The 115,343-nt window shown below is 42.3% G+C and carries 99 protein-coding genes, 3 tRNA genes, 1 pseudogene and 1 CRISPR repeat array (1 of these 104 cut by a window edge); of the genes and pseudogenes, 78 read left to right on the top strand and 25 right to left on the bottom strand.

Translation table 11 applies throughout. The features are described 5' to 3' along the window. The 5 genes in view from MAMP_RS08775 to MAMP_RS08755 are tightly spaced (at most 13 nt apart) and all read left to right on the top strand, a layout consistent with a single transcriptional unit that may run on beyond the window. A protein-coding gene (locus MAMP_RS08775; protein ID WP_007145665.1) for a formate dehydrogenase subunit gamma crosses the window boundary here: on the top strand, positions 1 to 416 show its 3' portion. The gene continues 76 nt to the left of window position 1, outside the view; 416 of the gene's 492 nt are visible here — the last part of the coding sequence; its start codon lies beyond the left edge, outside the window; the stop codon is at positions 414 to 416. Further along, positions 416 to 1,957 carry a formate dehydrogenase beta subunit gene (locus tag MAMP_RS08770; RefSeq protein ID WP_007145664.1) on the top strand — a complete coding sequence of 514 codons (1,542 nt, stop codon included), beginning with the start codon at positions 416 to 418 and terminating at the stop codon, positions 1,955 to 1,957. Before MAMP_RS08775 ends, MAMP_RS08770 begins: the two co-directional genes overlap by 1 nt. A 10-nt stretch (positions 1,958 to 1,967) precedes the next feature. Then, the gene (gene fdhF / locus MAMP_RS08765) at positions 1,968 to 4,844 is read left to right on the top strand and encodes a formate dehydrogenase subunit alpha (RefSeq protein ID WP_007145663.1); all 2,877 of its coding nucleotides are present in this window, start codon (positions 1,968 to 1,970) and stop codon (positions 4,842 to 4,844) included. Continuing rightward, entirely contained in the window at positions 4,844 to 5,674 is an 831-nt protein-coding gene (fdhD, locus tag MAMP_RS08760) for a formate dehydrogenase accessory sulfurtransferase FdhD (RefSeq protein ID WP_007145662.1), read from the top strand. Before fdhF ends, fdhD begins: the two co-directional genes overlap by 1 nt. A gap of 13 nt (positions 5,675 to 5,687) precedes the next feature. Then, positions 5,688 to 5,942, top strand: a complete 255-nt coding sequence (locus tag MAMP_RS08755) for a formate dehydrogenase subunit delta (RefSeq protein ID WP_007145661.1) — start codon at positions 5,688 to 5,690, stop codon at positions 5,940 to 5,942. A 66-nt stretch (positions 5,943 to 6,008) separates the two neighbouring features. Here MAMP_RS08755 and MAMP_RS08750 read toward each other — a convergent pair whose 3' ends face one another. Next, a complete protein-coding gene (locus tag MAMP_RS08750; protein WP_007145660.1) occupies positions 6,009 to 6,395 on the bottom strand; it encodes an acyl-CoA thioesterase in 387 nt (128 codons plus the stop codon). Positions 6,396 to 6,501: 106 nt separating this feature from the next. On the opposite strand from MAMP_RS08750, the gene MAMP_RS08745 reads away from it, so the two are divergent. Both MAMP_RS08745 and MAMP_RS08740 read left to right on the top strand, forming a co-directional pair. Continuing rightward, positions 6,502 to 8,253, top strand: coding sequence for a pyrroloquinoline quinone-dependent dehydrogenase (locus MAMP_RS08745; protein ID WP_007145659.1), 1,752 nt, complete (start codon positions 6,502 to 6,504; stop codon positions 8,251 to 8,253). A gap of 105 nt (positions 8,254 to 8,358) precedes the next feature. Then, entirely contained in the window at positions 8,359 to 9,033 is a 675-nt protein-coding gene (locus tag MAMP_RS08740) for a class I SAM-dependent methyltransferase (RefSeq protein WP_007145658.1), read from the top strand. An 11-nt stretch (positions 9,034 to 9,044) separates the two neighbouring features. On the opposite strand, the gene dbpA is transcribed toward MAMP_RS08740, so the two are convergent. From dbpA to MAMP_RS08710, 6 genes are all read right to left on the bottom strand, one after another. Further along, entirely contained in the window at positions 9,045 to 10,427 is a 1,383-nt protein-coding gene (dbpA, locus tag MAMP_RS08735) for an ATP-dependent RNA helicase DbpA (protein WP_007145657.1), read from the bottom strand. A 209-nt stretch (positions 10,428 to 10,636) separates the two neighbouring features. Then, positions 10,637 to 11,551 carry an ADP-ribosyl-[dinitrogen reductase] hydrolase gene (gene draG / locus MAMP_RS08730; protein ID WP_007145656.1) on the bottom strand — a complete coding sequence of 305 codons (915 nt, stop codon included), beginning with the start codon at positions 11,549 to 11,551 and terminating at the stop codon, positions 10,637 to 10,639. A gap of 185 nt (positions 11,552 to 11,736) precedes the next feature. Continuing rightward, the gene (modC, locus tag MAMP_RS08725) at positions 11,737 to 12,813 is read right to left on the bottom strand and encodes a molybdenum ABC transporter ATP-binding protein (RefSeq protein ID WP_007145654.1); all 1,077 of its coding nucleotides are present in this window, start codon (positions 12,811 to 12,813) and stop codon (positions 11,737 to 11,739) included. Beyond that, complete coding sequence (gene modB, locus MAMP_RS08720; protein ID WP_007145653.1) at positions 12,810 to 13,487, bottom strand: molybdate ABC transporter permease subunit; 678 nt, start codon at positions 13,485 to 13,487, stop codon at positions 12,810 to 12,812. Before modB ends, modC begins: the two co-directional genes overlap by 4 nt. 22 nt (positions 13,488 to 13,509) lie before the next feature. Next, positions 13,510 to 14,265, bottom strand: coding sequence for a molybdate ABC transporter substrate-binding protein (gene modA, locus MAMP_RS08715; RefSeq protein ID WP_007145652.1), 756 nt, complete (start codon positions 14,263 to 14,265; stop codon positions 13,510 to 13,512). A 15-nt stretch (positions 14,266 to 14,280) separates the two neighbouring features. Further along, on the bottom strand, positions 14,281 to 15,069 hold the full coding sequence (locus MAMP_RS08710) for a TOBE domain-containing protein (RefSeq protein WP_007145651.1): 789 nt from the start codon (positions 15,067 to 15,069) through the stop codon (positions 14,281 to 14,283). Positions 15,070 to 15,616: 547 nt separating this feature from the next. Between MAMP_RS08710 and MAMP_RS08700 the strand changes: the two genes are divergently transcribed. From MAMP_RS08700 to MAMP_RS08680, 5 genes are all read left to right on the top strand, one after another. After that, the gene (locus tag MAMP_RS08700; protein WP_040576258.1) at positions 15,617 to 15,982 is read left to right on the top strand and encodes a hypothetical protein; all 366 of its coding nucleotides are present in this window, start codon (positions 15,617 to 15,619) and stop codon (positions 15,980 to 15,982) included. Positions 15,983 to 16,073: 91 nt separating this feature from the next. Beyond that, positions 16,074 to 16,397 carry a barstar family protein gene (locus MAMP_RS08695; RefSeq protein ID WP_040576257.1) on the top strand — a complete coding sequence of 108 codons (324 nt, stop codon included), beginning with the start codon at positions 16,074 to 16,076 and terminating at the stop codon, positions 16,395 to 16,397. Between the two features lie 118 nt (positions 16,398 to 16,515). Continuing rightward, entirely contained in the window at positions 16,516 to 16,719 is a 204-nt protein-coding gene (locus tag MAMP_RS08690; RefSeq protein ID WP_007145649.1) for a hypothetical protein, read from the top strand. A gap of 80 nt (positions 16,720 to 16,799) precedes the next feature. Further along, a complete protein-coding gene (locus MAMP_RS08685; protein ID WP_007145648.1) occupies positions 16,800 to 17,279 on the top strand; it encodes a hypothetical protein in 480 nt (159 codons plus the stop codon). 67 nt (positions 17,280 to 17,346) lie between these two features. Further along, on the top strand, positions 17,347 to 17,943 hold the full coding sequence (locus MAMP_RS08680) for a hypothetical protein (RefSeq protein WP_007145647.1): 597 nt from the start codon (positions 17,347 to 17,349) through the stop codon (positions 17,941 to 17,943). A gap of 307 nt (positions 17,944 to 18,250) precedes the next feature. Here MAMP_RS08680 and norR read toward each other — a convergent pair whose 3' ends face one another. Beyond that, on the bottom strand, positions 18,251 to 19,831 hold the full coding sequence (norR, locus tag MAMP_RS08675) for a nitric oxide reductase transcriptional regulator NorR (RefSeq protein ID WP_007145644.1): 1,581 nt from the start codon (positions 19,829 to 19,831) through the stop codon (positions 18,251 to 18,253). Between the two features lie 189 nt (positions 19,832 to 20,020). Here norR and hmpA point away from each other — a divergent pair, with 189 nt between their 5' ends. The 4 genes from hmpA to MAMP_RS08650 all read left to right on the top strand — a co-directional run bounded on the left by hmpA (position 20,021) and on the right by MAMP_RS08650 (position 24,740). Continuing rightward, on the top strand, positions 20,021 to 21,217 hold the full coding sequence (gene hmpA, locus MAMP_RS08670) for an NO-inducible flavohemoprotein (RefSeq protein WP_007145643.1): 1,197 nt from the start codon (positions 20,021 to 20,023) through the stop codon (positions 21,215 to 21,217). A 57-nt stretch (positions 21,218 to 21,274) separates the two neighbouring features. Continuing rightward, the gene (locus tag MAMP_RS08665; RefSeq protein ID WP_007145642.1) at positions 21,275 to 22,459 is read left to right on the top strand and encodes an NnrS family protein; all 1,185 of its coding nucleotides are present in this window, start codon (positions 21,275 to 21,277) and stop codon (positions 22,457 to 22,459) included. Between the two features lie 81 nt (positions 22,460 to 22,540). After that, positions 22,541 to 23,500 carry an HPP family protein gene (locus MAMP_RS08660; protein ID WP_007145641.1) on the top strand — a complete coding sequence of 320 codons (960 nt, stop codon included), beginning with the start codon at positions 22,541 to 22,543 and terminating at the stop codon, positions 23,498 to 23,500. 358 nt (positions 23,501 to 23,858) lie between these two features. Then, complete coding sequence (locus MAMP_RS08650; RefSeq protein WP_007145640.1) at positions 23,859 to 24,740, top strand: hypothetical protein; 882 nt, start codon at positions 23,859 to 23,861, stop codon at positions 24,738 to 24,740. Between the two features lie 491 nt (positions 24,741 to 25,231). On the opposite strand, the gene MAMP_RS08640 is transcribed toward MAMP_RS08650, so the two are convergent. After that, positions 25,232 to 25,528 (bottom strand): hypothetical protein, encoded by a 297-nt coding sequence (locus MAMP_RS08640; protein ID WP_040576253.1) that lies wholly within the window; start codon positions 25,526 to 25,528, stop codon positions 25,232 to 25,234. 239 nt (positions 25,529 to 25,767) lie between these two features. On the opposite strand from MAMP_RS08640, the gene MAMP_RS08635 reads away from it, so the two are divergent. From MAMP_RS08635 to MAMP_RS08620, 4 genes are all read left to right on the top strand, one after another. After that, positions 25,768 to 26,298, top strand: coding sequence for a hypothetical protein (locus MAMP_RS08635; RefSeq protein WP_007145638.1), 531 nt, complete (start codon positions 25,768 to 25,770; stop codon positions 26,296 to 26,298). A gap of 217 nt (positions 26,299 to 26,515) precedes the next feature. Next, complete coding sequence (locus MAMP_RS08630) at positions 26,516 to 27,082, top strand: hypothetical protein (protein ID WP_007145637.1); 567 nt, start codon at positions 26,516 to 26,518, stop codon at positions 27,080 to 27,082. A gap of 179 nt (positions 27,083 to 27,261) precedes the next feature. Next, positions 27,262 to 27,816 carry a GNAT family N-acetyltransferase gene (locus tag MAMP_RS08625; protein WP_007145636.1) on the top strand — a complete coding sequence of 185 codons (555 nt, stop codon included), beginning with the start codon at positions 27,262 to 27,264 and terminating at the stop codon, positions 27,814 to 27,816. Between the two features lie 262 nt (positions 27,817 to 28,078). Continuing rightward, positions 28,079 to 28,417 (top strand): thioredoxin family protein, encoded by a 339-nt coding sequence (locus MAMP_RS08620; RefSeq protein ID WP_007145635.1) that lies wholly within the window; start codon positions 28,079 to 28,081, stop codon positions 28,415 to 28,417. Positions 28,418 to 28,422: 5 nt separating this feature from the next. Here MAMP_RS08620 and mepM read toward each other — a convergent pair whose 3' ends face one another. Further along, positions 28,423 to 29,817 (bottom strand): murein DD-endopeptidase MepM, encoded by a 1,395-nt coding sequence (mepM, locus tag MAMP_RS08615; protein ID WP_007145634.1) that lies wholly within the window; start codon positions 29,815 to 29,817, stop codon positions 28,423 to 28,425. A 551-nt stretch (positions 29,818 to 30,368) separates the two neighbouring features. On the opposite strand from mepM, the gene MAMP_RS08610 reads away from it, so the two are divergent. From MAMP_RS08610 to MAMP_RS08580, 7 genes and pseudogenes are all read left to right on the top strand, one after another. Continuing rightward, entirely contained in the window at positions 30,369 to 31,535 is a 1,167-nt protein-coding gene (locus MAMP_RS08610; protein WP_007145633.1) for a tyrosine-type recombinase/integrase, read from the top strand. 283 nt (positions 31,536 to 31,818) lie between these two features. After that, positions 31,819 to 34,014, top strand: coding sequence for a type I secretion system permease/ATPase (locus tag MAMP_RS08605; RefSeq protein ID WP_007145632.1), 2,196 nt, complete (start codon positions 31,819 to 31,821; stop codon positions 34,012 to 34,014). Beyond that, on the top strand, positions 34,011 to 35,411 hold the full coding sequence (locus tag MAMP_RS08600; RefSeq protein ID WP_040576252.1) for an HlyD family type I secretion periplasmic adaptor subunit: 1,401 nt from the start codon (positions 34,011 to 34,013) through the stop codon (positions 35,409 to 35,411). The genes MAMP_RS08605 and MAMP_RS08600 overlap by 4 nt, the downstream gene beginning before the upstream one ends. Beyond that, a complete protein-coding gene (locus MAMP_RS08595) occupies positions 35,412 to 36,164 on the top strand; it encodes a hypothetical protein (protein WP_007145630.1) in 753 nt (250 codons plus the stop codon). 2 nt (positions 36,165 to 36,166) lie between these two features. Beyond that, entirely contained in the window at positions 36,167 to 37,795 is a 1,629-nt protein-coding gene (locus MAMP_RS15695) for a hypothetical protein (RefSeq protein WP_007145629.1), read from the top strand. Then, entirely contained in the window at positions 37,744 to 45,174 is a 7,431-nt protein-coding gene (locus tag MAMP_RS16410; protein ID WP_272941590.1) for a calcium-binding protein, read from the top strand. Before MAMP_RS15695 ends, MAMP_RS16410 begins: the two co-directional genes overlap by 52 nt. A 75-nt stretch (positions 45,175 to 45,249) precedes the next feature. Then, a pseudogene (locus MAMP_RS08580) lies at positions 45,250 to 45,693 on the top strand (sodium:calcium antiporter); the annotation flags it as partial. A 60-nt stretch (positions 45,694 to 45,753) separates the two neighbouring features. On the opposite strand, the gene MAMP_RS08575 reads toward MAMP_RS08580, so the two are convergent. Genes MAMP_RS08575 through MAMP_RS08540 form a run of 8 tightly spaced genes read right to left on the bottom strand, consistent with a single transcriptional unit; the run spans position 45,754 to position 53,043 of the window. Continuing rightward, complete coding sequence (locus MAMP_RS08575; protein ID WP_007145626.1) at positions 45,754 to 46,707, bottom strand: NAD(P)H-dependent flavin oxidoreductase; 954 nt, start codon at positions 46,705 to 46,707, stop codon at positions 45,754 to 45,756. After that, positions 46,704 to 46,946 (bottom strand): hypothetical protein, encoded by a 243-nt coding sequence (locus tag MAMP_RS08570; RefSeq protein ID WP_007145625.1) that lies wholly within the window; start codon positions 46,944 to 46,946, stop codon positions 46,704 to 46,706. The genes MAMP_RS08575 and MAMP_RS08570 overlap by 4 nt, the downstream gene beginning before the upstream one ends. Positions 46,947 to 46,949: 3 nt before the next feature. Then, positions 46,950 to 48,401: a cytochrome-c oxidase, cbb3-type subunit I gene (gene ccoN / locus MAMP_RS08565; protein WP_007145624.1), complete on the bottom strand. Its 1,452-nt coding sequence runs from the start codon at positions 48,399 to 48,401 to the stop codon at positions 46,950 to 46,952. Positions 48,402 to 48,440: 39 nt separating this feature from the next. Further along, positions 48,441 to 48,836 carry a hypothetical protein gene (locus MAMP_RS08560; RefSeq protein WP_007145623.1) on the bottom strand — a complete coding sequence of 132 codons (396 nt, stop codon included), beginning with the start codon at positions 48,834 to 48,836 and terminating at the stop codon, positions 48,441 to 48,443. Positions 48,837 to 48,838: 2 nt separating this feature from the next. Continuing rightward, entirely contained in the window at positions 48,839 to 49,252 is a 414-nt protein-coding gene (locus tag MAMP_RS08555) for a DsrE family protein (RefSeq protein WP_007145622.1), read from the bottom strand. Positions 49,253 to 49,261: 9 nt separating this feature from the next. Beyond that, positions 49,262 to 49,588 carry a DsrE family protein gene (locus MAMP_RS08550; RefSeq protein WP_007145621.1) on the bottom strand — a complete coding sequence of 109 codons (327 nt, stop codon included), beginning with the start codon at positions 49,586 to 49,588 and terminating at the stop codon, positions 49,262 to 49,264. Continuing rightward, positions 49,589 to 51,307, bottom strand: coding sequence for an NADPH-dependent assimilatory sulfite reductase hemoprotein subunit (locus tag MAMP_RS08545; protein ID WP_007145620.1), 1,719 nt, complete (start codon positions 51,305 to 51,307; stop codon positions 49,589 to 49,591). A 17-nt stretch (positions 51,308 to 51,324) separates the two neighbouring features. Then, on the bottom strand, positions 51,325 to 53,043 hold the full coding sequence (locus MAMP_RS08540; RefSeq protein WP_007145619.1) for a diflavin oxidoreductase: 1,719 nt from the start codon (positions 53,041 to 53,043) through the stop codon (positions 51,325 to 51,327). Between the two features lie 101 nt (positions 53,044 to 53,144). On the opposite strand from MAMP_RS08540, the gene MAMP_RS08535 reads away from it, so the two are divergent. The 25 genes from MAMP_RS08535 to MAMP_RS08415 all read left to right on the top strand — a co-directional run bounded on the left by MAMP_RS08535 (position 53,145) and on the right by MAMP_RS08415 (position 79,016). Then, entirely contained in the window at positions 53,145 to 53,987 is an 843-nt protein-coding gene (locus MAMP_RS08535; RefSeq protein WP_007145618.1) for a LysR family transcriptional regulator, read from the top strand. Between the two features lie 84 nt (positions 53,988 to 54,071). Next, positions 54,072 to 54,785 carry an NYN domain-containing protein gene (locus MAMP_RS08530; protein WP_007145617.1) on the top strand — a complete coding sequence of 238 codons (714 nt, stop codon included), beginning with the start codon at positions 54,072 to 54,074 and terminating at the stop codon, positions 54,783 to 54,785. 228 nt (positions 54,786 to 55,013) lie between these two features. Next, on the top strand, positions 55,014 to 55,751 hold the full coding sequence (locus tag MAMP_RS08525) for a sulfite exporter TauE/SafE family protein (protein ID WP_007145616.1): 738 nt from the start codon (positions 55,014 to 55,016) through the stop codon (positions 55,749 to 55,751). 500 nt (positions 55,752 to 56,251) lie between these two features. Continuing rightward, positions 56,252 to 58,516 (top strand): nitric-oxide reductase large subunit, encoded by a 2,265-nt coding sequence (locus tag MAMP_RS08520; RefSeq protein WP_007145615.1) that lies wholly within the window; start codon positions 56,252 to 56,254, stop codon positions 58,514 to 58,516. A 30-nt stretch (positions 58,517 to 58,546) separates the two neighbouring features. Further along, entirely contained in the window at positions 58,547 to 58,945 is a 399-nt protein-coding gene (locus tag MAMP_RS08515; protein WP_040576250.1) for a SirB2 family protein, read from the top strand. A 71-nt stretch (positions 58,946 to 59,016) separates the two neighbouring features. After that, the gene (locus MAMP_RS08510) at positions 59,017 to 59,460 is read left to right on the top strand and encodes a CopD family protein (RefSeq protein ID WP_007145613.1); all 444 of its coding nucleotides are present in this window, start codon (positions 59,017 to 59,019) and stop codon (positions 59,458 to 59,460) included. A 26-nt stretch (positions 59,461 to 59,486) separates the two neighbouring features. Then, on the top strand, positions 59,487 to 59,834 hold the full coding sequence (locus MAMP_RS08505) for a DUF488 domain-containing protein (RefSeq protein ID WP_007145612.1): 348 nt from the start codon (positions 59,487 to 59,489) through the stop codon (positions 59,832 to 59,834). Between the two features lie 596 nt (positions 59,835 to 60,430). After that, entirely contained in the window at positions 60,431 to 60,613 is a 183-nt protein-coding gene (locus MAMP_RS08500; RefSeq protein ID WP_007145611.1) for a helix-turn-helix domain-containing protein, read from the top strand. A 73-nt stretch (positions 60,614 to 60,686) separates the two neighbouring features. After that, positions 60,687 to 61,682, top strand: a complete 996-nt coding sequence (locus tag MAMP_RS15690) for a plasmid recombination protein (protein WP_007145610.1) — start codon at positions 60,687 to 60,689, stop codon at positions 61,680 to 61,682. A gap of 69 nt (positions 61,683 to 61,751) precedes the next feature. Further along, positions 61,752 to 62,573 carry a hypothetical protein gene (locus tag MAMP_RS08490; protein WP_040576249.1) on the top strand — a complete coding sequence of 274 codons (822 nt, stop codon included), beginning with the start codon at positions 61,752 to 61,754 and terminating at the stop codon, positions 62,571 to 62,573. An 85-nt stretch (positions 62,574 to 62,658) separates the two neighbouring features. After that, complete coding sequence (locus MAMP_RS08485; RefSeq protein ID WP_040576248.1) at positions 62,659 to 62,892, top strand: hypothetical protein; 234 nt, start codon at positions 62,659 to 62,661, stop codon at positions 62,890 to 62,892. Between the two features lie 76 nt (positions 62,893 to 62,968). Then, positions 62,969 to 63,442: an LAGLIDADG family homing endonuclease gene (locus MAMP_RS08480; RefSeq protein ID WP_050797525.1), complete on the top strand. Its 474-nt coding sequence runs from the start codon at positions 62,969 to 62,971 to the stop codon at positions 63,440 to 63,442. Positions 63,443 to 63,523: 81 nt separating this feature from the next. Beyond that, complete coding sequence (locus MAMP_RS15685) at positions 63,524 to 64,333, top strand: metallophosphoesterase (RefSeq protein WP_158005164.1); 810 nt, start codon at positions 63,524 to 63,526, stop codon at positions 64,331 to 64,333. 259 nt (positions 64,334 to 64,592) lie between these two features. Further along, positions 64,593 to 65,555, top strand: coding sequence for a helix-turn-helix transcriptional regulator (locus MAMP_RS08470; protein WP_007145606.1), 963 nt, complete (start codon positions 64,593 to 64,595; stop codon positions 65,553 to 65,555). 60 nt (positions 65,556 to 65,615) lie between these two features. Beyond that, positions 65,616 to 68,315 carry a CRISPR-associated helicase/endonuclease Cas3 gene (locus tag MAMP_RS08465; RefSeq protein ID WP_007145605.1) on the top strand — a complete coding sequence of 900 codons (2,700 nt, stop codon included), beginning with the start codon at positions 65,616 to 65,618 and terminating at the stop codon, positions 68,313 to 68,315. Continuing rightward, positions 68,312 to 69,922 carry a type I-E CRISPR-associated protein Cse1/CasA gene (gene casA / locus MAMP_RS08460; protein WP_007145604.1) on the top strand — a complete coding sequence of 537 codons (1,611 nt, stop codon included), beginning with the start codon at positions 68,312 to 68,314 and terminating at the stop codon, positions 69,920 to 69,922. The genes MAMP_RS08465 and casA overlap by 4 nt, the downstream gene beginning before the upstream one ends. Continuing rightward, complete coding sequence (gene casB / locus MAMP_RS08455) at positions 69,915 to 70,454, top strand: type I-E CRISPR-associated protein Cse2/CasB (RefSeq protein ID WP_007145603.1); 540 nt, start codon at positions 69,915 to 69,917, stop codon at positions 70,452 to 70,454. Before casA ends, casB begins: the two co-directional genes overlap by 8 nt. A 20-nt stretch (positions 70,455 to 70,474) precedes the next feature. Then, positions 70,475 to 71,536 carry a type I-E CRISPR-associated protein Cas7/Cse4/CasC gene (gene cas7e / locus MAMP_RS08450; RefSeq protein ID WP_007145602.1) on the top strand — a complete coding sequence of 354 codons (1,062 nt, stop codon included), beginning with the start codon at positions 70,475 to 70,477 and terminating at the stop codon, positions 71,534 to 71,536. Positions 71,537 to 71,546: 10 nt separating this feature from the next. Continuing rightward, a complete protein-coding gene (gene cas5e, locus MAMP_RS08445) occupies positions 71,547 to 72,344 on the top strand; it encodes a type I-E CRISPR-associated protein Cas5/CasD (RefSeq protein WP_007145601.1) in 798 nt (265 codons plus the stop codon). After that, a complete protein-coding gene (cas6e, locus tag MAMP_RS08440) occupies positions 72,344 to 73,120 on the top strand; it encodes a type I-E CRISPR-associated protein Cas6/Cse3/CasE (RefSeq protein WP_007145600.1) in 777 nt (258 codons plus the stop codon). The genes cas5e and cas6e overlap by 1 nt, the downstream gene beginning before the upstream one ends. A 33-nt stretch (positions 73,121 to 73,153) precedes the next feature. Continuing rightward, positions 73,154 to 73,645: a KilA-N domain-containing protein gene (locus MAMP_RS08435; RefSeq protein WP_007145599.1), complete on the top strand. Its 492-nt coding sequence runs from the start codon at positions 73,154 to 73,156 to the stop codon at positions 73,643 to 73,645. Continuing rightward, on the top strand, positions 73,638 to 74,567 hold the full coding sequence (gene cas1e / locus MAMP_RS08430) for a type I-E CRISPR-associated endonuclease Cas1e (protein WP_040576247.1): 930 nt from the start codon (positions 73,638 to 73,640) through the stop codon (positions 74,565 to 74,567). Before MAMP_RS08435 ends, cas1e begins: the two co-directional genes overlap by 8 nt. A 3-nt stretch (positions 74,568 to 74,570) precedes the next feature. Then, entirely contained in the window at positions 74,571 to 74,873 is a 303-nt protein-coding gene (gene cas2e / locus MAMP_RS08425; protein ID WP_040576246.1) for a type I-E CRISPR-associated endoribonuclease Cas2e, read from the top strand. A gap of 82 nt (positions 74,874 to 74,955) precedes the next feature. After that, a CRISPR array of direct repeats spans positions 74,956 to 78,279; the repeat unit is 29 nt; unit sequence GTGTTCCCCGTGCCCACGGGGATGAACCG. 144 nt (positions 78,280 to 78,423) lie between these two features. Then, positions 78,424 to 78,702 (top strand): type II toxin-antitoxin system RelE/ParE family toxin, encoded by a 279-nt coding sequence (locus MAMP_RS08420; protein WP_007145595.1) that lies wholly within the window; start codon positions 78,424 to 78,426, stop codon positions 78,700 to 78,702. After that, on the top strand, positions 78,702 to 79,016 hold the full coding sequence (locus tag MAMP_RS08415; RefSeq protein ID WP_007145594.1) for a HigA family addiction module antitoxin: 315 nt from the start codon (positions 78,702 to 78,704) through the stop codon (positions 79,014 to 79,016). Before MAMP_RS08420 ends, MAMP_RS08415 begins: the two co-directional genes overlap by 1 nt. Before the next feature lie 511 nt (positions 79,017 to 79,527). Here MAMP_RS08415 and MAMP_RS08410 read toward each other — a convergent pair. Both MAMP_RS08410 and MAMP_RS08405 read right to left on the bottom strand, forming a co-directional pair. Continuing rightward, positions 79,528 to 79,603, bottom strand: a tRNA-Asn gene (locus MAMP_RS08410). A gap of 63 nt (positions 79,604 to 79,666) precedes the next feature. Beyond that, complete coding sequence (locus tag MAMP_RS08405; protein ID WP_007145593.1) at positions 79,667 to 80,851, bottom strand: pyridoxal phosphate-dependent aminotransferase; 1,185 nt, start codon at positions 80,849 to 80,851, stop codon at positions 79,667 to 79,669. A 78-nt stretch (positions 80,852 to 80,929) separates the two neighbouring features. Here MAMP_RS08405 and uvrB point away from each other — a divergent pair, with 78 nt between their 5' ends. The 14 genes from uvrB (at position 80,930) to MAMP_RS08335 (ending at position 94,759) form a co-directional block, all read left to right on the top strand. Continuing rightward, positions 80,930 to 82,942 (top strand): excinuclease ABC subunit UvrB, encoded by a 2,013-nt coding sequence (gene uvrB / locus MAMP_RS08400; RefSeq protein WP_007145592.1) that lies wholly within the window; start codon positions 80,930 to 80,932, stop codon positions 82,940 to 82,942. A 49-nt stretch (positions 82,943 to 82,991) separates the two neighbouring features. Then, positions 82,992 to 83,068: transfer RNA gene (locus MAMP_RS08395), tRNA-Val, on the top strand. Between the two features lie 72 nt (positions 83,069 to 83,140). Further along, positions 83,141 to 85,066 carry a threonine--tRNA ligase gene (thrS, locus tag MAMP_RS08390; protein WP_007145591.1) on the top strand — a complete coding sequence of 642 codons (1,926 nt, stop codon included), beginning with the start codon at positions 83,141 to 83,143 and terminating at the stop codon, positions 85,064 to 85,066. A gap of 3 nt (positions 85,067 to 85,069) precedes the next feature. Then, complete coding sequence (infC, locus tag MAMP_RS16060) at positions 85,070 to 85,588, top strand: translation initiation factor IF-3 (protein ID WP_139031853.1); 519 nt, start codon at positions 85,070 to 85,072, stop codon at positions 85,586 to 85,588. A gap of 34 nt (positions 85,589 to 85,622) precedes the next feature. Continuing rightward, positions 85,623 to 85,820 (top strand): 50S ribosomal protein L35, encoded by a 198-nt coding sequence (gene rpmI, locus MAMP_RS08380; RefSeq protein ID WP_007145589.1) that lies wholly within the window; start codon positions 85,623 to 85,625, stop codon positions 85,818 to 85,820. Between the two features lie 16 nt (positions 85,821 to 85,836). Further along, positions 85,837 to 86,196 (top strand): 50S ribosomal protein L20, encoded by a 360-nt coding sequence (gene rplT / locus MAMP_RS08375; protein WP_007145588.1) that lies wholly within the window; start codon positions 85,837 to 85,839, stop codon positions 86,194 to 86,196. A gap of 106 nt (positions 86,197 to 86,302) precedes the next feature. Then, positions 86,303 to 87,340 (top strand): phenylalanine--tRNA ligase subunit alpha, encoded by a 1,038-nt coding sequence (gene pheS, locus MAMP_RS08370; RefSeq protein WP_007145587.1) that lies wholly within the window; start codon positions 86,303 to 86,305, stop codon positions 87,338 to 87,340. Positions 87,341 to 87,356: 16 nt separating this feature from the next. Beyond that, the gene (gene pheT / locus MAMP_RS08365; RefSeq protein ID WP_007145586.1) at positions 87,357 to 89,732 is read left to right on the top strand and encodes a phenylalanine--tRNA ligase subunit beta; all 2,376 of its coding nucleotides are present in this window, start codon (positions 87,357 to 87,359) and stop codon (positions 89,730 to 89,732) included. Positions 89,733 to 89,771: 39 nt separating this feature from the next. Then, positions 89,772 to 90,068 (top strand): integration host factor subunit alpha, encoded by a 297-nt coding sequence (gene ihfA, locus MAMP_RS08360; protein ID WP_007145585.1) that lies wholly within the window; start codon positions 89,772 to 89,774, stop codon positions 90,066 to 90,068. Beyond that, positions 90,052 to 90,414, top strand: coding sequence for a MerR family transcriptional regulator (locus tag MAMP_RS08355; RefSeq protein WP_007145584.1), 363 nt, complete (start codon positions 90,052 to 90,054; stop codon positions 90,412 to 90,414). The genes ihfA and MAMP_RS08355 overlap by 17 nt, the downstream gene beginning before the upstream one ends. Positions 90,415 to 90,546: 132 nt before the next feature. After that, entirely contained in the window at positions 90,547 to 91,218 is a 672-nt protein-coding gene (locus MAMP_RS08350) for a methylamine utilization protein (RefSeq protein ID WP_040576244.1), read from the top strand. A 121-nt stretch (positions 91,219 to 91,339) separates the two neighbouring features. Beyond that, positions 91,340 to 93,526, top strand: a complete 2,187-nt coding sequence (locus MAMP_RS08345; protein WP_237701200.1) for a bifunctional diguanylate cyclase/phosphodiesterase — start codon at positions 91,340 to 91,342, stop codon at positions 93,524 to 93,526. Further along, on the top strand, positions 93,504 to 94,331 hold the full coding sequence (locus tag MAMP_RS08340) for a DUF3034 family protein (protein WP_050797524.1): 828 nt from the start codon (positions 93,504 to 93,506) through the stop codon (positions 94,329 to 94,331). The genes MAMP_RS08345 and MAMP_RS08340 overlap by 23 nt, the downstream gene beginning before the upstream one ends. Beyond that, the gene (locus tag MAMP_RS08335) at positions 94,331 to 94,759 is read left to right on the top strand and encodes a group I truncated hemoglobin (RefSeq protein WP_040576242.1); all 429 of its coding nucleotides are present in this window, start codon (positions 94,331 to 94,333) and stop codon (positions 94,757 to 94,759) included. Before MAMP_RS08340 ends, MAMP_RS08335 begins: the two co-directional genes overlap by 1 nt. A gap of 75 nt (positions 94,760 to 94,834) precedes the next feature. Here MAMP_RS08335 and MAMP_RS08330 read toward each other — a convergent pair whose 3' ends face one another. Then, on the bottom strand, positions 94,835 to 95,824 hold the full coding sequence (locus tag MAMP_RS08330; RefSeq protein WP_007145579.1) for an HpcH/HpaI aldolase/citrate lyase family protein: 990 nt from the start codon (positions 95,822 to 95,824) through the stop codon (positions 94,835 to 94,837). Between the two features lie 279 nt (positions 95,825 to 96,103). Here MAMP_RS08330 and MAMP_RS08325 point away from each other — a divergent pair, with 279 nt between their 5' ends. The 3 genes from MAMP_RS08325 (at position 96,104) to MAMP_RS08315 (ending at position 99,556) form a co-directional block, all read left to right on the top strand. After that, a complete protein-coding gene (locus MAMP_RS08325) occupies positions 96,104 to 96,994 on the top strand; it encodes a pyruvate, water dikinase regulatory protein (protein WP_007145578.1) in 891 nt (296 codons plus the stop codon). An 8-nt stretch (positions 96,995 to 97,002) separates the two neighbouring features. Further along, positions 97,003 to 99,369 (top strand): phosphoenolpyruvate synthase, encoded by a 2,367-nt coding sequence (gene ppsA / locus MAMP_RS08320; protein ID WP_007145577.1) that lies wholly within the window; start codon positions 97,003 to 97,005, stop codon positions 99,367 to 99,369. Positions 99,370 to 99,479: 110 nt separating this feature from the next. Then, a tRNA-Pro gene (locus tag MAMP_RS08315) sits at positions 99,480 to 99,556 on the top strand. 39 nt (positions 99,557 to 99,595) lie between these two features. On the opposite strand, the gene MAMP_RS08310 is transcribed toward MAMP_RS08315, so the two are convergent. Further along, positions 99,596 to 100,906, bottom strand: coding sequence for an MFS transporter (locus tag MAMP_RS08310; RefSeq protein WP_007145576.1), 1,311 nt, complete (start codon positions 100,904 to 100,906; stop codon positions 99,596 to 99,598). Between the two features lie 687 nt (positions 100,907 to 101,593). On the opposite strand from MAMP_RS08310, the gene MAMP_RS08305 reads away from it, so the two are divergent. From MAMP_RS08305 to MAMP_RS08295, 3 genes are all read left to right on the top strand, one after another. Then, positions 101,594 to 102,637 (top strand): NADP(H)-dependent aldo-keto reductase, encoded by a 1,044-nt coding sequence (locus MAMP_RS08305; RefSeq protein ID WP_007145574.1) that lies wholly within the window; start codon positions 101,594 to 101,596, stop codon positions 102,635 to 102,637. Between the two features lie 239 nt (positions 102,638 to 102,876). Continuing rightward, entirely contained in the window at positions 102,877 to 105,165 is a 2,289-nt protein-coding gene (locus MAMP_RS08300) for a response regulator (RefSeq protein WP_158005163.1), read from the top strand. Further along, on the top strand, positions 105,165 to 107,261 hold the full coding sequence (locus tag MAMP_RS08295; RefSeq protein WP_007145572.1) for a two-component system response regulator: 2,097 nt from the start codon (positions 105,165 to 105,167) through the stop codon (positions 107,259 to 107,261). Before MAMP_RS08300 ends, MAMP_RS08295 begins: the two co-directional genes overlap by 1 nt. On the opposite strand, the gene MAMP_RS08290 is transcribed toward MAMP_RS08295, so the two are convergent. Continuing rightward, positions 107,258 to 107,857, bottom strand: a complete 600-nt coding sequence (locus tag MAMP_RS08290) for a MarR family winged helix-turn-helix transcriptional regulator (RefSeq protein WP_007145571.1) — start codon at positions 107,855 to 107,857, stop codon at positions 107,258 to 107,260. The two genes, MAMP_RS08295 and MAMP_RS08290, sit on opposite strands and share 4 nt — an antisense overlap. After that, positions 107,850 to 108,287, bottom strand: a complete 438-nt coding sequence (locus MAMP_RS15900; protein ID WP_083821497.1) for a chemotaxis protein CheW — start codon at positions 108,285 to 108,287, stop codon at positions 107,850 to 107,852. The genes MAMP_RS08290 and MAMP_RS15900 overlap by 8 nt, the downstream gene beginning before the upstream one ends. Before the next feature lie 194 nt (positions 108,288 to 108,481). On the opposite strand from MAMP_RS15900, the gene ectA reads away from it, so the two are divergent. The 6 genes from ectA (at position 108,482) to MAMP_RS08255 (ending at position 114,785) form a co-directional block, all read left to right on the top strand. Then, on the top strand, positions 108,482 to 108,991 hold the full coding sequence (gene ectA, locus MAMP_RS08280; protein WP_007145569.1) for a diaminobutyrate acetyltransferase: 510 nt from the start codon (positions 108,482 to 108,484) through the stop codon (positions 108,989 to 108,991). A 59-nt stretch (positions 108,992 to 109,050) separates the two neighbouring features. Further along, a complete protein-coding gene (gene ectB / locus MAMP_RS08275) occupies positions 109,051 to 110,388 on the top strand; it encodes a diaminobutyrate--2-oxoglutarate transaminase (protein ID WP_007145568.1) in 1,338 nt (445 codons plus the stop codon). A 71-nt stretch (positions 110,389 to 110,459) separates the two neighbouring features. Continuing rightward, positions 110,460 to 110,864: an ectoine synthase gene (locus MAMP_RS08270; protein ID WP_007145567.1), complete on the top strand. Its 405-nt coding sequence runs from the start codon at positions 110,460 to 110,462 to the stop codon at positions 110,862 to 110,864. 134 nt (positions 110,865 to 110,998) lie between these two features. Further along, on the top strand, positions 110,999 to 112,441 hold the full coding sequence (locus MAMP_RS08265; RefSeq protein WP_007145566.1) for an aspartate kinase: 1,443 nt from the start codon (positions 110,999 to 111,001) through the stop codon (positions 112,439 to 112,441). Next, on the top strand, positions 112,426 to 113,310 hold the full coding sequence (locus tag MAMP_RS08260; RefSeq protein WP_007145565.1) for a TPR end-of-group domain-containing protein: 885 nt from the start codon (positions 112,426 to 112,428) through the stop codon (positions 113,308 to 113,310). The genes MAMP_RS08265 and MAMP_RS08260 overlap by 16 nt, the downstream gene beginning before the upstream one ends. Before the next feature lie 38 nt (positions 113,311 to 113,348). Then, complete coding sequence (locus MAMP_RS08255) at positions 113,349 to 114,785, top strand: sodium/proline symporter (RefSeq protein WP_007145564.1); 1,437 nt, start codon at positions 113,349 to 113,351, stop codon at positions 114,783 to 114,785. On the opposite strand, the gene MAMP_RS08250 is transcribed toward MAMP_RS08255, so the two are convergent. Continuing rightward, entirely contained in the window at positions 114,782 to 115,333 is a 552-nt protein-coding gene (locus tag MAMP_RS08250) for a chalcone isomerase family protein (protein WP_158005162.1), read from the bottom strand. The two genes, MAMP_RS08255 and MAMP_RS08250, sit on opposite strands and share 4 nt — an antisense overlap. Positions 115,334 to 115,343: the final 10 nt, after the last annotated feature.

Genomic DNA, 115,343 nt, shown 5'->3' with positions numbered 1-115,343 from the left:
TGTTACCCATCTTGCATGCAATTCAGAACGAAATTGGTTACATCCCTGAAAAAGCGGTTGCACAGATTGCTGAGTCTTTGTTGCAAACGCGAGCAGAAGTTCACGGTGTGATCAGTTTCTATCATCATTTTAGAACCACACCGCCAGGAAAACACACGATTGAAATATGTCGTGCAGAAGCCTGTCAGGCTGTCGGTTGCCGATCGCTAGAAGCACACGCAAAACAAGCACTCGGTATTGATTACCACCAAACCACCGCAAACAGACAGTTTTCACTAGAACCCGTTTACTGTCTGGGTAACTGCGCTACTGGCCCTTCTATTAGGATTGATGACGATATCCATGGCCGGGTCAGTCTGGATCGTTTCGATGAATTAGTGGCATCCCATCAGCAAGATATGAAGGAGGTCGGCTAATGAGTCAGCGTATCTATATTCCCTGCGATACAACCGCACTTTCTTTGGGAGCAGATCAACTAGCAGAAGCGGTTCAGCAAGAAATTGAACAACGTGGCCTGGATGCTACTATTGTCCGTAACGGTAGCCGTGGCATGCTTTGGCTTGAACCACTTGTTGAAGTCGAGACAGCAAAAGGTCGCGTTGGTTATGGTGCTATCAGTGCTCAGCAAGTACCGGCGCTATTTGATGCTGGCATGTTGGATGGTAATCAACAACACGAAAGTTGCATTGGTCTGGTTGAAGAACATCCCTTCCTCAAAAAACAACAAAGACTGACATTTGCCCGTTCTGGTATTACTGATCCTGTTTCAATTGAAGATTATATTGCTTTGGATGGTTTTAACGGCCTGAAAAATGCAATCGCAATGCAAGCCCAGAATATTGTTGATGAAGTCAAAACATCTGGCCTGCGTGGTCGTGGTGGCGCAGCATTCCCTACCGGCATTAAATGGCAAACTGTTTTAGATACTCCATCAGAACAAAAATATATTGTCTGTAATGCCGATGAAGGTGACTCTGGCACCTTCGCTGATCGTCTGGTGATGGAATGCGATCCGTTCATGCTGATAGAAGGCATGACCATTGCTGGCTTGGCCGTTCATGCAACACAGGGTTATATCTATCTCCGTTCTGAATATCCTGTCGCCCATAAACTTCTGAATGAAGCAATTGAACGTGCCTATAAAGCCGGGTATCTGGGGGAAAATATTCTGGGGTCGGGTAAACACTTTGATTTAGAAGTGCGTCTCGGCGCAGGCGCTTATATCTGCGGTGAAGAAACGTCTCTGTTAGATAGTCTGGAAGGAAAGCGTGGTCTAGTCAGAGCCAAGCCACCGTTACCAGCCATTGTCGGCTTATTCGGGCAACCGACGGTTGTCAATAACGTGCTTTCGTTTGCTGCTGTGCCTTATATCTTGGATAAAGGCGGTCAGTCGTATGCGGACTATGGCATGGGGCGCTCGCGCGGCACATTACCGTTGCAATTGGCGGGTAATGTAAAACAAGGCGGCTTAGTCGAATTAGCTTTTGGTATTAGTTTACGAGAGTTAATGGAAGACTTTGGTGGTGGCACGTTGACGGGTAAACCTCTGAAAGCTGTACAAGTAGGTGGTCCACTGGGTGCTTATCTACCCGCAAGCCAATGGGATACCCTCATTGACTATGAAGAGTTCGCTGCTGTTGGCGCCGTATTAGGCCATGGCGGGGTCGTTATGTTTGACGAAACCGTGGATATGGGACAGCAGGCCCGTTTTTCAATGGAATTTTGTAAAGTCGAGTCTTGTGGCAAATGTACGCCATGCCGAATTGGCTCCACACGCGGTGTCGAGGTCATTGATCGCATTCGCAGCGGCGAAAATGCCAATGCGAACTGGGTCTTACTCGAAGACTTGTGCGAAACCATGATAGACGGCTCGCTTTGTGCTATGGGTGGCATGACGCCATTCCCTGTGCAGAGCGTAATGAAATATTTCCCAGAAGAACTCAGCGCAACGCGCTAGGAGTGACGACATGAGAATTGAAACATTTAATCCAAATAAAGACTACGGTACACCAGCTCGTGTATCTGAGAAGTTAGTGACTGTAGAAATTGACGGTGTGGAAATCACAGTGCCTGAAGGCACGTCAGTAATGCGTGCTGCATCGTTAGCGAATATCAATATTCCAAAATTATGTGCAACCGACAATCTGGAATCCTTTGGTTCTTGTCGTTTATGTGCTGTACAGATTGAAGGACGACGTGGCTATCCGGCTTCATGTACAACAACTGTTGATGAAGGCATGAAAGTCACCACGCAAAACAGCAAGTTAGCCAAATTACGCAGAAATGTGATGGAACTGTACATTTCAGATCACCCTCTGGATTGTCTGACCTGTCCTGCCAATGGTAACTGTGAGTTACAGGATATGGCTGGTGATGTGGGCCTGCGTGAAGTACGTTATGGCTATCAAGGTGAAAACCATCTGGATAGTGAAAAAGATAATTCCAACCCATATTTCAGTTTTGATCCAAGCAAATGTATTGTCTGCTCTCGTTGTGTACGTGCCTGTGAAGAAGTGCAGGGTACCTTCGCTCTGACGATAGATGGACGTGGTTTTGATTCCAAAGTCGCTGCTGGTCAAAATGAAGACTTTATGGATTCAGAGTGTGTGTCTTGTGGTGCGTGTGTGCAAGCGTGCCCAACTTCCACCCTAATGGAAAAAAGCATCATTGAAATGGGCCAACCTGAGCACAGTGTTGTTACCACATGTGCCTATTGTGGTGTTGGTTGTTCATTTAAAGCTGAAATGAAAGGCGACAAAGTGGTGCGTATGGTGCCTTATAAAGGCGGCGACGCAAACCACGGTCATTCTTGTGTGAAAGGTCGTTTTGCCTTTGGTTATGCAACGCATAAAGATCGTATCAAAGCACCGATGATTCGTGAGTCGATTACCGATCCTTGGCAAGAAGTTAGCTGGGAAGAGGCGATTAATTTTGCAGCAACACGTCTGAAAGGTATTCAAGCTAAATACGGTCGTGAAAGTGTCGGTGGTATCACCTCATCACGCTGTACTAACGAAGAAAGTTATTTGGTTCAAAAATTAGTCCGTGCAGCATTTGGTAATAACAATACGGATACCTGTGCACGCGTTTGTCACTCACCAACGGGTTATGGTCTGAAAGTGACCATGGGTGAATCAGCGGGTACGCAGAACTTCGATTCTGTAATGAAATCTGATGTCATCATGGTTATCGGTGCTAACCCAACGGATGCGCATCCGGTATTTGGTTCAATGATGCGTCGTCGTCTGCGTGAAGGAGCCGACTTGATTGTGGCGGATCCACGTCATATTGATCTGTTGAAAACTCCGCATTTGAAAAAAGCACAACATTTAGCTTTACGCCCAGGTTCTAATGTGGCGCTGGTTAATGCTATTGCACACGTCGTAGTGACAGAAGGCCTGGAAGACAGAGCCTTTGTGGAAAAACGCTGTGATATGGAAAGTTATGAAAAATGGCGTGAGTTCATTCGTGATGAACGTCATTCACCAGAAGCCGTTGAAGCCACAACCGGTGTCGCCGCCGACAAAGTACGTCAAGCGGCCAGAACTTATGCGACAGCGAAGAACGGCGCGATTTACTACGGTCTGGGTGTGACCGAACATAGTCAAGGTTCAACCATGGTCATGGGTATTGCTAACCTGGCGATGGCAACCGGTAATATCGGTCGCGAAGGTGTGGGCGTGAACCCACTTCGTGGTCAGAATAATGTGCAGGGTTCATGCGATATGGGCTCATTCCCACATGAATTGCCAGGCTATCAACACGTTTCAGATGATACTGCGCGTTCACACTTTGAATCAGTCTGGGGTGTGAAACTGGATAATGAACCAGGTCTGCGTATCCCTAATATGTTTGATTCAGCGATTGCTGGTGAATTTAAAGCCTTATATGTTCAGGGTGAGGATATTGCTCAGTCTGATCCAGGCACACAGCATGTGGAAAAAGCACTGCGTTCTTTAGAGTGTTTGATTGTTCAGGATCTGTTCCTGAATGAAACAGCCAAATTTGCACACGTGTTATTACCGGGGTCTTCATTCCTTGAGAAGAACGGTACATTCACTAACGCGGAACGCCGTATCAACCGCGTACGTAAAGTGATGCCACCAATAGCAGGTAAGGAAGACTGGGAAATCACAGTGGACTTGTCGAATGCCCTTGGTTATCCCATGCATTACAACCATCCATCAGAAATTATGGATGAAATTGCCTCGTTGACACCTACCTTTACCGGTGTTAACTATGATCGTCTTGACGAGCTGGGCAGTATTCAATGGCCATGTAATGATGAAAATCCAGTGGGTATGCCTACCATGCATGTGGATGATTTCCCGATTGGTAAGGGTCGTTTCAGTGTCACTGAATACGTGGCGACGGATGAACGTACTAATAGTCGTTTCCCATTATTACTCACAACCGGACGTATCCTGTCTCAATACAACGTCGGTGCTCAAACACGTCGTACTGAGAATCAGGCCTGGCATAATGAGGACGTATTGGATATTCATCCATCTGATGCTGAAGTACGGGGTATTAAAGAGAATGACTGGTTAGGTATTACCAGTCGAGCCGGACAAACGGTATTGCGTGCTCGCATTACCGATAAAGTCCTGCCGGGCGTGGTTTACACCACATTCCATCATCCTGGTAGCGGTGCCAACGTTATTACCACCGATAACTCTGACTGGGCGACCAACTGTCCTGAGTATAAAGTGACAGCCGTTCAGGTTGAACGAGTCAGCCAACCTTCAGAGTGGCAGCAAAACTTCAAATCATTTGAAGCGTTGCAGATGAAACTACTGAAAGGGGCAGCAGACACGGCTCACTCAGAGGTAGAAGCTGAGTAATGACAAGCGTTGATAAAACGACAGTTGATGTTGAGGTAGCCGTTCATCACAATGAATCGGCTACTCAATATCAGCATGACGACATTGCTGTTGAAATACCTGTTGCACTGGTTTACAACACCATTTCTCATGCGGTGATGATGGCGACACCGGCAGATTTAGCTGACTTTGCTCTGGGGTTTAGTTTGACTGAAGATATTGTGGATAATGCCGAACAGGTTAGCCATATTCATGTGCAGTCGAATAGTAATGGCATCAGTGTCCGATTGATGATTGCTGATGAAAAGTTTGATGCATTACGTGAGCGTCGGCGCAGTTTAGTTGGCCGAACTGGCTGTGGTTTATGTGGTGTTGAATCACTTAAACAGGCTATTCGCCCGATTAAACCCGTTCAGTCGGTGCAAGTTGCGGATGATGTTATCCAGACAGCCTTGAATAATATCAAGCAATACCAACAGCTTCAGCAACTGACAGGGGCGACCCATGCAGCAGCTTGGTGTGATCTTGAGGGCAATATTGTGCTAACGAGGGAAGATGTCGGCAGACACAATGCACTGGATAAACTCATCGGAGCGCATGTTAAAGCCGGATTATCGCCACATGACGGTTTTGTTTTAGTCACCAGTCGTGCCAGCTATGAGATGGTACAGAAAACAGCCAGCGCTGGTTTTGGCTGTCTTGTGGCTGTGTCTGCCCCCACATCTTTAGCGATTGAACAAGCACAGCATGTGGGTCTGAAGCTGGTTGGCTTTGCCCGTTCTGGTCGTCACGTCATTTATCACGATCCGTTTACTCAATATGATCACGAAAAAGCCCACAGGGCAATGTAAGGAAAGTAACAAAATGAGTCATAGTCCGGTTGAAACTTTGATCAAAATGATTAACCAAATCGCGGCCAATAATCGCGCTTACGAAGATAAAGAGGCAGCTGAACGTGTTGCCAGTCATATCAAGCGCTTCTGGGCCAGAAAGATGAAAGAAGATTTAGTGGAATATCTGGATGCTGGTGGTGCTGAGCTGGATCCGATTGCGAAAGAAGCAGCAGAGCAAGTTAAAAGTGGCATGGAAGAAGCCGCTGCCACGAAGCAAGCTGTTTAACCCACTTCTTCTCAACATAAGCAACAAATATAAGGCCGTTAAGGCCTTATATTTTATGTGTCGATATTATTCTTGTGTAATAGCGGCTGGTTGGCGGTTTTCATCAATATGAACATAGACAATGTCAGCTTCTGCTACTTTCATTGTCGTTTCATTTTTTCCATCACGGCGTTCAATTAATACCGTCACTTTCACGGTGATAGAGGTTGTGCCGATACGTATTGTATCCACATAAATACTGACAATATCAGCCACCAACACGGGCGCAATAAACTGAAAATTATTGACGGCGACAGTAACAACCCGGCCGCCGGCAAGACGACTGGCATAAATACCACCGGCAATATCACATTGCGACATTAACCAACCACCAAAAATATCACCAGCGATATTCACATCACTCGGTCTGGCCATAATCCGTAAAACGGCATGTTTATCTTGTGGTAACTCCATTACGAATCCTTAACTGAAAATAGATTTATCGTGTCTTTGTTATACAAAAAATACAGAGACTTCTCATGTATAGTGATTTTATCAAGCAGAATAAGTGGAGTGGATGATGAAATTAAGACAGCTTTGTATCGTCGTTGTTTTCAGTATATTAAATGTGCAGGCCAATGCTGATGAAAATCAATGGCCTGTATTTGGTGGTAACCAATGGCATCAAAGACATTCACCGCTGACACAAATTAATCAAGATACCATCCAGAACTTACAGCCTGCGTGGCAATATCAAAGCGGTATTAAAGCCACTTTTCAAGCAACGCCTATTGTCAAAGGTAAGGTGATGTACTTGTCTTTACCCTTTAATGATGTGGTGGCATTAGATGCCAAAACGGGGCAACAAATATGGCGTTATCATCATGAGCGAATCACATCCCGTGAGATGTGTTGTGGTCCGGCGAATCGAGGTGTCGCTGTTGATGACTATCATGTGTATATGGGCACAGTAGACGGTCGGTTGATTGCTTTGGATCGACAAACAGGCAAGTTAGCCTGGGATAGAGATGTCACTCTGGGTGAGAGTGGTATCCAGGAGGATATCGCTACGCTGGGGGACGAGGCTAAAGGAAAAGTATCGGGTAAATCAGGCGCCGGTATCAACATGGCACCCATGGTGTACAAAGGCCAGGTCATTATTGGCATTACAGGTGTTGGTTATGGCTTACATATCGACTCTCCTGACGTTAATGCACCTTTGGGTGCTGTGGTGGGTATCGCTGGTGAGTATGGACGGAGAGGCTTTCTTGCTGCCTATGATGCTGAAACCGGAAAACCCTTATGGCAGTTCGATACCATTCCAGAACACAATTGGGAAGGTCAGTTCGTCACAACTACACCGGGTGGTGAAGCCTTACCCAGAGATATCGAAAAAGAAAAAGCGGTGTTAGCAGAATATCCTGATGCCTGGCGTTATGGCGGTGGCTCAGCCTGGAGTACGCCTGCAATAGATGAGGATACCGATACACTATTTTTTGGCACCGGTAATCCATCGCCACAGATGGAAGATTCATCACGACCTGGAGATAATCTCTACACATCTTCTATCGTCGCATTAGATGCCATGAGTGGCAAAGTAAAGTGGTATTTCCAGCAAGTCCCCCATGATCTATGGGGATATGATGTGGCCAGCCCTCCGGCATTATTCACTGTGGATATTGATGGCAAAAAGATTAATGCGCTGGGTCAGGCGGGAAAAACGGGCTGGTTTTATGTGTTAAACCGTAACACCGGCAAACTGTTATTTAGAAGCGAAGCCTATGTGCCGCAACAGAATATGTTCAAACTACCTAGTGAAGAGGGTACCGTTATCTACCCGGGCGTACTTGGCGGTTCAAACTGGTCACCTATTTCTGTTGATCAACAACGTGGACTGGCTTTTATCGCGGGTATTCACTGGCCAATTAATTATCGCCTGCATCAAATGGGGACCGGCGATGGTGAGTCAGGGGTGAAATATTCTTCTATGTCACCCATGAATGATGTTGAGCACTATGGGCTATTAACGGCGATCGATATCAATACTGGCCAAATTGTTTGGCAATATAAAACTCCAAATCCATTATTAGGCGGCGTGCTTAGCACGGCTGCCGGTCTTGTCTTTACAGGTGAAGGGGATGGTCGATTATTAGCCTTTGATGCGGCCTCAGGTGAGCTGTTATGGCAAGGTCACTCAGAAGCCGGTGTGAATGCGCCACCAATCAGTTATGAGATTGAAGGAAAGCAGTATATTGCTGTTGCCAGTGGTGGCAATAAATTATTCGGCTATGAAACAGGTGATTATATGAAAGTATGGGCATTAAAGGATTAATATCTCACTTAAGTTAACGCCACGTTGCAATATTAAAAACCGGTTAAGTCTTTTTTAATATTTGTTAACCATACTCAGCCTCAGTTTAAAAAAGTAGGTGATGAGATGACCACAGATATTAAAACAACGCTTGAGTTTTCAGATAAATATGATGATACACATGCGAAAGCTTATTTTGAAAAACATCAGGATGGCTTATGGCGTCAATTATCTAACTGGCGTGATCATCAAGTGGCCAGACAAGCACTTAAACTGGCAGGTGACCCAAAAACGGTATTAGATGTGCCATGTGGTACAGGCCGATTCTGGTCTTTATTATGTGAAAATCCACAACGCCAGATCTTTGCCAGTGATTATAGCCAGGACATGATAAACACTGGCATGCGGTATCGTGACAAGGCGATTACACAACGGGTAGAAGCATTTCAGGCATCGGCGTTCAGCCTGGATGTACCAGATAATTTTGTAGAAAATATTTTCTGTATTCGTCTTATTCACCATATTGGTGATGCACAAGATCGCTTAACACTGCTGAAAGAGTTTCATCGGGTAACGCAAAAAACCGTGATTATTTCGTTATGGGTGGATGGTAACTTTAAGGCCTGGCGTCGTAAAAAGCTCGAGAAAAAACGCCACGCAAGAGAGTACCAAAACCGTTTTGTGATTAATCAGCACACCATTGAAAATGAGTTTCGCCAAAGTGGGTTTGAAGTAAAAGCGGCCATCGACTTTTTACCCAAATATGCGATGTGGCGTACTTACGTGCTCGAAAAGCAATAACAAGCAATCAGTTAACGAATTTGTCTGGCCCGAACAGATCGGCCTTTCACTTTGCCTTTGGCTAAGTAATTCATTGCTTGCCTAAGGGCACTGTGTTCAACGGCCACGTAGCTGGACATATCGCGAATATCAATCTTGCCTATTTGCTGACCGTTTAAACCCGCATCGCCAGTTAAGGCACCTAAAATATCACCAGGGCGTATTTTATTTTTACGACCACTATCCAGCTGGATGGTGGTCATCTTGCCTTTCAGCGTGAAACCTGAATCGGTCTTTAGCTTGGATAAATTGCCATAATGAACCGGCTCGGAGACATAGTTTTCAATGGCAACAACCCGAGGCGCATCAGCTGGTGTGACGATACTGATCGCCATGCCTTTTTCACCGGCACGACCGGTACGGCCGATACGATGCACATACACTTCCGGATCGCGTGGTAATTCATAGTTAATGACCATTTCCAGAGCGGCGATATCCAGACCTCTGGCAGCAACATCGGTAGCGACCAATACCGGGCAACTGTTATTGGCAAAACGAATCAGTGCCTGATCACGATCTCGTTGTTCAAGATCGCCATGAATAGCGGCCGCTTGTATTTGTTGACTGGATAACCACTGAGCCACTTCATCACACTGCTTTTTGGTATGACAGAAGATGACAGCATTAGCCGGTTTATAGTGCTGAATCAGCTTGATTAACGCCTGATCACGTTCATTTTTATTGATATCAAAAAACAGTTGCTCGATGACATCTTGCTTATGTTCAGAGATAACCTTAACTGATACGGGTGACTTTTGGATGGATTCACTCATCTGCTGAATCGTATCAGGATAGGTGGCAGAGAACAGAGCGGTCTGACGCGATTCTGGTGTTTGATCAATGATGCGGTGAATCACTTCAGCAAAGCCCATATCCAACATACGATCCGCTTCATCGAGAACCAGTACTTTAAGTTGATCTAACTTTAAACAGTTTTTGCTATGTAAGTCATTTACCCGGCCCGGCGTGCCCACGACGATATGTGTGCCATGTTCTAGTGACGCAATTTGTGGGCCGATGGGTTTACCACCGCATAAGGTGGTGACTTTGATGTTCGGCATTAAACGCGCGAGCTTGCGTAATTCGCTGGTGATTTGTTCTGCCAGCTCGCGGGTCGGACTTAAGATTAACGCTTGCACCCCAAAGAAACGCGGGTTGATGCTATTTAATACGCTGATTCCAAACGCTGCCGTTTTACCACTGCCGGTTTTCGCCTGGGCGACCACATCGCGGCCTTTTAATAACCAGGGTAATGTTTCTGCCTGAATGGCTGTCATGCTGTCATAACCTAATGAGGTTAAGGCATCCAGTTGAGGCTGAGATAAGGGGAGGGACGAAAAAGCAGTATCTGACATAGGAACTCAATTAATAATCACGTGCATGCGTGATGGCTGTTCAGCGGATATGAAAATAAGACTTAGCGTTGTTCCACAATCAAGACTGAACTTCTTAATGGGAGAGAGATAAACTCAGGGAGCTAGTAGTCCTTTGAATATAGGAAAGAATTATACCTTGCTCACCTTAGCAAAGCGACATAACACTTCGCCGTCACAGCAGAAAGATCTTATTGATCTTGTTCGGCGAGTTTTTCTGCTAATGAAAGTAAGGTGGTTGTCTGACTTTTTATCTGTTGATAAACATCCGGATCAAGTTGTTTCAGCCACCGCTCGGGAATAGCATCCACGCCATATTTTGCGCCAGCCAACATACCGGCGAGAGCACCCACCGTATTGGCATCACCGCCCATATTGACCGTCTTAATCACACAGGATTCCAGGCCATCGGTAGCATGAAAAAAATGCAGCACGGTTTGCATGGTATCCACGATATAGCCAGAGCTATGACCAGGGTAGGGTGAGAAAGCAAACAAGGGCTCTTTTTCAATGAACTCAGAAATGGTGTGTTCAGCCAAATCAGTTTCTTGCCGAATTAAATGCTTTATCAGATATCCCAGCATCTTACTGGCTCGGTCAGATAAGCTGTTGTGGTGAGTAAAATGATTTTGTTCACAAAGCCAGTGTTCAAACTCATCATCTCGATATAGACAGATCAAAGCCAAAGGTAATATTCGGCTACAGGCGCCATTACCAGCGTCATGTTCGTCATAAGGAGCAATGATCTCACCGGTATTTTTATAGCGACGAATTCCCCGAAGGACTGCTTCACTGATATCGGTCGGATGTTTGCTTAACCACACAACAAAGTAGTCGGCAGTCGTTTTGATATCCCAGCCCTGCGCGTCGATAATCGCTTGGCCCAGCGTCAAGGTCATCTCGGTGGCATCGGTTACATGACCTTTGGGCAATCTTAACCAGCCACCGCCGGTAATATCTTTGTGAACACCAAAGCTTGCCTGAATCTGTTCTGGTGTCATAAATTCCAAGGTGGCACCCAGTGCATCACCACAAGCAAAACCAAGATAAGCGCCTAAAGCACGATCATAGAGAGAAGATGCTGTTATCGTTGCATCTGAATTCATCTTTATTGAGCCTTATTATCCATTTGTCGGGTATTCCAAAAAACTGCCGCCAATAATAAAGCTGAGAATGTATCGCGACATTGATCCTGATCATGAAGATGATGAAATGCCTGTTGTTCTATTCAAATCACAGACATGGATGATGATGTATTGGAAAAGGCTGGAACGAGCTAGAAGAAATGCGGTTATTCGATGATGGCAGCGGATTTAATTTGCGCCCAGACTTTATCACCGACAGAAACGCCGAGATGATGAAATGAGCGTGAGGTAAGACGGCTAAGTAGAAAATTAGCGCCGATCTTAAGTCTCACTAATAAGATGGCTGGATGATCACCAGCGCCGACTTCTTCGATGATGGCCTCGATTGTATTGGCAATACTGGAATCTTTATCAGGAGATAGGGTGAGACTGACATCGCGAGCCAGTACTTGCAGACGTACCTGACTGCCGATAACAAAATTCATATCTCTAACCCACATGCTGCCACCCTCAAACGCAGCCTCAGCAAGGTGCCATTCAGACTGAAGTTGTTCAATCCTGGCTTCAATGATGACGCTAGCTTGCTCATCCATTTGTGAAGATAAATCCAGCCGGGAGAGTGTGTGATTGAGCGGGCCAGTAGCTTCAACCCGACCTTCTTTTAGTAACACGATATGATCTGCTAATCGCGCAACTTCAGTGGGGGAGTGACTCACATATATCACCGGCATTTTAAGTGTGTCATGCAGCTTTTCTAAAAAAGGCAAAAACTCACGTTTTCTGGCTACATCCAGTGCCGCTAATGGTTCATCCATCAATAAGAGTTTTGGGTTCACTGCCAGGCTGCGTGCTATGGCAACCCGTTGTTTTTCACCACCGGATAATTTGGCAGGTTTGCGGTCAAGTAAGTGTGCAATGCCTAATAACTCAATGGCTTTATCCAGTGAAAATTCATGGTTGTTTTGTTTTCTACGTTTAAACGCATAGTTCAAATTGGCCATCACACTGAGATGAGGGAATAAAGACGACTCCTGAAATACATAGGCAATCGGACGCTGGTGAGGTGGAATAAAGGTGTTGTCATCCTGCCAGACGTTGCCATCAAAGACGAATTTGCCCTTGGCTTTTTCCAGACCGGCAATACAACGTAGGATGGTGGATTTTCCCGAACCGGACGGGCCAAACAAAGCTGTGACACCTTGATCAGGAATGGTCAGATCAATATCCAGCGTAAAGCCCGGATGTTGAAGATAAAAACGCGTTTCGATGCCAGACTTGCTCATGCGAGTTTTCTTTTATTGGGGTTAAACAGGTAGAGCAATAACAAAGTGACAAATGAAAACGCAATCATAATCGCCGATAGCTCCCATGCCTGCCCGTACTCTAAGGCTTCGACATAATCATAAATCTGCACAGAGACAACCCGTGTAACGTCGGGAATATTGCCACCAATCATTAACACCACACCAAACTCACCAACGGTGTGAGCAAAGCCAAGAATGCCGCCGGTTAAAAATCCAGGTATGGCAAGCGGCAAGGCAATAGTGAAAAAGCGATCGAGCGGACTGGCGCCCAGTGTGGCAGCGGCTTCCAGATAATGTTCATTAATATTTTCAAAGGCCAACTGTATCGGTTGCACCACAAAAGGCAGGGAATAAAAGATGGACGCAATCACCAGTCCGCTAAAGGTAAAAGGTAAGGTGCCCAAACCAAGTGCCTGCGTCAATTGCCCCACCGGACCTTCAGGACCCATGGCGACCAATAAATAAAAACCGATAACCGACGGTGGTAAGACTATCGGCATTGCCACCAATGCCTCAATAGCTACTTTGGCACGACAACGGGTGCGAGCCAGCCACCACGCGATAGGTGTACTGATTAGTAACAGCAAAATAGTCACGATACTAGCCAGTTTCGCCGTCAGTAAAATAGCAGTGAGATTCGCGTCGCTGAACATGATGTCTTAGGTTAATTTGGACTTAGTGTGAGTAACCATAGGATTCGATAATCGCCAGGGCTTTGTCAGATTTAAGGTAGTCAAGCAGGGCTTTTGCCGCGTCATTTTGTTCTGCTTTTTTGAGTAAGACGGCATCCTGACGAATAGGCGAATACAGGTCTTTAGGCACAATCCAGCCGGAGCCAGAACTTAGCTTGCCTTGCTTCATGACCTGTGACAAAGCCACAAAACCCAGCTGTGCATTATGTGTGGTGACAAATTGATACGCCTGAGCAATATTTTCTCCCATCACAATTTTTTTAGCGACATCCTCATAAACACCCAGATTCTTTAATGTTTCGATGGCAGCCGTGCCATAAGGCGCAAGCTTGGGATTAGCTAAAGACAGATGTTTAAATTGACCGTTTGTTAACACGTCTGGACTCTGACTATCGACAAAATCCGCTTTGGGTGACCATAAAATCAATGCGCCCTGAGCATAAGTAAAACGAGTGTCTTTGACACTGAGACCAGCTTCTTCAAGGGCTAATGGTTTGGCGGCATCGGCAGAGAGAAAGACATCAAAAGGCGCACCATTTTTTATCTGGGCAAAAAACTTACCGGATGAGGCAAAAGACAGCATCGTGTTATTACCCGTCTCTTTATCAAAGGCAGCAGCAATTTCCTGCATAGGTTCGGTGAAATTGGCTGCCACCGCCACCATCACGGTTTGCGCCTGAACATTACCAAGAGCAAATAAAAAGAAAAGGGTGGTAAGAAGTTTTTGTAATGGTTTCATTGTGATATCTCAGTATTAACTCGCAACAGCAACGATAACGTTGGACGCTTTAATTAATGCCGTGACCTGTGTCTCCGGTTTGAGATTCAGTTCATGGGCACTCTCATTAGTGATGGTGGCAGCCAGTGTTTTGCCCCCGTTGAGTTCAATAATGACTTCTGTATTGATCGCGCCCTCATGACAGCGTGCAACTTTGCCTGTGAGCTTATTGCGGGCACTGGTTTTTATCTGATGGTCTAAGGTCAGAATGATCCACGAGGCTTTAATCATCGCATAGGCTTCTGTACCTTGCTCAAGCCCCAAATGTTCAAGACTGTCGGACGTAATATTAGCAACAATTTCATCGTGACCACCGATATCCAAAATCACTTCGTTTAAAATCTCGCCTTGTTTGATTGTTTTCACTTTGCCAAGAAACTGATTACGGGCACTGGTTTTCAAATCAAACCTCCTGATGAGTTGATAGTAGGTGTCAAAGTCATCTACCACATCATTTAATTGCAGCAGAACGCGTTCACGTTCTTCATCTAGCCGACGAAATGTGCCGATAAGCCGACGGCCATGATCAGTCAACTTGGCTCCACCCCCATCACGCCCACCTTTGCGACGTTCTACCAGAGGACTGTCGGTCATATTATTAATAGCTTCAACAGCATCCCAGGCGGTTTTATAGGTCATACCTAATGCTGTTGCTGCGGCGCGAATTGAACCTGTGACATCAATCTGCTCCAACAACGCCATATGATCGTATTTACGACCACGACTGAATAAAGCCGATGTGGTGTCTGCATGTGGTTCAGTCATGTGATTTTTATTGTCTCTAAATACCGATAGTAGGTATAACTATATATCGGTATGAGAAACACTACAATCTCAGCTTTAATGCATTGCGTGATTTGTAATAGCTTCAAAAATGAGAGAACTAAAAATGATGTGGTTATCTGCAATAGTGCAGAGAATCATGATGGATACATCATCAGCTTTTTATCATTGAATGCTTCTGAATGTTGCTCAACAGTTAAAACTATGGAATATTGACCTAATATCAATAGATTGCATTGCGATTTAAACATCAGCTTGTTAAAGGATTTAAAGGAACATAGAAATGGATGCTTCAATATGAATATCGCTTTTTCTCCGAAATACTCTGACTTCCAAGAGAATCAAAATATAGCTCTACTTTTCCAGCCCATTCCAACTTTTTGGCTCTATTTTCCAAAAAAATTAATCGTCGTTTCTTTTTTAATCAAATGCTTAGAAATTTTAAAATGGAATTATAAAGTGACTTCTTTAATATTTATTATGAAGCCACAGGCTTCATAAAAGACACTGTTATGTGTAAAAGAGTGCCATGAAAGAACACCACTGCGTCACACCGGAAGGCGAGCACTTTCTTATTCGGCAGGACGAGGAAGGCGTTTTTTTGTGCCCTGTGTGTGGAAGCCCGGAGTTCACTTCACCTCCTTACTATCCTGACGGTGCTCCCTCCTTTCAGATGTGCTCTTGTGGCTTTGAGTTCGGTTTTGATGATTCCAGGTCGGCCACTCGGGATGCCGTTGAGGGCATCGTTAACAACTGGGATCGGTGGCGTATCTACGTTATTCAGTCAAGACGCACCAGCAAAGCGGCACTGGAAGAGCTTGAGGCCAACCTTCGCAAAATCGGGTACAAGTTGGCATTTGACCTGATACCGGTGTGTATCGATGACAACACATAACAAGGCAATCAAGGTTGTTCCGGGCCGTTGGCCCTACACCGGACGGCCTTGTCAGGCCGCCGCTTATTGCTGGCGTTAGCACTACAAAACGATGAACGAAGAATTACTCATAGATATGTCAGGAATCATGGATGAAGAAACGTTCCATGAGTACGTATCCAAGAAACTCAATTTTCCTGGGTACTATGGCTACAACCTAAATGCATTCTGGGATTGCATCACGGATGAAGATCAATCATCTATGCCTCGGAAACTAGTAGTTGAGGGCTTGGCTGCACTCAAAAGTTTTCTTCCTGAGCTACATGATGGCTTTGTCGAGTGCTTACGAGACTACGAAAAAGAGTATCCCGATCGTGAAGTTGTATTTCGGCAGGATAGTCCATCGAGCGAAGGGATAGAGTTCGAAAATGAATAGTAATCAAGTAGCAAGCACCAGTGCTAACAAGGCCAGCCAGAGGGACCAAAAAACCGCCGCTTCGCTCTGGTTTTTCGGCCCCTGCTGGCGGCGTTAAAAGCCTTCTGGGTGGTAAAAGATGAGTCAGGAAGATAAAGATAGTCTTGGACGTGAGGCCGGAGCTATTCAGGATTTGCTGGTGGATAAGGTTCTTGCTCGTGTGATGAGGCCGAGAATCCATGAGGTTGTATTGGAGTTTTCGGATGGTACTCGCTTTTTCGTAGACACCCAGGCTGGCAGTGCCCTCGAATTTTCCGTTACCGGGGGAGAAAGTGAAGATTAAACTCCGAGCCATGTCGGCTTCTAACAATCCGCATCAGTACGCGGCCGATGGCCGCTGTGCTCCGCGTTAGATTTTTAAATATGCAATACAAGCAGCCATATAAAGAACGCCTTAAGGAGCATGTTTTTTATTTAGGTAAATTACTTTTTTGGATGTTTATTACCGGCTGTATGGTGTTCTGGATATACACAAAGTACTCAAATACGGATGTTGTGTTGTTGTGGTTTGGGCTGGCACTCTCATTAATAATGATGATTGCTGGCATGGTGCTCGTACTTAATAACTACATTCCTTTCGTGCTTTACACCAGCAGTGAGGATAGCCTTGAGGTTGAGGGTAATAACTTGTGGATTCATTCGACAAAAAAGGGTGGTTCTAAAGTTTCATTCCCGTTAAACAGAGTGGTTACCTTTAATCATTTCACTCAGCGCAATAATGCGATAGAGCTTATTACAGTTCAGGGTGATGAACTATTCTTGGAAGGATACGAACACATGGAAGAACTCATTAGAGAGCTAGTTCAGAGTCCAGCAGGTAAACATTATGCTCTCAAAAATTGAGTCAAAATCTAACAAAACACTGCAGCCGACCGCTAACGCGTCGGCTGAATAGAAGCGTTAACCCTCTATGATTATCGAGCATTATCAAGAGTTCAGAGAACTAGAAGAAAAGGGACTGAAGAAGCAGGCATCAAAGGCGCTACGTGACTTTATTTCATCATTCGAAAATGGACGAGAGAGAGAAGAATGGGTTTGGGAGTTTCTGCCTACATTACAAACAAATAGGCATTCAAGAATTCGTCATGAAATATTTCATGAACTGGTATACCCAATTTTAAAATCCGGCTACGAGAACAATGACTTTGATAGTACTCTTTGGCTGGGTAAGCTTGCACAAAACATATATCAGGCCCAGCAACTCCACCAAGAGCTAAATTGGGTCAGTGAGTTGAGTTTATATAGCAAAAGCCATGAACTTGATCCAAACAACGATGAAGCTAGGTTGCTTTTGCTCAAGGCTTTAGTCTCGTGGTTAGAATACTCCGAGCACGAATGGCCAAGTGGGATTTTGTATGGCAATAATGGTGCTACTTTTGAGCAGTGTGAAGAAATAAGCGCTGAGGTTCAAAGAGTTCTAAAACTGGATAAAGAGTTTGCACACAGTGAGTTCATCAAACAGTATGTTAAGAAGCTCAGCGAATATCGAGCTAGGTTTAACAAGTAAAGGCAGTCGGAAAACCAAAAGCTACGTTTCACTTCGCTTTTGTTTTTTTGCTGCTTCAGTCGTTATGTGAACTAAACATTAAAAGTAAAATATGAATAACAAGCCACAATACCCCATAACTATTTTCTATCGTGATTTAGGTGACTGGGTAGAAAACAATCAAGGGGGCAGCCAACTTGATTATTTTCATAGGTTAGAAAGTTTTGTTCTACAGATGAAACCGGATAATCAAAGCGCTAGAACATTTGAAACTTGAGAATGAGTCGGAAAAATAAGTCTGTCCCTTTTCTCATCTGCTTATATCGAGTCAGTTAAACGTTATCTGCGTATTTTTATGAACGTTGATGTTAAGCCGTTTCGCCATGCGGATAAGGTTTGAACGATCCATCTGCAACTGTTTTGCCGCATGTGCCCAGTTACCATCGGCTTGTTGTAATGCGTGGGCGATGATTCTTTTTTGAAAGGCTTCCGTCGCGGTTTTTAAACTCATATTGGGCAGGCTGTTAGCTGGGTTAGTATCCACCTCAGGTAAGTTGCCTACGGGTTTTTCAGACGTAATTTCAAGTAACTCAGAAGTGAGTGACACAATCGCCTGATGAGGTGATATGGCTTTTGCTCTTAATGCTGCCCGGCTGATCACATGTTCCAGCTCACGTACATTGCCAGGCCAGGAATAATTAAGCAGGCTGGTGTTGGCTTCTGACGTTAATCGAAGCTGGCGGATATTTAATTGGCGACTGATGCGTTCGAGAAAATATCCGGCCAAAAGCAACACGTCTTCTCCACGATCTTTCAGGCTGGGAAGGTGAATGGGGTACACCATCAGACGATGATAAAGGTCGGAGCGGAACTGTTCATTCTCGACTTCTTTTTCCAGATTTCTATTAGTGGCAGCAATAATGCGTACATCCACATGTTCGACTTTGTCTTGGCCGACAGGTTGAATCTCGCCCGACTGCAACACCCGTAATAATTTGCTTTGTGTGCTGAGGGGTAACTCACCGACCTCATCCAGAAACAAAGTGCCACCATTAGCTAACTGAAACTTACCAGCACGGGCTTTATCTGCACCGGTAAACGCGCCTTTGGTGTGGCCAAATAACTCACTTTCAACCAATGACTCTGGCAGGGAAGCACAGTTCAAATACACTAGCGGAGCCGTTTTACGATCTGAAAGTTGATGTATTTTCCTGGCTACCAGTTCTTTGCCGACGCCGGTTTCGCCAGTAATCAGTACGGTGAAATTGGAGCCTGAGACCAGTTCGATATTGTTTTTCAGCGTTTGCATCACCGGGCTTTGCCCAATAATCTCGCCGCCGTCTTTTAATAAGGCTTCCTGAGTTAACTCTTTGACGACTTCTTGGGCATGATGGGCACTTAACTCCAGCTTTTTGAACTCTAATGCCGTTTTTAAAGTAGCAGCGGATAAAGCGGTGATTAATTCCAGCGTTTTTAATTCGATGTCATCAAAAGCATGTGGTTTAAAGCTATCTAAAGTGACAACACCAATAAGCTGATTGTCTGAATACAGGGGTAAGCCCATACAGGAATGAATGGGTAAGTTACCTAATTGAGATACCAACAAACCATCATAGGGATCGGGTAAATCACAGTCGTTAGCAAATAACAGAGGTTTGTTTGACTCACAGATATGTTGAAGTCGTGGGTGTTCTGCAAGTAAAAAGCGCCTGCCTAATACGTCTGACGATAATCCCTGCATGGCTAATGGGGTCAGCATGCCATCACGAAAGCCGAGTAATACCACAGCATCACAGGATATGGCTTTTCTTATCGAGCCTAACAGGCGATCAAACCGGTCTCCGGTATTTAAACTGTTAGCTAAGTCCAGGGCGACTTCCACTAAAAGGTGATGGCTGTTTAATGACATTAGGCTGTTCTTTTTAATCAGGTTATAAAAACATGAGTAGGTCAATATGACTTAATGTTATGTAGGTCAAAACGACACGTTTGATAAATTATATATGACTAAGTGATTGAATTATATAAGCAGGTTTATCTGGCATAGCTTCTGCAATGTGTGAGTAGCAATACATAAAAACAGCACAGCGAGGACAACATGTTAGATACACGCACTATTCAAATCGTAAAAAGCACCATTCCCTTACTGGAAGGGGCCGGCACAGCGGTCACTGATCATTTTTATCAGCGTATGTTTACGGCTAACCCAGAGCTAAAAGATATCTTTAACTTGAGCAATCAAAAAAGCGGTCGTCAGCAATTTGCGTTGTTTAGCGCGGTTGCGGCTTATGCCAAATACATTGATAACCTGGCTGAGCTAGGTGATTTGGTCGAGCGCATCGCACAGAAACACACCAGTTTTGATATTCAGCCTGAGCAATATCAGATTGTTGGTCATCATCTGATTGAAACCTTACGAGAGTTAGCGCCCGATGAGTTTACCGATGATGTGGCTGAAGCCTGGATAAAAGCCTATCAGTTATTGGCAACGGTATTAATCGACCGTGAAAAAGCGCTTTATCAATACAGTAGAGAAGAGCAGGGTGGCTGGACCGGACCTAGAGCGTTTCGAGTCAAAGACAAAAACAAAGAGTCTGAGTTAGTGACCAGTTTTATTTTTGAACCGGTGGATGGACAGCCGATAAGACAGTATCAGCCGGGCCAGTATATTGCTGTCAGGGTGAAACCTGATAATGCCGAGCATGTTGAGATTCGCCAATATTCACTCTCAGATAAATATCATCCTGATCATTACCGCATTAGTGTGAAGCGTGAGCGTTCTCCTATAAAAGGTATGGTGTCTAATCATCTGCATGATGAGGTGGAAGTGGGGGACACAGTTGAATTAATGCCACCGGCGGGCGCTTTCTTTTTAACCCAACCCAGCAGACCGGTGATGTTGATTTCTGGCGGAGTTGGCTTAACGCCAATGATGTCTATGCTGGAGACATTAGTTAGTGATGAAGCTTATCAGCACGATATTTTCTTTTTACATACCTGCAAAAACGCTCAGCAACATTCATTTAAGCAGCGTTTGGCGGCGTTGAAAATGACGCGGCCTAATCTGCATGAGTTTTATTGGTATAGCGAAGAAACCCATGTGTCAGATGATATCAATTTAGGCTTGATGGATATCAACCTGCTCAGAGACATAGTCGATTTCAATAATGTCGATGTGTATCTGTGCGGCCCACTGGAGTTTATGCGCTTTGTACGCTTGCAACTGCATGTGAATGGTGTGCCTTCTGAGCGTATTCATTTTGAAACATTCGGCCCACATGACGAGATTATTTAACCTCACCCAACAGCTGAGCCCGAAAGGGCTCGCTGTTTTATCTTTTGGTATCTGTTTATGCCTATAAAATCCTGCCGTGCGTTTTTTTCACAGCCTGTGTTCGATCTCGCTTTCAGGCCTTTATTTTTATTGGCTAGTCTGTTTGGCATCATCGCTCTGCTTTATTGGGGAGGTGTATGGAATGGTTGGGTAAATCCGAGTAATGCATTGCCGGCCACACTCTGGCATGGTCATGAAATGATGTTTGGTTTTGTCGGTGCGGTGTTGGTTGGCTTTTTATTAACGGCCGTCCAAACCTGGACAGGTTTACGCTCCATTTATGGTAAGCAATGTGCTTTATTAGTCGGTTGTTGGCTTGTAGGCCGTATTGCGATGTGGCCAGCAGTTAGCTTGCCATCCTGGTTAGTGCTATTGCTGGATAGCAGTTTTTTTATTTATGCAGCTATTTTCTTAGCCAAATTGATTTATCAAAAGAAACAAACGCGTAATTACTTTGCAGTCCTAGTGTTGCTGCTACTGATTTTTACTAATATTAATTTCCATCTATCCAATCAGTTGCAGCAGTTTGAAACGGCAAGCAACAGTCTTTATTCAGCCGTATTTCTGATTACGCTGATGATGGCAGTCATTGGTGGCCGTATTATTCCGATGTTTACGGCTAACACCACGCAGATTCCAGCCAGACCTCGTTGGATATGGCTGGACAGGACAGCGCTGTTTTCTGTCTGGTTAATTGTGGCGGTGTTTTTCCTGCAATTACAAACGTGGATACCGGCTGGTGTTCTGGCCGTAATGCTAGTGATATCAGCATGTCTCACTGCAATAAGGTGTGCTTGCTGGCGGTTTTTTACTACCTTATCTCACCCGTTATTATGGTCATTACACTTGAGTTACTGGTGTATTCCTCTTGGGTTTAGTCTGCTGGCCTATCATTATGCAGGTGGTGATATCAGCATGAATGATGCCCTACATACGTTAACGGTCGGCGGCATGGGCGGACTTATTTTAAGCATGATGTCACGAGTCTCACTCGGTCATACTGGCAGACCCATTATCGCGTCTTCAAAGATTAAAATCGCTTTCATCTGCGTGTTGATAGCCGGCTTAGTGAGAACACTGATGTTTACCATCTTTTCAGCCAGTTTATTGAGTCTATGGCTCAGTATTCTGCTATGGGTGTTGGCATACAGTATTTTTCTGTATCAATACACGCCCATTTTATTCGCCGAGAGAAAGGGGTGAGCTCGATAAAACCTGTTGCTATATGAGGATGATTTAAATAGGTATAATTTATGCCTATTTTGTATCCCGTGATTTTAATTTATGAAGCATGCTTTAAAACGACTTATGCTATGGCTGGGGATTGAGAAAAACAGAACCAGCCATAGTGAAAAAGTGATCTCAGCATTCGGGGCGATGGTCGGTATTCTAGTGACCATTCTGATGACAAAATGGCTGTCACAGCATATTGCAATCAGTGCGGGTTCAGAGTTATTGATTATTGCCTCTTTTGGTGCCACTGCCGTATTGGTGTTTGCTGTCCCTCATGGTGCCTTATCACAACCATGGCAAGTGATTGCAGGTCATCTAATCTCTGCCGCCGTGGGTGTGACCTGCCAATATCTTCTTGGTGCCACGCCACTCGCAGCCGCTATTGCCGTGGGTTTGGCGGTGGGGCTGATGTATTACACCCGTTGCATACATCCACCAGGTGGTGCCACTGCTTTAAATGCTGTTATGGGCGGGGCTGGTATTACACAACTGGGCTACAGCTATTTGCTCTTCCCTGTGTTGGTGAATGTCATCGCTATCCTCATGGTGGCGATTATCTTTAATGCCTTATTTCACTGGCGACGCTACCCAGTCCATTTATCCAGGCAGACTAAAGAAGCTACTCATGTAAATTTACCATCGGAAGACGTTGCTCTGACTACCGAAGACTTTAATGCCGCTATTCGCGAGATGGATTCCTTTGTGGATTTAACCGAAGAAGGCTTAAGTGAACTCCTCGAAAAAGCCAAACAAAATGCCTTACTGCATATCGAGCATCCAGAAAAAATCAGCACAGGCAAGTTCTACAGCAATGGCAAAATTGGTCACACATGGGCTGTTCGCCGCGTGATAGATGAAGGCAAAGAAGGCAGTAAAAATGATGTGGTTATCTACAAAAACGTAGCCGGTAATGACCTATACAACACTGGAATGCTAGAACGCGAAGCCTTCCGTCAATGGGCCAAATTTGAAGTCTACGAACAAAATGGCCGCTGGTTGAGATTGAGCTAGCGAACATCACATATTTATCGCTCGATCCTTCTGAATGTTGCTCAACAATTAAAACTATGAAATATTGACCTAATATCAATAGATTGCATTGCGATTTAAACATCAGTTTGTAAAGGATTTAAAGGGACATAGAATATGGAGCGTTCAATATGAATATCGCTTTTTCTCAGAGAAATATTCATTTCCAAGAGAATCAAAATATGGCTCTATTTTCCCAGCCCATTTCAACTTTTTGGCTCTGTTTTTCAAAAAAATTAATCACATTTTTATTAACAATCAAATGCTTGAAAATATTAAGTCGGAATTATGAAGCCACAGGCTTCATAAAAGACACTGTTAAAGCCTCTTAGAGTGTGCCATGTCAAAGAAGAAAAAAGTGACTGATGGAAAGCAAGGGTTAGTGGTAGGCACCACACCTGATAGATATCGTCTCGTTGATAACCGATTGATGAAACCTGTTTGCCACCAATCATATGAAGGCGATGCACTAAAAGGCAGTATGCTCATTCAGGATATTGATAAGGTATCCCTGAACAAAAAGAGCAATATCACTTACTTTGTACCAAACAACATAGCTCTGCTCCTTTCTGTGAGTGATAAGTCACTACAAGAAGCGAAGAAAATACACTCGAAGTATTTTTCTAATAAAGAAATAGAACTCGACTTGGCGAAAATGACTGGGGATCGAAAGGAGATGATGGACAATGCATCTTCTTTGGTTTGCGATTTCCTTGAAAGCATCCAAACATCGATTGTGTTCGGTTATACCGCATTAGAAGCATTCGTGAATTTGAGCATCCCTGATAACTACGAATACACCGCTGAAAAAAATAGTAAAGGTATATCTGAAATCTATGACAAAAAAGCGATTGAGCGCTGGTTGCCACTTAGAACCAAAGTGAAGTCAATCCTTACAGGAATCTATAACACAAACAAAATTGACTCTCAAAAGTGGTGGGGGAATTTCCTAAATTTAGAATCGTATAGAAACGAGATTATTCACCAAAAGAGTATTTCTCACACGGAGTTCTATAAGGTCTATTTTAAACCAAGTATCTTCAGCGTATGCAGATCACCAGTTGAGCTAATTACCTTCTTTCATGACTCACACGCCGAAGAGAATAAAACAAACCCATTATGGCCTTGGCTAGAGGGTTTGGAAACGCTCCCCATAAATAGAGAGTATGACTCAAGTAAATTTGAAGTTATAGGTAACATGTATGAAGGCATCAAAAAATAGCTTTAACAAGCGCATGTTGTCGGACTGGTTTTCCGCTGCGCTCCAAACCAGCCGCAAATGCGGGCGTTATGTGTAAATAATCATGAAAGCTTTGACATCTATTCTTAAAGTGTCTTTTCAGAACTTAGTCATTGTCATGGCTTGGTTGTTGTTGGCACCATTTGTAGCAATGGTCATTAACCCGTTGCCATGGTGGCTCTTCGGGATCATATTCATTTTCCTTTGTGCCATTTATTTTTTGCTATTGTTTTATTCCAATGCAGAGCTATTTAAATGGGTAAAAAATGATTATGTATGGTCTCTTAGCATTGGTTGCTTCACATTATTTTTTTTCGTCATACCCTCAATGATGTGGGTTAGTCACAACAATATTTATGCGGTTATAAAAAGTGCAATCACATAAAAAGCTGTTCAAGTTCACTCCGGCCGCAAAAAAGCGCAGCCTCCGCGGGACAATCTACACTGCATTTCGGTTGCCCCATAGCAAGGCGTTATGTGTCATAGGCATAGAGCATGAGTAGGTTTCTAAAATTGATATTTATCGCTGCGCCTTTTGTAGTGGTGTATTTTTTTAGCCTTCTATTTATAGTTATAGGTTTATCCGACGCGGAAGCAGTAAGTTTAGAAATCCCGCTGTTGGCATCAGTATCTGCTGTTTTTTCCGTTCTAGTTGTTACATGGGCATCCGGCTTTTGGGGACGCTGGTGGTTCCCAGTATCATTTGCTTTGATTCCATTTACGATATTTTTAGATTTCATTGTGTCATCAACAATAGGTGTACGTCCCATGCTCGTTACATTGTCTTGTATCGTAACTTTGTCAGTCTATGGCACTGTAAAGGGTGTCACACATAATAAATCAAAGCAGCAAGGGGCTACGGACGGGACGTGCTAACGAGCACCCCTGTTTGAGGCGTTATAGAAATCAAGAGAGAATCAAGGGGTCAGCAAACTTGATTTATCATTTATTAGGTACTGTTTTCTGTTTTGACTAATAGTCATTAATTGGCAAGGATGAAGTTCATAAAATGAATATCAAAAAGTTTCTATTAGCGATTGCTCTAAGCGTAGGGCTAAGTAGTTGTGTTTCTGCGCCTAAGAATATCTCAACTGGTCAATCATTGTCGGAGGGAGAGGGGATAGTTGTTACTAAGCTACGATCAAACTGGAAAGGTTACGACAATCCACTTTTAGCCAATCTTGAATTTATTTTTGGCAAGGCTGATTTAAATGTAAATAGTGGTAAGTTTGTAATGACTAGGTCAAATGATTTAAAAGTCATCATACTACCGGTTGGAAACTATAGATGGTCGCATCTTGGTTTTGGAAACAGACGGCTCGATTTCGACCGGACATATGGCTTTAAGGTTGAACCGGGTACTATTTTATACATTGGTGATCTTAATTCAGAGCTTGAACTAGGTGCCTTTAGTGCTGCAGGTAAATTTTGGGTTACGAACGATACGGCAAATATAAAAAAAGAGCTGGAAAATCTGTATCCAGATCTAATGAAAAAATATCCCTTTATAGAAAGAATGACGGTTCTTAATGCTCAATAGCTTAAGTGTTCTCCAAATAAACAGAAACAGTAAACTTGATTGTCTCCTTGGGTTAACAGGTTGCTTAGGGATGCTCTAAATCAAGGGGTCAGCAAACTTAATTTTTTCCTATTAGTTATCAACGCATACACCTCATCAATTTACTAAATGAAACTCATCACTGAGCTCTCAGTCTGTACTCCTCTAAACACCAATTTCCCACGGAGGAGGAGAATCTATGGAGTATATTGGCCCCATCAGCTCTGCTGTTATGGCCATTATTTGGCTTGTCTATTTACAGTTAATTCTTAGTCAATATCGCCGTAATAATCGGCCATATCTTATTTTTCACCATGCTCAAAATGAAAACCCTGATGCTTTATGTTTATTAGTGAATATGGGGGAGCGACCTGTTCATGTAGTTTGCGTACAAGCGGTGATAAAAATGACGTCCGGGGAGGAGCATAAGCTTGCTGTGACGGAATTTGAACGCATAAACGTGACCGAGCAGGACGTTCAGCAAACCTTACGTCAAGGGCCATTGCTGAATGGCGGTTATCTGATTTTAGGTACGTTTCGAGATATTATTGAAAAGACTCAAAATGAAATAGGTTTAAACGCTTCACTGGAAGACGTTGAATGCCTGGAGTTGAGTGCGGCAGTGATTCATGCACCGAGTAAACACCCTGTTGGGGCGAAACGAGCATTTGTGCTGAAGCACAATACGGGCACTTGCGTTTATCCAAAAGATATTAATACAAGGCAGATGGTAAAACGTAAAGACAAACAAGAAGTCGCGAAGTAGATAGAGTCAGAGCTTCACCCACGTGATAATAATGATAAAAGCAGTGTTGAGTAGCAATCTGACAGAGCTTTTTATGATGCATAATTCCTGGAAATTTGATAGTTCTCTCATGATTCCTGATAGAAAGGTGAAACTTAGTTGAAATTTAGGTCTAATGAAACTTGTTGGAAGTTAAGTCGATGAGTGAGTATGAGGATTTTGGAATAGTCAAACTCCAAAAGGCTAACGCCAACTCCTTCAGCGAGTTCAAAGTTGCTCTTCAAAGCTCTTTTTGGGTTGCGGCGGAAGCGGACTTAGGTCACCCGCTTGAGGAGCCAATTCCTTCTGATGAAGACATTGAGCGTTCTGTTAAGGGTGAGGGAGCTGTCACCTACTGGATAATGGTCAATGATCAGCGTGTTGGAGGCGCGGTTGTGGTAATCGACGAAACAAGCAATCGAAACTCGTTGTCGTTTTTCTTCATCTCGACCGATTGGCAGAGTCGGGGGCTAGGGCTCCAAGCCTGGAAAGCGATCGAAAGAGAATACCCAAGCACCAAAACCTGGGAAACCGTTACTCCGTATTTTGAGAAACGTAACATTCACTTTTACGTTAATAGATGTGGCTTCAAGATTGTTGAGTTTTACAACAAGTTCCATCCCGATCCTAATCAGCGAGGAGATCAGGTTCATCAAGGAGGGGAGGAAGATGAGATGTTCAGGTTTATGAAGGTTATGGAGGCAGAAAATACTTGATTTTGAAAGACTAGGAAAAAGCTATGTGCCAAACAACGTTTTCAACCAGACTTAATTGAGCCTCTCGCCCTTATTTGCCAAGCCGTGCGAACCTAACGCCGTGCCTATCGGTAAATACGGAAAAGCAATTCGTTGGCTCATTATCGTTTAGCTTGATTTCTATATTTAAAGCTTAAGTTAGCATATGCTTTGCTCTTTTAACCATTACGTTATTAGCTCTTCATTAGAGGTTGATTGTAAATCAGGGTAGGGAATTAATTGTATGAAAACCAATGGTATAGCTTCTAACTTTGATTACTCAGAAGAAACACTCACCTTGGAACAAGTTGGTGAGTTATCGGGTGACATTTTGCTTGAGTTTGGTGCGCCCTGGTGTGGGCATTGTCAGGCAGCAAGTGCGGCAATAAACGAAGTCGTCAATGAGCATGCCGATCTGAGCCATATCAAAATCTATGATGGAAAGGGCAAACGACTGGGGCGTGGGTTTAAAGTCAAGCTCTGGCCGACGTTGATACTACTGCATGATGGACAGGAAGTAGGCCGCTTGGTGCGGCCATTACGTGCTGACGAGGTTCGTGACTTAATGTCAAAACTCCGCTGATGCTGTTACATGGTAGATGTTTTTTCTGCTTGTTTGTCTCGCATCAACCACTCATTCAGCCAATCAATTCCACCTGCAGTAACAATCGCTTCACCTGACATCAAATCATCAAGATTTTTGATATGTTTCTGATAAACCGCCATTTCCGTTTTGGGTATGGATTTCAGCATCGGTATTTTGGCGGTGATGGGGTTAACGGGTTTGTCATTGATGTGCAGTTCATAATGTAAATGTGGGCCAGTACTTCTGCCGGTGTTACCTGACAATGCAATGACTTGACCACGCGATACTTTTTGGCCTTTGCGAACAAGAATTTTGCTTAGGTGTAGGTATCTCGTCGAAAAGGCGCCAAACTCTTTAATCACCACATATTTTCCTGCATAGCGATGTGTTGCAACACGCAATACGACACCATCACCCGTTGAGATCACCTTAGTGCCAACAGGGGTGGCGAAATCAACACCGTTATGAGGGGAGATTCTTTTTGTCACAGGGTTTAAGCGGCGAGGATTAAAGGAGGAACTGATTCTGAACCGTTTTTCTGTTGGATAGCGAAGCAGTGCCGGGGTGAGGTTCTCACCATTTTTATCGTAGTAAATGCCATCGGTGTGCAGATAAGCACTTAGGTCAACTTTCTTACCATTAAAACGGATAGCAACAACGGTGTTATTGCCAATAGGCGTGTCATCGATGGTTTCTCGTTCCATCACCACCTGGAATTCATCACCTGCACGCAGATCTCGGCGGAAATTAATTTTGCTTTGCAGTAATTTTCTCACTGTCATGATGGTTTTATCAGTGAGGCCAGCATCGACAGCAGAAAGATAAAAACTGCCTTCAATCGTGCCTTTTAACACTTCTGTTTGCCATGATGTGGGTGTTAATTTCTCATCGTGAATGAAGTTGTTGTCATCACTTCTTTGATAAATGACCGTCTTTTTGGGATCAACTACCAGGGCTAACTCGGTGAGGTTCTGTTCTTTATCTAAAGTAAAGATAAGTTGCTGGTCAGGATGTAAGACATCTGCATCGAGATACGCTTCATCGGCTTCGAGTATGTTGTAGAGCGTATTGATAGGAATGTTTAACTGATTGAATATCGTTTCAAGACTATCACCGTCTTTTACCGTATAGCGTATATCCTGAGGTTGAGGCTCTACAGGCTCAGCAGAAACTGGCTGTGAGTTCTCATCAGTGATGTGATTATTATCTGTATGAATCGTCGTACTATCACTTGCAGCTATTTCAGCAGGCTTACTGTTATCTGATGTTATTTCTGTTACTCCAGCATTGTCACCTGGCTTATCACTAAAGAAATAGTTAAGAAGAGCAATCAATAAGATGATGAGTCCGACAAGGGTTACAGGCTTAGCATATGGACTAGGTGGGATTTGCTTCATAACGAATATTCATGATCAAAAAAATAGCTGGGAATATATCATATAATGAATTTATTAAATATGATATATCATATCAATAAGTATTTGTGTTAGTTGAAGTTTTTAGAACTAACTACTCGTGTAAAAGAGATGAATAGACAGACCATTGTTTATTTGTTTTGTTCTCGAGGATTTGAAAAAAATAGGGTTTGAACTAATGGTTCGTATGAGTCGTGACTGCAATAGATTTATTGCGTGTTATAAGAATGATCAGATAGAGAGATAGTGAGCTATTTGAGAAATGGAATATTTACGATGCAGAAATAAAAAAGCCTCAAAGATTGCTCTTTGAGGCTTTCAATATTCTTTGGCTCCCCGAGCTGGACTCGAACCAGCGACCCAATGATTAACAGTTATATAACCCCACATGGGTAACTTTTTAAAAATTCTCAAAATATTAACATTGACAGTGGTTTATGGAAAAATGTTGTTAAAGGTTATTCATTTTAAATCACCTTAAATACTTGTAAATCACGACAAGAAGTTACACTGGAGTTACACTGAGGATTAGCATGACAAATAAAATTACATTTACACAGGCCCGTCTAAAAAATATTCCACCCCCTGATTTAGGTAGGGTCGATTACGTTGATAGCGAGCAATCTAAACTTATCTTTCGTATCAGTCATACTGGTAATCGTTCTTTTATGGTCAGGAAAAGAGCTAATGGCAAGTTACGGAATATAACAATAGGGAAGTTTTCAGATTGGAATGTTAAAGATGCCCGCATCGAAGCTCAACGTATTTTGCTTGAGCTGGCTCGAAACGAAGATCCCATATCTAATAAGAGAAAAATGCGAGCGAGAAAAACAACCTTAGATGAGTTGCTGACGCTTTATTTAGATAATCGCTCACTAAAGCCTAAAACAATAGAAGACTATCAGTACAAAATACATAAATATCTTTCTGACTGGTTGCAAAAGCCTGTTGTCGAGATAACCACACATGATGTTCAAAAAAAATTCAAAGAGCTAAGCATGATCGGTGAAACAACTGCAAATGCCACTATGCGAGTGTTTCGTTTATTGATGCTGCATGCTGTTGCTTTGGAATTGATCCAGGAGTCTCCTACAAAAGTATTAAAAAACGCTCGACTTTGGCATAAAAATAAACGTTCAAAACGGGTTATACCAAGTACTAAGTTAGGTGAATGGTTGGGAGCCGTTCATGAATTAAACTCACAATCAGCAAAAACATATTTTTTGATGCTCTTGTACATGGGCGTCAGGAGTTCAAGTGCCCTAAATTTGAGATGGGATAAGGTCAACTTTAGAGAAAAAGCGGCTGTTTTTAATACTAAAAATAATACTGATGTCATGTTACCCATACCAGAACCTCTCCTTCCTGCTTTAAAAAAGCTTTACAAAGATACGGGTGAGGGTGATTTTGTTTTTCCTAGTAGGTTTGATGAAAGCAAGACTATGTGGACACCAAAAAAGCATATAGATGCAATTAGTCAAAAGATTAATCTTACGTTTAGTAGCCATGATTGCCGAAGAACATTTGCAACTCTAGCTGAAGCGTGCGGTTTGCCCACGACAATGATAAAAAGAATGTTAGACCATGTGACAGATAGTGATGTAACGGGTGGATATATCATCACTGAGCAAGATACGTTGAGAAAGGCATTTAATCAGGTTGCAGAATTAATAAAGACACTTGCTAAAGATGCAGGATAAAGTCAAATAGCGATAATTCATCTGATGTTATTAGGTACCTATATCTATTTATAGTGCCTGGGAATAATGTCCAACCTTGTAATCATTTTGCCTTTCTCTAGATTGTTGGCTAAAGTTTTGTAATTACTCTTTTGACAAAAACTATTTTCTTGAGTTGAAGTTTTGCATTAAATTCATAATGTGTAATCAATCACAGATTCATAAAAAAAGGATTTAGGAGTGTTGTTTATTTTTATCTCGTAATGTTAAGTTGAGTTAAGAATGAAATAGGGAATTATTCAGTATGGATACTGGACTCAACACATTAGTGGCCCTCGCCCGCTTTCACCAGCTTCCTGCTGAGTCTGAGCAGCTTTCACATGAGTATGGACAGCCTGGAGAGCACTTTACTGATACCCAAATACTCCAAGCAGCTAAAGCACTAACGTTAAAAGCTAAAAAACTTTCACTGTCTTTTTCTGAGCTCAATAACGGCTTATTACCGGCTATTGCAAAAGCAAAAGATGGCAGTTATTTCATTCTCGCCAAGGTCTCAGAAAAAAGCCAACAAGACGATAATGTATCCACGTCAGGTGTGCTTATTCAGGATTTACGTGATAAGGCGCCTAAGACGTTAACGCGATTTGAACTTGAGGTCTTATGGTCTGGGGAAGTGATAGCCCTCACCCGACGACAAGGCTTGGGTGATAGTCTTCAACAAGCCTTTGATATCTCCTGGTTCATTCCTTCTCTGGTTAAATACCGAAAACTTTTCTCCGAAGTCATTATAGCCTCCTTCTTTTTACAACTCTTTGCCTTAGTAACCCCCTTATTTTTCCAAGTTGTGATGGATAAAGTCTTGGTCCATCGTGGCTTTACAACCTTAGATGTCCTAGCCGTAGGTTTCTTTGTCGTTGTAGTGTTTGAGTCACTATTGGGCGGTATTCGTAATTATATTTTCAGTCATACCACTAACCGAGTGGATGTCGAGCTCGGCTCACGACTATTTCATCATTTGATGTCACTGCCTTTAGCCTATTTTGAGTCTCGGCAGGTAGGGCAAAATGTGGCTCGGGTCAGGGAGCTCGATACGATTCGTAATTTTATTACGGGGACAGCTCTAACCTTACTTATCGATTTGTTTTTTGTTTTCGTTTTTCTCGCTGTAATGTGGTACTACAGCCCAACGCTCACATGGATAGTGCTGGCCACCATTCCTTGTTATGTCATTCTTTCAATCTTTATTACGCCAATTTTACGTAAAAGGCTGGATGAAAAATTTAAACATGGCGCAGCCAATACTGCTTTTCTAACCGAGTCCATCACTGGGATTGGGACTGTAAAGTCTATGGCTGTTGAGCCACAAATGCGGCGTAAACTAGAAGATCACCTTTCAAGTTATGTGCATTCCTCTTTTAAAAGTCAGAACCTTAATAACGTCGCGAATCAGGTAGCGGGTCTTATTAATAAGTTGATGACCCTAGGTATTATCTGGGTGGGCGCCCATCTCGTTATGGACAATAAATTAACGGTGGGGCAGTTAATTGCCTTTAATATGTTGGCTGGACGCGTCAGTGGCCCGATATTAAAGCTGGTGCAACTTTGGCAAGACTTCCAACAAGCCGGTATTTCAATTAAACGGTTGGGCGATATTCTTAACACGCCAAGAGAGCCAGGCTTTAACCCCAATCGTTCACGTCTTCCTACTCTGCAAGGTGCAGTCACAATAGAGCATGTTCGTTTTCGTTACTGTAATGATGGGCCTACCATTTTGGATGATATTAGCTTACAGGTGAAACCTGGCGAAGTGATTGGTATCGTGGGTCGAAGCGGCAGTGGTAAGAGCACGATTACCAAACTGGTGCAGCGCCTATATATCCCAGAAGGTGGCAGGGTATTGATAGATGGTGTGGATTTGTCCGTGGTTGATACCGTTTGGCTACGCAAACAAATTGGCGTTGTGCTTCAGGAAAACTTTCTATTTAACCGAACCATTCGTGAAAATATTGCCTTAAGTGACCCGTCCATTCCCATGGAACGGGTTATCCAAGCGGCAAAAATGGCTGGAGCACATGAGTTTATCGTTGATTTACCAGAAGGCTATGACAACTTAGTCGGTGAACAAGGCAGCAATCTATCTGGTGGTCAGCGTCAACGGCTGGCCATTGCCAGAGCCTTAATCAATAACCCAAGAATACTTATCTTTGATGAAGCCACCAGCGCCTTAGATTATGAATCTGAACGATTAGTACAAGATAACATGGCAAAAATTTGCCAAGGACGTACCGTTTTTATTATTGCTCATAGATTAACGACCGTGAGGCAATGTCATCGCATTATTGTGATGGATAAAGGCCGTATCGTTGAACAAGGGAATCATGATGCCCTGATTGCTCAAAATGGTTATTATGCAAAATTGCATAGCTATCAGAGTCATACTCCTAACTTACACCCGGTTACTTCTCAAAAAACGACAAAAGCAGAAGGCTTTGCCTCATGAGGTGGCTCAGTGTTTTGACAGATGCCTGGCAAAACCGCCATGCGATGGGCGACTCCAATAAGACTCGAGAACTCGCGGCGTTTCTACCCGCGGCATTAGAAATTCAGGAAGCACCGCCTCACCCTATCGCGAAATGGTTAGCCAGAAGTCTTATTGTGCTTTTAGTGATTGCCATTATCTGGGCGTGTGTGGGGGAAATTAACATTGTGGCGAGCGCCGAAGGCAAAATTATCCCCAGCAATCGAGTGAAACAGATTCAACCACTAGAAAAATCAGTGGTGAAAAAAATTCTGATTCATGAAGGTGAGCATGTCGAAAAAGGCCAGGCTCTGATTGAACTCGATAGCACGCTGACCGGTGCTGATAAAAAGAGACTGACGTATGAACGGCATAGTGCTGCCATGCAGTTAGCACTAAAGCAAGCGTTACTAAAACGCTTAAGTCTGCCACCACAAAGCCCTGTCGAACAATCTACTTTGGTCTTACCAGCAGGCACAAATGAAACCGATCAAGTTCTCTATCAACAGCTTCTCATTCAACAATGGCAAGAATATGAGAGTCAGCGAAGTAGCCTGAATAACACTTTAAGAAAAACGCGTTATGAGCAAGCAGCAAGTCAAGAAATCATTAAAAAGCTTGAGCAAACCCTACCGATTATTAAAAAGCGAGCTCAAAAATTACAAAAACTACATGAGAAAAACTATGTATCTGAGACCGAATATTTAGAGCTTGAACAGCAACGTATCGAACAAAGACAAGATTTGGCTGCAGAAAGACAGCGACTTAATCAACTCAAAGAAGCTGAGTCGGAAGTGAAACACCAATTACAAACGCTCACGGCGCAAACCACCTCGCAAACACTACAAGACATGGCGGAAGTGCAGAGGCAAATTGCTTCGTTGGATGAAGAGCTGACTAAAGCCACTGATTTAAATAATAAACAAATACTCTATGCTCCCGTTGCAGGCCAGGTTCAAGAGCTAGCGATTAATACTGTGGGTGATGTTGTCACTGAAGCACAGCAACTCATGTTAATCGTACCAAGTGAAGAACAGCTGGAAGTGGAGGTCTTTCTTGAAAACAAAGATATTGGCTTTGTTCATGAGGGTATGCCAGCAGAACTTAAAATCCACACCTTTCCCTTTACCAAATATGGCGTGATTGATGGTGAAGTCACCACTGTTTCAGATGATGCCACGGTTGATGAGCAACGTGGCTTGATTTATGGCATGCATCTTTTGATGAAAAAAAACACGATATGGGTAGATAACAAAGAAGTCAGGTTAATGCCTGGTATGGCGGTGACAGCTGAAGTCAAAACGGGGACACGGCGGATTATTGAGTTTTTCTTGGCGCCATTGTTGAGACATGGGAATGAGAGTTTGAGGGAGAGATGAATGACAAATAACCATCAATGGCGTAAAGCAATAGTTTTCTTACTATTTTTTTTCATACTACTTGTCATATTTGGACTAATTTTAAAGCAACAAACTAATAAATTTCTTGATACTGGCGTGGGCGCATCCTCAGATATAAGTGAGGTAGACCTATATATTGCTGACAAACACTTTGTAATACCTAAAAACTATATTTGGTCAAAAACGGATTGGGGTGGGGGGATACGCACAGGTGTAAACCTACATACAGTTTTACCCAATATGGAAGGTTATAGTAAAGACAATAAAAAGGCTTTTATGCCTGGTTCAAATGACATGATTAGCTTTCAAGTCCGTGCAAAGGGCCTCCCAAAGCTGAATCCGCCTGTAAATATGACGATGAAACAATTCTACACTGATAGTGTTATTTACAATGGGAATGTTATTAAAGAAGTAGAGCTTAAAAATGGGTTGATACGCCAGTTTATATCTGATGCAAGATTAGTGAAAGACAGTGAAATTAACAAGCCATACGACTTGCATAAAGATTATGAAATATATCGAGGAAAAGATGAAGAACACTTTTATTGGGTGCGATGTGATCCAGATGCATCTGTGCTCTATCCATCATGTCAGACTATTTTATTCTACTCATCACATATTTTAGTTAGGTACACGTTTTCAAAGAAAAATCTCTCAAAATGGAAAGTCATAGAGAAGAAAATCGTTCGTCTTATTTCAGCTTTTGATACATCAAATAGACAAGGAAATTAGTTATGGGATTATCAACGCAACTCCAAGTTCAACTTCAAGCATATGCAGAAGCAGGTGATACGCAGTCATATTACAATCTGTTAGCGGAAAATGGTCATGATTATGGCAATCTCGCTGTCCAAGCTGCGACAGATACTGGTTTTTGGGGACAATATGCAAATAACTTCATGGAGAATAAAGCCAGTGAGTACGGTGTAACTTTTGACAGGGATCAAATCGCACAGGAATTGATGAATAAAGATCTCTTATACCGACAAGAAAATAATTGGGAACCTATTCCTGCAAGTGATATTCGGCAGTATCACCATGAAGTATTTAATAATAATGGACTTCCGCCCTCTGCTTGGACAGGAACTTTTTTTGATGATAGAGCTGGTCCTGCTATGTGGTGTATTGAGTGTAATGGGGTAGAAAAAGAAGGACAGAGTCTTGCTGAAGCGCTAGGCACTTTTTTCGATAATTTGACAAGTGACTGGTCTGGTACAACATCTGAATTTTACGATTTCTTTACTGATGCTTTAGGTGATGGCGTATTGAGTGAAACCATCGCTGATTGGAGTCTCGATGCCACAGGCATTATTGAATTAGCCGGACTTATAAAAGTATATTCACAATTAAATGCTGAAGTCTATCAAGCAGCCCTAAATTTGTTGGCTGGCCTTTCTCTTTCTGTAGAGGCATTAGTTTCTCTCTTTAATTCAGATGACCCTTCTGATGCGTTTGATGATGCCGAAATTACACTCTCACCATTGGTTATAGATCTCGATAATGATGGTGTGGAAACCATGTCACAGGCTGCTAATGTATATTTCGACCATGATAAAAATGGTGTAGCAGAGAGAACTGGCTGGGTAAACAAAGATGATGGTTTGCTAGTTTTAGACAGAAATCATGATGGTCTTATTAACGATGGTGGTGAGTTATTCGGTAATAATACTGAACTTAACAATGGTTCTAATGCAGCTAATGGCTATGAAGCCTTAGCTGAAATGGATACCAACGACGACGGTATCATTAATGCACAAGATGCAGAGTTTGAAAATTTACGCGTTTGGCAAGATATCAACTCTGACGGTATTTCTCAACAAAACGAATTGTTTAAATTAGAAGATATCGGTATTAACTCGATAAGTGTTGATTACACAGCTATATCTACATCTGATGGAAATGGCAATGTAATAAAACAAATAAGTACCGCTAATCTAGCTGATGGTACAGAGATAGATACTGCAGATGTTTGGTTTGGGATTAATACTACGCAAACCGTTAATAGGAATGAGGTTGAATTATCTGATGAAATTTTAGCCTTGCCTGAAGTTAATGGCTTTGGAAATGTGCTAAGTCTGCGCCAAACAATGGCTGGTGATAATTTATTAACTGATCTAGTTACGCAATTTACTAATGCCACTAGTGATGATGAACGATTCAGTTTGATTGATGACATCATCTATCAATGGACAGGATCGGCAGATATTGATCCATATAGTCGTGACCCCTCACAGATATATGGGCATGTAATGGATGCTAGACAGTTGGTTACATTAGAAAATTTAGTTGGCAGAGATTATTTAGGAACATGGTGCTGGGGGCACGAGATCCTAATCCACACGGACATGCTGCGCCGAAACTAATTGCTGAATTCATTCAATTTAAGAATTACGTGACAGCACAACTAATGAGTCAAACTGTTTATGAAAATGTATTTTCCGAATTGTCGCTCAGCTATAACTCTGATACTCAAAATTTTGATCTGGATATGTCAGGTTTCATAGCAAACCTAATTGGTCGTCATTCAACAGAGGAAGAACTTGTTAAAGGTGCAATAAATACCCTGAGAGGGCTATCAATTTACTCAACCCAGCTACATGAACAATATGAAAACATAAAAGCCGATCCTGTATTGGGTGCTTATGCACTTGATACAGCTGTAGTTGGGTCGGTTAATAATGATTCCCTGAGTGGTACAAATTCAGACGATTATATTCGAGGCAACGAAGGCGATGACGAACTCTTCGGTGGTGATGGTAATGATCATTACTATTATGAAATCGGTGATGGTAGTGACCGTATTTTTGATGCATCTGGTACCGATACTCTCAATTTTGGTGATGGTATTACAATCGATTCGCTGATCGTTACACGAAATCCAACAAGTTTATTCATTACGTTGTTGGATAGTGTCGGTGAACATACAACAGACAGAATTCAAATAGATAATGTTTTTAGTTTTGACGGCATCATCATTGATTCTGCTATTGAGAATATCCACTTCTCTGATAACACTACTCTCACATTATCAGAGCTGATTAATGCCAAGTTTGATCAAGGTGAAACTGAAGATGATGACTACTTATATGGCACTGAGGCCGCTGACGAATTTCATGGCTTAGCTGGTGATGATTATATCTATGCTGGTGGTGGAGAGAATATTGTCTATGGTGATACTGGTGATGATTTCTTACAAGGTGGTTCTGACAACGATATTTTATATGGTGGTGTCGGTAATGATCAAATAGCTGCCGACGAAGGTAATGACGAACTATCTGGTGGCCAAGGCAGCGATTATTTGAGTGGTGGTTCAGGTAACGATAATTATATTTATAATCTTGGAGATGGTAGTGACATTATCATTGATATCTCAGGTACAGACACTATTAGTTTTGGGGTAGGTATAAGTCTAGATAATCTGCGCGTAACACGTGATATGACTAACCTGTACTTAACTCTTTTAGACGAGAATGGCCAAATTACGAGCGATTCAATCCAAATCAACGATGTATTTTACACTAATGGAGTCATTGCAAGTACTGCGATCGAGAAGTTTAGTTTTGTAGATGGTACTACAGTCACCACTGAGTCATTAATTGAGACTAATTATGTCCCTAATATTAGCGATGAGAATGATTATGTCATTGGTACATATAATAACGATACCCTTCACGGACAAGCCGGTGATGACGAAATTCATGGACAGTTAGGCGATGATGACCTTTTCGGAGATGATGGCAATGATAGGCTTTATGGTGAAAGTGGTAACGACACCATAGAGGGGGGGGCTGGGAATGATTCATTATATGGTGACTATGGCAATGATATATTGAATGGTGGGGCTGGAAATGACTTTCTTTCGGGCGGTGACGGTGATGATAGTCTCACTGGAGGAGATGGGGATGATGAGCTTAGAGGGAATAACGGGCAAGATACTTATTTTATCTCTGTAGGTACTGGAACCACCTATATTCATAACTATGATTCAGATAGTTCTTCAGATTCGCTACACTTTTTGCAAGGGATTGAAGTTGAAAACGTTGACGTATCGCGTGATGGTAATGACTTAGTATTAATCCTTGACTCATCTAATACACAGAAAGTTATTGTTAGTAACTATTTCTCTGGTTCTGATGTCGCCGAACAATATGAAGATTCCATTATTAACTCAATACATTTTTATGATGGTACCGTTTGGACTTCTGAAACGGTTAAATCTTTAGTAATAGAGTCATCTGATAGCAATGCAACTATTAAAGGATACTATTCGGACGATACACTCATTGGCAGTGATGGTGACGATACTCTATATGGTTATGATGGGAATGATACTCTCAATGGTAATGCCGGTAACGATATGCTTTATGGTGGAGAGGGCGATGACGTTCTTAAGGGTGGGAATGGAAATGATTTTCTACATGGTGGTGGGGGTAATGACACATACCAAATAGAACTTGGTACTGGTATCACTAATATCTATAACGATAAACGCTATAGTAACACTTCAAGTACTCTGCAGTTCTTAGAGGGTATAAGTCCCGGAGACGTTGAAGTAAGTCGTGTAGGCTCATCAGACCTACAATTTATTATTAAAGGAAGCCAAATCGTAAATGTGGAATATTATTTCAATGGTGTTGGTGTTGAAGATTCCACGAAAAATTTCCTAATTGAAACGATTTTATTTAGCGATGGGACAGTCTGGGATCTCTCCACCATCCTCGATAAAGTAATGTCTATAACGTCAGAATCTGACGACATCCATGGGTTTATGTCTGATGATGATTTTGATGCATTGGGTGGGGATGATACGGTTTATGGGTATGATGGCAACGATATCTTAAACGGAGGAACAGGTGATGATGCTCTTCATGGTGGAAATGGCAATGATATCTTAATCGGGGGAGAGGGCGACGACTATTTAGATGGCGGTAACGGAGACGATATTATTCTCACCGGTATCGGCAATGACACGGTCAGCGGTGGTGAGGGGACGGATACCTATCGAATACAAAGGAATAATGGATTAGGCATTACTCAAATACATAATTATGACAAGTACTCGCTTTTTGATGACAATATAGAGTTCTTGGAAGGTATTTCACCCGAAGATATTCAAATGAATAGGGAGGGGAGTACTTTAGTCTTAAAAATTGGCGATGCTGGTGAACAAGTAGTTAAAGTCCATAATTACTTTACTTATACCGGGACACTCAACCCTGAAAGTAATGGTAAAGGTATTCTTAGTACAATCTCTTTTCAAAACGGTGTTGTTTGGGATACAGAAACCATCAATAGCATGGTAAACAATGTCACCTCTGATGCAGATTTAATCCAGGGATATGCAACCGATGATGTATACGATGGCATAGCGGGTGATGACGAAATCTATGGTTATGATGGTGATGATCACTTAACCGGAGGAGTCGGTAATGACAAATTATATGGCGGTAACGGAGCTGATAGACTAATTGGTGGGGCAGGTACTGATCTCTTAGATGGCGGCAGTGGTAGTGATTTATATATTTATCAGCGTGGCGATGGCGTTGATACTATAAAATCGACCTCGGGGGATGTTTTACGTTTTGGAGCTGGGATTAATCCAGAAGATGTCACGTTTTATAATGATGGTAATTCACAGCTAGTTATCATCATTGATGGGCAGGCGCAGAATCAAATCCAAATTATTGGAGAGGCCCTAGCTGAGGTTCAATTTGATAATGGGGATGGCATTGTTTGGACAAATGCAGATATTCAAAATGTCATCCAAGTAGGTTCTGTCAACACAGCATACGGAACTACTGGTGATGATGAGTTCACTGTAGATCATAGTAATGATGTGATTGTAGAAGAGGAAGATTCTGGCACCGATACAGTTTATTCATCCAGAAATTATACCCTTTCAGACAATATCGAAAACTTAACCCTTACCGGCCTTCTAAATATCGATGCCACTGGCAATGAATTAAACAACATTTTGATTGGTAATGATGGTAACAACTCCTTTAATGGTATGGGCGGTTCTGATATCGCATATGGTGGTAAAGGGGATGATATTTATTACAACACGACAGCCGTTGAATATGCTGATGAAGGCATCGATACAGTTATAAATCGAAATGGTGGCACCCTCGGTGACAACATTGAAAATCTTTTTTTGGATGATGGCTCAGGCATTCATTCAAACTTTATTGTATATGCCATAGGTAATGACTTAGATAATATCTTAATGAGTAGTGCTGGTGGTGCTCATGGAGATGTACTGGATGGTCGGTCAGGGGCTGATACCATGGTTGCTCTAGGATTAGGTTCTGTCGTTTTCTATGTTGATAATGTCGGTGATAAGGTCATCCGTAATGGTGATGATAGTTCAGCTTATAATGATGAGGTGCGCACAACTATTAGTTATACCCTTCCTGACTTTGTCGAGAAACTGACTTTACTTGGAAATGATGCCATTGATGGTAATGGCAATAATCTCGATAATTTACTCGATGGCAGTCAAAATTCTAATTCAAATGTCCTGTCTGGTGGCTGGGGGAATGATACCTATATTTTAGGTGCTGGAGATGTGGCAATTGAAAGTGAAAACCAAGGGATTGATAAGGTCATTATCAAAAAACGCGTGGGTAGTAGTCGTAGCTATAGCCTTGTTGGAACCAATATCGAAAATGTTAGTTTAGAAGATTCTGTATATAACTACGATGTCTATGGTTCAGATGCAGACAATAATATAGGGGGAAATCAGTACGATAATCAACTGTATGGTGGTGCAGGTAATGATCGCCTGAGTGGAGGTGATGGAGAAGATCATTTATATGGTGGTGAAGGTGATGACACCCTTAACGGCGGTGATGGATCTGATATTTACTACTTTAGTGAAGGGTGGGGTAATGATGTCATCGATGTGTACGGTTCTACTTCGATAGATGTTATTAAATTTGATGCTGGAATTGAGCCATCAGATATTACTTATTATCAAGATGGTAATGATCTTATTCTCTCTCATCAAAATGGTAATGATTCCATACGAATAGTTTCTTGGTACAGTTCCAACCCTGGCAACTTATATAAAATTGCGTTTTCTGATGGCACTACCTGGCAAGCCCTAGAAAATGATTTGTCTGAATTTAATAACCTGCCATTTTTAACCACGCCGATTGATGAACAGAATACTGACGAAGGTCAACCATTCAGTTTTACTCTTCCAGCAAATAGCTTTATCGACTTAGATAATGACTCGATTACATATTCAGTTACTGAAGGTAGCTGGAACTCAGAATTGCCAAGTTGGTTATCATTTGATCCAGACACGCTAACGTTTTCTGGTAACCCTACAAGTCAAGATATCGCCTACTTAGAGATAAACCTTTTTGCTACGGATAGTCGTGGGGGTGTTACTAAGACAACATTTAATTTGATAGTCAACAACGTCAATGATGCACCTACTGTAGAAATGGTTATTCTAGATCATATTGCTCTTGCTGGTGAAATGATCAACTTTACGATACCTGAATCAACATTTAATGATATCGACTATGAAGATGAATTGACATATTCGGTTACTTTAGATGATGGTTCTGCCATACCTTCTTGGTTACTCTTTGATAGCGAAACTGGTAGTTTCTCTGGTACACCATCCATAGAGGATAAAGGTAGTTATATCATCGCTGTGACGGCAACAGATTTGGCTGGTGCATCAGTTACCACAACTTTCAGTCTCTCTATAGATGATGTGATTTGGAATCCCATCAATGGTACAGAGAATGGTGAACAGTTGTTAGGTACAAATGGGACTGATCTCATCACTGCAGGAGCAGGTGACGATGAGTTGTATGGCTTCTCAGATAACGACCGACTCATAGGTGGAGATGGTAATGACTGGCTATCTGGAGGCAATGGTTCAGGGTCAGGTTCCGGGGATGATGAGTTGTTCGGTGGTGAGGGGAATGACACACTTTTCGGTGAAGATGGTAATGATACGATGGATGGAGGCAATGGTGATGATCATTACTACTACTATTCAGGTCATGGTCAAGACATCATAAGTGATGCTGGTGATGGTCAAGACATCTTGTTCTTTAATAATGTAAGTCCGGAAAGATTAAGTTATCATCAGATGGGCAATGATTTGATTGTGTTAGTTGATGGTGATCTGGAACAACAAGTAAAAGTTATCAACCATTTTCTAGGTGGCAATTATGCAATCATGATTCAACCGAATGGTGGATATACACAAACACCATATGATATCTCCAACCAATTAACAGATTTACCGACAGGTAACCAAGAGGAGCCCGAAGATCCTGAAGATCCAGAGCAACCAACGACTCCTACAACAAGTGACATTCATCTAGATTTCTCCGGTAATGATAGTTTATCAGGAACGACTCAAAATGAAGTGCTTGCCTCTGGTGAGGGAGATGACGCCCTGGAAGGCGGTCAAGGAAATGACTACTTGATGGGAGGAGCAGGAAATGACACGTATGTCATTAATCCTGGCGATGGAGACGATATCATTATCGACTCAGATGGCAATAATATAATTCACTTTTCTGGTGGCCTTACCTTTAATGATGTTGCCAGTGGGTTAATGCGTTCTGGTGATGATTTAATCTTGAATATTGCCACTGGAAATGGGTCTGTACGGATACAACGATTCTTCTCAGTGACTAATACAATTGAAAAAATGATCTTTGATACTGGGAGTGAACTCACATCGAACCAGGTCTTTTCAGCCTTTGGCGAGACAGCACCAACAACAACTCTATTTTCAGGTGAATTAACGCTAGGTGATGGACAAGATAATTCACTTACTGGGACGGTCGATAATGATGTGATATTGGGTGGGAAGGGTGACGATTCTCTAACTGGTAGTGCTGGTGACGATCAACTCATTGGTGGAGATGGTGATGATACATACATCATAGGTAGTGGAAGCGGTAAAGACACCATCATTGATTCTATGGGTGTAAATACAATTAGTTTCATAGATGGTATTGGTTTCTCAGATGTTGCAAGTGGCCTAATGAGGTCTGGTGATGATCTTATCTTGAGTATAGCTAGTACAGGTAATCAGGTGAAGGTTAATAACTTCTTTGCGGTAGCCAATACTATTAATAGTCTAGATTTCGAAGATGGCTCTCAAATTACTGCTAACCAACTCTACGGTGCATTTGGTGTATCAGCACCAACAGATACTGTTGTTATCGAAGATGCGTTGAGTCACGTAATGACTGGTACAACGAGCAATGACACTATTACAGGTACGAGTGCAAACGAATATCTCTCTGGATTAGCTGGGGATGATATTTTGTCAGGTGGCGCGGGGAATGACCTAATTGAGGGGGGAGATGGTAATGATCGTATTAAGTTTGGCTTGAATGACGGTCAAGACCAGATCATACAAAATGATACTAACGCTGCAGAGACATATAACGATGTCATCGCTTTTGAAAACGATATCTCTTATGATGCGCTTTGGTTTAGCCGAAGTGATAATGATCTTCAAATTAACGTTGAAGGGACAGATGATCAGATAACGATTTCAAACTGGTATGACGGTACTGAGCATCAACTTGACCAGTTTGAATCAGGTTCAATGGTATTAATGAATAATCAAATCGATCAACTTGTCTCTGCAATGGCTGCATATGATGTACCTATGGGAGCTGGAAATGTTATTCCACAGGACGTTAAGGATAATCTTCAGCCTGCTCTAGCTAACAGTTGGACCGCAAACTAACTTATCAGTCTTTTCTAGAACTCGCATTTTTTGCGAGTTCTAGAAGTTTGAGTATTATTAGCCGTCGTAGTCTTTAGAACGAGTGCTCTTGAACTCGCTGTCAGCGTTAAATCTGCTTGGTCCGGCCAAGCTGAGCTGGCTATTGCGAATGTGATTGGAAGTAATATTTCCAATATTTTCTGGGTGCTTGGTTTGGCGGGACTCATCTCACCAGAGCCATTAATTGCTGGCCCGCAATTGGTAACATTAGATATACCTGTCATGTTGTCTGTTTCAGTTTTATGTTTACCCTTATTTTTTGTGGGTGCCACATTAACCCGGTTTGAGGGATTTCTATTCCTGCTTTTATATACATCTTATGTTTCGTACATGATTTTATTAGTTACTCAGTCTAACTTCGCAACGACATTAGTGCAGGCTTTAATCTATGGCTTAATTTCAGCTGTGTTTGTCTATGTATGCTTCACAGTAGGAAATGACTTGGTAAGACGTAATAGACAAAGTCATCATGAATTATAGTCCAGCAAAAGTGAAACAGATTTTATTGATGTATAAAGAGTGTAATGAGACTGAATGATATTAGTCTATACTGTAATGGTATATAGTACTGCTGATTAGGTTTTCGATGATTGTTTCTGCCGACTCAATCGAATTTATGTTATCTATACCCTCACCAGCCCATATAATTAAGGAGTCGAGACTGACTTCATGCTGTGCCTGGAAAAACGTTTTTTGATAATGTTCTACTTGTTGTGCTAATTCAACTTCCGAACCGTGCCAACGTGAAATAAAAGGATTAACAATTGCTCGGCCATTATAGCCCTCAGGCCATGCTATCTCGCGTATGATATCAAAAACGGTAGTTCTGATAGTATCTTTAGCCTTATGTGTCAACAATTGTTGTTTCATCTTGGGATGAGCTAAAGATTCATTGGATGCATAAAAACGGCTGCCGATAGAGGCCCCTTGTGCACCGAGGCTCAATACCCCTGCCAGGCTTCTGCCATCGGCAATCCCCCCGGCCGCTATGATAGGTGTATTCGGGACATGATGGATAACTTCCTCAGTTAGTGAAAGGGTGGAACGTCCGCTTTTGCCATGACCGCCTGCCTCACTCCCTTGTGTAATGATAAAATCAGCGCCTTTTTTCTTGACTTCCAGGGCTTCAGCTAATGATTGAACCTGGCAAATCAGGGGAATATTGTGGGTTTTAATTTTATCTACCCATGGGCTTATGTCTCCAAAAGACATCATCACTACCTTGGGTGAATACCCCATGACAAAGTCAAACACTTCATCAGTGAGTGACCATGTAATAAAGCCGACTCCCCAAGGTTTATTTGTTGAAGATTTTATGATTTCAAGTTCAGCTTTTAGCCAAGAGATATCACCATAGCCGACTCCAATCATGCCAAGTCCACCTGCGTTCGATACACTAGCGGCAAGTCTGCCTCCTGCCACATTGCCCATGGGTGCCAACACGATAGGATGTTGAATACCTAGCGCACTTGTGAGTTTAGTTTTAATAGTCATTTATTTCTCCTGGATGAGAAGCTGTGATGAGTACCAAATAACTGTTTTTCTTCATAGGTATCATCATCAAGAGGAATGAAACTTTCTTCTCTATAGTGACTTTCATTTTCAGGTGAATAAACGGTCTTAATAATGAAATAAAATGCGAGTATTATGAAAGCGTCGATACCAATAAACATAAATAAATGAGGCGTATCGTGATACTTCAGGAGTAGTGCTAACAGAAAAAAAGTGCTCATCTTCTAGCCTCCAAGCTTAACCGGAATATCGGTTTTACTATCAGCGATGACTGGTCCATTATTGTGATGAAGCCTTACTGCTGCTCTAATGGTCATGATTACATTAAATAACATCACACAGGCGCCGCTGAAAAAAACGAAGCCCCCCATCATGCGGATAGCATAGTAAGGATGCATCTGAGCAACAGATTCAACAAATGTGTAGGCGAGGTTGCCATAGTCATCGTAAGCGCGCCACATCAGCCCCTGCATGATACCGGCCACCCACATAGCAGTAATGTAAATAGCTGTACCCACCGTCGCTAACCAAAAATGCACATTAACCAACCGGACTGAAAACATGCGCGTATCCCATAAACGTTCTACCATATGGTAGAGCGCACCAATAGAAATCATCGCCACCCAACCTAATGCACCAGAATGAACATGACCGATAGTCCAGTCGGTATAGTGCGAAAGAGCATTAACTGTTTTTGACGCCATAACAGGACCTTCAAACGTAGACATAGCATAAAAAGCCAACGCTACAATTAAGAAACGCAGAATATAATCGGTTCTTAGTTTGTCCCAAGCCCCGCTCAATGTGAACATGCCATTAATTGCACCTCCCCACGACGGAATAATCATGGCGAGGGAGATTGCTGCACCAAGTGAGCCTGTCCAATCAGGTAGAGCTGTATATTGCAGGTGGTGTGCACCTAACCAAACATAGCCAAATATCAATGCCCAGAAGTGAATAACTGATAATCGGTAAGAATAAACAGGTCTGTTAGCTTGTTTGGGTACAAAGTAGTACATGATGCCTAAAAAGCCAGCAGTGAGATAAAATCCAATGGCATTATGCCCCCACCACCATTGAATCATGGCATCTTGAACGCCGGCGAAAATCGAGTATGATTTCATCAATTCAACGGGAATCGACAAGCTATTCACCACATGTAGATAGGTGAACATTATCATCATGGATAGGAAAAACCAGTTCGCTACATAGATATGGGAAACGCGGCGAATGCTCAATGTGAAAATAAAATTGATTGAGTAGGCTAGCCATACAGCCGTTAATAAAATATCAAATGGCCATTCTAGTTCTGCATATTCTTTGCCTTGCGTATAACCAAGTGGAAGCGTCACCAAAGCGCCGATCACATAAAGGTTCCATCCCCAAAAAGTGAACCAAGCCATGTTGTCACTCCATAGCCTCACATAGCAGGTTCGCTGAACTACGTAATAAGCCGTCGCCATCAGAACACAGCCGCCAAACCCATAGACGACTACGTTGGTATGAACTGGTCTTAGACGTCCGAAGCTAATATATGGATTATCAAAATTAAGGATTGGCCAGGCGAGTTCCGAAGCAATATACACTCCTATGCCGGTACCAATGACTAGATAAATACAAGCAGCAACGGAAAACCACTTGGTAATATCTTCATTGTAATTATTTGTTTTATTCATGATTAAGCTCCTGACTTTGAATGGCTATATTGGTTAGCGTCACCAATGCCAAATTTGATCGGCTTGCTCAAAAAGAGGAACAAGTTGTTCTCTATTTACTACTTGTATACCCTCTCGTAGCGCTTCCATTTCTAGCCCTCTATCCCATAGATCTTCATACACAACATAAACGGGAATATGAGATGAAATTAAGTTATCGATATCTTTATTGATATTGGCTGGTTGAGTTTGTAACCAATCACCTATCTTTAATGGGGGTTGCTGTTTTTTTTGTTGTGTGTAATACACGGCTTGACCTGTAAGTAATAATTGAATTTGGTCGATATCGCTTAGCTCAACTTTTTTCTGCATGCATTGGATCAGCCATAGAATCGTTTCATCTTGTTCCTCTACAACTGTTCTGAAAGCTTGATCAAGTATTTGTAAAACTTTCATAATTAACGTGTTCCAATAGTTAGAGTGTTAAATGATTCTGAGGCATAGCGCCATAAATCTGCTGGTCCTCCTCGGTTGCAACCGGGAATGGTGTCATTGACGCCGCGCTCATCTACACATAAACCACAATTAATCCATTCAAAAGAAAGTGCTTTTTTACGTGCTTTTTTTTGTAATGAAGCAATCCACGTTTTTGTCAGTGGATGATCTTCTTGTTGAGTATCATTTCCATGAATAGCGTTGCCATGTTGTTGTTGCTTAGCGAATGAGAGGGCAGCAGCACCTTCATAAGCAAAAACCTTCACATGTGAATTAGCATCTAATGCGGCATCTAGCAATCTAAAAAATGTGACTGTGCGTTCACTCTCAAATGGTGGGTCCATAAAGGCGAAAGTAAGTGTTTTATTATGTGACATTGTCATCTCCTAATTCCAAATGACCTTTTGCCCTGACAGTAATGCTTTGATAACAATATCCAGATCGGTGGTTAATATCTCTGGTATCAGTTGTTCAGCATCTATTTCTCTCTGTTGTAAAGAAAATTTATCAGCAACGAGTGTAATGTTTTCATGAAGTAATTTAGTAAAGGGGGTAAAAATGCTGCTTTTGGTTGCAGGCATCACACCGTTTTGAACAAGCACTACCGTCACACGATTGCCTGCAGTGGCGAGATGATGAATTAATTCATATTGTGATTTAGTCAGTGCATCTGTGAATGGATCTCGACTTTGTATAAAAAGAAATTCAGACATCTATCGTTCCTGTATTGATTGATTAGAGATGGATGAGGATTTAATGAAATTACATCGATGAAGAAAATCTCCGAAATGCTCTTTATCAATACGATCTGTCGAGTACAAATCGAATAAAGGAGCTATTGCATCGAGAACCTGAGTTTGACTTAGGTTTTTTTCGTGCAGAGTGGCTAGCCGGTCGCCTCGGTGACTACCTCCAAGATATAAGTTATATAAACCTGGAGCTCGTCCTGTTAATGCTATTTCAGCTAAGTAGGGGCGAGCGCATCCATTAGGGCAGCCAGTTATTCTGAGCGTGATGGGCGTTTTTTGAAGGTTATACTGACGTTTCAAATCATCAAAAAGCGTAAGAAACTCAGGTGTTATTCTTTCCGCTTCAGCCATAGCCAGCCCACATGTAGGAAGTGCAACACAGCTCAATGTGGCAGCTTCTTGATTTGATGGGAGCAATCTTTCATATAGACCAAGATCAGATAATCGTCTTGCTACGTCATAAATGTCATATGGTGGAATATTGATAAGCTGAATATTCTGGTTTGCAGTTAACCTGACTTCACCACTATATTGCTGAAAGAAAGCCTGTAATTGATCTTGTAAATGATCATTGATACGTCCGCTTTGAATATGTAGTGTTGCGTACCACTGACTATCTTCAGTTTGGTGCCAGCCTAACTTATCGCCATTATGCGCGAATTTATATGGCTTTAGTGGTGCTAGCTTTTTACCAAAACGGCTTATGAGTAATTCTTTGAAGTTATCTAAACCTATTCTGTCTAATGTGTATTTGAAACGTGCACGATGTCTATCTTTCCTATCACCATAATCGCGTTGAATACTCATGATGACCTCAGCGATAAATGGCGCATCTGATGCATCTATAAAGCCAATGGGGGTGGATAGTCTCGGATAGCTATCTTCTCTGGAGTCAAGCTGCCCCATTCCACCGCCGACACACACGTTGAAGCCAACCAGGCGAGATTCCTTAATAACAGCTATAAACCCGACATCTTGGGCAAATATATCAATATCATTATCTGGAGGGATGACGAATCCAATTTTAAATTTACGAGGTAAATAGGTATCTCCATAAAGTGGCTCTTCAGAGTGGGAGACTGAAGGAGGGGAGTCATACCAAGTTTCACGATAAGCAGCAGTTTTAGGTAGAAGCCGCATGCTCGTTTCTTTTGCGATCTTATAGACTTGTTGGGATATTTTTGACTCATCAGGATTGACTCCACAAACAATACCGCGGTTGTCATCGCCACATGCAGCAAGGGTATCTATCTTTATCTTTTCTAGACTTATCAGGAGTGGTTGTAAGCATTGTTTTTTCACACCGTGAAGTTGAATAGTTTGACGTGTGGTAATACGAATCCCATTTGATGAGTAAATTCGTGATAAACGATCTATTTCTATCCATTGCTGTTTGGTTAATCTTCCACCTGGAATTCTGAGTCTCACCATAAATTGATAATGAGGTTCAAGTTTTCGAATGAGACGATGTTGTCGTGTATCACGATCATCTTGTTGATAGATGCCATGGAATTTTGTTAACAATCCATCATCGTGACTGATACTTCCTGTATTAGAATCATTTAGTCCCTCTCTGATCGTGCCTCTTAAAAAATGACTTTTTGCTTTAAGCTGTTCATTACTATGCTGTTCAATGAGCGGTTGACTAATATCAGACTGTCGATCAATAGTAAGTATGGTCACTTTATTTCTCCGTAAAATTAATATACGTTTCTATGCAATCGTTTTTGCTGAGTGAGTTGAAGCCAGATCCGAGAATAAGATGACGCATGGCTCAAGGTTTCTGTGAGATGGTCGAATATGTTCTTGTGACCTGATAAATACAGATGTGCCCCAGCGTTTAACCAGCCTTTAAATGTGTCTTCATTGTCTTGAATGATGTCGTAGATTGATTTAACTGAGATGTCTTCAGAAAAAGACGTATCTAAGCGAGACAATAGGCCATCTTGTAAATATTGGCACCACTCCGTTTGATAGAGAAAGTCATTTAAAAATGTACGTTCTCTTAGTATTAACCACACTGAATGTTCACGGTTAGGATCGGAGCTAATCTCCTGCATGAAAGCTCGAAATGGTGCAACTCCCGTTCCGTCAGCAATGAGGATAATGGGGCTATTTTGATTGGTGGGTAAATGAAACCGTTTATTGTGATGAGGGAAAATAAGAAGATGTTCACCTTCTTCTATATTCGTTAAATATGTTGAACAAATTCCATTTTGTAACTTCCCAGACCAAAGATATTGATACTTTTCTACAGTGAGATGTAATTCATCTTGAATCTGGCGAGTGCTGTTGGCAATGTCATATAAACGGGGTTGTAACGGCCTTAAGCTATCGATTAGCTGTTGTGGATTTAACGGTACAGGGTAGTTGACTAGTAAATCTGTTAATTGGTGCCGTTTGAGATATGAGCGTAATGTTTGTTTATCCTGACTTAATTTTATTAAGTCATTGTTTTTTGAAATCTCACTCCATTTAGTTAAACATTGTGCTGTTACCAAAGTGAGATCACAATATTCACGCAAAGCCTGTACTAGTGGCATGGCAATTTGTTTTACAACAACAGATTCGTCTCCTGATAATTTTGTTAATGACAATATTTGGTGTACGAGTTGAGGAGGATTCTGAGGTAAAACACCGATTCCATCACCGGCAGTCAGACTCAGTTGAATATTTTCTGGTATCTCTAATTCTAAGTGATGGATAGGGTTTGTTCTTGAGTCATCAGATAAACGAGTATTCTTGACCACTTCTACAGAGAGTGGACTTGTTTTTGAGTAGGTCGAAGTACGGATTTTATTACTGCTTCTTTGATGTGCTTCATCGTTTTCTGTGATATCTGGTAACGTCGGAAGACAGAAAGTAATCCATTCATCAGCCGTTTCTTCAAAATCAACATCACACTCTACACATTCAGTAAAAGGTATTGCACTGAGCTCACGCAACTTGGCATCAATTTTGAGACCTGTTAAACAAAAGTGATCATATGAACTGTCACCTAAAGCAAGCACTGCGTAAGAAAGATGAGATAAATCTTCATTTAGGTTAAGCAATTCATCATAGACAGATGTAATGGGTTCTGGTGGATCGCCATCACCATGAGTGCTACACACAATGTATAGGTGATCAATATGTTTTAGTTGTTTGAACTTGAAATCCGCTAGGTTAATAATTTCTATTGATTTATCTTGATGACATGCTTTTTCATAGAACTTTTGAGCAATACCTTTCGAATTACCTGTTTCTGTTCCATAGGCTACGACGGCCTTCTTTTCAGCAGCTATGCTTTTATCTGAAGTGGAAATGTCTAATAAATTATTTGCTAACCATTCTGTTTGTTGATTAGACAAACTTTTGAGAAGGTTTGCCACGGCCTCCCACTCAGATGTTGTGAATAATGATGTAGCTAAATTTTGCATGAAGTGTGTTTCAAGTGCTGTGAATGTTGAAACACATTATGGAGAGATTCTTTTGTAATATATAATGAATATTATCGCAACTTAATATCAAAAATATTCATATGGATGTCAGTTTAGCCAGAACATTTCTTGAAATTGTCAGGTCGGGAAGCTTTATCTCAGCAGCAGAAAAACTGCATGTGACTCAAACTACCGTAACCGCTCGAATTCATAATCTTGAGGGACAACTTGGATGTAAACTGTTTGTTCGCAATCGTTCAGGTGCAAGTCTAACCTCAAATGGTGTCAGGTTTGTTGAGCATGCAACGAAAATGGTTCAATCATGGGAGCTGGCAAAACGAGATCTGCCTCTACCCGAGGGAGTACAAAATGTACTTAATATTGGTAGTGAAGTCAGTTTATGGAGTCCGCTTGTCTTACAGTGGTTAAATGCACTTAATATCACTGAAAGTGAAGTGGCCATTAGAGCTGAGATTGGTGAGCGTCAATCACTCATGGAGCAACTTGAAAATGGTGTTCTAGATATTATTCTGGTTCATCAGCCTGAATATTGGCCAGGTGTTCAGGTCGAGCAACTATTAGAAGAAAAGCTCATCCATGTAAGTTCAGTTGATAATCCTCAACCTTATGTATACGTGGACTGGGGAGATGACTTTAGACGTCAACATGATGTGGCTTTACCTGAACTAGCAAGAGCACAACTAACTATTAGTCTCGGGCCATTGGCTTTACATTACATCTTAACAAATGGTGGAAGCGGTTATTTTCGTACGAGAGTGGTTGAGCACCATATAAAAGCAGGACTCTTAAAGCATAATGAACATTATCCTGAGTTTACTTTTCCAGTATTTGTCTTGTACAAACAGGCAGATAAACAAAGATATCGCTCACAACTTAACGCTTTATTTGAATCATCAAAAATTCAGTCGCCATGGTTGCCCTAATAAGCATACGCATTAACTATCTATTTATGAGTAATTGCTTGTAAATATTTTACTCAACACATATTTAGCAATAGCGAGAAAAACATGGATGAGACGAAACAAAGAATTGCTTTATTCATTGACGCTGATAATGCGCCAGCTAGCAAATTTGAAGATGTACTTAGTGAAGTCGCAAATTATGGTGTTGTAACTATTCGTAAGGCCTATGGAAATTGGAAGTCGCCGACATTAAAAGCGTGGGAGGAACTTTTGCATGAATACGCTATTCAACCAATACAACAATTCGATTTAACAAAGGGAAAAAATGCGTCGGACATTGCTTTAGTTATTGATGCGATGGATGTCATGTATACAAAACAGATCGATGTGATGTGTTTTGTTACATCTGATAGCGATTTTACACCAATGGTCACTAGAGCCCTGGCAGAAGGAAAAGTGGTATTAGGGTTTGGAGAACGAAAAACACCGTTACCATTTGTGAATGCCTGTTCTAAATTTCTTTTTCTTGATCAAGAAAAAGAAAAAACTAAATCTGTGACAAAACCTAAAAACATTAAATCAGATACTAAACTTATCAATTTGTTAAGGCAGGCTATTGAAGCAACAGAAGATGAAGATGGCTGGGCTGCTTTGGGCCCTGTAGGAGCGAACATTTCTAATAAAACATCTTTCGATACTAGAAACTATGGGTTTAAGAATCTAAGTAGTCTCTTTAAATCGATCGATCTTTTTGAGCTAAAAAGAGGGGTGGGTAATACATACTTAGTCAGGGACATACGGAAACAGACGAAGTCCTGAAAACAATTTCTATTATAGAGATAACAAGATAATCAAACTATCTAATTTATTTGATTTCAATAATTGAAAATTTAGATGATAGTGAAGACACAAATAGATTTAGCTTATATGTAACGTCATTATTTTAGTTATATAAGATACGATATAAACCGTTAAAACTCTCTTTTTAATTAACATTGCATCGCGTCAAACATGAAAAAAGAAAATATGTGAGCTTATAGTCGATCAATGTTAGATGCTCTAGTCATTATCCTTGCTGGACTGATAGGCGGTATGCTTAACTCAATCGCTGGTGGAGGGAGTTTTATTACTTTGCCAGCTTTGATGTTGATAGGATTTAGTCCAATTACTGCTAATGCTACTGGCACTGTGGCATTACTAACAGGTTATGTTGCAAGTGTATGGCATTCACGTCATACCATAAGAAAATTACCCAACAATCTGACACCATATGTTATCGCTTCATTATTGGGAGGAATGTGCGGAGCATTAATATTAAATTGGAGTGATGAGAAACACTTCGACAGATTGCTGCCTTGGTTGATGTTACTGTCTACTCTGGCATTCGTTATTGGGCCTAAAATTACACTCCTCAAAACTAATGCAATTCGACATCAATATCTTCAACATTTTCTGATTTTGTTTGCTATTTGTCTGTATGGCGGCTATTTCAATGGTGGTGTAGGAATAATGTTGTTAGCGGGCTTATCTATAATGACAAATACAGATATACATAATTCAAATGCGATAAAAAATCTGATGTCAGTTATGTTGACAACTATCGCTAGCTTATTTTATTGGATGGCTGATTTAATTGATTTTAACTTATTGTTCATGATGGGGATATCTGCACTATTTGGTGGGTATCTTGGTTCGAGATTATCTTATTCTCTCTCACAAAAAAACTTTAGAGTAATAATCATATTTTTGGGATGTGTGATGACGCTTATATATTTCAACCGATAGAGCACACTGATATGTAAATTTACCGTTTCTTTATCACGCTTTCATTTTTTAAAATCTCGATCTGATTAGTTGGGATAGATTGTTCATATATAAAAAAACAGCTTATATTGCTGATATTTAATACAAATACAGATGTTACATAACTAACCACTTCACGATGGTACTGCAATTTATTTGTCTTTTATAGTCTCAGAATCAAAACTCTCCAATACACTCTTCCAGATATTAACTTTCTAATCATCAAATGCATTGATTAAAATAGGTAAATGAAATACCTTATTAAAAAGGCGGGATTTTATAGCTAACGATATGTTTTTATAAAGTCGTTTTATTAAATAAAAACAATTCGTTAAAAGTTTTTATTCATTGGTCAATGTGCTGATTGACGCGCAGTTATCGATGTTGTTAATGACTCGTTCATTAACGCCATTCCGTCATTTACTCGTTATTCAATAAAGCCTTGCTCAGGGTATAGGCGGCATCTCACAAAGGAGTGACTGATGACAAACGTAAAAAACCTCTGGTTATTTCTGGCATTTTTGTTGTTTGTTTCTTTTGGGGTGCTGATATGGAGTGGTAATCAGATTTATCAACAAGCACCACCTATGCCCGAAAAGGTCGTCACCACCGACGGTAACTTAATCTACAGCCGCGATGAAATTGAGAAAGGACGACAAGTCTGGCAATCCTTCGGTGGTATGCAGCTTGGCTCAATCTGGGGACACGGTGGTTATGTTGCACCGGACTGGAGTGCCGACTGGATGCACCGAGAGTTGATGGCCTTACTCAATCTCTGGGCAAACCGAGATTACGGTGTGGAAAGCTTTGAGCTTGCCAATGCCGAACAGCAAGCCGCTTTGCAAGGCAGGCTGAAGTCCCTAGTCAGAAAAAATACATACAATCCCGACACAGGCGTCATCACTTTAAGTTTGGACAGAGTCAAAGCGATAACTCAGGTCTCTGAGCATTACCAACGTCTCTTTAGTGATGAACCTTCAACGGCTGAGCTGCGTGAAGCCTATGCCATGAAAAATAACACGGTCACCGATCCAGAAAATCGTCGTGTACTTTCCGCTTTTTTCTGGTGGACGGCATGGGCCACTATGACTAATCGCATCGATGGTGACATTACCTATACCAATAACTGGCCTAATGAGCCGTTGATTGATAATAAACCGCCGGCGAGTATGTTCCTCTGGTCTGCATTCAGTGTGACATTCTTGTTGGCTGGCATTGGTTTAATGGGATGGTACTACGCGGCGTCTCATGGCAAAGAGGAGGCGACCAGTAAATTACCGGTTACTGATCCGATGCGTGAGTTACGACCCACACCCTCGATGATGGCGACAGCCAAATATTTCTGGGTATTGCTCGCTTTATTCCTGGTGCAAATTCTACTCGGTGCGGTGACTGCGCATTATCAGGTAGAAGGACAGGTGATGTATGGCTTTGAGTTATCCGAAATTTTGCCTTACTCGATAACTCGCACCTGGCATACCCAACTGGCCGTATTATGGATAGCACTTGCCTGGCTCGCGACCGGCCTCTATATCGGTCCTGCCGTATCGGGTTATGAACCGCCTTATCAGCGATTCGGTGTGAATCTGCTGTGGGTCTGCTTGCTGGTCATTGTGGTTGGTGCCTTTACTGGGCAATGGTTCGCGGTAAATCAGACATTAGGTCTGGAGCATAACTTCTGGTTTGGTCATCAAGGTTGGGAATATGCCGATATTGGCCGCTTCTGGCAGTGGTTCCTGTTTATCGGTTTGTTACTCTGGCTGTGTTTGGTGGGGCGCTCGCTCTGGCCGACATTACGTCAACCCTCTGAAAGTCGTTCCATTATTGGTTTACTATTCCTATCCACCGTCGCCATTGGCTTGTTCTTTGGGGCGGCACTGGTCTGGAATGAACACACCCATATTTCCATGGTGGAATACTGGCGCTGGTGGTTAGTTCACCTGTGGGTTGAAGGATTCTTTGAAGTCTTTGCCACAGCAGTTATTGCGTTCTTATTTACTCGTCTGGGCTTAATCCCGGTCAAAACAGCGACTGTTGCTGTGCTGTTTGCCACGATTATTTTCATGTCTGGTGGCGTAATTGGCACATTACATCATCTCTACTTTGTCGGATCACCTACACCGGTATTGGCGTTGGGTGCCAGCTTCTCGGCACTGGAAGTGGTGCCACTGGCCTACATCGGTTTTGAGGCGTATCACAATTACACGTTGGGTCATGCGACTGAGTGGATGAAACGTTACCGCTGGCCGATTATGTTCTTTGTGGCCGTGGCGTTCTGGAATCTGGTCGGTGCTGGGTTATTTGGTTTTTTGATTAATCCACCATTATCGCTTTACTACATGCAAGGCCTTAACCTGACACCATTGCATGGTCATACCGCTTTGTTCGGTGTTTACGGTATGTTGGGTATTGGTCTGACCTTGTTCTGTATACGTGGTATCAAGCCCGATCTCATCTGGCCGGAAGGCACGCTTAAAGCCAGCTTCTGGTGTTTCAATATTGGTCTGGCACTGATGGCTTTACTCACGCTGTTACCGCTTGGTGTGATGCAATTATTTGCCAGCCTGAATCATGGTTACTGGTATGCCCGATCAGCGGACTTTATGCAGCAACCCGTTGTTGATTTACTGGTCTGGATGCGTGTGCCCGGCGATACCATCTTTGCAGTCGGCGCTTTGTTATTAGCCTGGTTTATTCTCAGCTTATGGATCAAACCTAAATACGAAGGTGGGCAACAACGCGGCTAGAAGCCAATCCGATTTAAGGGCTGACTGACGGTGATTGAGTTCTATGATGAGGTTAGGCAAGTACACTGGCTGATGGCCTTTGCCAGTGGCGGCTTGCTCTTCATTCATGGGCTCATTCACCTGAGTCAACCTGATAATCTGCTATCAACGTCCGTTCGTTATCTTCGTTACGGCGTTGATACGGTGTTAATCACCACAGCGTTAATGCTGACCAATATCGTGCAGCAATTTCCTTTTATCGATGCTTGGCTTACGGTGAAGTTTCTGCTGCTGATGGTTTATCTCTTTCTCTCACACATCATGCTCTACAACACTCGAAACCAGGGGCAATATGCCACAGTTTGGGGGCTGGCTTTGATGACGTGGTTGTTTATTTTCAGCGTAGCGAAAACGCATCAAAGCGGGGGCATATTCAGCTTGCTTTTTTGACGTGAAAGATACATTCAAGCCTATGGCTGGTTCGTTGAAAGCCATTTTATAGATGCATTTAGAGGATAGTTATGTACGGGACATTATTACTGCTTCACATACTTGCTGCCACCATATGGACTGGAGGGCATATCGTCTTATCGGTGGTGATCTTGCCTAAGGTATTAAAGCATCGTTCGCCTGAAGAGCTGCTTAGTTTTGAGTCAGTTTATGAAAAGATAGGCATGCCCGCCCTGATTATTCAAATCTTAACGGGGTTGTATCTGGCTTATCTTATGCTGCCAGACATCACACAATGGTTTAACCTCACAAATCCGGTCTCACATGCCATCATGGCAAAATTGTGTCTGCTGCTTTTAACACTCAGCTTTGCTGTGCACGCACGATTTCGTGTCATTCCTCACCTCTCTCCAGACACACTCAAAGTGATGGCCTGGCACATTATTCCCGTCACCATTCTTTCCATCTTGTTCGTCGTTGTTGGCGTGTCATTCCGAACAGGTTGGCTTTATTAATCACGCTGCAATAACAGGAGGCATACATGAACATTAAGCTACATCGTATTTATGAAAGTGATGCACCCACAGGTTACCGAGTACTGGTGGACCGATTATGGCCACGTGGAGTATCAAAAGAAGACGCCGATCTGGATGCTCACTGGAAAGAACTCACCCCCAGTGATGAACTACGTAAATGGTTTGATCACGACCCTGATAAATGGAACAGCTTTCGTAAAGAATACCTCAGCGAACTGAGTGAACATAAACAAACTGCCAAAGACTACCTAGCCGAAGTCACCCAAAAAAATGTTGTTCTGCTCTATGCAGCAAAAGACAAACAACACAGCCACGCCTATATACTAAAAGAGTATCTGGAAAAGCTGGGTTAAAATTAAAATAGACGTTATAAAGTAAAAAAATATTTAATAATTCGTCTGTGACATTCACATACTAAGGTTTTATTAGTTATATACTGTTCGTATGAAAGTATTCATTTCTCTATAAATAAAGTATCCATTCAGATTAGACTTTTATGTGAAAGCACTAATGAAGAGAATAATTATGAAGATATTTATTTGTTTAATGTATTGATGATTTACGATTCAGAAAAACAGCCAAAACAGGTTATCTAAAAGCCAAATTTTTTGAATACTCATTAAGTAATGGCTATATAACTAAGACTTTCGGAATATGACTACAAAATATTTGTGAAATAATTATCAATTTCGCAATAAAAATTTTTGTAGTTTAATTTTCCTTGTCAGGTTTTTCTTTTCTTGTATTACTTGAGTTTTGTAACTAAAACTCATGTCATTCCTTGATAATGCTTAAATTAGACGGCGTTATCAATTTTCATCAGACACCAAAATATATAATAGAGTATATATTCTATTATATATTTATAATCAATGGGTTAGGTGTTAACGTATTCTGCGCCCCTAGGTATACTGTCCCCAGTAATACACTGTAAATAAAGGACATGCTTATGGAGGAATTCATTAAACTCATCACGGCGCAGGATGCAGCCAAACTTCTCAATATTTCAGTTGGAACATTAGCTAATTGGCGCTGTAGAGGGGAAGGACCCGTACCAACAAAAATCGGTAAATCTGTTAGGTATGCACTAGAAGATATAAAGGAATTCATAGCTAAAGGACGGGTGGCATAATGTTAGTCCATGCATTAACTAATAGTCGGTTCTATAGGTTTAGATTGTTTTTTGCGTATTGGGGGTGTCTCTGATGGCAAGATTTCAATTTTCACACATAGAAACGTATGCCAGAACCGCATCCACACTTTCAAAAAGTAGTTCTGTCAAAACCTGTTATGACATCTTGGCTGAAGCGAGTCGTGTATACGAACACAGCAGGCATGTTATGTCACCATCACCACCTGAGTTACTTGATGGTATAACGACGCAAGAGCTGGCTGAAAATTTAAACCTACTTTTAGAAAATGAAGCGACAGAGGTTGTACTTGGTGGTAAGGCAAAGAAAAGAGCTGTTAGAAAAGACGCTCATGTTCTTTTAGCTGCGGTATACAGCTATCCCTCTCAAAGTCAAATGTGTGATTTGGACGAAATAAGACCTTTTTTCATGGATTGTATCGAATTCCACAGAGAGAAGTTTGGAAGCGTTCAATCTGCTGTACTACATACTGATGAGCAATACTTACATATACATGTGTATACGGTTTCAAACAATGCAAGAAAGCTCCATCCTGGTCATATTGCAAAAAAGCTGAATAAATCAGAGGCAAGCAGTATCAAATCAAGCGTGGCATATAAAAATGCAATGAGGGCATTTCAAGATGATTTTCATCAGTCAGTATCTCACAAGTATGGTCTTGAACGAATAGGTCCAATGAGAAAGCGAATTCAATCTGAACTATATCAAATTGCTAAACAAGCAAAAGCATCTGAATTAGCTGAATGGTTTGAAAACGAAACGATAAAGAAAAAGAAAAAACTTCAAGAGAAAACTGAGAGGTTAAAGCAGTTTTATGATGAAAAAAGGTTTGAAATAGAAAGTGAGTATGAGCAGTTTAAAGAAACCAATGATGTGAGCTTACAAGAATTACAAGAAAAGACTCAATTAGCCGAAACTGAATATGAAGACCTAATGAATCAAAGAGAGTTGATTTTTGACATCTTAATTAAAAATCAAGAGCTTATTTCTGAGAATGAGAACTATAAAAAACGTCTTCATGAATATGAAGAGGATTATGGTCCACGGTAAATTAAATAGTTAAATGGTTTATATAAAACAGATAACTACTTTTTCTTAATAAACGACGTGAGAAAAATCATGAGTCAAAGTATAGAAAGTCATAAAGATATCTCCCAACGGCTTCAACAACTTTTAGGGGCGGAAGCGAGAGGTGGGTGGATCTGTTTTATGGAGACTGTTGAAAAGGAGCTTCCATTTCTCATGCAGCGTGGCCGTCCCAATAAGCATCATATTGAAGCGAGCATTATTGGTGAAAAGGGGTGTACATCATGGAAAGATTATCTAAAAACTGAATTGAAGTGGAAGTACGCGACATGGAAAAATTGGAAAAAAGCCTACCAGTTATCTAAGGAATATTCATATATCAAAGATTATGGATTAGAAGTCTCTGAGCTATTGAGAGTCTCCAATAAATCTATTAACTTTCCATCATCATATGTTGACTATCAAGAGTATGTTGAAAAGTTGGAGCAAGAAAAAAGTATATCGTTATCGAAAACCAAACAGTCTCTGATGGAGGAGAACAAGAAATTAAAAGAGCACCTATTACTGTTACAAAAGAAAAATATTGAGCTTAGCAGTGAGTTGATCGGCTACACAAAAGTGCAAAATAACGCCACTTCTCAAGTTAAAGATTTAAGCAAAACTTTACCTATTAAGTCATATCCCATCGCAGATTATTGGCTCGCTGAAGTGATTCGTACACTTAGGTTAGAGTATGAAATAGTCGTAAAAAAATTTCATGAAAAATCACAGGAAGCATCAACTTTACGACGTGAGAAAGCCGAAGTCATTACGCGTTGTGAATTAATAAAACAAAGATTGAGTAAAACACTAGCAATCCCAACAGCTGACATAGAACGTTATATAGAAAGCGAGTGTATTGGAATATCGGGTTGAGTCTTATTGCATACTTATGGTCATCCGGTTAGCTACATTAACTGTATAATCTCAGGCAGGATTATTTAAAAGTAACAAGATATAAATGCCAATCTCTCCATCAGAGCTAAAGAAAATAAGAAAATCTCTATCACTCACACAGCAAGCAGCTGCTGATAGTGTTCGTGTTGAGCGACAAACATGGATAAGTTGGGAAAGAGAGCCAGAGAAGACGACACACAGAACTATCCCTGAGGGTTTACTTGAGTTATTTTTTATAAAGCATCACATTCAATATAAAGTAATTGACAAAAAAGTATACAATGTATACTATAAATAAAAAATTAAAAGGCCAACTAACGGTCTTTATTTTTGTCTATTATAGTTTACATTGTAAACTTTATATTGGAGGGATTATGAGTGGAGTACAAAGTAGTATGCTGATGGAGTATCGAGATATTGATTTGGCTTGGACAGCAGGGTTTATTGATGGTGAAGGCTGTCTGCATATAATGAAACAGAAGTACAAACTGGCGAGTACAGGTGAAATAAAGTACACCCATACTGTTAGATTACATATTGTACAAAACAATCTGGAAGTACTTGAACACATAAGAGATACCTTAGGTATTCATGCAAATATTCACAAAATTAAACGTAGCATTGAGACAAATCGTCAGTGTTACACACTTAATTACAACTCTTCACATGCCTATAAGGCAATTAAATTAATTGAACCATATTTAGTTCGAAAACGACCTGAGGCTAGAGCAATTTTAGATTTCTGGAAATTGGGCAAGTTAGAAATGCGAACAGGGCGTAAACCTTTGCCTACAGAGATTTGGGATATTCGTGAATGGTGGTATCGAAAACTGCAAAGAATGAAGTAACGTCATTGAAGTGATTTTGTCGGAACTACTATGCCTGAGGATAGGTTAGAAGCATAGTGGTTCAATATGAACCAGAGGGATATGAAGAATATGAAGATAGGGCTTATCAGTGATATTCACAATGAGTTTATTCGTTATCAACGAGGTGAGGTCCCTAACATCTCAAACGAAAAGGGTTTTGAAGTCCTCGTCTTGGCGGGTGATATTGATTGTCAGGGCTATGGGGCGGAGTATGCTGTCAGGCAATCTGAGTTATTGGGTATACCAGTTATCTATATCTTAGGTAATCATGAGTATTACGATCAATACGATGATAAAGAACCTGTGGTGGATAAGGTAACAAAGATTATCCATGGGACTCAGGTGACCTTGCTCAATAATGCAACGGTAGATATTGGCGAGGTACGCTTTATAGGTTCAACGCTCTGGTCTGATTATCAGTTGTTCGATTCACCCGTTAGAAACAAGATGGCCAGAGACTATGCCTCAGTCAGGTTAAATGACTTTAACCATATCAAAAGACTTGAGCAGGATGAATTAACCAACATCAATGTTGAAGACGTGGTCGGCTGGCATCAAGAAGCAAGGGCCTTTATCACTGGTGAACTCAACAAAGAACCTGCTAAGAAAAAAGTTGTGGTAACGCATCACGCACCGATGGCTGATTGTTTATCCGAGAAGTTAAGGGATGAAATACTCGCTGCCTGTTATGCCAGCAATCTTGATGGACTGATAAACCAGTATTCACCTGCCGCTTGGCTTTATGGGCATGTTCATGGCAATAATTCCTTTAAAGTAAATCAAACGTTGATTCAAAGACACGCGCGTGGGTATCCAAATGTTAATGAAAAATATAAGGATAATTATAAACCGGTCTTAATTCATATATAGAGTTTGAAGTCGTAATATTTGACAATGTATCTGGAATATTTAATCAAGAAAAATCATAAGAATTGGTTTAAAGAAGATCGAGATATGTTTGTTATTTTCTGCAGTGATTAGGTTTATTGTCATAATATTTTTCAGATATTCTTAACGACAGAATGCAGAGAATAACTAATCAGTTAGTTAATAAGTAATTTCCTTCTAGGAAGTATGAATTTAAATTTATTAATTCACTTATCATATTAAGTGAATTTTGGGAGACCTCATGGACATAGAGAGAGTCTTTGCATTACATAAGTTTTTCTCCTGCCGACGTTATCCGGCGCCGTTAGATGACATTCTCGATCATTTAGACATCAGCAAAAATACCTTTCATATCGCGCGTAACTTCATGTGTGATGTATTAGGGGCACCGATAAAGAATCAAAGAGGTTTGGGGTATTTCTATGATCTGCAAGAGGATGAAACATATGAATTACCTGGACTTTGGTTTAGCGGAAAGGAGATTGTTTCTCTCGCCATATTGGAACAGTTAAACGAAACGCTTCAGCCTGAAGTTATCAAACAACTATTGCAGCCGATTTCAGAGCGGCTCAAACAACTGCTACAAAAGCAGAATATCACCCAGCAAGACTGGCAAAACCGGATTAAGGTTGCCAGCCAATGGCAACGACTTTGTGAACCCGAGCATTTTGCCAATGTGGCACATGCACTGCTTACCCGGCAACAACTTGAAATTGACTATTGGCACTGGCGAACAGGTGCCACCAACAAACGTATTATCAGCCCACAACGTCTGATTTATTACCGTGATAACTGGTACCTCGATGCATGGTGTCATCAAAAACAGGCATTACGTACCTTTCTGCTAGATGCCATTCGTCAGGCTAATCAGCTTGAACTTACTGCGGTAAGTATTGAGGCCAAACAGCTCGATGCCCATGTTATGCCTGGTTATGGCATTTTTTCCGGACAAGTGCAGGGTATAGCTCAACTAAAATTTTCTGCAAAAATTTCCAGACGCGTCAGCCGTGAAAGCTGGCATCCTAATCAACTCAGTGAGTGGACTGATGCCGGAGAGTACCTGTTGTCAATCTCATATAGTGATACCCGTGAACTGGTGCGAGACATACTGCATTTTGGCAGTGATATTGAAGTGCTTACGCCCGAAACACTTCGACATGAAATAAAACATGAACTGGAAATAACATTAAAAAAATATGTGTAAGTCTCAGGATTTAGGACTTAAGCCTGAGAAGATGGCAATATCAAAATTGGAAATATAATTGTGACTGACATACCTGCTTATTTTCGTTATTGGGGCAAAGCCAAAAAAGATCCTGAACAATCAGGCCCAGCCTACCACTTGTTGCCTTATCATTGTCTGGATGTAGCGGCGGTGGGATTTTGGCTGTTAGAGCCCGATAAAGAACTCTGCCAACGCTTGGCTTCACGGTTGTCTCTATCGCCAGAATGGCTACAGCAATTTTTTGTATTCTGTTTAATGCTTCATGACCTCGGGAAATTTTTGAGAGGATTTCAAGGTTTGGTTCCTCATATGTCACCCAAATTGGTAGAGCCTGACTCACGCTGTGATTATCTGGTGCGTCATGATGCATTGGGGATTGGTTTGTGGATAAAAGTACTTGAAAAACAGCTTGAAGATCTGATTTCTAAACATGAGCTTTCTTTGCTGAGGCCTTGGCTTGAGATTGTTTTTGGGCATCATGGGCAACCACTGGAAACTAGCAAGGCCAAAAAGGCTGTACGCAGCCATAGTCTGGAAGAGGATGAAATAGCAGCAGAAGCGTTTGTTCGAGCAGTTATCAACGAATGGATGCCTGATCTAGAACCTCTTGAAGTCATAGATAAAAGTAGCTTTAAACTCGCTTCGTGGCAGTTGGCTGGGGTTGCTGTTTTAGCTGACTGGTTAGGCTCGGATCAACAACATTTTCTCTATAGCGATACGGAAACCTCACTAACAACATACTGGCAATCGGTGGCTCTTCCATCTGCTGAACAGGCATTGGCATCGGCTGCCTTTTTACCCAAAAGCATTCGTCCCTTTAATTCAATAACCGATCAATTTGATTTTATTACTTCGCCGACACCGCTACAGAACTATGCGCAGACAGTTGCATTAGAAGCGGAACCGCAGCTGTTTATTTTAGAAGATGTGACTGGTGCGGGGAAAACAGAAGCCGCAATGGTTCTTGTGCATCGGTTGATGGCTCAGGGGGTAGCAAAAGGGCTTTATGTTGGCTTGCCGACTATGGCAACTGCCAATGCTATGTATGAACGTTTATCAAAAAGCTACCAGTCATTGTATGGTGACGAAGTGTTACCTTCAATCGTCTTGGCTCATGGGGCCAGCAAGCAGTCGGAAGCATTTCAGCAGAGCATCAACTTGAGTGAACAACTGACAGATAAGCAGTACGACCACGACGATGTATCTGCCAGTGCATATTGTAATCAGTGGCTGGCGGACAGTCGTAAGAAAGCACTGCTGTCAGATGTTGGAGTTGGCACAATTGATCAAGCATTATTAGGTGTTTTGCCGGCTCGACATCAATCTCTGCGATTATTGGGATTGGCCGATAAAGTATTACTGGTTGATGAAGTTCATGCTTTTGATCCATACATGCAGCGATTATTGGAATCTTTGATTCAAGCTCATGCTGCTCAGGGTGGATGCACTATTTTATTATCTGCAACATTGCCATTTTCATCTCGCCAGCGTTTTGTTCAAGCCTTTCAGTTGGGTGGAGGCTGGAATATCAATGAACAGAGGCTTCCGGTTATTCAAGAAAAAGATGCCTATCCTTTAGTTACACAAGTTAGGCAAGGAGTTATCAAAGAAGAAGCCGTTGAAACACGCCAGTCTGTTTGCCGAACAGTAAAGATGAGCAGACTACCTGATGAAAATGAGGTAATGGAGAAAATCAAAACTGCAGTGGAGCAGGGACAATGTGTCTGTTGGATAAGAAATACAGTCAAAGATGCCCGTGAAAGCTACCAGAGATTAACGGATGAAGAATGGCTTGCCAAGGATAAGCTGACACTATTCCACAGTCGTTATGCCATGATTGATCGGCAAGCTATTGAACGGGATGTGTTAGCACGGTTTGGGAAAGAGTCAGCTCAAGTAGAACGGGACGGCCAAGTGTTAATCGCAACTCAGGTGGTTGAGCAAAGTCTTGATTTGGATTTTGATGTCATGATTACCGATTTGGCTCCCATTGATTTGATTATACAGCGTGCGGGTCGTTTACAAAGGCACACTCGTGATAGCACTGGCAATGTAATCAGTGGCTCTGAACAACGTGCTACACCTTGTTTGTATGTGTTATCATCCGATCCCGAGTTGGTGGAAAATTCACAATGGCTCACGCAGACCCTTCCAGGAACGGCATATGTTTACCCAGATATTGGTAAGTTGTGGCGGAGTATTTTGCAGTTGCAAAAACGAGGTAGTTTTACCATGCCAACTGATGCCAGAGATTTGATCGAGTCAGTATATGGGATAGATGCTGTTGATATTCCTGAAAATCTAGAGCACGCCTCAATGGAAGCTTTCGCTGAACAGAAAGTTCAGCGAAGTATGGGGGAATTTAACCTGCTTTGTATGGAGCGTGGCTATAGCTACAAAAGTGCAGCTCACAACAGTGGCTGGGATGAGGATATTCATATACCCACTCGCTTAGGTGCAGAGACAGTGGATGTTGTGTTGGTAAAAGAAGTGGAGGGCAAGTTACAACCCTATGCAGATAGCGGTGCTTATCTCTGGGCGCTGAGCCAAATCAAAATACCTAAAGCTGAGTGGAAAAAGGCTGAAAAGCTGATTTCCCCTGAATGGAAGCAAAGGATAGATACGCTTAAAGAGCAGGTGTCGGCGCTAAAGTGGCTAGAAATCTGGCCATTGGTAGCTGAATTGCAGTCTGTTTATGATGAAAAAGATGGTTGGAATTTTGGGAAGGAGGCGTTATGAACTTGATTGAAGATGCATGGATACCTGTTGTTCGACAGGATGGCACAAAAGAAAAAATTGCACCGTGGCAAATAGTTGAAATCGATAATCCGGTTATTGATATTGTCGCTCCACGAGCTGATTTTTATGGCGCGATGTACCAGCTCTTAATCGGCTTGTTGCAAACAATTCTCCCCCCTATTGATGAAGATGAATGGTTTCAGTATTCGGTAAGCCCTTCGAGTGAAGATGAAGTAAAGGAAAAATTTGGAAGGTTTTCGGGTGCTTTTGAGTTCAGTAAAAAATCAGGTCCTAGATTCTTACAAGATTTTGATTCGTTGGGTGGAGAGCTAAAAGGTGTTGCCTCGTTATTGATCGAAGCTCCAGGAGGAAAGACATTAAAAGACAATCTCGATCATTTTGTAAAAGGTGGGCAAGTTGAAAAAATCTGCGAATCTTGTGCTGCCATTGCGTTATTTACCTTGCAAACAAATGCCCCCTCCGGTGGTGTTGGGCATCGTGTGGGGTTAAGGGGTGGTGGGCCGATGACTACCTTGGTGATGCCTCAATCAGACCACGCTACTCTTTGGCAAAAGCTGTGGCTTAACATCCTGCCACAAGAGGACTTTTCTTCGGCTTCGAATGGATTGAATTCGTTGATATTCCCTTGGCTGGCACCTACCCGAATTTCTGATAAAACTGGTGTTAATACAACACCAGAGGACGTTAACCCTTTGCAAATGTACTGGGGAATGCCTCGTCGTATTCGTTTTGATTTCGATAACTTACAGACAGGATGTTGCGATATATGTGGCGAAAAAAACGAACATTTGCTTAGTCATTTCGAAACGAAAAACTATGGCATTAACTATGAAGGACCCTGGGTGCATCCGCTTACACCTTATCGCATTGATCCAGAAAACAAAGAACCACCTTTAAGCCTGAAAGGTCAGCAAGGTGGCTTGGGGTATCGCCACTGGTTAGGTTTTGTCTGGCAGGATGACAGTAATGGTGACAGGGCGGCAAGAGTGATACGTTCCTTTAACGAAGAAAAAATTGAGCTGCTTCAATATCAAGGAAAAGACGTTATAGATGTGGCTCGTCTGTGGTGCTTTGGCTACGACATGGACAACATGAAAGCACGTTGTTGGTATGAGCAGAAGATGCCACTTATTTATGTTGATAAAGACTATCGTGAGGAATTTGTAGGCTTTGTACAGAGTATGGTTCAGAGCGCCAAGGAGGTGGTTTCTACATTGCGTGGTCAGATAAAACAAGCCTGGTTTTCCCGGCCTAAAGACGCCAAAGGCGATACCTCAATGATTGATTATGATTTTTGGCAGGCAACAGAGGCGGACTTTTACAAGCAACTTTATGTGTTGTCTGCTCAACCAGCTCATACCCGTTTTATGCCGCCGGATGTGGCAAAGCAGTGGGTTAATAAGATAAGGAACGCGGCATTTGAGGTTTTTGACTACTGGGTTATGGAAGGCGATACAGAAGATATGGATATGAAACGGATTACTCGGGCCCGTACAGATTTGAATAAAAAACTCTACTCAATAAAGTCTTTGAAATCATTAGATCAGTCAGCCGTGATGAAGGATAAGGAGGTGGCCAATGGCTAACAGGCGTTATATTAGTGAAGCAGATGCAGAAAAATTAAAAAGCTGGTGGTCGTGGTTGGATGAAAATCGTGGAGATCGAGCGTCTTTGCGGAGGGCTGAAAACCCCGATGATATTTTACTAACGCCTGCTTTTGCCCATTTTTTACAGCAAATGCCCTCACGTTGGACTGCTGGCGAAGCGGTCTTGCCCATAACAGATGCAGCCATGGTGGCTGCTGTCCTCTCGCGGGTAAAAAATCTAGATGACAGCAAGTCCTTTGCAAAAGCACTGGCATCCCCTAAAGAGGACGGTTCAAAAGCTGTTATGTCAGAACTGCGTTTTCAGCAGTTGCAAAAAAGCCGCACCCCAGAAGATTTTTTTCGTCGGGTTTGTCGTGCTGTTGCCTTATTAAATGGCAAGGCCAATATTGCCGACCTGGCAGATTCGATTCTGCATTGGTTACATGAATTCCGTACCGCACCAGCTAGTAAACCTCAACAACGCCTGGCAGTGAAATGGGCCAGCGAATATTACTCAGTCTATAAAGATTAACTGTATCAAGGAGCACGATAATGAGCCGTTTTCTTCAATTACATTTGTTAACTTCTTACCCACCTGCCAATCTGAACCGTGATGATATGGGCCGTCCAAAAACGGCAAAGATGGGTGGCACAGATCGCTTACGGGTGTCGTCACAAAGTCTGAAACGCAACTGGCGAACATCTGAGCTGTTTCAGTCTGCCTTAGACGGACACTTGGGTACGCGTTCAAAAATATTGGGCATTAAGATCTATGAAAAGCTAATCGGGGCTGATATTGCAGAGAAGAAAGCACGTCAATGGGCTCAAGAAATTTCTGGTCAATTCGGAAAGATGAAAAAAGCTGATAAGAGTGACCCTAATGCAGATCTTGAAATAGAGCAACTGGTTCATATCAGTTTGTCAGAACAGCAAGCGATTGATGACTTAGTCGCTACCTTGATCACCGAAGAGCGTGAACCCACTAAAGATGAACTAGAGTTACTACGAAAAGATGATATGGCGGTGGATATCGCTTTGTTTGGCAGAATGTTGGCATCTAAACCTGCCTTTAATGTTGATGCTGCTTGCCAAGTAGCACATGCGATTTCTGTTCACCCTGTTGTGATTGAAGATGACTATTTCACCGCTGTTGATGATTTAAACGATCACAGTGAAGATGCTGGCGCCGCCCATATTGGTGAAACGGGGTTTGCGGCTGGCCTGTTCTATTCCTATATTTGCATCAACAAAGAACAATTGGTTGAGAACCTGAATGGTAATGAGGTATTGGCTAATAAGGCAATTGCTGCATTGACTGAAGCTGCTGTAAAAGTTGCACCGGAAGGAAAACAAAATAGTTTTGCCAGTCGGGCTTACGCTTCCTATGTATTGGCTGAAAAGGGCGATCAGCAACCACGATCGTTATCAGTGGCTTATCTGAAACCTGTTAGTAAAAATGCTGAAGATTATGGTGACGAAGCGATTAAAGCTTTGAAAAAACAATGTGATAATTTCGATACCGTCTATGGTGATTGCGCAGATGCTCGTTACCAGATGAATGTCCCAGAAGGCAAAGGGAGTTTAAAAGAGTTACTTGCTTTTATTTCCGAGTAAGGAGACCGCTATGGGATATTTGGTCTTCAGGTTGTATGGCGCTATGGCGAGTTGGGGGGAGATTGCTGTTGGTGAAATGCGACATAGCAGCAATTATCCCAGCAAGTCGGCTATTGTTGGTTTACTCGGAGCGGCTCTTGGTCTTCGGCGAGAAGATGATGATGCACATATGAATCTGACGAATACGTATCAGCAAGCTGTTAAGGTGCTGAGTGCTGGACGGTTGTTGAAAGACTACCATACGGCGCAAGCGCCAGATTCTGTTGGTAAATTTCATTATCGAACTCGACGTGATGAAATCGTAACCGGACATGAACGTTTGGGGACCGTATTATCCACACGTGAATATTACGTTGATGCTCAAGCCGTGGTGGCAATACGAGCAAATGAACAGGCTAAGTGGGCGCTGACTGAACTACAGCAGGCTTTGTGTAAGCCCAAGTTTCACCTTTATTTGGGCCGTAAATCATGCCCATTGGCGGCGCCGCTAGATCCAAAAACTATTGAAGCAGATGGTTTTTTGCAGGCGCTGGAAAACTATGCAGTTCAACCACTGCTTTATAGCTCACCAGATAAACCTATTCCAGAATGGATGAGCGAAACGCGTTGGTTACCACAGGACTCCTTATCTCGCTATTACTGGGAAGGAAATATCAGTGATTTTGCCAAAGATGAGGGTGGTTTTTCAAAACAACAAGTACAGCAATTAACGCGTCATGATAAGCCGTTATCCCGTCAACGCTGGCAATTCCAACAACGTAAAGAATATTGCTGGATGAATGATGCCAATTTGGCTAAGGAGGCCTGATGTATCTTTCCAAAATCGCCTTGAATCCATCGATAGCACAGAAATCACAACTCGGATTGATTCTAAAAGATCGTAGTTACGGAATGCACCGTCTGTTATGGGATTTATTTGAACAAGGAGAGCGCTTCTTATTTCGTGAAGAAAGCCAGAGAGAGCAATTGAGCGCGCCACGTAATCTTCCGCTTTACTATGTACTTTCAAAATCTGAACCAAAGCATGATTCACTGATATTTACTATTGAGTCAAAGCAGTTTCAGCCGTGTTTGTCTGACGGCGATCAATTGGCTTTTCGCTTACGAGCGAACCCAACGGTATCGAAACCTCTGGAGGGGAAAAAGAACTCTGTTCGTCATGATGTGGTGATGAATGCACAGTCAGAGTGGTTAAAAAAAGCGAATGAAAGTCGTGGCTTATCCATTGATGGGAAAAAAGGAGAACTGAAAAAGCGCTTGCTTACACATCAGGATTTTGTTGATACAAAAGGAATGAAGTATCTCGATGAGGCGCTAAAAAACGAAATGGATAATGCGGCAAAACATTGGTTATCAAGTCGTGGTGAAAATATGGGGTTTGTGCTTTCTGGAAAAAGTCTACAAGCAAGCAGTTACCGCTGGAATGCTCTTCCTGAAAAAGGACGACATGCTGGGTTTAGTAGTATGGATTACGAAGGTATTTTAACTGTCAGTGATCCCGATAGGTTTATTGAGCAACTTTATACCGGGTTTGGTCCGGCTAAAGCCTTTGGCTGCGGCTTGATGCTCATTCGTCGTGTATAAAATGGATGCGAATTTTTACTCAAGGACGAATAGATGAAACCTAAGCTAACAGTTCTGGAGTGGAATGTTGCCACTCTCACCAAAGATGGCATCGAATATGTCTGTATTACCGATATCGCTCGATACAAAAACAGTGAAAGAACAGATGACCTCATTCGTAATTGGCTAGGGAATCGCAATACCATCGAATTTTTGGGGATATGGGAGCAACTGAACAACCCAAATTTTAAACCCGTCGAATTCGACGGGTTTAGAAAGGAAGCTGGGTTAAATAGTGTTACATTAACTCCCAAACAATGGCGAGAATCTAATCCAGATACAAAAGGCAATATGCGTGAGCACGCTAATGTGCATCAGTTGGTGTGTTTGGCCAGTTTGGAGTCGTTGAATGCCCATATTATCGAGCAGAAAAAGGGGCAGTCTGAACGTCTTGTCAGACTGAATGAAGTAGCGATCCGGCAGATGCAGATTCTATTGTCGAATGAAAATGCCCCGATGCTTCAAGGGGATAGTAACGATGGCTGACCCATCTTCCTATCTTCCATTGAAGCCGATCCCGATGAAAGATCGGGTTTCTATGATTTTTCTTCAATATGGCAAGGTTGATATTAAGGATGGCGCCTTTGTTTTGATAGATAAAAACGGTGTTCGTACGCATATTCCCGTTGGCGGGATCGCATGCATCATGCTCGAACCGGGAACGCGTGTTTCACATGCTGCAGTCCGTTTAGCAGCTCAGGTTGGTACGTTATTAGTTTGGGTCGGAGAGGCAGGTGTGCGGTTATATGCTTCCGGGCAACCTGGTGGCGCGCGTTCTGACCGTTTGCTGTATCAGGCAAAACTGGCGTTAGATGATAGTTTGCGGCTTAAAGTCGTTCGAAAAATGTATGAGTTACGCTTTGGTGAAGCCCCGCCGCAACGCAGGAGTATTGAACAATTACGGGGTATAGAAGGTGCACGAGTTCGTAATACTTATAAACTATTGGCGAAACAGTACGGTGTTAAATGGCATGGTCGTCGTTATGATCCAAAAGATTGGGAAGCGGGCGATGTGGTTAACCAATGTTTGAGTGCTGCCACAGCCTGTTTATACGGTATTACCGAAGCAGCGGTGCTAGCCGCAGGTTATGCGCCAGCAGTAGGCTTTATTCATACTGGTAAGCCACTTTCCTTTGTTTACGATATCGCTGATATTTTTAAGTTCGATAATGTGGTCCCATTGGCGTTTCGAATCGCATCCCAAAACCCGACGCAACCAGATAAACAGGTCAGGCTTGCATGTCGTGATTTATTCCGAGAACAGAAAGTCCTCAGAAAGATTATTCCGCTTATTGAAGAGGTGCTTGCTGCAGGTGAAATTTCGCCGCCTGAACCAGCCCCTGAGTCAGTACCTCCAGCGATACCCAATGCCGAACATATTGGTGATGAAGGTCATAGAAGTGAGTAAACAATGGCTATGACAGTCGTTGTCACTGAAAACATTCCTCCTAGACTGCGAGGGCGACTTGCTGTTTGGCTTTTGCAAGTCAGAGCTGGGGTTTACGTTGGTGATGTTTCCAGACGAATTAGAGAAATGATCTGGCAACAGTGTGAAGTGTTTTGTGATGAAGGCAATATCGTTATGGCATGGGCCACCAATACCGAATCAGGGTTTGATTTTCAAACGCTAGGACAAAATAGACGAATACCTATAGAAATGGATGGCTTAAGACTGGTTTCTTTTTTGCCCGTGGATGAAAAAGACGCTCTTTAACAAAATGGAAAATAAAACTATTTCAGTTGGTAGAAAATAAATTGTAGAAATTTATTTGGTAAATCAATTGTGTACAATAAGTGTGTTCCCCGTGCCCACGGGGATGAACCGTTATCCAGGTACGGGCTGGCTGTTTTCCCATCGTGTTCCCCGTGCCCACGGGGATGAACCGGTTGCTGATCCGGATAGTAGTAGTAATGACAGGTGTTCCCCGTGCCCACGGGGATGAACCGGACATTGAAAAACTAACGTTTCCGGATGGTATGTGTTCCCCGTGCCCACGGGGATGAACCGATCAGTGTAAGAATCTTACGGTACTAACTTACGTGTTCCCCGTGCCCACGGGGATGAACCGGCGTCATCATTCTCTCGAATGGTGCTGAGATTGTGTTCCCCGTGCCCACGGGGATGAACCGCTCAGGCACCGATCGTACTTCGGTGAGCTTGAGTGTTCCCCGTGCCCACGGGGATGAACCGTATCAACCCACACCAGAAAACCCCAACGCCACGTGTTCCCCGTGCCCACGGGGATGAACCGTTACCTGGTCCTTTTGATTGTGCTACTTGCTCGTGTTCCCCGTGCCCACGGGGATGAACCGATGCTGTCATTCAAACTGCATCGACTGCTAAAGTGTTCCCCGTGCCCACGGGGATGAACCGAAACGGTTCAAGCTTCCTATTTACTTTCAGGTGTGTTCCCCGTGCCCACGGGGATGAACCGGCAATACCTACACATCCGTGGCAGATGCCTGCGTGTTCCCCGTGCCCACGGGGATGAACCGGCGAGGACTCTAACCAGACTGAGCTACACACAGTGTTCCCCGTGCCCACGGGGATGAACCGTGTTTGCCTGCTTCGTAAGAAATACGGAATATGTGTTCCCCGTGCCCACGGGGATGAACCGGCCATGCGGCATAACTTGTTTTGGCGTTTTCACGTGTTCCCCGTGCCCACGGGGATGAACCGACCAAACCATCATCTTAGGTGAGTTCGTCGAGGTGTTCCCCGTGCCCACGGGGATGAACCGACAAGGGTGACCAGTGACGGTTCTATTCAAACGTGTTCCCCGTGCCCACGGGGATGAACCGTCTTTACCAATGGGTTTGGCACGCCTGTTCGCGTGTTCCCCGTGCCCACGGGGATGAACCGTTGTGAGTTTCGTTCTCGACGAACTCACCTAAGTGTTCCCCGTGCCCACGGGGATGAACCGCCATTAACATCGTTTACATCTAATGCATCCAAGTGTTCCCCGTGCCCACGGGGATGAACCGGTCGACGCCACCTTCTGAGTTATCTTCGGCTCGTGTTCCCCGTGCCCACGGGGATGAACCGACGAAACACTCAAACTCATCCTGGATACATTCGTGTTCCCCGTGCCCACGGGGATGAACCGTAACAAAAGACATTCGATAACAGCTTTCGGGGGTGTTCCCCGTGCCCACGGGGATGAACCGCCTTCTGGCTTGAGTTGTCCATGTGTGTAAACGTGTTCCCCGTGCCCACGGGGATGAACCGCCTGTTCTATCCCTTATGGTCTATGATTCAAAGTGTTCCCCGTGCCCACGGGGATGAACCGGTCAATAGGCAATTACAAGTAAATAGGTATAGGTGTTCCCCGTGCCCACGGGGATGAACCGAATCAGAGCTTGCTGATATTCGTCAAAAAGTAGTGTTCCCCGTGCCCACGGGGATGAACCGGTTTCTGTCTGTGTTGGCAATCCATTCATCAAGTGTTCCCCGTGCCCACGGGGATGAACCGCAAAATGAACTCAGCCCCATTGCTATTGACACGTGTTCCCCGTGCCCACGGGGATGAACCGCGCCTTTTCATAGCTTGAGTGTTTATAAGTTGGTGTTCCCCGTGCCCACGGGGATGAACCGGCGGATATCTGAATACACCGATAATTGTAGACGTGTTCCCCGTGCCCACGGGGATGAACCGGCAGTTTCCGTGGCGTAGTGTTTCAAACGAATGTGTTCCCCGTGCCCACGGGGATGAACCGCAGACGCAATTCAATACCAAGCTATATTAGAGGTGTTCCCCGTGCCCACGGGGATGAACCGGACTATTAAAGAGTCCCAAAAACGGAACAGTAGTGTTCCCCGTGCCCACGGGGATGAACCGGTGTCGTATCGAGAGGTGTGACGGGAAAATCGGTGTTCCCCGTGCCCACGGGGATGAACCGCTTGGATATTCTGCAAACGAAGTTATTGATATGTGTTCCCCGTGCCCACGGGGATGAACCGGATGCTCTTATTGGTGAAATTGGTATCAGCTTGTGTTCCCCGTGCCCACGGGGATGAACCGCTTCCCTCGTCTACATCAACAGCGTTCCAGGTGTGTTCCCCGTGCCCACGGGGATGAACCGAGGATACCGTCGGTTCAACAATTCCTTATTGGGTGTTCCCCGTGCCCACGGGGATGAACCGACTGCTAAACGCGATGAATGCTATGCGTGATGGTGTTCCCCGTGCCCACGGGGATGAACCGAAAATCATAGCCGGTGTTATTGGAGGCCTCATGTGTTCCCCGTGCCCACGGGGATGAACCGCCGTTACGCTCAGCCCAGATAGATGCAATATCGTGTTCCCCGTGCCCACGGGGATGAACCGACTGTGAAATTCGACCGAACAATCATCGTTTCGTGTTCCCCGTGCCCACGGGGATGAACCGTTAAAAACAGAGTGGAAACGCATCGGTCGAAGGTGTTCCCCGTGCCCACGGGGATGAACCGCGCATCTTCATAGGCTTGTTTTTTGCCCATAGGTGTTCCCCGTGCCCACGGGGATGAACCGGCGACTACGACCTTGACCAATGGCTTGATTGGGTGTTCCCCGTGCCCACGGGGATGAACCGTTTTTATTACATATTTCCATTGTTTCCGATATGTGTTCCCCGTGCCCACGGGGATGAACCGTGGTTAGGGAGATTCAGGCTGAGGCTGTTGATGTGTTCCCCGTGCCCACGGGGATGAACCGGAGAGGGGACACCTCCATTCTGTGAATATGCCGTGTTCCCCGTGCCCACGGGGATGAACCGATTCCGACGGAACAACAACCGTCTATTCTGAAGTGTTCCCCGTGCCCACGGGGATGAACCGTTCTGTGGCGAGGCTTTTACCATCGACCATGAGTGTTCCCCGTGCCCACGGGGATGAACCGGAGTGTGCATTAGGCTTCTCCTTTGATGTATTGTGTTCCCCGTGCCCAAGGGGATGAACCGTCCATTTATTGACGCCTAAATGGTAGCGATTTGTGTTCCCCGTACCCACGGGGATGAACCGACATTATCAGAGTTGAGGATTATGAGTGATGAGTGTTCCCCGTGCCTACGGGGGTGAACCGGTGCCACAAGGCAAAACTTAATAAGAGGATTTGTGTTCCCCGTACCCACGGGGATTAAGCTGCAATCAAGTTCTATATAGCTCTGACGATGTATTGGTACATCGAGAATAAGTCTACAAATGCATTTAAAAAGAATGAAAAAATAGTTAATGGTTATATTTATTGCGTGTTGCGCAATGAGGTATTTTTATGAAATAATTATTACATGATTAAAAGTTTTAAACATAAAGGTCTAAAAAAATTTTTCCTAACAGGTAGCGTTGTTGGGATTCAACCAAACCACTCAGCAAGGTTGCGAGATATACTTGCATTTCTTGATACTGCTGATTGTATAGAAGATATGGACTTGCCCGGTTATCACCTGCACCCGTTAAAAGGGGATAGAGCAGGGGAACATTCAATAACGGTTTCCGGTAATTGGCGAATTGTTTTTGAGTTTATCGACGGTGACGCTTATTTAGTTAATTATGAGGATTATCACTAATGACTTTACAACAATTTAACCCACCCCATGTTGGCGAATTGATCCAACGTACATATATTGATCCCTTCGATAAGGTATCTGCAAATAAAATTGCTGAAGCTTTAAAAGTAAGCCCCAGTACATTCAATAGACTGTTGAACGGTAAGTCTGACTTATCACCAGAAATGGCTGTCAGACTTTCGATTGTGTTAGGGCGTAGTGCAAAAAGCTGGATGAGACTACAGGAAAACTATGATTTGTGGCAGGCTAGTCTAAAAGTAGACACAAAACAGCTCAAAAAATTTGATTTTGAAGTGTTGGCAGAAGCAATCTAAAGAGTGATTAAATGTTATCTGGTTTAAATCTGACTTATGCTCCGTGCCTATGGGAATAAACCTAAGTTAACGACTATCGATGACCTCTTCTTATGACTTTGGGAGTTAGAGCTTTCTGTATGGGGTTATGTTAATTAAGTGCGGATTATCTTTCATCACTTTAAAAAATGAACTCTGAGACTGGGAACAGTGGTGATGACATGTGCCAGTGTATGGAAAAATGTAGGTTAATAATTGCTTATGTTAGTGGAAGCCCTCACTCCTGATGTGCCAGGCGGGCAGCGAATTAGATACCATCAGAGCACATTCTCGTATCTTTACGCCAAAAGATAGACTATCGTCTTTAAGGTGGTTATGGTACAGATTACAGCTAATAATTTGTAAATAATTGCGCAATACCTGAGTGCCTTGCTTCACTGTAGATAACTGGCAATCACTGTAAGAAGTTACACCTGAGTTACACTGAAACAAAAAAGCCTCAGAGCATGAAACTCTGAGGCTTTATATTCTTTGGCTCCCCGAGCTGGACTCGAACCAGCGACCCAATGATTAACAGTCATTTGCTCTACCAACTGAGCTATCGGGGAACAGAAAGATGGCTATTCTAGTGGCTTGACCTGTGTAGGTCAAGCCTAAATTTGAATAATTTTTTACGCAATAAATTCGGCGATACGAATCAGTGCGTTACGAAGATTCTCTTCGCTGGTGGCGATCGACAGACGAATATGATTTTTCAATCCGAACGCAGAACCAGGGACAACAGCCACGCCTTTTTCAACCAATAAGGCTTCAGCAAAGTCCATGTCATCGTTCAATTCTGGCTTGTTTTCCAGTACACCAGCGATACTTGGGAAGACATAAAACGTGCCGTCAGTTTCTAATGAATCAACACCAGGCATTTTGTTCAATTCAGCCACAACGAAATCGTGACGTTTTTTGAATTCGGTCAGCATGGTTTTGATGCATGACTGATCGCCATTCAGTGCTTCCACAGCAGCTGCCTGAGAAATAGATGCTGGGTTAGAAGTACTTTGGGATTGTACTTTTTTCATTGCAGCAATCAGTGGGGCAGGACCTGCAGCATAACCAATACGCCAGCCCGTCATTGAGTAGGCTTTTGATACACCATTCATGACCAATGTTCTGTCATATAAGTCTGGACAGGCATTCAAAATATTGCAGAAAGGTTCATCTGCCCAGTAGATATGTTCGTACATATCGTCAGTGGCAATAAGAATGTTTGGATGTTTACGTAATACGTCGCCTAGTGCTTCAAGCTCTTTTAGGCTGTAAGCCATCCCGGTTGGGTTAGAGGGGCTGTTGATAACGAACAGTTTTGTTTTATCTGTAATAGCAGCTTCTAATTGCTCAGGTGTGATTTTGAACTGGTTTTCCTGACCTGCTTCGATAATAACCGGTACACCGTCAGCAAGCAGGGTCATATCAGGGTATGATACCCAGTATGGTGCTGGAATGATGACTTCATCGCCCGCTTCAATAAAGGCTTGGGCCAGGTTGAAAAAGCTTTGCTTTCCACCGACGGAAACTAAGACTTGATTCGCGGCATACTCGAGCCCATTATCTCTTGAGAACTTTTTGATGATGGCTTCTTTCAAATCTGCTGTGCCATCGACAGGCGTGTATTTTGTTTTGCCGCTGTGGATAGCCTCAATAGCAGCTTGTTTGATGTGTTCAGGTGTATCGAAGTCGGGTTCGCCTGCACCCAGACCAATAACATCTTTGCCTTCGGCTCTCAGCGCAGCAGCACGTGCTGTGATAGCCAAAGTCGGAGACGGTTTGATGTTTTGAACACGTTGGGAGAGCTTGATAGTCAAAATCTTTCCTTCATTTAACACGGTAAATTGATAAATATCTCAATAATATACGCCAAACATAATCGATGCTAAAGACGTATGAGTAAACATTTTCAGCTAGTCAGCGAATTTTCTCCCGCCGGAGATCAGCCAACCGCAATCAAGACTTTGATTGAGGGCTTGGAAAACGGTGAAATGTGGCAAACCCTGCTTGGGGTAACGGGTTCAGGTAAAACGTTCACCATTGCGAATGTTGCGCAAGCACTGGGCAGGCCGATGATGATTTTGGCGCCTAATAAGACCTTGGCCGCGCAACTTTATAGTGAGATGAAAGATTTCTTTCCCAATAATGCGGTGGAATATTTTGTCTCCTACTACGACTATTATCAGCCTGAAGCGTATGTGCCTTCCTCTGATACTTTTATAGATAAAGATGCGTCGGTAAACGAGCAGATTGAACAAATGCGTTTGTCGGCAACCAAAGCCATGCTGGAAAGACGGGATGCGATTATTGTATCGAGTGTGTCCTGTATCTATGGCCTGGGTGAAAAAGATGCTTACCTGGAAATGGTGTTACATCTGGTTCAGGGCGACGTTATCAGTCAGCGGGATATATTAAGAAGATTGACGGAACTGCAGTACAGCCGAAATGATGTTGAGCTTCACCGTGGTACTTATCGCGTAAGAGGCGAGGTGATTGATATCTTCCCGGCAGAATCTGAACGTGATGCCGTCAGAGTGGAATTATTCGATGATGAAGTGGAGCAGATCAGCTACTTCGATCCGCTGACTGGTGAAATCCTGCAGAGGATGAGCCGAATTACTATTTATCCCAAAACTCACTATGTCACGCCGCGCGATAACTTATTAAAAGCCGTCGATGCCATCAAAGAAGAGTTAAAAGAACGACTCGAACATCTCAATGCTGACAATAAGCTGGTCGAAGCACAACGTTTAGAACAACGCACTCGCTTTGATATCGAGATGTTGCTGGAGCTGGGGTATTGCAACGGCATCGAAAACTATTCCAGACATTTGTCAGGACGCGGTCCTGGTGAGGCGCCGCCGACTTTATTTGATTACCTGCCTGATGATGCGATTCTGGTCATTGATGAAAGTCACGTGATGGTGCCTCAGATTGGTGCTATGTATAAAGGTGACCGTTCCAGAAAAGAGACATTGGTCAATTATGGTTTCCGTTTGCCTTCAGCACTTGATAACCGACCGTTGATGTTTGAAGAGTGGGAAAAATTAGCACCACAAACCATCTTTGTATCAGCCACACCCGGCAAATATGAAAATGAACATTCCAGCACCATTGTCGAGCAAGTGGTCAGGCCGACAGGGCTTGTGGATCCACAAGTGGAAATTCGTCCGGTGGGGACGCAAGTTGATGATGTTTTATCAGAGATTAATAAGCGTGCAGCGGTGGGGGAGCGGGTATTAATTACTACGCTAACGAAACGTATGGCTGAAGACCTGACAGAGTATCTGCGTGAGCACAATGTCAAAGTGCGTTATCTGCATTCTGATATAGATACTGTTGAACGGGTTGAGATTATTCGTGATTTAAGACTGGGTGAGTTTGATGTGCTTATTGGCATTAACTTGTTACGAGAAGGTCTGGACATTCCTGAAGTCTCATTAGTCGCGATACTGGATGCAGATAAAGAAGGTTTCCTACGTAGTGACCGCTCTCTTATTCAGACAATTGGTCGTGCTGCCAGAAATTTAAATGGTAGAGCGATTTTGTATGCCGATGAAATAACAGGTTCGATGCGGCGGGCTATTGATGAAACGGACCGTCGACGTGAAAAACAAATTGCCTTTAACGAAGAACATGGCATCACACCGCAAGGCATCAAAAAATCGATCAGAATGGGCATGGACGATGCGATGTCCAAACCGGCTAATGACAGACATGCTACAGAAGTCGCTGAAGAGCAGGCCAAGTATGCCTCACTGACGCCTCAGCAATTGGCTAAACGTATTCAGCAGATTGAAAACGCCATGTATAAACATGCGCAAAACCTTGAATTTGAAGAAGCTGCCAAGCTCCGTGATGACTTGGAACATTTGCGGAAGGTGGCACTGGGCCCGGCTGTGATTTAAAGGGCTTGCAATCTGTCGTTAGCTGCGTATAATTTCGCAGCTTCACGGCAGGCACGTAGCTCAGTTGGTTAGAGCACCACCTTGACATGGTGGGGGTCGGTGGTTCGAATCCACTCGTGCCTACCAGCATATTCAAAAGCGCTTAGGCGCTTTTTTGGTTTTTAAGGCCCTTTGTATCGGCCACAACCAGGATTTCATATGATTTCAGTAACACTTCCCGATGGCTCCCAACGCCAATTTGATCATCCCGTTTCTATCCATGATGTTGCCGCTGATATTGGTACTGGCCTAGCTCGTGCTGCATTAGCTGGTAAAGTCGATGGGAAATTGGTGGATACCTCATTTGTCATTGATCATGATGCCGAGATCGCCATTATCACTGAGCGTGATGAAGAAGGGCTGGATGTGATTCGTCACTCGACATCACACTTGATGGCTCAGGCGGTAAAACAGCTTTATCCTGAAGCTCAAGTCACCATCGGACCTGTCATTGAAGATGGCTTCTATTATGACTTTTCATATAAAGAAGCATTTACACCGGATGATTTAGACAAAATCCAAAAACGTATGGAAGAGATTGTGAAGCAAGATCTTCCTGTGGTTCGTGAAGAAATTTCTCGTGATGCGGGTATCGAACTATTCCGCGAGATGGGTGAAGTCTATAAAGCTGAAATCCTCGAAGACATTCCTCAAGGTGAGACTCTATCGGTTTATCGCCAAGGTGATTTTGTCGATTTATGCCGTGGCCCGCACGTGCCGAGCACCGGTAAGCTAAAAGCGTTTAAGTTGATGAAATTGGCGGGTGCCTACTGGCGTGGTAATTCTGATAATGAAATGTTACAGCGTGTTTATGGTACAGCCTGGCAAGATAAAAAAGCGCTGAAAGCGTATTTACATCGTCTTGAAGAAGCTGAAAAACGCGACCATCGTAAAATCGCCAAGAACCTCGACTTATTCCATTTGCAGGAAGAAGCAACGGGCATGATCTTCTGGCACGATAATGGCTGGCGTATCTATCGCGTCGTTGAAAACTATATTCGCGATGTATTACGTGATAACGGTTATCAGGAAGTGCGTACACCTCAGGTTGTTGATCGCACTTTATGGGAAAAGTCCGGTCACTGGGATAAGTTTGGTGACATGATTTTCACTACACATTCTGAAAATCGTGACTATGCCGTCAAACCAATGAACTGTCCTTGTCATATTCAGATTTTTAATCAGGGGCTGAAAAGTTACAGAGACTTACCTTTGCGCATGGCGGAGTTTGGTTCATGTCATCGTAACGAGCCATCTGGCACATTGCATGGTCTGATGCGTTTGCGCGGATTTACACAAGATGATGCGCATATCTTCTGTACTGAAGATCAAATTCAATCAGAAGTAGCTACTTTTATTGAGCTATTACATGAGGTCTATGCTGACTTCGGATTTAATGAAATTATCGTTAAATTATCGACTCGCCCTGAAAACAGAGTAGGCAGTGATGAGGTATGGGACAAAGCTGAACATGCATTAGAACAGGCATTAAATGCTGCCGGTCTTGACTGGGATTTACAACCGGGCGAAGGCGCATTTTATGGTCCGAAGATTGAGTTCTCTTTAAAAGATTGTCTCGGTCGTGTGTGGCAATGCGGTACTATTCAGGTGGATTTCTCAATGCCAGGACGTCTGGATGCGGCGTATGTCGCGGATGATGGCAGTAAACAAGTTCCGGTTATGCTGCATCGTGCCATCCTTGGGTCTTTAGAAAGATTCATCGGCATCCTAATAGAAGAGTATGCTGGCGCCTTCCCAACATGGCTCGCACCCAAGCAAGTTGTGGTAATGGGAATCAGTGATAAACAATCTGAATACGTCAGAAATATCACCAACAATTTGCAGAAACAAGGATTTAGAGTCGATTCGGACTTGAGAAACGAGAAGATTGGCTTTAAAATACGCGAGCACACTTTACGTCGTGTACCATATCTGATTGTTGTGGGTGAACGTGAAGCAGAAAATAATGCCGTGGCAGTACGCACTCGAAAAGGCGAAGACCTAGGTGCAATGCAACTTGAGGACTTTGTTGGCTTGCTACAGAAAGATGTTGCGAGTCGCGGTCGAATAATTATAGAGGATTAGAACATCGCTACAGATCAAAAAAGGCTGAATGGAGAAATCACAGCCAAAGAAGTACGATTAACAGATTCTAATGGTGAGCAAGTGGGCATCGTTACGCTGAAAGAAGCGTTGGAACGAGCCGAACAAGCTGATCTGGATTTGGTGGAAATCGCACCACAAGCGACTCCACCAGTATGCCGTATCATGGATTACGGCAAGTTTTTGTTTGAAGAAGGCAAGCAGAAAGCGCTAGCTAAGAAAAAACAGAAACAAATTCAGGTGAAGGAAGTTAAATTCCGACCTGGAACAGAAGAAGGGGATTATCAGGTAAAACTACGCAACCTGATACGTTTCCTAGAAAGCGGAAATAAAGCTAAAGTCAGTCTCAGATTTCGTGGACGTGAAATGGCACATCAGGACTTAGGTCTGAAGTTACTTGAAAGAGTCGCTGAAGATTTAAAAGAACTGTCAAATGTCGAACAGCGCCCTAAGAAAGAAGGACGTCAAATGACAATGGTTTTAGCTCCGGTCAGTAAAAAATAACTACATAAACTTTCAATGCGGAGTTGTTAATTCAATGCCTAAATTAAAAAACCATAGTGGTGCTGCTAAACGTTTTAAACGTACTGGTAGCGGAAAATTCAAGCGCTCACAAGCTTTCACTAGTCATATCCTGACCAAGAAAAGCACTAAGCGTAAACGTCAATTACGTTCTACTCTGACAATCTGTAAAGCAGATCACATGTCAGTTCGTAAGATGTTGCCAAACCTGTAATTGAGGGAGTTTTCTAATGCCTAGAGTAAAACGCGGCGTCACAGCACGTGCTCGCCATAAAAAAGTTCTTGATAAAGCTAAAGGGTATTACGGTCGCCGTAAGAATGTATACCGTGTAGCTGTCCAAGCTGTTACAAAAGCAGGTCAATATGCTTATCGTGACCGTCGTCAGAAAAAACGTAATTTCCGTACTTTGTGGATTGCGCGTATCAATGCTGCTGCACGTGAGTGTGGAATGTCTTACAGCAGAATGATCGATGGTCTGAAAAAAGCCTCTATCGAAATCGATCGTAAAGTGTTGGCCGATATCGCTGTACATGACGAAGCTGCATTTGCTGCACTTGCAGAAAAAGCGAAAGCTGCACTGGCAAACTAAATCGTTGGTTTATTGATTAAACCTACGTGTTTGCATGTAAGTAGAAAAGGGCCGCCAAAACGGCCCTTTTTTGTTTCTGAATATTGTTCCTCAGACGGGGGTAATAATGGCTGAACTGGATACACAGTTACAAGCTTTAAACGACATTGTTGAGTCTGCTAAAACGGCAATTGCACAAGCGAATGATAATCGGGCTTTAGATAACGTTCGCGTTGAATTTTTAGGTAAAAAAGGCAAAATCACGGCTTATCTTAAAGATTTAGCCAATGTGGGCGTTGAAGAAAGACCTATTATCGGTAAATCGGTAAACATAGCTAAACAAGATGTCTCTGCACTGATCGATGCGAGAAATAAAACCTTGTCTGAAATGGCGATGCAAGCCGCTTTAGCCGCAGAAACAGTCGACGTTACCTTACCTGGTCGTAATAGTGAGATTGGTGGTTTACACCCGGTAACACGCACATTACAACGTATTGAACGTTACTTTAAGAATATTGGCTTTGATGTGGCTGAAGGTCCTGAAATTGAAGATGGCCATCACAACTTTACTGCCCTCAATATTCCTGAGCATCATCCCGCGCGTGCGATGCACGATACATTTTATTTTGATGCCGATAAATTATTAAGAACACACACATCACCGGTTCAAATCCGGGTGATGGATGAAGAACAGCCTCCGTTACGTTTGATTGCACCAGGCAGAGTTTATCGCTGTGACTCAGACTTAACGCATACGCCGATGTTTCATCAGATTGAAGGGCTGATGGTGGATGAAAATATCAGCTTTACTGATCTGAAAGGCATCTTGTCAGACTTCTTGCAGGCTTTCTTTGAGAAACCTTTAAAAGTGCGTTTTCGCCCCTCTTATTTTCCGTTTACTGAGCCTTCAGCTGAAGCGGATATCGAGTGCGTTATCTGCGGCGGGGAAGGATGTCGAGTTTGTAGCCATACCGGCTGGATTGAAATATTAGGCTGCGGTATGGTTCATCCGAACGTATTCAAACACGTCAATATTGATAGTGAAAAGTATTTAGGCTTTGCGTTTGGCTTAGGCGTTGAACGGATGGCGATGTTGAGATACGGCGTTAATGACTTGCGTATGTTCTTTGAAAACGATTTACGTTTCCTGAAACAATTCAGTTAAGCGACGAGATAAGACAATGAAGTTTAGTGAAAAATGGTTACGAGAGTGGGTCAATCCTGCACTTGATACAGATGCTTTAGTAGAGAAACTCACTGGTGCTGGTCTCGAAGTTGATGCTGTAGAGGCTGTAGCAGGCGAATTTTCAGGCGTTGTTGTGGGACAAGTTACCTCTGTCACCCCTCATCCTGATGCTGATAAGTTGCGTCTGACGAAAGTGAATGTCGGTGCTGATGAGTTATTGGATATTGTTTGTGGTGCAAGCAATGTACGTGAAGGGCTAAAAATTCCAGTTGCAGTTATTGGATCTGTATTGCCCGGTAATTTCAAAATTAAACAAGCTAAATTACGTGGTGTGCCATCGTTTGGCATGTTGTGTTCATCAAAAGAATTAGGTCTCACAGAATCAGCGGAAGGCTTGATGGAGCTTGCTGATGATGCACCGGTTGGTGAAGATTTCCGTGTTTATCTGGACTTAGATGATAAGGCCATAGATATTGATCTCACACCCAACCGCAGCGATTGCTTGAGCGTCGCTGGTGTGGCGCGTGAAGTAGGCGTACTGACTTCAGAGGATATTAATGCGGTAGCGTGTGATGATGTTAATGCGACTTCTTCTAAGACATTTGAAGTCAAGGTTGAAGCAAGCGCTGCCTGTCCCCGATATTTGGGTCGTGTCATCGAAAATATTAATCCTGCAGCAGAAACACCTGTATGGATGCAAGAGAAACTACGCAGAAGTGGCTTGAGAAGTTTAGGACCTGTTGTTGATGTCACAAACTACGTGATGATTGAATTAGGCCAGCCTATGCATGCCTTTGATCTGGATAAGATCGATCAAGCCATTCATGTACGTTTATCTGAACAAGGTGAAAAACTGACTTTGTTGGATGGACAAGAAATTGAAACACAGGCGGGGACTTTATTAATTTCTGACTCACAGAAACCGCTCGCTCTAGCAGGTGTAATGGGTGGAAAAGAATCTGCTGTCAGTTCACAAACAACGTCTTTATTTTTAGAAGCTGCCTTTTTTGCACCTGAAGCGATTGCCGGTAAAGCGCGTAGCTATGGTTTGCATACTGATTCATCACATCGCTTCGAGCGCGGTGTTGACCCTGAATTAGCTAAGTCAGCGATAAACCGGGCTACGGCTTTATTACTTGAGATTGTCGGTGGCGAGGCAGGTCCTGTTATTGAACAATGCAGTGAAAAAGAGTTACCGGAGATAGCAAGCATTTATCTGCGAGCGGACAGAATTAAACGTGTGCTCGGACTTGAATTAGATAAAAAAACAGTATCTGAACAGCTAACACGCTTAGGTCTCGTTGTAGAAAATGTTGATGGTGGCTGGCAAGTCTCGGTACCTTCATTCCGCTTTGATCTTGCTATTGAGGTCGATTTAATAGAAGAGTTAGGGCGTTTGTATGGTTATGATAAATTGCCAAATACACGACCTCAGGGAACGGTATTAACAACCAACATTACTGAAACGCTGACGCCAGTTGATCGTTTACAAAATGTATTAGTGGATCGTGGTTATTATGAGGCCGTTACCTACAGCTTTGTAGAACCTAAAATTCAACAACTACTCGCTGAAGACACATCAGCACCGATTAAATTAGCTAATCCGATTTCTGCTGATTTGTCAGTGATGAGAACATCACTTTGGCCAGGCTTAGTGCAAGCCATGGTTTATAATGCCAACCGTCAGCATGAACGGATTCGTTTGTTTGAAGTAGGGCGTGTATTTAAAGGAACGCTGGAGAATATTGATCAGCATCGCCAAATTGGTGGCTTGATTTATGGTAGCCAGTACGCAGAACAATGGTCTCAAAAGCCGCGGAATGTCGATTTCTTTGATATCAAAGCGGATGTTGAGGCTTTACTCAAACTGGGTGGCGGCCAAATAACATATGAAGCAGAATCTCATCCGGCATTACATCCTGGGCAGTCTGCTCGTGTGTACAAAAATGGCAAAGCCATTGGCTGGCTGGGGGCTTTACATCCAAAATTGAATAAACCACTCGATATTGATGGCAAGGTCTATGTGTTTGAATTAAGCTTGTCTGACGTCGTTGAAACAGATGTACCAGAATTTGAAACACTATCAAAATTCCCTGCTTTGCGTCGTGATTTGGCATTACTGGTTGATGATGCAATTACGGCGGGTCAAATCGAAGATTGCCTGAGGGAGATCGATTCTGATATTCTTAAGTCATTTCAATTATTTGACGTATATAGTGGAGATGGAGTCGAGCTTGGTAAAAAGAGCTTGGCAGTAGCCTTTATACTCCAGCATAAAGAACGAACTTTAACAGACGATGAAGTCGACTCATTGCTCAATAGTGTGACAGAAGCCCTGGCGCAAACACTGAATGCAACGATAAGATCTTAAAATCGTTTAATAAACAATAAGAATTAATTTGAGGTAGACATGGCACTGACTAAGGCCGATATGACAGAACAGTTGTACGATGAATTAGGTTTCAACAAGCGTGAAGCAAAAGAATTAGTTGAAATGTTTTTTGAAGAAATTCGTTCGGCGCTAGAAAAAGGTGAACAAGTAAAGTTATCTGGTTTTGGTAATTTCGAGTTAAGAGATAAAAGCGAAAGACCTGGCCGTAACCCAAAAACTGGTGAAGAAATCCCAATAACAGCCCGTCGTGTGGTCACGTTCAGACCCGGACAAAAACTGAAGGCAAGGGTGGACAATTATGCTGGAAGCAAGTAACAACAACGAACTCCCTGTAATACCTGCAAAACGTTATTTCACCATTGGTGAAGTGAGTGAACTATGCGGTGTAAAACCGCACGTTCTAAGATACTGGGAACAAGAGTTTTCACAGCTAAAGCCGGTAAAACGACGCGGTAATCGTCGTTATTATCAACGGCATGATGTGGTGTTGATTCGTGAGATTCGTGGTTTGTTATACGAGCAAGGATTCACCATTGGTGGTGCTAGGCAGCAACTTGGAACGGACACAAAAACTATAGTTGCTGAACACCAAACGGACCAAAAACAGCTTGTAAAAGAATTACTGAAAGAGCTGGAAGATTTAAGAACTTTTTTAAATTAAATCTATTTAATCGCTATGAAAAAAGCCCATGCAAGATCGCTTGTATGGGCTTTTTTCGTAGTTAAATGACTTTATTCAATCTGCTTAATTCTCAATATTGGAATCGATAATGTCGAATAGACTAGAGTTATCATGTCGCTAAAACGCTGTTACTGGATTATTTCTATAACGATTATATTTTGTTTCTCAGTTAATTCTCAGGCGACGGAAAGATATCCCTTTGTGGTTGTTGATCAACAAGGCTTACCATTAAGTGATACCGTTATTGAGCCTTTAGTTGATGTATCAAAAAAACCTCATAAGTCGCTTCCACTTACCAGTATCGATCAAGTCAATAAGCAGTTTACGCCACAACAAATTATTATCCAAAAGGGACAATCTGTTGAATTTCCAAATAGTGATAACATCAGACATCATGTGTATTCATTCTCAAAAGCAAAAGTCTTTGAACTAAAACTTTATGCTAATAAGCCAGAAGCACCTATCACATTTAATGAGGCTGGCGTAGTTGTACTGGGATGTAATATCCACGATAGTATGATTGGCTATATCTATGTCGCTGATTCTAATCAAACTGTTGTTACGGATGATAATGGTAGCGCCGAGATAATCGTAGACAAACCGATTAAAGCTGTTCGTGTGTGGCATGCGCAACAAGCTGATGGTGCCGAGTCACAACAGATACTTACTCTGGATACTTTGTCACACAATACAAGGGGGCAGTTAATGATTAAAGTGACGACTGTCGACCCGCTACCTAGAAATAGCTTTGAGGATGTTTTTGGTGTGGTTTCACCGGATTAAATTACGAAACAAGATTTTTTTGTTATGTACCTTTTTGGTATTTTTTACTACGGTCGTTATCCAGGCTAGTACATGGTTGAGTAGTCATAAATTTAATCAGCAACAGCTAACAGAGCGAGTTTTGAGTGCAAAACAGGTACTTATCGAATATTTATCTGCACAAGAAAAGTTATTAGTTATTGCTGCTAACGTTCTGACATCTGACTTCGGTTTCATCCGTGCAGTTGCAACTTCCGATGCTGAAACAATCAAAAGCGTATTGCAAAATCACGGTAAACGAATTGATGCTGATTTGATGCTGCTAACAGATTTATCTGGCAGCCTTATCAGTTCCAGTCGGGCGATTTTATCTGACTCTGATTTAAATGAAGCTTTAATCAAAAGTTTGATCAACAGTCCCGGAAAAAGTTTTTTTGCTACGATTAATCAGCATTTTTATCAGTTAATATTACTGCCGGTTAAAGCACCTCATACAATTGCTTATAGTGTAGTCGGATTTGAAATTACGGCTGATGATATGGATGCCTTAAAAAAGCTCACCGGCGTCGATGTGAGCTTTTATGATGAAGACAAGCAGCTACTGATTTCCACAATTGGTGTTGAGAGTTTTAGACAATTTCAAGACAATCTGAATAATCAGCTTACCTATCGATTTATGATTCCTCGGCCCGCTTATATTACTGAGGAGTTGCTCCTGCCATCCACGAGTGCAGCGCCTGTCGGTGTTTTGCTGACCAGCAGCCTTGCTCCTCTTTATGCTCAATATGACGAAATTATCATTCATAACCTCTTATTGGCGCTGTTGGTAGCAATTATTGCATCATTACTCAGTATTTTTCTGGCAAAAAGTCTCACTATCCCACTGACAAAATTGACAAAGCTAGCGGAAAAATTCGCTGCTGGAGATTATTCATCAACTATTGATCTAGAGAGAAGTGGTATAGAAGCAAGACAGCTACTGAGTACATTTGAAATGATGGGGCAGCGGATTAAACTGCGTGAGGATAAGATTCTTTACCAAGCTCAATACGATATTTTGACCGGCCTCTATAACATCTATACGGCGAAACAAAAATTACCTGAGTATTTAGCTTCAGGACGGCAAAAACTACTGGTTGCTTTTAGTATTCGTAACTTCAGACAGATTAATGATCGTTTAGGGCCTGACATTGCAGATGACTGCTTAAAGGCACTGTCTGCACGCCTTAAACATACTGAGCTTATTGAAATACAAATGGCGGCAAGACTGGACGGTGTAGAGTTCTTTTCTCTACTGAATTTATCAGAAAAGCTAAGTCCTATACATCAGGTCGATAATTTCCTCAGTTCTCTTGAGGGGGATTTTAACGTTGCTGAATTAATGATAAACCTGGAGCTCAGCGCTGGTGTTGTTATTTATCCAGATAATGGTACCGACACAACATCATTACTGAGAAGAACCAGCATCGCTCTCGATAATGCAAGAAAAAGTAAACAGCGTATACATTTTTATAAGGATGGTGAAGATGAAGCTCATCTAGAGCGTTTGGCAATTACTGATGCTCTGAAAAATCTTTTTAAAAAACCTGATACTGAAGAATTATTTATGGTTTACCAACCTAAGATTAATTTACAAGATCAGAGTATTAAGGCAGAAGCACTGATTCGCTGGAAACATCCTGATAAGGGATTTATTTCACCAGAGTTATTTGTGAATCTGGCCGAGCAAGCTGGGCTTATTATCGAGTTAACGGATTGGGTGATTGATTCTGTTTTCTCTCAGATGGCATTTTGGCAAAACAAAGGACTTATAGTCCCTGTATCGATTAATGTCTCCGCGCAAGATTTGATGCATAAAGACTTTGAAAAACATCTCTGCGAGTTGGTTGAGCGTCATCAAATTAACCAGGCACTCGTTACTCTAGAAATTACTGAACGAGATATCATGCACCATGAACATATTGTTGTTGCCGCATTAAAAAGGTTGAAAAGTCATGGTTTTCATATTGCTATTGATGACTATGGTATCGGCCAGTCATCATTATCCAAACTCAAAGATCTCCCTGTAGATGAAATTAAACTGGATAAAAGCTTTATTATGCAGTTAGCTTCTTCTGAAAAAGATAAATTAATTGTTCGTTCTACTATTCAATTAGCTCATCAGCTTGGCTTTTATGTTGTTGCTGAAGGCGTAGAAAATGAAGCTGGTCTTCAGATTTTGAGTGACTTTGGTTGTGACGAAATTCAAGGTTATTTCATCAGTAAACCGCTTTCTGCAGGTACGTTTTATTCATGGCAAAAAGAGTATGTGGAAAAAAATATTTCTTAAATTAATGCTTTTTATGCCCGTTGTCTGTTGTGCAGCAGATGGAAAATTAATTGCAACTCCTGGTGTTTCTCAGATAGAGGGAAGCGGAGGTGGAGGGCTGGTTCCTTGGGCACAATTAGCAGGTTACGCGAGTCAGGATGAAGTCGCTTTCAATGTTTTTTGCAGTCGTGGTGAGGTTGATGACTACAGATTAGATGTCTGTGGTGCTCAAACAAATTTATACGATCGTTTGGAATTATCAATTGCAGAGCAAACGTTTCATGTTGATGCTCTGGATCGCAATATTCGTCAACGTATTTTCGGTGCCAAATTACGTTTGTATGGGGATATTGTCTATAGTGATTGGCCACAACTCAGTTTAGGTATCCAACATAAAACGTTACATGATCCCTTTGTTGCTGATTTACTCGGCGCAGAAGATGATAGTGGAACAGATTATTATCTGGCTGCGAGTAAATTACATCTAGGCGCGATTGCTGGCCTGAATTGGCTGTGGAATGTCACAGGCCGTTATACGGAGGCAAACCAAACCGGTTTATTAGGATTTGGTGCAAAAGGGGAGGGTGCCGAACTTGTCTGGGAAGCTTCTACAGCCTTATTGCTGGGAAGGCATATTGCTTTGGGGGTTGAGTATCGCCAAAAGCCGGATAATTTATCACTGAAAGAAGACGACTGGAAAAGCCTGTTTCTCGCTTGGGTACCCAATAAATCACTGAATATCACTGCTGGTTGGATTGACTTGGGGGATATCGCCGGTGCAAAACATCAAGATGGTATCTACTTTTCCATTATGGGCAATTTCTGATGAGATGCAGGAATATTTGCATTATTTTACTTATCTTCGGCTTTTTGACCGCTTGCGGTCATTTTTCGCATGCTCCCTCATTGTACGAAAAACTTGGCGGTGAAAAGGGGATCGTTTCTATTGTTAACAACCTCACGAAAAATATTGGACATGATGAACAGCTATTTCATTACTTTGCCCAGTCTAATGTCAGCCGATTCAAAAAAAGCTTAATACTATATCTTTGTGCAACTAGTGATGGACCGTGTCAGTACAATGGTGACTCAATGCAACAAATTCATGACGGGATGGATATCAATGAGCGTGATTTTAATCATTTGGTAGATTTACTGATTGATGCTATGAATGAAACAGGTATTTCCCATCCCATACAAAATCAATTGCTTGCGAGATTAGTCCCCTTGAGAAAGCAGATCATTTACCGATAGTGAGTCACAGTAGTTGTTTTGTTTCAGCCATATGCGAGTTGGATAGGGTCTGTTAGTTACTGTTTTAATGAGGCACTAAAAGAATTGTTCCTGGACATCTGTAGAAAGCTTCTCGCCAGATAGATGAGCCCGCTGTAGAAGCTGCCAGTAATAGCGATAAGAGGCCTTATCATACAATTTATCGTTTAAGCTTATTGGTGCCCAACTACGTTGTTGTGCTGTCAACAAGATTTCACTGGCAAGCTGGATCTTTTCTGACTCAGGTGTCATCGCTTTTATAATGGCTTTTATTTGTTGGGGATGCACACTCCACATTCTCAAAAAGCCAAACTGATTACGCGCTCTATAAGCATCTTCAAATGTTTGTTGATAATCCTTAATCGCCAGTGTCACATTATGTGATGGTATACAGCCAGAAGATATGGCGGCACAGGCTATTTCTGTTTTCGCTCTGACAATCAGAGCATGTTCAAACTGAGTAGGACTATGCATAGCATTATCCGTTATAGCGCCTTGATATGCGCTGATATAGTCCATAATCCCGAAATCTAGAACTTGCACAGGCTTCATGGCTGCAATTTTGTAGACGTCGTTTAATGCACCGTGTGTTTCAATTAATACATGGATAGGGATGGGGTGGGTAATGTTGTATCTCTGTGAAGCTTGCTGAATATATTCAAGCATAACCTCAACTTGATGAGCATTTTGCGCCTTGGGCAGTGTAATATAGCGAATATTGTCTCTTGCGCCAGATAACAAAATATCGATTTCCTGTCGCCAGACAGAATGATCATAGCCATGGATACGAATTCCTGACATATGATGAATGTTGTGTTCGCTATTGAGAAGTTCAACAATCATATTCGCATGTTGTATTTCTCCACCCGAGGCTGCGCCGTCTTCACAATCACAGGTGATGTCGAATACCGGGCCATATTCAGATTGAATTGAAAAGGCTTTGAGTAAAGTATGGCGGCTACCAGCGAAGTGTTCACATGCAGGTATTAAAGGTAGTGGCGAGATGTCATCAACAAGTGCATCATTCGGATGAATTAAGATAGTCATTATATAGATATCCCTAACTCAGCTCTTTTCATCACGTCATCGATCATCGTGTGTCTGATTGTCAAAAGCATAATATATCGATTAAGTCTGGTTTTTAGTTTAAAAAGATGCGATTATTCACGGTTTTGGTTGCCGTATTTTAGTAATAAATTCGATTGGAATAGTCTTTTTTCCAACGAATTAACTATATATGGTTTGGGCTGAATTGAGTAAACACTGATTTGTCTGGACGCAAAATTTTTGTTGATCAATTCCTGTATTTCGGCACATGATTAACACATGACAGAAACAGAACTACAACATTCTGAACAGATACGGAAAGTCTTCTTTGTCTCAGACCGTACTGGACTTACTGCCGAATCTTATGGAAAGTGCTTGCTTGCCCAATTTCCTGATTTGGAATTTGAAACCATCACGCTGGCTTTTGTGGATACTCCAGAAAAAGCCTTGCAAGCACGAGAAAAAATTAATGAAACGAGCTTAGAGTCTAATCTTAAGCCGGTGGTTTTTAGCACATTAGTGCACGATGATGAACAATACATTATTGAAAGCGCTAATGCCTGTGTTATCAGCTTGTTTCACAGCTATATTGGCTCACTGGAAAGTTTTTTTGGTGTGGAGTCGTCACACAAGCAAGGCGTGTCGCGAATTGCCTTCAGTGATACCACATACCAGCGCCGATTAGATGCGATTGATTTTGCACTTACGCATGATGATGGCGTCAGACCTGATCACTATAACGATGCTGACGTTATTCTGGCGGGTGTGTCACGTTGTGGCAAAACGCCCACTAGTCTTTATTTGGCGATGAACTTTTCTCTTAAAGTGGCAAATTATCCACTTACACCGGAAGACTTATCATCAGATGAATTGCCTCAATGTTTATTGGATAATATTGATAAACTTGTTGGTTTAACGATTAAACCGGTGCCGTTAAGTCGAATCAGACGCCAGCGACGTCCTGGCAGTGAATATGCCTCACTGGAAATTTGTCAGGCTGAATTGACACAAGCACAAGCTATGTTTGATAAAGCGGGCATTGCCGTTTTTGAAACAACCGATACATCGATCGAAGAAATCTCTAGCCGTGTAGTTCGTGCGCTTGGCCTAGGTAGAGAACGTGTTAGAGAGTCGGTCTTAATGTTTAATAAATCTATAAAAGCAAGGTAGTTATAACTATGTCAGAATATGTTATCTCTCTGGATAAGCTATGCATGGAGGATGTCGGCAGAGTAGGTGGCAAAAACGCCTCATTAGGTGAAATGCTGCAAAATCTCGCCCCTCTAGGAGTCGATGTCCCAGGTGGTTTTGCCACGACTGCGGATGCTTACCGGGAATTTCTTCTGCACGATGGACTCCAGAGTAAAATCAATGATCGTTTGCGTGAGCTGGATGTCGATGACGTCACTGCTTTGCAAAAAACAGGTCAGGAAATTCGTGACTGGATCATGACGATTCCTTATCCAGAAGCGATGGAAAAAGCCATTGATGAAGCTTTTGCTGCATTGGAAAAAGAATACGGTCCTGAAGCTAGTTTTGCTGTGCGTTCATCAGCAACGGCAGAAGATTTACCTGATGCTTCATTTGCTGGACAACAAGAAACATTCCTTAATGTTTCCGGCTTAGACAATATCAAAAAAGCTATCCGTGAAGTATTTGCATCGTTATTTAATGACCGTGCTATTGCTTATCGCGATCACCAAGGGTTTGATCACAGTGAAGTGGCTTTATCAGCCGGTATCCAAAAAATGGTACGTTCTGATATTGCCAGTGCGGGTGTGGCCTTTTCTCTGGACACTGAAAGTGGCTTCCGTGACGTTGTGTTTGTTACAGGTAGTTATGGCCTGGGTGAGATGGTGGTTCAAGGTGCTGTTAACCCTGACGAATTCTATGTACACAAAAATACATTAGAAGCTGGCCGCCCATCTGTGTTACGACGCACTGTAGGTCAAAAAGCAATTAAGATGGTTTATTCTGGTGATGCTTCATCACCGGTTAAAACCGTGGATGTTGATGAAGATGAACGTCTACATTTCTGCCTGACCGACGAAGAAGTTGAGTCTTTAGCAAAAATGGTAGTGACTATCGAGAAACATTACCAACGTCCAATGGATGTGGAGTGGGCTAAAGATGGTAATGATGGTCGTATCTACATCGTTCAGGCCCGCCCTGAAACGGTTCAAAGCCGAACTAAGAAAAATGTCCGTGAAACTTTTGTCCTGAAACAAAAAGGCGAGTTGATTTCTGTCGGACGTGCTATCGGCAGCAAAATTGGTCAGGGTAAAGTGCGTTTATTAAACAGCCTGGACCAAATGAATAAATTCCAGGAAGGCGACGTTTTATTAACGGACATGACCGATCCTGACTGGGAACCAATCATGAAACGTGCTTCGGCCATTATCACTAACCGTGGTGGCCGTACTTGTCACGCCGCGATTATTGCACGTGAATTAGGTATTCCTGCTGTTGTTGGTTGTGGTGATGCCACTGAAAAAGTGGAAGAAGGCACAGAAGTGACCGTCTCATGCGCCCAAGGCGATGAAGGTAATATCTATGCTGGTTTACTTGAGTTCGAACACCGTGTGGAAGAACTCGACAATATGCCTGAGCTACCTGTCAAAATCATGATGAACGTAGGTAATCCTGATCGCGCATTCAGCTTTGCTCAGTTACCTAATAAAGGTGTTGGTCTGGCGCGTTTGGAATTCATCATCAACAATATGATTGGTATCCATCCAAAAGCATTGATGAATGCGGATAAGATGGAAGGTGAAGTTAAACAAGCCATCAAAGAGCGTACAACCGCTTACGGTGACCCGGTAGAATTTTACATCAGCCGTATTGCTGAAGGTGTATCCACCATCGCCGCTGCGTTCTATCCTGAAACTGTGATTGTTCGTATGTCTGACTTCAAATCGAATGAATACGCTAATCTGATTGGCGGTACCTTGTTTGAGCCTGAAGAAGAAAATCCAATGATTGGCTTCCGTGGAGCATCACGTTATTCATCAGAAGATTTTGCTGAATGCTTCAAACTTGAAATTGAAGCGATGAAGCGTGTTCGTGATGTAATGGGATTAACCAACGTTGAGTTAATGATCCCGTTTGTTCGCACACTGGCTGAAGCGGAGTCTGTGGTTAACTTGCTCAAAGAAAACGGTTTGGAGCGCGGTAAAAATGGTCTGCGTTTGATCATGATGTGTGAGCTACCTTCAAATGCTGTTATGGCAGATGAATTCCTCGAATTCTTTGATGGTTTCTCTATCGGTTCAAATGATATGACTCAGTTAACACTGGGCTTAGACCGTGATTCAGCGCTAGTGGCCGGCTCATTTGATGAGCGTAACCCTGCGGTACTGAAAATGCTGGATATGGCGATTACAGCCTGTAAGAAAGCAGATAAATATGTCGGTATATGTGGTCAAGGTCCATCAGATCATGAAGACTTGGCTGAATGGTTATTAGAGCGTGGAATCAGCAGTATTTCATTAAACCCTGATACCGTAGTCAGTACATGGCAGGCTTTAGCAGAAAAGCATGCTTAAAAAGTAAAAAAGCGACTGTCCGACCTGTTTTTTCAGGTCGGGCTTTGCTAATATAGCGACCTCGTTAATCAGGCTTACTTCAAGCATCAATAGATTAACAACAATATCGTCGGGGCATGGCGCAGCCTGGTAGCGCACTTGCATGGGGTGCAAGGGGTCGAAGGTTCAAATCCTTCTGTCCCGACCAATTATTTTTTGTTTATCCAAAGCAACTCAGAGCATCTGATTACGAACCACTTTGCCTTAAGGCATTGATGATGCGATTACGTTCTTCCTCTTCATAAAAACTTGGGTCATCAAATAAGTCTCTTTGCGGTTGATCAAACATCATACTGAGCACTTGCGAGCTGGTTTGAACCATCGGTTCGAAGTGGGCATTATCTCCACTGACAAGATCAACGACGCGACGGCGGCGATAGGCCGTATATCCGGCTAAAATTAATAATACTGTTCCAATATAGAGCGGCAGGCCTTGTGAACCAATAATGGTCATTAATGAACCAGCTATCACCGGGGCAAAAGCGCAGCCTAAACCATGAAGCACCAGCATATCTGAGGAGCCAGACACAATTTCGTCAGGATGGAGTTGGTCAATAAGCTGAGCGACGGACAGTGGGTAGATGGAAAAAGATAAGCCACCCCAGATAAAAAAGATGGCTAATAAGGCGGTTTGAGAAGGAATCACTGCCATGGATAGAGCAATAATCCCTGCTAATGCCACTACCCAAGTAATGACTTTGGGTCTGTCGTGTTTATCTGAATAACGGCCAATAGGGATCTGCAAGGCAGCGCCACCTAGAATGGTTAAACTCATTATCAGTGCAATGCCACTAATGTCGTAGCCTAGTTCAGTGGCATAAATAGGTGTCATCGCCCAAAAAGCGCCCATTGCCAGACCTGAGAGAGTTGAACCAGCTACCGAGAGTGGTGCGATCTTTAATAAGTTTTTTAGACTACTTTTTGGCCTTTCCGAATTAATCCTCGGTTGGTTTCGGCGGGTGAGTGTCAGTGGCAGTATGGCCCAACTAATCAGAATAGACACAATGGCAAATAGCAGAAAATTATCGGGCGTAGCGATATGCAACATTTGCTGTGCAATTGTTAAAGCACCTAAATTCACTACCATATAAAAAGCAAAAATACGTCCACGCTCATGGCTTGCAGCCTGACTGTTTAACCAGCTTTCGATGACAGTCATCAGGGTAATATAAGCAAGCCCATAAAAGAAACGAAGAACAATCCATACCCAAGCATCAATAAAAATAATATGTAAAAGTGTGGCTGAAGCACAGATAGAAGCACAGAATGCAAACGTCCTGATATGCCCCATGCGACGAATCAGTCTGCCACTGACCCAGGTGCCACATACAAATCCAATAAAATAGCTCGACATGATCAGACCCATGGTGGCACTTGAAAAGCCTTCATTTGTGCCGCGTAGGGTAAGAAGAGTGCTGATTAATCCATTTCCCAATAGAAGTAAAGCAACGCTCCATAAAATAGATTGAATAGGCTTAAGCAATGCAAGTGATTGCATATTGTTTCCTTTTTTATGCACCTTAATTAATAGTCATTGCACCAAAAATATACTTAAAATCTATTTATTATTGTTTGAAAATATTAAGTGCATGATATTTAATAGCTTTTATATATAAAAATTATCGATTACAAAGTGATATGAGAATTGATGCAAATCATGAACCGTTATTTTCATATCGTGGATGATGCTAATCTCCTCAATCAATTTCACAGAATTTTCGCATCAAGCTGTTAGTATCGACTACGAACTATCCTTGTTAACGGTTCAACCACCCTTAGCCAGCTTATTCCCGATAAGCTGGCTTATTTTTTTTCATAACTTTACATTCTTTTTCGCAACCAATATTTATCAGGTGTGTCATAACGTTACCTGAGACTATCGTCAATGGTGTAATTTCTACTCCTTGTTTTGAGAAGGCGGTGATGGTCACATCATCGCCTTTTTCTTATTTAGCAGTTCACTAAGTCATTTTCATTCGTTAATTCCAATGGATAGATTCGTTAATAGTGCAGTCGTATTTGTACTGACGTTCACTGACCTGTACGTCAGTAATCCTATCTGCGTAAATCTCCTTTTTGGAGTAGGGTGGCTTCTGCCACCCTCTTTTTTTATACCTTGTTAAGTAAACTGAATAGCTGCTGTATGATTGATGCCTTCTAACGATATAAAAAGGCCATGTTTAGCATGCAATACAATACTCTTGGTAATACTGATCTGAGTGTCAGTCGTATTTGTCTGGGAACCATGACGTTTGGCGAGCAAAACACGCAAGCAGAAGGACATCAGCAATTAGATTATGCTGTCAGCCAGGGAATTAACTTTATCGATACCGCAGAGTTATATGCAATCCCTCCTTGTGCAGAAACCTATGGCGTAACAGAAGAGATTATTGGTCATTGGTTACAAAAAAGAGGCCGGCGGGATGACATCATTCTTGCCAGTAAAATGGCTGGTCCGGGCAGTGATTGGGTTTCACATATCCGAGGTGGTGGTACCCGGTTTAATGGGACAACAATTGAAACGGCAGTTAATGTAAGTCTTAAAAGGCTCAAGACTGATTATATTGATTTATACCAATTGCATTGGCCTGAAAGAAATACAAACTATTTTGGCCGATTGGGTTATCAGCAGGCGGCTGATGAGCAAAATCTGACTCCCATTATCGATACGCTGCGTGGTTTGAAAAAACAAGTTCAAGCAGGAAAAATTCGACATATTGGTTTATCCAATGAAACACCATGGGGAATAATGCAATTTATTACTTTGGCTAAATCCATGGACTTACCTCTGGTAGTCAGTGTGCAGAATCCCTACAGCTTATTAAACAGGACGTATGAAATAGGTTGTGCTGAGATTAGTCATCGTGAAAATGTTGGTTTGCTGGCCTATTCACCATTAGGATTTGGTGTGCTGACAGGGAAATATCTTGATCAACAACCTGAAAATGCTCGTTTGACACGCTGGCCTAACTACAGCCGTTACAGCAACCCTCAGGCCATTGAGGCAACTCGTCGATATGTAGAGCTTGCACGCCGCTTTCAGCTGGATCCTGCCCAAATGGCATTGGCTTTTGTTAATTCACGACCTTTCTTAACAGCTAATATTATCGGAGCAACCAGTATGGAGCAGCTTAGAAATAATATCGCTAGTGAAAAATTGATTTTAACTGAAGAAATACTTTCAGAAATTGAGTTGATTCACCAAAGCATTCCTAATCCTGCACCATAAAATATAAACTTTTTCATTTTTATTAAATATAACCAAGATAGGGACGACAACATATAGAGTGACCTGAGCATACTGACCATAAATTCTATGGTTTTATAACAAGGAGGGGCAATATGAGTTTTTTCGACAATAAGCTTTCTAAAGTTGATTTGCCTTTTTCTGACTTAGTCTTATATTCACTTTTCATCAATTCATTATTATTTACGCAGTTTGCCACCTTTTAAATGACGACTGTCTCTATGCTTAGAAAGAGCAGTTTAACTGTAAGATACGGCACTATCTTATTGATGTTGATCCTGCTTTTGATCGCTGTCGTTTTTCAATACAAATTACTCATTGATAAAGCAAACCAACAACAGCTTGAGCAGCTTGCTCAAGCTATATCAGCTAGTATAAGCGTGGCAGATAAAGTGGCAGATAAAGCGGTTTCGACAGCTGAGCAAGGTGGTTCCTTGTCATGGTTGCGAGCTTACCCCTATATCAAACAGTCCATCGTTTTTGATAAAAATGGAACGGGTATTTTTCGTTATCAAAATCTTAATACATCGGTTACAAACACCTTCATCAAACAAAGGCTCCAAAATGGAGTAGTCAGTGAAAAGCAGATTTATTCAGACTCTGATGTTATTCATTTTCTATACCCACTAGTAGAAAACGGAAGTGCTTTGGCAAGCGTCTATCTTTCAGTCGATAAGTATTTGTTTGAGGCACCATTCAAAATGTTATTCGATTGGTCCTGTATCGCCATTCTTGTCCTTTTTGTTTGTATTGTGGCATTAGTCTGGTCATTCATAACGCACTATCTCTCGCCATTAAACAGTTTGACCCAACAAATGTCGGGAGAGTCTGATAGTTCAAAGCCCAGTGTGGGACATATGCTTGAAAGACTAAGGCAAAACTTCGTCAAACTCAGCTCCGATAAGCAGGATCTGACAGAACAAAAACAGCAATTAGAATTACGCTTGGCGGAGCAGCAAAAGTTATTAACTGATGCCATTAACAGACTTGAATACGATGAAGATGCTAAGTGCGGAATGATTAATGTTATCAGCCGGGAGCTGAAAATATCTTTGTCTCAAGTGATTAGTCATATTGAGCTATTAAAGGTATATGTGACAGAGGCTAAGGCTCATGAAACAGTGAGTCTGATAAATGACTCAACGCATCACTTATTAGAGGTGATAAACCAGTTACAAGATTATGTGAAACTGAGTGAAAAGCAATGGACTCTTGATGTTAAACAGGTTGATTTATATCGATTTCTTAAGTCTGTAGTTGAGGCCAATTATGCCAAAGCAAATCAGAAAAAAAATACATTATTTTTAAATATGAAATGTTCTGGCATGGAAGTGATGCTCGACCCACATATGCTCAGAAACGTGCTAAATAATTTGATTGATAATGCAATAAAGTTTTCTAGGCAGGGGAATATTGAACTTTCTGTCAGCGAATTTTCAAGAGATAAACAGCATTTTTTAACCTTGACAGTGAAAGATTCTGCTGGAGCTATCAATGAGAATGATAAGGAACGTATTTTTGAGCCATTTCAGCAATTCCCGTTGCATGATCAGCAATACTCAGGGCTCGGTTTAGGCTTAGCTATTTATGCTCATCTCGTTGAGTTGATGAATGGCGAATATGGAGTGAACTCTTCCACGCAAGGGAACAGTTTTTGGTTCACGATTCCTGTTGATATTATCTCTGTGACTAATACGTCGCCTGAGGCAAGAGTTCAAATCAACCCACGCGGTGATGATAAAAAAACTAATCATGTACTTGTTGCAGAGGATAATGAAGTCAATCAATCTGTTGCTTTGGGCTTGTTAGAAAAACTGGGTTGCACAGTAACGTTGGTAGCTAATGGTGAAGAGGCAATAGCATCATGCAGTGAGCAGGCATATGACATGATATTTATGGACTATCACATGCCTCTGATGAATGGTGTGACGGCCACAGAGCATCTAAGAAAGTTTTTACATAGTACAACACCCATCGTGGCGTTAACTGCTGATGCGAATGAACAAGTTAGGCTTGATTTTTATACAGCTGGTGCTGATGATATTTTAATTAAACCTATTGAATTGAACAAATTGATTGATTTAGTCAATCGATTTCTAGGAAAAACAATTGAGCCAGTTTCACAGGCTCATAGCTACAGAGAAGTGAGTGAGGTGAAACCTATACTTAATAAGAAGATTGTTAATGACATAATTACGATGGCTGGTGAGAATGGTGAACAGGTCGTACAACAAATATTCCAGGTTTATATGCAACATACACCTGATTTGATAGAAGCCATCAAGCAGGCGTTTATAGAAAAAAATGCACAGCAAGTATTTAAATCTGCACATGCACTTAAATCCAGTTCGCTGAATATCGGTGCCACCGCTATCGCTGAGTTGGCAAGAGAGATAGAAAAATCAGGGCGAGAAAATAATCTTGACCAAATTGCTATATATATAGATAAACTAGATACTTATTATGATGAACTGACTTCACTATTAAATGGACAATTGCGGAGGATTTGATGGCAAATACCATCAAAAAGCAAGTGGTCTTGATTGTTGATGACGATCCTGTCACACGGATGTTAATGACTCAATCATTAACATCGACGGAATTAGAGATTGTTGAGGCCGCCTCTGGTGAAGATGCTATAGTCCAGTTCTCACTCCACAAGCCTGATATCACATTACTTGATGTTTCCATGCCAGGCATGAACGGTTTTGAATGTTGTGCCAGACTGCGAGCTTTACCTAAAGGTGCAGAATGCGCCATTGTGATGGTCACGGCACTTGATGATGTTGAAGATATTGAACAAGCATTTGAATCCGGTGCGACAGACTTCATCACCAAGCCGCTCAAGTGGCCGCTTTTCAGGCACAGAGTCCGTTATATCTTGAAAGCTAACAGGACTTTACAAGAGTTAAGTCTTAATAAAAATAAATTAGCTAAGGCTCAATCTATTGCAAATCTGGTCTACTGGGAATGGGATTTTGAGTCCGAGTTTCTTGAGTGCTCCTCCGATATGTTTGCTATGTTGGGTTTTTCCAAAGAAATCAATCTCACCGTACGATCTGCTCTGAAAAAAGTGCACCCGGAAGACCGGACAAAATTAATTATAGCCCTCAAGCAAGCCGTGTATGAAAAACAGTCATACGATATCGAATACCGGATCATTCGTTCTGACGGCAGTGTTTTGTTTGTGAATGAGCGAACAGATATTAGCTTTGAATATGGTCAGTGGCGAATTGTTGGTACTTTGCACGACATCACATCAAGAAAACAATCAGAGCAAGAAATTACCTATTATGCCTACTACGATACGCTGACCGATTTACCCAACCGACGTTTATTCATTGAACAATTAGAAACGGCCATTGCCAGTGCAAAACGTCATCAGGCGCAATTTGCTTTGATGTTTCTTGATTTGGACAGGTTTAAATATATTAACGATACCTATGGGCACCATATCGGTGATGAAGTCTTATGTCAGTCAGCCCAGCGGATACGTGAATGTGTGAGAGATTCGGATCTGGTGGCCAAAGCCAATTATGATACTGATAATCGGGTTGCTCGCCTGGCGGGTGATGAGTTTACCGTTTTACTTGATGATATAAGTAAAGTTGAGCAGGTAGCTGAAATTGCTAACCGCCTCATTGGTGCTTTCTCAGCTCCTTTTTTTATTAGTGAGAAACATCTACATATTTCGATTAGCGTTGGGATTACGCTTTATCCTGATGATGGCCACAATGTACAGACGCTATTGCAACATGCTGATGTAGCGATGTATCACGCAAAAGAAAAGGGTAGAAATAATTACCAGTTCTTTTCTGAGAGCATGAATAATTATCTCAAACTGCGTTTAGAAATGGAGAATGATTTACGGATAGCATTGTCTGAACAGCAGTTTGAAGTTTATTATCAACCTCAATATGATGCTGAAAGCATGGCTATTGTTGGTCTTGAAGCATTGTTGCGTTGGCGACATCCTACGAAGGGATTATTAACGCCAAACTATTTTATTGAAATTGCTGAATCAACAGGTTTGATATTGGGGATTGGGGACTGGGTGTTGATGCAGGCTTGTCGGCAAGTGAGACAATGGCAAAAAGAGTCGGGCTGTGCGTATCGAGTAGCTGTTAATTTATCTGCCTCACAATTCACCCAATCTTACCTGTTGGATACCGTAAGAAAAACGTTAGATGAAACTGGTTTACCCCCAGAGACGCTCGAGTTGGAAATCACAGAAACGGCGATGTTAAAAGATACTGCAGAGACGATTCCGCTGCTTTTCTCATTAAAAAAACTTGGCGTACGTCTGGCGATAGATGATTTTGGTACGGGATATTCTTCATTGAGTTACTTAAAGAATTTTCCTATTGATACCCTAAAAATTGATCGCACATTTGTGGAAGAAATCGTGACCAATAGTAAGGATTGTGCAATAGCACAAACGATTGTCCAATTGGCCGATAATTTACAGCTTTGTACCATTGCAGAAGGTGTTGAGACAAGTGAGCAGGCCGACATATTAAGAAAGTTAGGCTGTGCCGAGTTTCAGGGGTTTTATTTTAGCCATCCACTGCCTGTCCCTCAGCTCAGCTTATTGCTCGAGCATTAGCTCTTGTCTTTTTCTTCCAGAAAAGGCGTATGGGTATCGATTAAGTCATCATGTCTGTCTAACAAACCAATATCTAATACTGGTGAGGCATCTATATGCTGGGCATCCATCATTTGAGCCACACGCTTAAGCGCAGAAATAATCATGGTCTGCTCCCACTCCTGTAAATCGCCAAATTGACGAGTAAATTGCTCTTGCAGTGGGATTGGTGCTTTTTTCAGAATTTCCAGGGCTTTATCTGTTAGGTGTACATGAACTTTGCGTTTATCCGACTCAGAACGCATACGATAAACAAGTTCACGTTTTTCCAGGCGATCAACAATCGTCGTCACCGTTGCCTGACTCAAGCTCATTTCATTAGCAAGCTCACCAATTGTAATTTGACCTTTATCCCTGAGACTTTGTAACAATAAAATCTGTGGAGAAGTCAGGCTGGTTGTCTTTGCAAGATATTTAGAGTGCAAATCAGTTGCACGGATAACTCGTCGTAATGCAATCAATACTTCTTCAATTTGGTTCAACAGGTGATCCTTCTGTTCATCAGTCAGATCAAGATTATAAACTGCATCTAAATTTAAACCGATAGTTTTACTCATAATTTTCCATTTGATTAAAACAACGCTCAAAATCGGCCAATATAATTAGCTGTTGTTTATGTTTTAAGGTGGCATAGATAGGGCTCAATGTATTTTTTTGTTCTACTGGCACCAAATTCTGTAAATCCAGTAATGTAATTTTCACGACTTCATCAACGCTAATACCCACCAAGCCCTTTTTTGACTCAATAATAACGATGTGGCGATGCTGATCTGTCTCATCAATTCCTAATAATTTCCTACTACTCACAATGGTGACTATCTCGCCTCTTATGTTCAGTACTCCTTCTATATAGGAAGGGGCACCGGGTACAGGGACCGCTGCCATATAATCATGAACTTCTCTTATCTTATTTACAGGGTGTGCATAAGTCTCATCTTCAATAAGGAAGCATAGCCATTGTTTGTTGTCATGTAACTGTAATGTCATCTATTGAATATACGTTATTAATCTCGGGCTGGACAATATATTTATTTAGTGTACTATATATATTAAATCATTAACAGCCTGTATAGTTTTATTCGAATTACTGTTTATTATGCCTTATATAGTTTTTTCGTAGAATTTACAGGTTTTTTGCAACTTATAATTGATAGAGATATAAACAATAGAGCTATTTATAAATGAATAATGATAATCATGAAAAAGCTTCAATTACTTTAAGAGAGCCCACAGCAGAAGATGGTGCATCCGTCTTTGATTTAATATCTGCCTGTCCTCCTCTTGATACCAATTCCATGTACTGCAATTTGTTACAAAGCAGTCATTTTTCTCAGACGTCAGTAGCAGCAGAAATGGACGCAAACCTTGTGGGTTTCATTTCTGGCTATGTATTACCGAAAAAGCCAGACACCTTATTTATCTGGCAAGTGGCGGTAGGAGAGAAAGCAAGGGGGCAAGGACTCGCAAGTCGAATGCTTCGTCATATCCTGGCACGGGATATCTGCAAAGACGTGAAATATATCGAAACAACCATCACCCCTGATAATCGTGCATCTTGGGCCTTGTTCGAGAGTCTAGCGAATAAATTAAACACACAACTAAACCGTTCGGTGATGTTTGATCGCCAACAACATTTTGCTGGCCAACATGAAACGGAAATGTTGGTCAAAGTCGGTCCGTTTAAGCTGTAAGCCATTATTTCTACACGCTGGGACACGAATAAAAAAATACTACTAGGAGAAAAAAACCTATGAAAATCTTTGATGAAATTGAATCAGAAGTTCGTTCTTATGCTCGATCTTTTCCGCGCATGTTTAACCGTGCCAAAGATGAGTTTATCTATGATGAAGAAGGGAACGCTTACCTAGACTTTTTAGCTGGGGCTGGTTCATTGAATTATGGTCACAATAATGATCTGTTCAAAGAAAAACTGCTCGAATACATTGAAAACGATGGTATTACCCAAGGTCTTGATCTCCATACCCGTGCGAAAGGCGAGTTTTTAGAGAGTTTCAATAACAATATATTAAAACCACGTGACTTAGACTATATCGTGATGTTTACTGGCCCAACAGGCACAAATGCCGTTGAAGCCGCATTAAAAACGGCACGTAAATACACCGGCAGAGAAAATATCATTTCGTTCACTAACGGCTGGCATGGCCAGACATTAGGTTCACTGGCGATTACTGGTAATGGCCATCATCGTGGTGGCGCAGGTGTGAGCCTGAGTGGTGCAACACGTATGCCTTATGATGGTTATATGGGCGATGATGTTGATACGACCAACTATCTCGATAAAGTCCTTTCAGATTCAAGCAGTGGTGTAGACAAACCTGCCGCTGTGATTGTGGAAACAGTTCAGGGTGAGGGTGGTATTAACGCTTGCTCAACAACTTGGTTAAAAAGCCTGTCAGATATCTGTAAAAAACATGATGTATTGCTGATTATTGATGATATTCAGGCGGGGTGTGGTCGTACAGGTACCTTCTTCAGCTTTGAAGAAGCCGGTATCTACCCTGATATCGTGACGGTATCGAAATCATTAAGTGGTTACGGCTTGCCGTTCGCTATCGTGTTGATGAAACCCGAGTTAGATCAATGGAAACCGGGTGAACATAACGGTACGTTCCGTGGTAACAATCCTGCCTTTATTACTGCTAAAGCGGCACTGGATAACTATTGGAAAGACGACACTTTTGCTAAAGAAGTACAGGCAAAAGGGGACTACATCGCCAAACGCGTTGACAAGATTGTTGAGCTATACGGTGAGGGTAACTTTAACTCGCATGGTCGTGGCATGTTCCGAGGAATTAACTGCGTTAGTGGTGAACTTGCAGGAAAAATCACGCATAACGCTTTCCAGAAAGGTTTGATCATTGAGACAAGCGGTACCGATGATCATGTGGTCAAATTTTTATGTCCACTCACCATCACACAAGAAAACCTGGAAAAGGGTATCGATATTCTTGAGCAATCTATCAAAGAAGTTTGTGCCAAGGCTGACAATATCCCAGAAGAAAAAGATTACTTCGAAGGTGATTACTCAGTCAGTGAAGAAGTCGAGAAAATGTCTCGTCAGTCTTAATTGCTTATAAGAAAACGGGTGGTTCGCCACCCGTTTCTATTCCAAATAATAATCAAATAAGAGGAAATGAAATGCTTGTTAGACAACTTCAGGAAGCAGAAAAAACAGACCGTAAAATTGTGGATCCTAATGGTAATTGGGACAGTACCCGCCTGTTATTAAAAGATGACAATATGGGATTCTCTTTCCATATCACCACCATCTATGAAGGTGCTGATTTCAGAATGCATTATCAGAATCATCTGGAATCTGTGTATTGCATCAGTGGTGAAGGTGAAGTTGAAACATTGGATGATGGGAAAAAATATGCCATCACGCCAGGTACCTTATATAACCTCGATAAACACGATAAACATATGCTACGTGCGTTTAAAGAGATGAAACTGGCATGTGTGTTTAACCCACCACTTCATGGCACGGAAGTTCATAACAAAGATGGTGCTTATGAACTAGAAGCAGACACCATTAGTGACTAATTTGCTCAGGCACCGATCAGAACGTGATCGATGCCTTACCTCGGGCTATAACAGTCAATAAACATCTTGTTCACTGCCTGCTTTGACAGTGAACAAGATAGCTAATCCAAAAAGGATGAAATAGAGAGAATACAATGAGTTTTCATACGGTAGAAAAAATCGGCGGCACTTCTATGAGCGACTATGTTGCGGTGCGCGATAACATTATTCTGAAACCGGTTCATCACGACTCGCTCTACAATCGTATATTTGTTGTTTCAGCTTATGGCGGTATTACCGACTTGTTGCTGGAGCATAAAAAAACCGGGCAACCCGGTGTGTTCGGTTTATTTGCAAACGGAATACATGATGATAGCTGGAAACAAGCTTTAGCAGATTTAAAGCAAAAGATTTTCACTATCAATGAAAGTTTTTATAAAAAACCTGACAATCTTGAACGTGCTAATCAGTTCATAGGTGAACGTCTTGATGATGCTGAACGCTGTTTGGCTGATCTACAAAGACTTTGCCAGCATGGCCACTTTGAGCTGGATATGCATCTTGAAACCGTGAGGGAAATGCTCGCCAGTATTGGTGAAGCTCACAGTGCATGGAACATGACGCAGTTGCTTCAGCGTGATGGTATTGATGCTATTTTTGTTGATTTAACCGGCTGGCAAACAGACAAGCACTTACCTTTAGACGAACGTATCAAAATCGCTTTTCAGGATATCGACCTCAAAAAGCAATTGCCTATCGTCACCGGTTATGCACATAGCGATGATGGTCTAATGTCAACATTTGACCGTGGTTACAGTGAAATGAGCTTCAGTCGTATTGCTGTTCTAACCAACGCTAGTGAAGCCATCATTCACAAAGAATTTCATCTCAGCAGTGCTGATCCCCGATTAGTGGGTGAAGATAATGCCGTACCTATTGGCCGAACAAATTACGATGTTGCTGATCAATTAGCTAATCTAGGTATGGAAGCCATTCATCCTAAGGCGGCTAAAGGCTTACGAAGAAATGAGATTGCTCTACGTGTACGTAATACATTTGAACCTGAACATGCCGGCACATTAATTACGGGTGACTATATCAGTGCAACCCCCTGTGTTGAAATCATTGCCGGTTGCAAAGGGGTGTATGCGTTTGAACTCTTTGATCAAGATATGGCGGGTAATATTGACGTTTATGATCGTGAAATTCTGACGATGATAGACAGATTTAAAGCACATATCATCTCTAAAGATATCAACGCCAACACAATTACCCACTATCTCTCTGCCAATCTCAAAACAATAAAACGTATCCGTAATGCCTTACAAGAACGTTTTGTTGATGCTGAAATTAATCAACAAAAAGTGGCGATTGTGTCTGCCATCGGCAGTGATATGAAGATCCCAGGTATTTTGGCAAAAACCGTTGGTGCACTTGCAAAAGAAAACATCAGTGTTTTAGCCATGCATCAGTCCATGCGTCAGGTTGATATGCAGTTTATTATCAATGAAGATGACTATGACGATGCCATCAAGAGCCTGCACAGTGTGCTGGTAGAAATTCACGATCACGGAAGGGCCATATGTCTCGCTTCTTAACGATTAGTTTGTTTATTGCACTGTTGTTACCTGTTCAGCTGTTTGCAGCTGAGCAGGTTCCTTCTGAACAGCAGATGCGAGAGTCAGTTGATAACCTAAAAGAACCCTTATATACCCCGTTTATAGAACGCTATGTGCTGGATGAGCTAAAACAACTACGCACAGATATGGCTGCTCAGCGGGCAGAAATGATTCAAATGACTGTCGATAAAGAACTATCAGCCGCGGACAGGGCTGTCGGGTATGCCACCGATACGGTGACCTATTTTTTCTATCTTATTGCTGCAGCCTCATCAGTGTTAGTTTTGGTGGGCTGGTCATCTATTCGTGAAATTAAAGAGCGTGTTCATACACTGGCAGACCAAGAAATCAACAGCCTGATCAATGAGTATGAAAAACGTCTTCATGCTATTGAGCAGCAACTCAGTAAAGAAACACAACAGATCGAAGAAAATCGCGAGAAGATTGAGCACACACAAGAAGTGCAGTCGTTATGGTTAAGAGCGGGACAGGAAACCAGTCCAAGTAACAAAATTGCGGTATATGACCAGATCATGGCGATAAGACCCTATGATGTTGAAGCCTTAACGTATAAAGCGGATGCTGTACTGGAGCTTGATGAACCACAGTGGGCGTCCAATCTTTGTCATCAGGCCTTGGAGTCTGATCCGGAAAATGGCCATGCCTTTTATCAGTTGGCGTGTGCCAATACCGCCATGAATCAGTTTGATGAGGCTATTCGTTATCTGAAACAAGCTATTCAGTGCAGTGATACCTATCGTGAACAGTGCAAAGATGATCCGGCGCTTGAGCCGTTGAAGTCACATCCAGAACTGGAACTATTACTAAAAAATACAGTTGAAAGTTAAGCCTCCTAGCGCGGTGGTTTTTGCAAAAGGAGGATGACATGATTTGGAGTTTTTTAGGATTTCTTGCCATTTTTGTGGCTATTGGTGTGAGTTCTGTTTTTTTCAGTCGTGGCACTAAGAAAGATTATTACCTGGCCAGTAGTGACATTCCTCCTAGTCTTGTTGGTTTATCTGCTGTAGCCACAAATAATAGTGGTTATATGTTTATTGGCGTGATTGGTTATACCTACGCCACAGGTCTCGCTTCCATCTGGATTATGATTGGCTGGATTTTAGGCGATCTGATCGCCTCTACTTTTGTTCATTCCCGTCTGCGTCGTGCCACCAGTGACAGTGCTGAACCGAGTTATGCCGGTGTATTAAGTAACTGGTATGGACAGAATGATATTGTCCTGCAGCGACTCATTGCGCTGATTTCTCTTGTGTTATTGTTAGCTTATGCTGGTGCTCAACTGGTTGCTGGCAGTAAAGCTTTGCACGTTTTATTTGGCTGGCCTAGCTACACCGGCGCGATTATCGGCGCCATTATGGTGACCTTATACTGTTTTGCTGGCGGAATAAGGGCGTCTATCTGGACGGATGCTGCTCAATCGGTGGTGATGATTGTGGCGATGAGTTTAATGTTGTTCATTGCAGTAACCACATTGGGTGGACCTTCAGCCGCGATCGTTGAAATGGATAAGGTCGATGGTTTTCTAAATTTGTTCCCTCAGGATTTAGTGATTCCCGGTTTAACGGGTGGTGTCTTATTTGCCCTGAGTTGGATGTTTGCTGGCTTTTCAGTCATTGGTCAGCCGCATGTGATGATTCGTTTTATGGCTTTGAGTCATGGCAATAAAATGATGAGAGCACGTTTATGGTATTACTTATGGTTTACAGCATTTTATTGTCTTGCTACCGGGGTAGGTATGTTATCTCGTGTTTATCTTGGCGATGCAGGTTCTTTTGATGCCGAGTTGGCTTTACCCAGGATGGCTATGGAATTATTGCCTCCCGCTCTAGTTGGTTTGGTGCTTGCTGGTGTGTTTGCTGCGACAATGTCGACCGCTGATTCACTTGTTTTAAATTGTTCGGCAGCAGTAACCCATGATTTATTGCCACATAACATAGAAAATACCTTGATTCTGAAGTTGAGCACGATTGGGATTGTCACGGTTGCCTTGCTGTGGGCATTAACCAGTTCAGAGAGTGTATTCAGTCTGGTCATTTTTGCCTGGTCTGGTCTGGCGAGTGCATTTGCTCCCTTGCTTATTACTCTATGTATGGGGTTCAGACCGAGTCAACGACTGAGCATTATTGCCATGTTAATTGGTTTGTCTGTGGCTTTATTATGGCGCTATTTTGGTTTGCACAATGCTGTTTACGAAGGCCTGCCGGGCATCATGAGTGGTTTGCTGATATTGGCTGCTGGACTTGTCTGGAAAAAAAAGACAGTGGGGACGACACATAGAGTCGTTTCTGATTCTTCATCTTAGTTAGGTTGATTTGATATGGGCGCAAGCAAGTCCTCTTTCAGATCTGTATCAAAAGGGTCAGCACCAAACCATATCTGATAGTAGGATTCTGCCAGTGTGGATGACGGACTATGGGCGAGTTGGCGGCCGTTTTTAAATAAATACAAACCGTCTTGTGTTTGTCTTATATCGTAACTATCACCTGCATTAACATCTTCATAAGCAGCATTAAACTGTTGTAACTCTGTCTCAATATTTCTATATTCAGCTGCTGTTAGATTACGCTTCAGTAGCGTTTCCGATGCCTCAATAAAATCACTGCTTTTAATGCTACGGTGATAAAGAAAAGAGAGTTGTTTCTCGCCACGAATTTCAGGCAGTTTACTGCAATCAGGACGATATATGGCGGCATCAGCGACATCGATAAATGCCATCACACTAATCGCGGTTTCATGACATTTTTGTAATGATGGCGATGTGTCTACCACTGAATCAGGAAAGCTATTGTTTGCCGATGTCACGCTGGAGAAAAGTATTGCCATAATCATGGGGAATAGTTTGAGCATCATCAGTTTGCTT

Source organism: Methylophaga thalassica MP (assembly GCF_000214595.1).
In the GTDB taxonomy this organism is placed as follows: Bacteria; Pseudomonadota; Gammaproteobacteria; order Nitrosococcales; family Methylophagaceae; genus Methylophaga; species Methylophaga thalassica.
Note: the sequence above shows the minus strand (reverse complement) of the source record. Positions and strands in the feature narration are given on the sequence as shown.

Excerpts from the sequence above, each read along its gene's own strand:
- MAMP_RS15690 (WP_007145610.1), top strand. The coding sequence starts at position 60,687 with ATGGCAAGATTTCAATTTTCACACATAGAAACGTATGCCAGAACCGCA.
- ihfA (WP_007145585.1), top strand. The coding sequence starts at position 89,772 with ATGGCACTGACTAAGGCCGATATGACAGAACAGTTGTACGATGAATTA.
- MAMP_RS08525 (WP_007145616.1), top strand. The coding sequence starts at position 55,014 with ATGTTAGATGCTCTAGTCATTATCCTTGCTGGACTGATAGGCGGTATG.
- MAMP_RS08685 (WP_007145648.1), top strand. The coding sequence starts at position 16,800 with ATGCAATACAAGCAGCCATATAAAGAACGCCTTAAGGAGCATGTTTTT.
- MAMP_RS08535 (WP_007145618.1), top strand. The coding sequence starts at position 53,145 with ATGGATGTCAGTTTAGCCAGAACATTTCTTGAAATTGTCAGGTCGGGA.
- MAMP_RS08695 (WP_040576257.1), top strand. The coding sequence starts at position 16,074 with ATGAACGAAGAATTACTCATAGATATGTCAGGAATCATGGATGAAGAA.
- MAMP_RS08310 (WP_007145576.1), bottom strand. The coding sequence starts at position 100,906 with ATGCAATCACTTGCATTGCTTAAGCCTATTCAATCTATTTTATGGAGC.
- modC (WP_007145654.1), bottom strand. The coding sequence starts at position 12,813 with ATGAGCAAGTCTGGCATCGAAACGCGTTTTTATCTTCAACATCCGGGC.
- MAMP_RS08330 (WP_007145579.1), bottom strand. The coding sequence starts at position 95,824 with ATGACTATCTTAATTCATCCGAATGATGCACTTGTTGATGACATCTCG.
- MAMP_RS08270 (WP_007145567.1), top strand. The coding sequence starts at position 110,460 with ATGCTTGTTAGACAACTTCAGGAAGCAGAAAAAACAGACCGTAAAATT.
- MAMP_RS15900 (WP_083821497.1), bottom strand. The coding sequence starts at position 108,287 with ATGACATTACAGTTACATGACAACAAACAATGGCTATGCTTCCTTATT.
- cas2e (WP_040576246.1), top strand. The coding sequence starts at position 74,571 with ATGGCTATGACAGTCGTTGTCACTGAAAACATTCCTCCTAGACTGCGA.
- MAMP_RS08500 (WP_007145611.1), top strand. The coding sequence starts at position 60,431 with ATGGAGGAATTCATTAAACTCATCACGGCGCAGGATGCAGCCAAACTT.
- MAMP_RS08335 (WP_040576242.1), top strand. The coding sequence starts at position 94,331 with ATGAGATGCAGGAATATTTGCATTATTTTACTTATCTTCGGCTTTTTG.
- cas7e (WP_007145602.1), top strand. The coding sequence starts at position 70,475 with ATGAGCCGTTTTCTTCAATTACATTTGTTAACTTCTTACCCACCTGCC.
- modA (WP_007145652.1), bottom strand. The coding sequence starts at position 14,265 with ATGAAACCATTACAAAAACTTCTTACCACCCTTTTCTTTTTATTTGCT.
- MAMP_RS08290 (WP_007145571.1), bottom strand. The coding sequence starts at position 107,857 with ATGAGTAAAACTATCGGTTTAAATTTAGATGCAGTTTATAATCTTGAT.
- MAMP_RS08505 (WP_007145612.1), top strand. The coding sequence starts at position 59,487 with ATGAACATTAAGCTACATCGTATTTATGAAAGTGATGCACCCACAGGT.
- hmpA (WP_007145643.1), top strand. The coding sequence starts at position 20,021 with ATGTTAGATACACGCACTATTCAAATCGTAAAAAGCACCATTCCCTTA.
- norR (WP_007145644.1), bottom strand. The coding sequence starts at position 19,831 with ATGTCATTAAACAGCCATCACCTTTTAGTGGAAGTCGCCCTGGACTTA.
- MAMP_RS08635 (WP_007145638.1), top strand. The coding sequence starts at position 25,768 with ATGAATATCAAAAAGTTTCTATTAGCGATTGCTCTAAGCGTAGGGCTA.
- MAMP_RS08665 (WP_007145642.1), top strand. The coding sequence starts at position 21,275 with ATGCCTATAAAATCCTGCCGTGCGTTTTTTTCACAGCCTGTGTTCGAT.
- modB (WP_007145653.1), bottom strand. The coding sequence starts at position 13,487 with ATGTTCAGCGACGCGAATCTCACTGCTATTTTACTGACGGCGAAACTG.
- MAMP_RS08740 (WP_007145658.1), top strand. The coding sequence starts at position 8,359 with ATGACCACAGATATTAAAACAACGCTTGAGTTTTCAGATAAATATGAT.
- MAMP_RS08640 (WP_040576253.1), bottom strand. The coding sequence starts at position 25,528 with ATGGGACGTACACCTATTGTTGATGACACAATGAAATCTAAAAATATC.
- mepM (WP_007145634.1), bottom strand. The coding sequence starts at position 29,817 with ATGAAGCAAATCCCACCTAGTCCATATGCTAAGCCTGTAACCCTTGTC.
- MAMP_RS08570 (WP_007145625.1), bottom strand. The coding sequence starts at position 46,946 with ATGAGCACTTTTTTTCTGTTAGCACTACTCCTGAAGTATCACGATACG.
- MAMP_RS08265 (WP_007145566.1), top strand. The coding sequence starts at position 110,999 with ATGAGTTTTCATACGGTAGAAAAAATCGGCGGCACTTCTATGAGCGAC.
- MAMP_RS08435 (WP_007145599.1), top strand. The coding sequence starts at position 73,154 with ATGAAACCTAAGCTAACAGTTCTGGAGTGGAATGTTGCCACTCTCACC.
- MAMP_RS08340 (WP_050797524.1), top strand. The coding sequence starts at position 93,504 with ATGTGGAAAAAAATATTTCTTAAATTAATGCTTTTTATGCCCGTTGTC.
- MAMP_RS15685 (WP_158005164.1), top strand. The coding sequence starts at position 63,524 with ATGAAGAATATGAAGATAGGGCTTATCAGTGATATTCACAATGAGTTT.
- MAMP_RS08255 (WP_007145564.1), top strand. The coding sequence starts at position 113,349 with ATGATTTGGAGTTTTTTAGGATTTCTTGCCATTTTTGTGGCTATTGGT.
- MAMP_RS08710 (WP_007145651.1), bottom strand. The coding sequence starts at position 15,069 with ATGACTGAACCACATGCAGACACCACATCGGCTTTATTCAGTCGTGGT.
- MAMP_RS08750 (WP_007145660.1), bottom strand. The coding sequence starts at position 6,395 with ATGGAGTTACCACAAGATAAACATGCCGTTTTACGGATTATGGCCAGA.
- ccoN (WP_007145624.1), bottom strand. The coding sequence starts at position 48,401 with ATGAATAAAACAAATAATTACAATGAAGATATTACCAAGTGGTTTTCC.
- MAMP_RS08625 (WP_007145636.1), top strand. The coding sequence starts at position 27,262 with ATGAGTGAGTATGAGGATTTTGGAATAGTCAAACTCCAAAAGGCTAAC.
- MAMP_RS08355 (WP_007145584.1), top strand. The coding sequence starts at position 90,052 with ATGCTGGAAGCAAGTAACAACAACGAACTCCCTGTAATACCTGCAAAA.
- MAMP_RS08605 (WP_007145632.1), top strand. The coding sequence starts at position 31,819 with ATGGATACTGGACTCAACACATTAGTGGCCCTCGCCCGCTTTCACCAG.
- MAMP_RS08510 (WP_007145613.1), top strand. The coding sequence starts at position 59,017 with ATGTACGGGACATTATTACTGCTTCACATACTTGCTGCCACCATATGG.
- MAMP_RS08620 (WP_007145635.1), top strand. The coding sequence starts at position 28,079 with ATGAAAACCAATGGTATAGCTTCTAACTTTGATTACTCAGAAGAAACA.
- thrS (WP_007145591.1), top strand. The coding sequence starts at position 83,141 with ATGATTTCAGTAACACTTCCCGATGGCTCCCAACGCCAATTTGATCAT.
- MAMP_RS08680 (WP_007145647.1), top strand. The coding sequence starts at position 17,347 with ATGATTATCGAGCATTATCAAGAGTTCAGAGAACTAGAAGAAAAGGGA.
- MAMP_RS08415 (WP_007145594.1), top strand. The coding sequence starts at position 78,702 with ATGACTTTACAACAATTTAACCCACCCCATGTTGGCGAATTGATCCAA.
- MAMP_RS08260 (WP_007145565.1), top strand. The coding sequence starts at position 112,426 with ATGTCTCGCTTCTTAACGATTAGTTTGTTTATTGCACTGTTGTTACCT.
- MAMP_RS08470 (WP_007145606.1), top strand. The coding sequence starts at position 64,593 with ATGGACATAGAGAGAGTCTTTGCATTACATAAGTTTTTCTCCTGCCGA.
- rplT (WP_007145588.1), top strand. The coding sequence starts at position 85,837 with ATGCCTAGAGTAAAACGCGGCGTCACAGCACGTGCTCGCCATAAAAAA.
- MAMP_RS08325 (WP_007145578.1), top strand. The coding sequence starts at position 96,104 with ATGACAGAAACAGAACTACAACATTCTGAACAGATACGGAAAGTCTTC.
- MAMP_RS15695 (WP_007145629.1), top strand. The coding sequence starts at position 36,167 with ATGGGATTATCAACGCAACTCCAAGTTCAACTTCAAGCATATGCAGAA.
- MAMP_RS08745 (WP_007145659.1), top strand. The coding sequence starts at position 6,502 with ATGAAATTAAGACAGCTTTGTATCGTCGTTGTTTTCAGTATATTAAAT.
- dbpA (WP_007145657.1), bottom strand. The coding sequence starts at position 10,427 with ATGTCAGATACTGCTTTTTCGTCCCTCCCCTTATCTCAGCCTCAACTG.
- casB (WP_007145603.1), top strand. The coding sequence starts at position 69,915 with ATGGCTAACAGGCGTTATATTAGTGAAGCAGATGCAGAAAAATTAAAA.
- MAMP_RS08700 (WP_040576258.1), top strand. The coding sequence starts at position 15,617 with ATGAAAGAACACCACTGCGTCACACCGGAAGGCGAGCACTTTCTTATT.
- MAMP_RS08520 (WP_007145615.1), top strand. The coding sequence starts at position 56,252 with ATGACAAACGTAAAAAACCTCTGGTTATTTCTGGCATTTTTGTTGTTT.
- MAMP_RS08350 (WP_040576244.1), top strand. The coding sequence starts at position 90,547 with ATGTCGCTAAAACGCTGTTACTGGATTATTTCTATAACGATTATATTT.
- MAMP_RS08300 (WP_158005163.1), top strand. The coding sequence starts at position 102,877 with ATGCTTAGAAAGAGCAGTTTAACTGTAAGATACGGCACTATCTTATTG.
- MAMP_RS08595 (WP_007145630.1), top strand. The coding sequence starts at position 35,412 with ATGACAAATAACCATCAATGGCGTAAAGCAATAGTTTTCTTACTATTT.
- MAMP_RS08305 (WP_007145574.1), top strand. The coding sequence starts at position 101,594 with ATGCAATACAATACTCTTGGTAATACTGATCTGAGTGTCAGTCGTATT.
- ectA (WP_007145569.1), top strand. The coding sequence starts at position 108,482 with ATGAATAATGATAATCATGAAAAAGCTTCAATTACTTTAAGAGAGCCC.
- MAMP_RS08690 (WP_007145649.1), top strand. The coding sequence starts at position 16,516 with ATGAGTCAGGAAGATAAAGATAGTCTTGGACGTGAGGCCGGAGCTATT.
- casA (WP_007145604.1), top strand. The coding sequence starts at position 68,312 with ATGAACTTGATTGAAGATGCATGGATACCTGTTGTTCGACAGGATGGC.
- draG (WP_007145656.1), bottom strand. The coding sequence starts at position 11,551 with ATGAATTCAGATGCAACGATAACAGCATCTTCTCTCTATGATCGTGCT.
- MAMP_RS08770 (WP_007145664.1), top strand. The coding sequence starts at position 416 with ATGAGTCAGCGTATCTATATTCCCTGCGATACAACCGCACTTTCTTTG.
- MAMP_RS08480 (WP_050797525.1), top strand. The coding sequence starts at position 62,969 with ATGAGTGGAGTACAAAGTAGTATGCTGATGGAGTATCGAGATATTGAT.
- MAMP_RS08485 (WP_040576248.1), top strand. The coding sequence starts at position 62,659 with ATGCCAATCTCTCCATCAGAGCTAAAGAAAATAAGAAAATCTCTATCA.
- MAMP_RS08660 (WP_007145641.1), top strand. The coding sequence starts at position 22,541 with ATGAAGCATGCTTTAAAACGACTTATGCTATGGCTGGGGATTGAGAAA.
- ectB (WP_007145568.1), top strand. The coding sequence starts at position 109,051 with ATGAAAATCTTTGATGAAATTGAATCAGAAGTTCGTTCTTATGCTCGA.
- pheS (WP_007145587.1), top strand. The coding sequence starts at position 86,303 with ATGGCTGAACTGGATACACAGTTACAAGCTTTAAACGACATTGTTGAG.
- MAMP_RS08575 (WP_007145626.1), bottom strand. The coding sequence starts at position 46,707 with ATGACTATTAAAACTAAACTCACAAGTGCGCTAGGTATTCAACATCCT.
- MAMP_RS08560 (WP_007145623.1), bottom strand. The coding sequence starts at position 48,836 with ATGAAAGTTTTACAAATACTTGATCAAGCTTTCAGAACAGTTGTAGAG.
- fdhD (WP_007145662.1), top strand. The coding sequence starts at position 4,844 with ATGACAAGCGTTGATAAAACGACAGTTGATGTTGAGGTAGCCGTTCAT.
- MAMP_RS08755 (WP_007145661.1), top strand. The coding sequence starts at position 5,688 with ATGAGTCATAGTCCGGTTGAAACTTTGATCAAAATGATTAACCAAATC.
- MAMP_RS08650 (WP_007145640.1), top strand. The coding sequence starts at position 23,859 with ATGTCAAAGAAGAAAAAAGTGACTGATGGAAAGCAAGGGTTAGTGGTA.
- MAMP_RS08540 (WP_007145619.1), bottom strand. The coding sequence starts at position 53,043 with ATGCAAAATTTAGCTACATCATTATTCACAACATCTGAGTGGGAGGCC.
- MAMP_RS08630 (WP_007145637.1), top strand. The coding sequence starts at position 26,516 with ATGGAGTATATTGGCCCCATCAGCTCTGCTGTTATGGCCATTATTTGG.
- MAMP_RS08490 (WP_040576249.1), top strand. The coding sequence starts at position 61,752 with ATGAGTCAAAGTATAGAAAGTCATAAAGATATCTCCCAACGGCTTCAA.
- ppsA (WP_007145577.1), top strand. The coding sequence starts at position 97,003 with ATGTCAGAATATGTTATCTCTCTGGATAAGCTATGCATGGAGGATGTC.
- MAMP_RS08610 (WP_007145633.1), top strand. The coding sequence starts at position 30,369 with ATGACAAATAAAATTACATTTACACAGGCCCGTCTAAAAAATATTCCA.
- fdhF (WP_007145663.1), top strand. The coding sequence starts at position 1,968 with ATGAGAATTGAAACATTTAATCCAAATAAAGACTACGGTACACCAGCT.
- cas6e (WP_007145600.1), top strand. The coding sequence starts at position 72,344 with ATGTATCTTTCCAAAATCGCCTTGAATCCATCGATAGCACAGAAATCA.
- MAMP_RS08550 (WP_007145621.1), bottom strand. The coding sequence starts at position 49,588 with ATGTCTGAATTTCTTTTTATACAAAGTCGAGATCCATTCACAGATGCA.
- MAMP_RS08295 (WP_007145572.1), top strand. The coding sequence starts at position 105,165 with ATGGCAAATACCATCAAAAAGCAAGTGGTCTTGATTGTTGATGACGAT.
- MAMP_RS08250 (WP_158005162.1), bottom strand. The coding sequence starts at position 115,333 with ATGATGCTCAAACTATTCCCCATGATTATGGCAATACTTTTCTCCAGC.
- MAMP_RS08530 (WP_007145617.1), top strand. The coding sequence starts at position 54,072 with ATGGATGAGACGAAACAAAGAATTGCTTTATTCATTGACGCTGATAAT.
- MAMP_RS08600 (WP_040576252.1), top strand. The coding sequence starts at position 34,011 with ATGAGGTGGCTCAGTGTTTTGACAGATGCCTGGCAAAACCGCCATGCG.
- cas1e (WP_040576247.1), top strand. The coding sequence starts at position 73,638 with ATGGCTGACCCATCTTCCTATCTTCCATTGAAGCCGATCCCGATGAAA.
- MAMP_RS08555 (WP_007145622.1), bottom strand. The coding sequence starts at position 49,252 with ATGTCACATAATAAAACACTTACTTTCGCCTTTATGGACCCACCATTT.
- uvrB (WP_007145592.1), top strand. The coding sequence starts at position 80,930 with ATGAGTAAACATTTTCAGCTAGTCAGCGAATTTTCTCCCGCCGGAGAT.
- cas5e (WP_007145601.1), top strand. The coding sequence starts at position 71,547 with ATGGGATATTTGGTCTTCAGGTTGTATGGCGCTATGGCGAGTTGGGGG.
- pheT (WP_007145586.1), top strand. The coding sequence starts at position 87,357 with ATGAAGTTTAGTGAAAAATGGTTACGAGAGTGGGTCAATCCTGCACTT.
- rpmI (WP_007145589.1), top strand. The coding sequence starts at position 85,623 with ATGCCTAAATTAAAAAACCATAGTGGTGCTGCTAAACGTTTTAAACGT.
- MAMP_RS08420 (WP_007145595.1), top strand. The coding sequence starts at position 78,424 with ATGATTAAAAGTTTTAAACATAAAGGTCTAAAAAAATTTTTCCTAACA.